General features: G+C 42.3%; 100 protein-coding genes and 6 tRNA genes (1 of these 106 running past the window's edge). 24 read left to right on the forward strand and 82 right to left on the reverse strand.

Going from position 1 to position 115,343, the window contains the following annotated elements:
* Positions 1-183: 183 nt before the first annotated feature.
* Positions 184-2,142: a DNA topoisomerase (ATP-hydrolyzing) subunit B gene (gyrB, locus tag ACVW0P_RS17145; RefSeq protein WP_457133153.1), complete on the reverse strand. Its 1,959-nt coding sequence runs from the start codon at positions 2,140-2,142 to the stop codon at positions 184-186.
* 182 nt (positions 2,143-2,324) lie between these two features.
* Between gyrB and ACVW0P_RS17150 the strand changes: the two genes are divergently transcribed.
* Together ACVW0P_RS17150 and ACVW0P_RS17155 are read left to right on the forward strand one after the other, a co-directional pair.
* Complete coding sequence (locus ACVW0P_RS17150; protein ID WP_457133154.1) at positions 2,325-2,918, forward strand: OmpH family outer membrane protein; 594 nt, start codon at positions 2,325-2,327, stop codon at positions 2,916-2,918.
* A gap of 79 nt (positions 2,919-2,997) precedes the next feature.
* Positions 2,998-3,477, forward strand: a complete 480-nt coding sequence (locus ACVW0P_RS17155) for a nucleoside deaminase (RefSeq protein WP_457133155.1) — start codon at positions 2,998-3,000, stop codon at positions 3,475-3,477.
* Positions 3,478-3,485: 8 nt separating this feature from the next.
* Here the strand turns inward: ACVW0P_RS17155 and kdsA are convergent, their stop codons facing one another.
* The 20 genes from kdsA to ACVW0P_RS17255 form a co-directional block, all read right to left on the reverse strand.
* Positions 3,486-4,265, reverse strand: a complete 780-nt coding sequence (kdsA, locus tag ACVW0P_RS17160; protein WP_457133156.1) for a 3-deoxy-8-phosphooctulonate synthase — start codon at positions 4,263-4,265, stop codon at positions 3,486-3,488.
* Complete coding sequence (gene kdsB / locus ACVW0P_RS17165) at positions 4,252-4,992, reverse strand: 3-deoxy-manno-octulosonate cytidylyltransferase (protein WP_457133157.1); 741 nt, start codon at positions 4,990-4,992, stop codon at positions 4,252-4,254. Before kdsB ends, kdsA begins: the two co-directional genes overlap by 14 nt.
* A gap of 3 nt (positions 4,993-4,995) precedes the next feature.
* Complete coding sequence (locus ACVW0P_RS17170; protein ID WP_457133158.1) at positions 4,996-5,931, reverse strand: KpsF/GutQ family sugar-phosphate isomerase; 936 nt, start codon at positions 5,929-5,931, stop codon at positions 4,996-4,998.
* A 105-nt stretch (positions 5,932-6,036) separates the two neighbouring features.
* On the reverse strand, positions 6,037-7,707 hold the full coding sequence (locus ACVW0P_RS17175) for a polysaccharide biosynthesis protein (RefSeq protein WP_457133159.1): 1,671 nt from the start codon (positions 7,705-7,707) through the stop codon (positions 6,037-6,039).
* Between the two features lie 602 nt (positions 7,708-8,309).
* Positions 8,310-9,263: an MraY family glycosyltransferase gene (locus ACVW0P_RS17180; RefSeq protein WP_457133160.1), complete on the reverse strand. Its 954-nt coding sequence runs from the start codon at positions 9,261-9,263 to the stop codon at positions 8,310-8,312.
* On the reverse strand, positions 9,260-10,168 hold the full coding sequence (locus ACVW0P_RS17185; RefSeq protein ID WP_457133161.1) for an NAD-dependent epimerase/dehydratase family protein: 909 nt from the start codon (positions 10,166-10,168) through the stop codon (positions 9,260-9,262). Before ACVW0P_RS17185 ends, ACVW0P_RS17180 begins: the two co-directional genes overlap by 4 nt.
* Positions 10,161-11,285 carry a glycosyltransferase gene (locus tag ACVW0P_RS17190; RefSeq protein ID WP_457133162.1) on the reverse strand — a complete coding sequence of 375 codons (1,125 nt, stop codon included), beginning with the start codon at positions 11,283-11,285 and terminating at the stop codon, positions 10,161-10,163. The genes ACVW0P_RS17185 and ACVW0P_RS17190 overlap by 8 nt, the downstream gene beginning before the upstream one ends.
* A gap of 30 nt (positions 11,286-11,315) precedes the next feature.
* Positions 11,316-12,236 (reverse strand): hypothetical protein, encoded by a 921-nt coding sequence (locus ACVW0P_RS17195; RefSeq protein ID WP_457133163.1) that lies wholly within the window; start codon positions 12,234-12,236, stop codon positions 11,316-11,318.
* Between the two features lie 3 nt (positions 12,237-12,239).
* Positions 12,240-13,541: an MBOAT family O-acyltransferase gene (locus tag ACVW0P_RS17200; RefSeq protein ID WP_457133164.1), complete on the reverse strand. Its 1,302-nt coding sequence runs from the start codon at positions 13,539-13,541 to the stop codon at positions 12,240-12,242.
* Positions 13,542-13,673: 132 nt separating this feature from the next.
* Positions 13,674-14,864: an ArnT family glycosyltransferase gene (locus ACVW0P_RS17205; RefSeq protein ID WP_457133165.1), complete on the reverse strand. Its 1,191-nt coding sequence runs from the start codon at positions 14,862-14,864 to the stop codon at positions 13,674-13,676.
* Positions 14,865-14,916: 52 nt separating this feature from the next.
* Positions 14,917-16,272: a glycosyl hydrolase family 28-related protein gene (locus tag ACVW0P_RS17210; RefSeq protein WP_457133166.1), complete on the reverse strand. Its 1,356-nt coding sequence runs from the start codon at positions 16,270-16,272 to the stop codon at positions 14,917-14,919.
* 79 nt (positions 16,273-16,351) lie between these two features.
* Positions 16,352-17,392 carry a glycosyltransferase gene (locus ACVW0P_RS17215; RefSeq protein ID WP_457133167.1) on the reverse strand — a complete coding sequence of 347 codons (1,041 nt, stop codon included), beginning with the start codon at positions 17,390-17,392 and terminating at the stop codon, positions 16,352-16,354.
* Position 17,393: 1 nt separating this feature from the next.
* Complete coding sequence (locus ACVW0P_RS17220; RefSeq protein WP_457133168.1) at positions 17,394-18,377, reverse strand: polysaccharide pyruvyl transferase family protein; 984 nt, start codon at positions 18,375-18,377, stop codon at positions 17,394-17,396.
* A gap of 9 nt (positions 18,378-18,386) precedes the next feature.
* Positions 18,387-19,775, reverse strand: a complete 1,389-nt coding sequence (locus ACVW0P_RS17225; RefSeq protein WP_457133169.1) for a lipopolysaccharide biosynthesis protein — start codon at positions 19,773-19,775, stop codon at positions 18,387-18,389.
* Between the two features lie 48 nt (positions 19,776-19,823).
* Entirely contained in the window at positions 19,824-20,873 is a 1,050-nt protein-coding gene (locus ACVW0P_RS17230; protein ID WP_457133170.1) for an NAD-dependent epimerase, read from the reverse strand.
* Positions 20,874-20,877: 4 nt separating this feature from the next.
* Complete coding sequence (locus tag ACVW0P_RS17235; protein ID WP_457133171.1) at positions 20,878-22,269, reverse strand: UDP-glucose 6-dehydrogenase; 1,392 nt, start codon at positions 22,267-22,269, stop codon at positions 20,878-20,880.
* Between the two features lie 44 nt (positions 22,270-22,313).
* Entirely contained in the window at positions 22,314-23,618 is a 1,305-nt protein-coding gene (locus ACVW0P_RS17240; protein WP_457133172.1) for a nucleotide sugar dehydrogenase, read from the reverse strand.
* Positions 23,619-23,668: 50 nt separating this feature from the next.
* The gene (locus ACVW0P_RS17245) at positions 23,669-26,041 is read right to left on the reverse strand and encodes a GumC family protein (protein WP_457133173.1); all 2,373 of its coding nucleotides are present in this window, start codon (positions 26,039-26,041) and stop codon (positions 23,669-23,671) included.
* 29 nt (positions 26,042-26,070) lie between these two features.
* Positions 26,071-26,874 carry a polysaccharide biosynthesis/export family protein gene (locus ACVW0P_RS17250; RefSeq protein ID WP_354428974.1) on the reverse strand — a complete coding sequence of 268 codons (804 nt, stop codon included), beginning with the start codon at positions 26,872-26,874 and terminating at the stop codon, positions 26,071-26,073.
* Between the two features lie 224 nt (positions 26,875-27,098).
* A complete protein-coding gene (locus ACVW0P_RS17255) occupies positions 27,099-27,491 on the reverse strand; it encodes an RNA-binding S4 domain-containing protein (RefSeq protein ID WP_457133174.1) in 393 nt (130 codons plus the stop codon).
* An 80-nt stretch (positions 27,492-27,571) separates the two neighbouring features.
* Between ACVW0P_RS17255 and ACVW0P_RS17260 the strand changes: the two genes are divergently transcribed.
* The 6 genes from ACVW0P_RS17260 (at position 27,572) to miaA (ending at position 33,193) form a co-directional block, all read left to right on the forward strand.
* Complete coding sequence (locus ACVW0P_RS17260; RefSeq protein ID WP_457133175.1) at positions 27,572-28,387, forward strand: 2,3,4,5-tetrahydropyridine-2,6-dicarboxylate N-succinyltransferase; 816 nt, start codon at positions 27,572-27,574, stop codon at positions 28,385-28,387.
* 71 nt (positions 28,388-28,458) lie between these two features.
* Positions 28,459-29,484: a glycosyltransferase family 9 protein gene (locus ACVW0P_RS17265; RefSeq protein ID WP_457133176.1), complete on the forward strand. Its 1,026-nt coding sequence runs from the start codon at positions 28,459-28,461 to the stop codon at positions 29,482-29,484.
* Entirely contained in the window at positions 29,477-30,043 is a 567-nt protein-coding gene (locus ACVW0P_RS17270; protein ID WP_457133177.1) for an L-threonylcarbamoyladenylate synthase, read from the forward strand. Before ACVW0P_RS17265 ends, ACVW0P_RS17270 begins: the two co-directional genes overlap by 8 nt.
* Before the next feature lie 55 nt (positions 30,044-30,098).
* Positions 30,099-31,511 (forward strand): CCA tRNA nucleotidyltransferase, encoded by a 1,413-nt coding sequence (locus ACVW0P_RS17275; protein ID WP_457133178.1) that lies wholly within the window; start codon positions 30,099-30,101, stop codon positions 31,509-31,511.
* A 37-nt stretch (positions 31,512-31,548) separates the two neighbouring features.
* The gene (locus ACVW0P_RS17280) at positions 31,549-32,190 is read left to right on the forward strand and encodes an IS1096 element passenger TnpR family protein (RefSeq protein ID WP_457133179.1); all 642 of its coding nucleotides are present in this window, start codon (positions 31,549-31,551) and stop codon (positions 32,188-32,190) included.
* 76 nt (positions 32,191-32,266) lie between these two features.
* Positions 32,267-33,193, forward strand: coding sequence for a tRNA (adenosine(37)-N6)-dimethylallyltransferase MiaA (gene miaA, locus ACVW0P_RS17285; RefSeq protein ID WP_457133180.1), 927 nt, complete (start codon positions 32,267-32,269; stop codon positions 33,191-33,193).
* Positions 33,194-33,434: 241 nt separating this feature from the next.
* Here the strand turns inward: miaA and rfbA are convergent, their stop codons facing one another.
* From rfbA to ACVW0P_RS17445, 32 genes are all read right to left on the reverse strand, one after another.
* The gene (rfbA, locus tag ACVW0P_RS17290) at positions 33,435-34,301 is read right to left on the reverse strand and encodes a glucose-1-phosphate thymidylyltransferase RfbA (RefSeq protein ID WP_457133181.1); all 867 of its coding nucleotides are present in this window, start codon (positions 34,299-34,301) and stop codon (positions 33,435-33,437) included.
* Positions 34,302-34,401: 100 nt separating this feature from the next.
* On the reverse strand, positions 34,402-35,268 hold the full coding sequence (gene rfbD, locus ACVW0P_RS17295) for a dTDP-4-dehydrorhamnose reductase (RefSeq protein WP_457133182.1): 867 nt from the start codon (positions 35,266-35,268) through the stop codon (positions 34,402-34,404).
* Positions 35,269-35,320: 52 nt separating this feature from the next.
* Positions 35,321-36,250 carry a GDP-L-fucose synthase gene (gene fcl / locus ACVW0P_RS17300; RefSeq protein WP_457133183.1) on the reverse strand — a complete coding sequence of 310 codons (930 nt, stop codon included), beginning with the start codon at positions 36,248-36,250 and terminating at the stop codon, positions 35,321-35,323.
* A 108-nt stretch (positions 36,251-36,358) separates the two neighbouring features.
* Positions 36,359-36,670 (reverse strand): DUF3467 domain-containing protein, encoded by a 312-nt coding sequence (locus ACVW0P_RS17305; RefSeq protein ID WP_354428955.1) that lies wholly within the window; start codon positions 36,668-36,670, stop codon positions 36,359-36,361.
* 68 nt (positions 36,671-36,738) lie between these two features.
* Positions 36,739-41,025 carry a DNA-directed RNA polymerase subunit beta' gene (gene rpoC / locus ACVW0P_RS17310; RefSeq protein WP_354428952.1) on the reverse strand — a complete coding sequence of 1,429 codons (4,287 nt, stop codon included), beginning with the start codon at positions 41,023-41,025 and terminating at the stop codon, positions 36,739-36,741.
* A gap of 122 nt (positions 41,026-41,147) precedes the next feature.
* The gene (gene rpoB, locus ACVW0P_RS17315; RefSeq protein WP_457133184.1) at positions 41,148-44,951 is read right to left on the reverse strand and encodes a DNA-directed RNA polymerase subunit beta; all 3,804 of its coding nucleotides are present in this window, start codon (positions 44,949-44,951) and stop codon (positions 41,148-41,150) included.
* A 212-nt stretch (positions 44,952-45,163) separates the two neighbouring features.
* Positions 45,164-45,547, reverse strand: coding sequence for a 50S ribosomal protein L7/L12 (gene rplL / locus ACVW0P_RS17320; RefSeq protein WP_457133185.1), 384 nt, complete (start codon positions 45,545-45,547; stop codon positions 45,164-45,166).
* 57 nt (positions 45,548-45,604) lie between these two features.
* A complete protein-coding gene (gene rplJ, locus ACVW0P_RS17325; protein ID WP_354428946.1) occupies positions 45,605-46,123 on the reverse strand; it encodes a 50S ribosomal protein L10 in 519 nt (172 codons plus the stop codon).
* Positions 46,124-46,125: 2 nt separating this feature from the next.
* Positions 46,126-46,824, reverse strand: a complete 699-nt coding sequence (gene rplA / locus ACVW0P_RS17330) for a 50S ribosomal protein L1 (RefSeq protein WP_354428945.1) — start codon at positions 46,822-46,824, stop codon at positions 46,126-46,128.
* A 23-nt stretch (positions 46,825-46,847) separates the two neighbouring features.
* Positions 46,848-47,291, reverse strand: a complete 444-nt coding sequence (gene rplK / locus ACVW0P_RS17335) for a 50S ribosomal protein L11 (protein ID WP_354428943.1) — start codon at positions 47,289-47,291, stop codon at positions 46,848-46,850.
* A 177-nt stretch (positions 47,292-47,468) separates the two neighbouring features.
* Entirely contained in the window at positions 47,469-48,011 is a 543-nt protein-coding gene (gene nusG, locus ACVW0P_RS17340; RefSeq protein WP_354428941.1) for a transcription termination/antitermination protein NusG, read from the reverse strand.
* 13 nt (positions 48,012-48,024) lie between these two features.
* On the reverse strand, positions 48,025-48,219 hold the full coding sequence (gene secE / locus ACVW0P_RS17345) for a preprotein translocase subunit SecE (protein ID WP_067059686.1): 195 nt from the start codon (positions 48,217-48,219) through the stop codon (positions 48,025-48,027).
* A 17-nt stretch (positions 48,220-48,236) separates the two neighbouring features.
* Positions 48,237-48,307, reverse strand: a tRNA-Trp gene (locus tag ACVW0P_RS17350).
* A gap of 122 nt (positions 48,308-48,429) precedes the next feature.
* On the reverse strand, positions 48,430-49,617 hold the full coding sequence (tuf, locus tag ACVW0P_RS17355; RefSeq protein WP_354428939.1) for an elongation factor Tu: 1,188 nt from the start codon (positions 49,615-49,617) through the stop codon (positions 48,430-48,432).
* 58 nt (positions 49,618-49,675) lie between these two features.
* A tRNA-Thr gene (locus ACVW0P_RS17360) sits at positions 49,676-49,747 on the reverse strand.
* A gap of 85 nt (positions 49,748-49,832) precedes the next feature.
* A tRNA-Gly gene (locus ACVW0P_RS17365) sits at positions 49,833-49,905 on the reverse strand.
* A gap of 83 nt (positions 49,906-49,988) precedes the next feature.
* Positions 49,989-50,069: transfer RNA gene (locus ACVW0P_RS17370), tRNA-Tyr, on the reverse strand.
* A gap of 64 nt (positions 50,070-50,133) precedes the next feature.
* Positions 50,134-50,206, reverse strand: a tRNA-Thr gene (locus tag ACVW0P_RS17375).
* 239 nt (positions 50,207-50,445) lie between these two features.
* On the reverse strand, positions 50,446-50,793 hold the full coding sequence (gene hpf, locus ACVW0P_RS17380) for a ribosome hibernation-promoting factor, HPF/YfiA family (protein WP_354428937.1): 348 nt from the start codon (positions 50,791-50,793) through the stop codon (positions 50,446-50,448).
* A gap of 12 nt (positions 50,794-50,805) precedes the next feature.
* Positions 50,806-51,720: a tyrosine-type recombinase/integrase gene (locus ACVW0P_RS17385; protein WP_457133186.1), complete on the reverse strand. Its 915-nt coding sequence runs from the start codon at positions 51,718-51,720 to the stop codon at positions 50,806-50,808.
* A 90-nt stretch (positions 51,721-51,810) separates the two neighbouring features.
* The gene (gene rpsU, locus ACVW0P_RS17390; RefSeq protein ID WP_354428935.1) at positions 51,811-52,005 is read right to left on the reverse strand and encodes a 30S ribosomal protein S21; all 195 of its coding nucleotides are present in this window, start codon (positions 52,003-52,005) and stop codon (positions 51,811-51,813) included.
* Positions 52,006-52,108: 103 nt separating this feature from the next.
* Entirely contained in the window at positions 52,109-53,239 is a 1,131-nt protein-coding gene (locus tag ACVW0P_RS17395) for an epoxide hydrolase family protein (protein WP_457133187.1), read from the reverse strand.
* 6 nt (positions 53,240-53,245) lie between these two features.
* Positions 53,246-53,929: a peptidase associated/transthyretin-like domain-containing protein gene (locus tag ACVW0P_RS17400; RefSeq protein WP_354428933.1), complete on the reverse strand. Its 684-nt coding sequence runs from the start codon at positions 53,927-53,929 to the stop codon at positions 53,246-53,248.
* Between the two features lie 106 nt (positions 53,930-54,035).
* Positions 54,036-55,988, reverse strand: coding sequence for a M1 family metallopeptidase (locus ACVW0P_RS17405; RefSeq protein WP_457133188.1), 1,953 nt, complete (start codon positions 55,986-55,988; stop codon positions 54,036-54,038).
* 148 nt (positions 55,989-56,136) lie between these two features.
* Positions 56,137-56,481: a Spx/MgsR family RNA polymerase-binding regulatory protein gene (locus tag ACVW0P_RS17410; protein ID WP_457133189.1), complete on the reverse strand. Its 345-nt coding sequence runs from the start codon at positions 56,479-56,481 to the stop codon at positions 56,137-56,139.
* Positions 56,482-56,527: 46 nt separating this feature from the next.
* Entirely contained in the window at positions 56,528-56,674 is a 147-nt protein-coding gene (locus tag ACVW0P_RS17415) for a type II toxin-antitoxin system YoeB family toxin (protein WP_457133250.1), read from the reverse strand.
* 129 nt (positions 56,675-56,803) lie between these two features.
* Positions 56,804-57,001, reverse strand: coding sequence for a DUF2683 family protein (locus tag ACVW0P_RS17420; protein WP_354428926.1), 198 nt, complete (start codon positions 56,999-57,001; stop codon positions 56,804-56,806).
* A 77-nt stretch (positions 57,002-57,078) separates the two neighbouring features.
* Positions 57,079-57,639 (reverse strand): aminoacyl-tRNA hydrolase, encoded by a 561-nt coding sequence (pth, locus tag ACVW0P_RS17425; RefSeq protein ID WP_457133190.1) that lies wholly within the window; start codon positions 57,637-57,639, stop codon positions 57,079-57,081.
* A 99-nt stretch (positions 57,640-57,738) separates the two neighbouring features.
* On the reverse strand, positions 57,739-59,595 hold the full coding sequence (locus ACVW0P_RS17430; RefSeq protein ID WP_457133191.1) for a DUF4185 domain-containing protein: 1,857 nt from the start codon (positions 59,593-59,595) through the stop codon (positions 57,739-57,741).
* 170 nt (positions 59,596-59,765) lie between these two features.
* Positions 59,766-60,344, reverse strand: a complete 579-nt coding sequence (locus tag ACVW0P_RS17435; protein ID WP_457133192.1) for a 50S ribosomal protein L25/general stress protein Ctc — start codon at positions 60,342-60,344, stop codon at positions 59,766-59,768.
* 42 nt (positions 60,345-60,386) lie between these two features.
* Positions 60,387-61,331 (reverse strand): ribose-phosphate pyrophosphokinase, encoded by a 945-nt coding sequence (locus ACVW0P_RS17440; RefSeq protein WP_354428919.1) that lies wholly within the window; start codon positions 61,329-61,331, stop codon positions 60,387-60,389.
* A gap of 155 nt (positions 61,332-61,486) precedes the next feature.
* Positions 61,487-61,557, reverse strand: a tRNA-Gln gene (locus ACVW0P_RS17445).
* 213 nt (positions 61,558-61,770) lie between these two features.
* Here ACVW0P_RS17445 and ACVW0P_RS17450 point away from each other — a divergent pair.
* Together ACVW0P_RS17450 and ACVW0P_RS17455 are read left to right on the forward strand one after the other, a co-directional pair.
* Positions 61,771-64,908 (forward strand): glycosyltransferase family 117 protein, encoded by a 3,138-nt coding sequence (locus ACVW0P_RS17450; protein WP_457133193.1) that lies wholly within the window; start codon positions 61,771-61,773, stop codon positions 64,906-64,908.
* Between the two features lie 108 nt (positions 64,909-65,016).
* Positions 65,017-66,393, forward strand: coding sequence for a serine hydrolase (locus ACVW0P_RS17455; RefSeq protein WP_457133194.1), 1,377 nt, complete (start codon positions 65,017-65,019; stop codon positions 66,391-66,393).
* Positions 66,394-66,654: 261 nt separating this feature from the next.
* Here ACVW0P_RS17455 and ACVW0P_RS17460 read toward each other — a convergent pair whose 3' ends face one another.
* From ACVW0P_RS17460 to ACVW0P_RS17475, 4 genes are all read right to left on the reverse strand, one after another.
* Entirely contained in the window at positions 66,655-67,611 is a 957-nt protein-coding gene (locus ACVW0P_RS17460; RefSeq protein WP_354428914.1) for an acetyl-CoA carboxylase carboxyltransferase subunit alpha, read from the reverse strand.
* Between the two features lie 55 nt (positions 67,612-67,666).
* On the reverse strand, positions 67,667-68,161 hold the full coding sequence (locus ACVW0P_RS17465) for a hypothetical protein (RefSeq protein ID WP_457133195.1): 495 nt from the start codon (positions 68,159-68,161) through the stop codon (positions 67,667-67,669).
* A 151-nt stretch (positions 68,162-68,312) separates the two neighbouring features.
* Positions 68,313-70,064 (reverse strand): family 43 glycosylhydrolase, encoded by a 1,752-nt coding sequence (locus tag ACVW0P_RS17470; RefSeq protein WP_457133196.1) that lies wholly within the window; start codon positions 70,062-70,064, stop codon positions 68,313-68,315.
* Between the two features lie 134 nt (positions 70,065-70,198).
* The gene (locus tag ACVW0P_RS17475; protein ID WP_457133197.1) at positions 70,199-71,332 is read right to left on the reverse strand and encodes an alpha/beta hydrolase; all 1,134 of its coding nucleotides are present in this window, start codon (positions 71,330-71,332) and stop codon (positions 70,199-70,201) included.
* A 275-nt stretch (positions 71,333-71,607) separates the two neighbouring features.
* Between ACVW0P_RS17475 and ACVW0P_RS17480 the strand changes: the two genes are divergently transcribed.
* Together ACVW0P_RS17480 and ACVW0P_RS17485 are read left to right on the forward strand one after the other, a co-directional pair.
* Complete coding sequence (locus ACVW0P_RS17480; RefSeq protein ID WP_457133198.1) at positions 71,608-72,594, forward strand: aldo/keto reductase; 987 nt, start codon at positions 71,608-71,610, stop codon at positions 72,592-72,594.
* 71 nt (positions 72,595-72,665) lie between these two features.
* Positions 72,666-73,118 (forward strand): hypothetical protein, encoded by a 453-nt coding sequence (locus ACVW0P_RS17485; protein WP_457133199.1) that lies wholly within the window; start codon positions 72,666-72,668, stop codon positions 73,116-73,118.
* A gap of 35 nt (positions 73,119-73,153) precedes the next feature.
* On the opposite strand, the gene ACVW0P_RS17490 is transcribed toward ACVW0P_RS17485, so the two are convergent.
* Entirely contained in the window at positions 73,154-75,583 is a 2,430-nt protein-coding gene (locus ACVW0P_RS17490) for an AsmA family protein (protein ID WP_457133200.1), read from the reverse strand.
* A gap of 169 nt (positions 75,584-75,752) precedes the next feature.
* Here ACVW0P_RS17490 and ACVW0P_RS17495 point away from each other — a divergent pair, with 169 nt between their 5' ends.
* The 4 genes from ACVW0P_RS17495 (at position 75,753) to ACVW0P_RS17510 (ending at position 79,406) form a co-directional block, all read left to right on the forward strand.
* Complete coding sequence (locus ACVW0P_RS17495) at positions 75,753-76,547, forward strand: HipA family kinase (protein WP_457133201.1); 795 nt, start codon at positions 75,753-75,755, stop codon at positions 76,545-76,547.
* Positions 76,525-76,908: a DUF3037 domain-containing protein gene (locus tag ACVW0P_RS17500; RefSeq protein ID WP_457133202.1), complete on the forward strand. Its 384-nt coding sequence runs from the start codon at positions 76,525-76,527 to the stop codon at positions 76,906-76,908. The genes ACVW0P_RS17495 and ACVW0P_RS17500 overlap by 23 nt, the downstream gene beginning before the upstream one ends.
* A gap of 122 nt (positions 76,909-77,030) precedes the next feature.
* Positions 77,031-77,873 (forward strand): ThuA domain-containing protein, encoded by an 843-nt coding sequence (locus ACVW0P_RS17505; protein WP_457133203.1) that lies wholly within the window; start codon positions 77,031-77,033, stop codon positions 77,871-77,873.
* 72 nt (positions 77,874-77,945) lie between these two features.
* Positions 77,946-79,406, forward strand: a complete 1,461-nt coding sequence (locus ACVW0P_RS17510) for a glycoside hydrolase family 30 protein (protein ID WP_457133204.1) — start codon at positions 77,946-77,948, stop codon at positions 79,404-79,406.
* Positions 79,407-79,542: 136 nt separating this feature from the next.
* On the opposite strand, the gene ACVW0P_RS17515 is transcribed toward ACVW0P_RS17510, so the two are convergent.
* Both ACVW0P_RS17515 and ACVW0P_RS17520 read right to left on the reverse strand, forming a co-directional pair.
* The gene (locus ACVW0P_RS17515) at positions 79,543-80,235 is read right to left on the reverse strand and encodes a hypothetical protein (protein ID WP_457133205.1); all 693 of its coding nucleotides are present in this window, start codon (positions 80,233-80,235) and stop codon (positions 79,543-79,545) included.
* An 87-nt stretch (positions 80,236-80,322) separates the two neighbouring features.
* The gene (locus ACVW0P_RS17520; RefSeq protein WP_457133206.1) at positions 80,323-81,081 is read right to left on the reverse strand and encodes a DUF72 domain-containing protein; all 759 of its coding nucleotides are present in this window, start codon (positions 81,079-81,081) and stop codon (positions 80,323-80,325) included.
* 85 nt (positions 81,082-81,166) lie between these two features.
* On the opposite strand from ACVW0P_RS17520, the gene ACVW0P_RS17525 reads away from it, so the two are divergent.
* Together ACVW0P_RS17525 and ACVW0P_RS17530 are read left to right on the forward strand one after the other, a co-directional pair.
* Complete coding sequence (locus ACVW0P_RS17525) at positions 81,167-81,631, forward strand: hypothetical protein (protein ID WP_354428890.1); 465 nt, start codon at positions 81,167-81,169, stop codon at positions 81,629-81,631.
* Between the two features lie 15 nt (positions 81,632-81,646).
* A complete protein-coding gene (locus ACVW0P_RS17530; RefSeq protein ID WP_457133207.1) occupies positions 81,647-82,009 on the forward strand; it encodes a hypothetical protein in 363 nt (120 codons plus the stop codon).
* Between the two features lie 2 nt (positions 82,010-82,011).
* On the opposite strand, the gene ACVW0P_RS17535 is transcribed toward ACVW0P_RS17530, so the two are convergent.
* The gene (locus ACVW0P_RS17535; RefSeq protein ID WP_457133208.1) at positions 82,012-82,728 is read right to left on the reverse strand and encodes an SIP domain-containing protein; all 717 of its coding nucleotides are present in this window, start codon (positions 82,726-82,728) and stop codon (positions 82,012-82,014) included.
* Positions 82,729-82,803: 75 nt separating this feature from the next.
* Positions 82,804-83,655: a helix-turn-helix domain-containing protein gene (locus ACVW0P_RS17540; protein WP_457133209.1), complete on the reverse strand. Its 852-nt coding sequence runs from the start codon at positions 83,653-83,655 to the stop codon at positions 82,804-82,806.
* A 137-nt stretch (positions 83,656-83,792) separates the two neighbouring features.
* Between ACVW0P_RS17540 and ACVW0P_RS17545 the strand changes: the two genes are divergently transcribed.
* From ACVW0P_RS17545 to ACVW0P_RS17555, 3 genes are all read left to right on the forward strand, one after another.
* Positions 83,793-84,347 (forward strand): carboxymuconolactone decarboxylase family protein, encoded by a 555-nt coding sequence (locus ACVW0P_RS17545; protein WP_457133210.1) that lies wholly within the window; start codon positions 83,793-83,795, stop codon positions 84,345-84,347.
* A 93-nt stretch (positions 84,348-84,440) separates the two neighbouring features.
* Positions 84,441-84,857: a DUF1348 family protein gene (locus tag ACVW0P_RS17550; RefSeq protein WP_457133211.1), complete on the forward strand. Its 417-nt coding sequence runs from the start codon at positions 84,441-84,443 to the stop codon at positions 84,855-84,857.
* 5 nt (positions 84,858-84,862) lie between these two features.
* Positions 84,863-85,762 (forward strand): helix-turn-helix domain-containing protein, encoded by a 900-nt coding sequence (locus ACVW0P_RS17555; RefSeq protein WP_457133212.1) that lies wholly within the window; start codon positions 84,863-84,865, stop codon positions 85,760-85,762.
* A 72-nt stretch (positions 85,763-85,834) separates the two neighbouring features.
* On the opposite strand, the gene nagB is transcribed toward ACVW0P_RS17555, so the two are convergent.
* From nagB to ACVW0P_RS17645, 18 genes are all read right to left on the reverse strand, one after another.
* Positions 85,835-87,754 (reverse strand): glucosamine-6-phosphate deaminase, encoded by a 1,920-nt coding sequence (gene nagB, locus ACVW0P_RS17560; RefSeq protein WP_457133213.1) that lies wholly within the window; start codon positions 87,752-87,754, stop codon positions 85,835-85,837.
* A gap of 112 nt (positions 87,755-87,866) precedes the next feature.
* Positions 87,867-89,216, reverse strand: coding sequence for a Gfo/Idh/MocA family protein (locus tag ACVW0P_RS17565; protein ID WP_457133214.1), 1,350 nt, complete (start codon positions 89,214-89,216; stop codon positions 87,867-87,869).
* 26 nt (positions 89,217-89,242) lie between these two features.
* Complete coding sequence (locus ACVW0P_RS17570) at positions 89,243-90,538, reverse strand: sugar MFS transporter (RefSeq protein ID WP_457133215.1); 1,296 nt, start codon at positions 90,536-90,538, stop codon at positions 89,243-89,245.
* Positions 90,539-90,561: 23 nt separating this feature from the next.
* On the reverse strand, positions 90,562-91,221 hold the full coding sequence (locus ACVW0P_RS17575) for a carbohydrate-binding family 9-like protein (RefSeq protein WP_354428874.1): 660 nt from the start codon (positions 91,219-91,221) through the stop codon (positions 90,562-90,564).
* Complete coding sequence (locus ACVW0P_RS17580; RefSeq protein WP_457133216.1) at positions 91,221-92,345, reverse strand: phosphotransferase enzyme family protein; 1,125 nt, start codon at positions 92,343-92,345, stop codon at positions 91,221-91,223. Before ACVW0P_RS17580 ends, ACVW0P_RS17575 begins: the two co-directional genes overlap by 1 nt.
* A gap of 67 nt (positions 92,346-92,412) precedes the next feature.
* Positions 92,413-93,972, reverse strand: a complete 1,560-nt coding sequence (locus ACVW0P_RS17585; protein WP_457133217.1) for a hypothetical protein — start codon at positions 93,970-93,972, stop codon at positions 92,413-92,415.
* Positions 93,973-94,003: 31 nt separating this feature from the next.
* Complete coding sequence (locus ACVW0P_RS17590) at positions 94,004-95,608, reverse strand: glycoside hydrolase family 31 protein (protein WP_457133218.1); 1,605 nt, start codon at positions 95,606-95,608, stop codon at positions 94,004-94,006.
* A 14-nt stretch (positions 95,609-95,622) separates the two neighbouring features.
* Complete coding sequence (locus ACVW0P_RS17595; RefSeq protein WP_457133219.1) at positions 95,623-97,170, reverse strand: DUF4832 domain-containing protein; 1,548 nt, start codon at positions 97,168-97,170, stop codon at positions 95,623-95,625.
* Between the two features lie 26 nt (positions 97,171-97,196).
* Entirely contained in the window at positions 97,197-98,321 is a 1,125-nt protein-coding gene (locus ACVW0P_RS17600) for an acyltransferase family protein (RefSeq protein WP_457133220.1), read from the reverse strand.
* Between the two features lie 54 nt (positions 98,322-98,375).
* A complete protein-coding gene (locus tag ACVW0P_RS17605) occupies positions 98,376-99,242 on the reverse strand; it encodes a PKD domain-containing protein (RefSeq protein ID WP_457133221.1) in 867 nt (288 codons plus the stop codon).
* Between the two features lie 30 nt (positions 99,243-99,272).
* Positions 99,273-100,790 carry a RagB/SusD family nutrient uptake outer membrane protein gene (locus tag ACVW0P_RS17610; RefSeq protein ID WP_457133222.1) on the reverse strand — a complete coding sequence of 506 codons (1,518 nt, stop codon included), beginning with the start codon at positions 100,788-100,790 and terminating at the stop codon, positions 99,273-99,275.
* Between the two features lie 30 nt (positions 100,791-100,820).
* On the reverse strand, positions 100,821-103,835 hold the full coding sequence (locus ACVW0P_RS17615) for a SusC/RagA family TonB-linked outer membrane protein (RefSeq protein WP_457133223.1): 3,015 nt from the start codon (positions 103,833-103,835) through the stop codon (positions 100,821-100,823).
* A 265-nt stretch (positions 103,836-104,100) separates the two neighbouring features.
* A complete protein-coding gene (locus ACVW0P_RS17620; RefSeq protein ID WP_354428859.1) occupies positions 104,101-105,135 on the reverse strand; it encodes a LacI family DNA-binding transcriptional regulator in 1,035 nt (344 codons plus the stop codon).
* A gap of 291 nt (positions 105,136-105,426) precedes the next feature.
* Complete coding sequence (locus tag ACVW0P_RS17625; protein ID WP_457133224.1) at positions 105,427-106,863, reverse strand: FISUMP domain-containing protein; 1,437 nt, start codon at positions 106,861-106,863, stop codon at positions 105,427-105,429.
* Between the two features lie 154 nt (positions 106,864-107,017).
* Complete coding sequence (locus ACVW0P_RS17630) at positions 107,018-108,412, reverse strand: di-heme oxidoreductase family protein (RefSeq protein ID WP_457133225.1); 1,395 nt, start codon at positions 108,410-108,412, stop codon at positions 107,018-107,020.
* Between the two features lie 26 nt (positions 108,413-108,438).
* The gene (locus ACVW0P_RS17635) at positions 108,439-109,506 is read right to left on the reverse strand and encodes an imelysin family protein (protein ID WP_457133226.1); all 1,068 of its coding nucleotides are present in this window, start codon (positions 109,504-109,506) and stop codon (positions 108,439-108,441) included.
* Between the two features lie 6 nt (positions 109,507-109,512).
* Positions 109,513-109,935, reverse strand: a complete 423-nt coding sequence (locus ACVW0P_RS17640; RefSeq protein WP_457133227.1) for a QcrA and Rieske domain-containing protein — start codon at positions 109,933-109,935, stop codon at positions 109,513-109,515.
* 10 nt (positions 109,936-109,945) lie between these two features.
* Positions 109,946-111,181 (reverse strand): hypothetical protein, encoded by a 1,236-nt coding sequence (locus tag ACVW0P_RS17645; RefSeq protein ID WP_457133228.1) that lies wholly within the window; start codon positions 111,179-111,181, stop codon positions 109,946-109,948.
* A gap of 132 nt (positions 111,182-111,313) precedes the next feature.
* On the opposite strand from ACVW0P_RS17645, the gene ACVW0P_RS17650 reads away from it, so the two are divergent.
* The gene (locus ACVW0P_RS17650) at positions 111,314-111,922 is read left to right on the forward strand and encodes a DUF1684 domain-containing protein (protein ID WP_457133229.1); all 609 of its coding nucleotides are present in this window, start codon (positions 111,314-111,316) and stop codon (positions 111,920-111,922) included.
* A 79-nt stretch (positions 111,923-112,001) separates the two neighbouring features.
* On the forward strand, positions 112,002-112,799 hold the full coding sequence (locus tag ACVW0P_RS17655; RefSeq protein ID WP_457133230.1) for a DoxX family protein: 798 nt from the start codon (positions 112,002-112,004) through the stop codon (positions 112,797-112,799).
* A 77-nt stretch (positions 112,800-112,876) separates the two neighbouring features.
* Here the strand turns inward: ACVW0P_RS17655 and ACVW0P_RS17660 are convergent, their stop codons facing one another.
* Positions 112,877-113,842 (reverse strand): hypothetical protein, encoded by a 966-nt coding sequence (locus ACVW0P_RS17660; RefSeq protein ID WP_457133231.1) that lies wholly within the window; start codon positions 113,840-113,842, stop codon positions 112,877-112,879.
* Between the two features lie 75 nt (positions 113,843-113,917).
* On the opposite strand from ACVW0P_RS17660, the gene ACVW0P_RS17665 reads away from it, so the two are divergent.
* Positions 113,918-115,168: a Na+/H+ antiporter gene (locus ACVW0P_RS17665; RefSeq protein WP_457133232.1), complete on the forward strand. Its 1,251-nt coding sequence runs from the start codon at positions 113,918-113,920 to the stop codon at positions 115,166-115,168.
* A 9-nt stretch (positions 115,169-115,177) separates the two neighbouring features.
* On the opposite strand, the gene ACVW0P_RS17670 is transcribed toward ACVW0P_RS17665, so the two are convergent.
* Positions 115,178-115,343 carry the end of a 2OG-Fe(II) oxygenase gene (locus tag ACVW0P_RS17670; protein WP_457133233.1) on the reverse strand. 461 nt of this gene lie beyond the right edge of the window, so 166 of the gene's 627 nt are visible here — the last part of the coding sequence; the start codon falls outside the window, past its right edge — the gene reads right to left on this strand; its stop codon occupies positions 115,178-115,180.

The raw sequence follows: 115,343 nt of genomic DNA on the forward strand, positions 1-115,343 counted from the left end.
TTTAAATGCGAGGCTTCACCTTTTACTTTAACTACCTTGTAACTCATTTTGTTGACCATTTATTAGTCAACTTTTTTCAGGACGAGACACTTAAAATATATTAGCCCCGCTTATTCGGCGGGGCTAATATTTCATATCAAGAAGCATCTGCAGATTTGGGATCTACGTATCTGAAAATATATTTTAGGTATCTATACGTGCGTAACGAGCATTTTTCTCGATAAACTCACGGCGCGGGGCAACTTCGTCACCCATCAGCATAGAGAAGGTGTGGTCGCATTCGGCGGCATTCTCAATAGCTACTTTTTTAAGTGTACGGTTAGCCGGATTCATGGTAGTATCCCATAATTGCTCGGCATTCATCTCACCCAAACCTTTATAACGCTGTACGTGTACACTATCCTCTTTACCCTGGCCTTTAAGGCGCTGTATAGCGGTATCGCGTTGTTCATCTGTCCAGCAGTATTCAAATTCTTTACCTTTTTTAACCTGGTAAAGCGGTGGCGATGCAATGTACACATAGCCATACTCAACCAATTCCTTCATATAACGGAAGAAAAAGGTAAGAATAAGTGTGGTAATGTGCGAACCATCTACGTCCGCATCCGTCATGATCACAATTTTGTGGTAACGTAACTTGGTTAAGTTTAATGCTTTCGCATCCTCGGGGGTACCGATGCTTACACCAAGACCGGTGAACATATTTTTTATCTCTTCGTTCTCGTAAATTTTGTGCTCCATGGCTTTCTCCACATTCAGGATCTTACCACGTAGTGGCAGAATGGCCTGGAACTCGCGGTTACGGCCCTGTTTAGCCGTACCACCCGCCGAGTCGCCCTCTACAAGGTAAAGTTCGCATAAAGTTGGATCGCTATTGGCACAATCAGACAGCTTGCCAGGTAAACCCGAACCTGTCATCACACTTTTACGCTGTACCATTTCGCGGGCCTTACGTGCAGCTGCACGGGCTGTAGCAGCAAGGATAACCTTCTGCACTATCATTTTAGCTTCCCGTGGGTTTTCTTCAAGGTAGTTACCTAAAATTTCGCCTACGGCCACGTTAACGGCACCACTCACCTCGCTGTTACCCAATTTGGTTTTGGTTTGCCCTTCAAATTGCGGCTCTTGTACTTTTACCGAAATTACAGCTGTTAACCCCTCACGAAAGTCATCACCGGTAATCTCGATCTTCATATTTTTCAACAAGCCCGATTTATCCGCATAAGCCTTAAGCGTGCGGGTTAAACCCATCCTGAAACCGGCAACGTGTGTACCTCCCTCAATAGTGTTGATGTTATTTACGTATGAGTGCACATTTTCGGTATAGGTATCGTTGTACTGGAAAGCCAGTTCAACCGGGATACCCTGCTTAATACCTTCCAGGTAAATTGGCTCCGGGATGATAGCAACACGAGTACCATCAAGGTATTTTATAAACTCCCTTAAACCCCCTTCAGAGAAAAATTCCTCCATTGGGAAAGAACCGTCGTCGTTAGTTTCGCGCTCATCTGTTAGCGTTAAGCGGATGCCTTTGTTCAAAAATGCAAGCTCGCGTAAACGGGTTGCCAGTGTTTCAAACTTATATTCGGTTGTAAGTGTAAATATTTCTGCATCCGGTTGGAAAGTTTGGGTGGTACCTGTTTTATCAGATACGCCAATCTCTTTAACCGGGAACAATGGTTTACCACGTTCGTATTCTTGTGTAAAAATTTTACCCTCGCGGTACACAACAGTTTTAACGTGTATAGATAGCGCGTTAACACAACTTACACCCACACCGTGCAAACCACCGGATACTTTGTAGGTATCCTTATCAAACTTACCGCCTGCGTGCAGCACGGTCATTACTATTTCAAGGGCTGATTTTTGTTCTTTAGTATTGATACCCGTTGGGATACCACGGCCATTATCTACAACGGTAATAGAATTGCCTTTGTGGATAGTAACGTTAATGGTATCACAATACCCGGCAAGCGCCTCATCTATCGAGTTATCAACTACCTCGTAAACCAAGTGGTGAAGGCCTTTTACGCCCGTATCACCAATGTACATCGAAGGCCTTTTACGTACGGCTTCTAAACCTTCTAAAACCTGTATATTATCCGCTGAATAATTTGATTTATCCTGATTTTTTTCGCTCATATTTGATTAATACAATAACCACCAAATTTACGAATTTAGCTTTGTATTAACTCGGATTATGTGCAACATTAATGCGATTGTGGATAAATATGACCTATAATAAACATCTTAATTAATGGTTAGGAAACTTGTGGCGAAAGATTATATTTGTCAAAATTTTTTTTAAGATAAACCCAATGAAAATGAAGGCTTCAATTGTTACAAAATCAGTATTAGCATTACTAATAGCTGCAGGTGTATCTGCTTGTAACCAAAATAAACCAGACGCTAAACCTGCTTCAACAACAACTGCAGGCACAACTGCCGACGGTCCTGAAATTGTTTACATTAACCAGGATTCTTTAGTATCTAAATACGATTACATTAAGGACATGGACAAGCGCCTTGGTGATAAAAGTAAAGCTGCGCAGACTGATGTTGCTTCGCGCCAGCAGGCTATCCAACGCGAGGTTGCTGAATACCAAAAAGCTGCCCCTACCATGGCGGCAGACCAACGTGCCGCTACCGAGCAACGCTTACAACGTAAAGGCCAGGAGTTTCAACAATATCAACAAAATGCAGGTGCACAAGTACAAAATGAGCAAGTAACTGAGCAAACCAAACTTTACGAAAAACTGGTTGAGTTTACTAAAGCTTACGCTAAAGAAAAAGGTTACAAAATGATCCTTACTTATCAAAAAGGTAATGCAACTGTTCTTTACGGCGACCCAAGCCTTGACGTAACTACTGAAGTAGTTAAGAGATTAAATGACGCTTACGCCAAAGACAAAAAATAGCATGTCAGATGTGCAAATAATTAAAATATAATTATTAAAAACCTCAGCTTACAGTTGAGGTTTTTTAATTTAGAGCAATATGGAAGACAAAGGCAACGAAAAGTTTATGCAGATGGCCATCGACCTGTCTGAATATAACGTAAAGCAATCGCAGGGCGGCCCCTTTGGTGCGGTGATTGTAAAGGATGGTATGGTGATAGCGCGCAGTGCAAACCGCGTTGTGCCTACTAACGACCCCACGGCCCATGCAGAGATATCGGTTATCCGCCTGGCCTGCCAGGAGCTGGAAACTTACAATTTAGACGGCTGCGAAATTTATACCAGTTGCGAACCCTGCCCCATGTGCCTGGGCGCCATTTATTGGGCACGCATCAGCAAAATTTACTATGCCAATACCAAAAAGGATGCTGCCGATATAGGTTTCGACGACCATTTTATTTATGACGAATTAGCGCAGCCTATGGAAAAACGCAAACTTCCTTTTGTACAAATGATGCACACTGAAGCCCTTGACGTTTTTAAACAATGGACGGAATCGGAAAGCAAGAAGGATTACTAATTAAATACTTACCCGATCAGCGATTTAATCAGTCCTTCCAGATCTTTTAGGTAAAGCATATTTGGCCCATCGCTCATGGCCTGGTCCGGGTCGGGGTGTGTTTCTATGAAATAACCGCTGGCACCAAATGCCTTTGCTGCATGTGCCATGTTTGGCACAAATTTACGGTCGCCGCCGGTTTTGCCCCCTGCACCGCCAGGGCGCTGTACCGAGTGGGTACAATCCATACAAACAGGATAGCCAAACTCCAGCATATCGGCAACATTCCTAAAATCAACTACCAGATTATTATATCCAAATGAGTTACCGCGCTCGGTAAGTATAATCTGGTCGTTACCGCTTTCTTTTACTTTTTGCGCAGGGTAAAACATATCCTGGCCCGATAAGAACTGCGCCTTTTTAACATTTACTATTTTGCCCGTTTCCGCAGCTGCTACCAACAAATCTGTTTGGCGGCAAAGGAACGCCGGAATCTGCAGAATATCTACCACTTCGGCACACGCAGCGGCCTGAAATGGTTCGTGGATATCCGTTGTAACCGGCAAGTTAAATTTCTCTTTTACGTTATTCAGCATCTCCATACCTTTAGCTAAACCCGGGCCGCGATAAGCACTTACACTGGTTCGGTTAGCCTTATCAAATGATGATTTAAAAACTATTGTAACCGGGTATTTAGCGCCAATTTCGGCAACCTTTTCGGCTACGGTGTAAAGCAATTCCTGGTTTTCCATTACGCATGGGCCAACAATAAAAAAAGGTTTTTGAGTGATGTTGTTATATAATCCCATTGTCTTTTATCTTTTTGCGTGCAAGTTCAAGGTCTTCCGGTGTATCTATCCCCTTCTCGATGCCTTTCACTTCAATCATTTTAATTTTATAGCCGTTCTCAATCGCCCTCAGCTGCTCCAGTTTTTCTGTGCTTTCTAAAAACGAAACCGGCATGGTAATAAACTGTTTCAGGAATGATGCTTTGTAAGCATACACGCCCATATGTTTTTTGTAAGCGGACGAATCTTTCACCTCCCCATCTCTCGAAAACGGTATAGCGAATCTTGAGAAATAGATAGCGTTTCCATTTACATCGGTAACAACCTTAACAAGGTTTGGGTTATTTAGTTCCGCTACATCGGCAACAGGCGCAAAAATACTGGCCATACCGGCGTCGCTTTGCTGTAATGCAATTATCAGCCTGTCAATGATGCTGGCATCAAAAAAGGGCTCGTCGCCCTGTACATTTACCACCATATCGCATGGTACTGTTTCTATAACCTCGGCAATACGATCTGTCCCGCTGGGGTGCTCCTCTTTTGTCATAAGTACGTTTGGAGTAAACGTTTTGCAAGCGTCAAATACTTCGGTGCTGTCGGCCGCTATCCAAATCTCGTGATGCAGGGTTGCTTTTAGGCAAGCTTCGTACACACGCTGTATAATAGGCTTTCCACCCAGATCAAGCAACATTTTACGCGGCAAGCGAGTTGATTTTAGCCTTGCAGGTATAACAATAATTACCTTCATCTGCTAAGCTTGGTTAAATATCTGGTAAACGCCGATAAGGACGTTATTATCGTTATGCACCAGCAGGGTAGTTATCTTGCGCTTCATCATAAGTTCCTCAGCGTCGTAAACCAACTCGTGTTCGTTAATTATCCGCGGTGAAGTATTCATCAGATCGCTAATAGGCAGGTGATAAATATCTTCATATTTTACTAATCCGCGGCGCAAATCTCCGTCGGTTATTACGCCTTCTACTTTATCCGGCGAGCCGACTATAACCATTCCCAGTTTGCCTTCACTCATTTGCAAAACCAATTGAGTGAAAGTAGCTTTGGTATTGATAAAAGGAAGTTTGTCGGTACGCATCAGATCTTTAACCCTTACCAATAATTTTCGGCCAAGCCTGCCTCCGGGATGGAAACGCGCAAAATCAGCGGGACTAAAATCTCTTGCCGTCATTAGTGCTACTGCTAAAGCATCACCCATAACTAACGTTGCGGTGGTGGATGATGTGGGCGCTAACTCAAGCGGACAAGCCTCCTGCTTAACGCAAACATTTAAATGGTATGTGGCGTTGGTAGCCAGTGTAGATTTAGCGTTTCCGGTTATAGCTATAAACGTATTTTTATTGTATTGTAGATAAGGTACAATTTTTAACACCTCTTCGGTTTCGCCGGAGTAAGATACAAGTAGAACCACGTCGTCGGTACTTATCATCCCAAGGTCGCCGTGAAAAGCCTCGGCAGGATGCATAAAAAAACTTGGGGTACCCGTGCTGGTGAAAGTGGCCGAGATCTTCTTGCTAATATGGCCGGACTTCCCCATCCCGCACACAACTAATTTACCTTTGGATTGCAGGATAGCGTTAACTGCCTGGTTAAACTGTTCGTCTATCATCGAAGCCACATACTGCAACGATGCAATTTCTATATCAAATACTTTTTGGGCAATACTTTTCATAAGCTGTAGTAGCTCGGGTATTATTTAGTATTGCAATAATACTCAATAAAATCAGATTAGATCAATGAACGGCCGTACCGCGCTAATAGTTTAAACTAAGATTACTTAGTCCTGCAATACCCGTAGTTTTTTTGGCTCTACTTCTATTTGTCCCGGATGTAGCAGGCTTTTTTTATCCAAATGTTCAAACTGTGAGTTTTTACTGATAAACTCAGGTACAATATCCTTCATTTTATTAACCATTGCCATATCATCATTTTGCTGATTTAGCAAAATAAGTTCGTTAATGTCATCGGTAACCTTTTTGTACGGGTATGTTATCACCTCTGAGATCTTAATCTTCTCGTGGTGGGTTGGCATGGTATGCTCGCCCTGGTTAAGCAATTCCTCGTAAAGCTTTTCGCCCGGGCGAAGGCCTGAGTAAACAATTTTGATATCCCGCTCGGGTTGTAAACCCGCAAGCTTAATCATTTTTAGTGCCAGGTCAACAATTTTAACAGGCTCGCCCATATCAAAAATAAATATCTCGCCACCTGTACCCATTGTACCGGCTTCCAACACCAAATGTACCGCCTCGGGTATGGTCATGAAATACCGTGTGATCTCCGGATGGGTTACAGTAATAGGGCCGCCTTTTTGGATTTGCGCCCTAAAACGCGGTATCACCGAACCGTTAGAACCTAACACATTACCAAAACGGGTGGTTATAAAGCAAGTGCCTTTGTTTATAGGGTTATCTTTTAATGATTGGATATAGATCTCGGCAATACGCTTGGTAGTCCCCATGATGTTTGAAGGATTAACAGCCTTATCGGTAGACACCATCACAAACTTATTTACACCGTGTGCAACTGATAGATCAGCAATATTTTTTGTACCTAACACATTCGCCCTAACCGCTTCTGATGGGTTCTCTTCCATCATTGGCACATGTTTGTAAGCAGCAGCATGATAAACAACTTCTGGTTTGTAATCTAAAAACAGCTTTTGCATACGATCGTGATTCCTGATATCCCCGATGAATATTTTTATCGGTATCTGTGCAAACTTTTCTTCTACCTCTAACCGGATCTCGTGCAGTGGCGATTCGGCCTGGTCACAAAGGATAACCATTGCCGGATCATATTGTAATACTTGCTGAACGATCTCTGAACCGATAGAACCAGCGGCACCTGTAATCAATACTCGCTTGCCTTGCAAATCTTCAGATATACGTGTAGTATCAATTTGTATTGTTTTACGCTGAAGCAGGTCCTCTATCTTTAGGTCTTTAATCTGCTGCATGTTAAGTTTACCGTAAATCCATTGATCTGATGGTGGTACAGTAAGTACTTGGATACCCAAAGCAAGGCATGTTTCCAGAGCCGTTTTTTTCGACTGCTCGTCAAGATGATGATTCATGATGATCATCTTATCTATGGCACGTTTTTCTTTAAGCTTTTCAAGTTTATTTATATCATAAACCCTCACCTGCTGTATTTCTTTATTGATCTTATTGTTATCAGCATCCACAAAACCTGCTATAACAAAGTTGGTTTGCGCGCTGGCTTCTAAAGCTTGTTTCACCAATACGGCACTGGTATCAGAACCGTAAATAAGTACCGTGGTTTTTTTTGAACTTGAATAGTTATTAAGGTAGTTGAACGCACTTTTCACACCGCTTCTCAAGAGAATGAGTAGGGTACTTGATACTGAGAAATTAACAAGCAAAACAAGATCGATGGTGGAAGATTTTACATGCAAGTAAGGTTTAACCCACAATGTAACTACCAGCATATATAATAAACTGCTGATAAACACCGACCCAAATATACGTAACACATCACGCGTATTTGAATACCTGATAAGACCTATATGTACCCTCATCACGTACATAACCAATGCGGCAACTATACAATAAACACCTGTATAAATAAAAAAGTAACCCCTTAATATATTTACAAAATCAAATCTGTTTACAATAAGATAAGAGGATGAAAAAGACCATGTAACAATAACAAAGTCTAATAACATTATTATCCAACGGGGTAAAACCTTGCTAAAAAGTAAGTATTTCTTCATAGGTACATTTTTGCCAATCTAAACAAAGATAAAGAATAATAATTCCATCGAGAAATAAGAAAATTATATTGAAATATAACCAATGTATTTTCTTGATACTTAACTTTAGATATTAACTATTAAACGCCTTAAATAACCTAACAGTTTAAAATTATAATTAACACCGTTTATTTAAAGACATAAGTATCGCACACATTAACAACACAATTGGGGGACATTTGTTGTTAAGGCAGCTCAAATATAAAAAAATAACATTATTAATTATAACTTATAGGCGTTTTTTATGCTAAACTTTCAAGATAACGTAGTAATATTTGTTAAAACGATGCCTTGCCCTTCATTAACTTTGGTTTGAATACTATGTATATAATTGCCAAGGAGGTTGTAATTGTTATAAAAATTATCCACTCTGATGCATTTATATACAAAACTATAAATGCTATTATAATAAATTGTACAAACGCATAGCATGCCGCCACTATTACATGCAACAACTTCCGCTCATTAGCCAGTATCTGGTAAAAATGCAGGCGATGAGCCTTAAATATATTTTGCTTTAATATTAACCTGTGTACTATAGTTAACACGGCATCTACTCCATAAACCGAAAGAAATAAAATGTAGGCCCAGTGTCCGCTTACTTGTATCAGCCTGAATAGTAAGAAAACTATCCAAAAAGCTATTGCTACACTGCCAACATCGCCAGCAAAGCATTTAGCCCTTTTGCGAAAATTAAAGAATAAAAAAGCCACACTCGCCAGCATTGGCAACCATATCAAATCAGCCTCTATAAATGCCTCGCCTTTTAAATTAACGTATTGTAACCCGGCAAGCACAACCAATGTATAGGCACCGGTAATACCGTTTATGCCATCCATAAAGTTGTACATATTTATAATACCAATACTAATAATATACAAGGCTATACATACATAAAAAGGAGTTTCAAAAATATTTAAGTATGCAAACATGAGCGTTACGGCAGCAATATGTACAACAACCCTAATCTTGCTTGAAAGCGTAATTCTGTCATCAATAAAACTTATTACGCTTATGGCAAGCAGGCCCACGCCAGGTAGCCAGTACTGAGGGTGCAATACTACCGCACAAACAATGGCGAATGTAAATATAACTCCACCACCGCGAATAGTAACTTCTGTATGCGAGCTGCGTTCATTTGGCTTATCAATAATGTTATAATGATCTGCTATTTTGAAATACAAAAGCATCACACCAAAAAAAACAAGCAGTAAAAAGGGGTATAGTATCATAACGTTATTTCGCTAAGCTTTTTAACCACAGAGGATGGCACCCACTTTATTGCGGCATGTAGCTTTTTATCATCGAATGTTAAGGTTGATGTTATTTTTTTCAATTTATTAGTATTAACGGGAAACCGGCTGCCTATTATATTACCGGCCCACCCTAATAGTTTAGCTAAAGGGATAGGTAAACTCAGGGGCTTTTTCTTATTCAATTGTTTAGAGATCACCGCCTCTAAATGCGAGAACATGGGATGCAGGCCATCTGTGACATTATAGATCCCGCCTATCTTTACGAGTTGAGGCAGTATAGTAGCAATATCTTCCGCCCATATAATGCTTTTGCGGGCATTTGCATTTCCAATGCTTAAATACCTGCCACTTTTTATACCATTGATCATAGCGCCAAGGTTACCCGGCGGGTTAATGCCGGCCACTAATGGAAGCCTCAATATAGTTAAGGTTATATCATTACGGTCAGCCCAATCAATCAAAAACTTCTCGGCCAGTATTTTTGATTTCGCATAGGGGGTTTCGCCGTTTAAAGCGTGCTCTTCTGTAATCAGTTCACCACTATCCAGCCCATAAACCGCTACAGTACTTATAAACACAAACTGCTTTGGCAACTTGCTAAAATTTTCGAGCCCTTTACACAGGTTTACGGTGCCCTCAAAATTAACATCATAAAACAACTGTTTTTCAGCCTCGGTTTTGGGCTCGGAGTGCGCTTTGCCTGCAGCATGAAAAACGACATCGTAGGCCTCGTTAAAAGCAGGTATTTCTATGGCTATATTGTAATTATAGGTGTTATTACTTACACCTAAAGTAATAACGTTATAGCCGAGTTGCTGCAATTGGGGAATGGTATTGCCAGCCAAAAAGCCAGAAGCCCCCGTATATAATAAATCAGGCATATAAAATTTTGTCTGCTATGGTTTTAAAAATCTGCCCTTGTTCAAATTTATCGTTAAATAAATTTAAACTGCTTTCTTGCATATTTTTTACCTGCCCGAGTGTAAGTGTTAAAAAAAATTCCATTTTCTGCTGCAAATCGGCAACGTTGCCAGGCTCAACTAAATAACCATTCACTGTATCTATACAGGTTTCTTTACACCCTTTATGGTTGGTTGTAATAATTGGCTTAGATAAAGCCAACGACTCGGTTAAAGACCTCGGCACACCCTCGGGGTAGTAACTTGGTAATACCACACAATCCGAGAGTTGTACAATCTCTTTAACATTTTTTTGGTAGCCGATGTATTTAATTGACGGGACAGATTCAATTTTTGACAGCACTTCTTTTTCGATACCCTTACTATCAAACCAACCGGCAATTAACAATACGGCATTAGGAAATTTATCTTTCAGATTTTTAAACGCTTCTACCAGTTCCAGTATTCCTTTTTCTTTTACAATACGGCTGCAAAACAAAAAATATTTATTATCAACAGCCATACCCCATTTTTCCCTGTCCGGAGCAGTTATCTGTATAAATTTCTCTTTGTTAACACCACTCCCATTTGTAAGAATAATTTTAGAGGGTTCGATAAATTTTTGTAATAAGATCTGGTCGTCGCTATTTTGTACAACAATAAAATCAGCTTTCTTTAAAATAGATAAATATGCTTTAAATACTTTGTTGATAAGTAAAGACGATCCTTGTTTATCCAGAAACCCAAGGCCGGCCACCGTAGCAACAACGGTTTTTACCTTTAGCTTTTTTGCTACATAAACACCTAATAAATTGGGAAAGAATTTATAGGTAAAAACGAGGTCGGGTTTTTCTGCCGCTATGATCTGTTTAAATTGTTTATATGTTTTAAATATGTCTGCAAAAAACTTCCACGACCTATTGTATTCATAAAAATAAACAGGATATGGGGTTTTAGCAACCTCTTCGGAATGCTTATCTTTTGGCACAATACCAAAGCATTGTTCAACACCTAAGCTTGTTAGGTAGTTTAAGAAGTTAACCCTGTAGGCAATATAATCTTCTCCGTAATGAGCTATTAAACAAGCTTTTTTAAACATAATTTTATTCAGGGAGCGTATATCTGCTCTTTATTTCTTAATGGCTTGTATAATTAGCTGCGTGTAAAGTGTGCTTCCGTTGTTATTCAGATGGGTCCTGTCGTGAAACAATTTACTATTATCTTCAGCAGCAAATGCATCGCTAAAATCAATAGTTTTCAACCCATATTTACTTAGTGTTTTATTTACTGTAGGCAACGGATTATTTTTAAATTTATTTAAAGTAGGCGATACTACAACCAACAGTTTGATCTTCCTTTTTTCTATAGTGGCGATCATTTCTTCAAATTTTCTAACCAGGGTAGTATCCTCTTTGTAATTGGTATTATTTCCTACAATTGTTTTATCGGTGGCGGTAAGTTTACTACCAAATAAGGCTTCATACCCATGATCGTTTTTTTGCCCAACACCTAACGCATGTTGCAGTATTGAACCCGGCAAAGAGTTAAACGCATACAGTTTGCTGACTTCCGACTTATAAATTTCGCGGGGGTTAATCTGATAAATAAGCTGCTTGATGTAGCTATTACGCCTAGTATATGGCAAAAAGGTACTTGTAAATATCTCTTTCTGCGTGCCTAATGTATCATAAGTAAAATCGTTTTGATTGATATCCAAAATAATATATTTAGGGCTATATCTTTTTAAAACTGATGTTATTAAAGCATAATTATAATCAAACTTAATACCATCTCGCCCTAAATTATAAGCAGATACCTGCAAGCTATCGCCAATTACAGACGATATGTAATGATGTGACGCCCTGGATGTGCCGAAAATTAATAGATTTTCATTTGCCTTTGATAAAGCGTAGGTGGTTGTAGAACTATCGCCTTGTTTCTCTTGATAAAACGCCCGTTCTATTAACGTGCCGAATACGTAATCTAAAACAAATAGTATAAGTAGTAGCAGTACAAACTTCTTTATTAATGTATAAAGTTGATTCTTCATTTTTTAAAACTGAAAATAAATGAACTGGCCTCCGTTAAATACACCAAACAATATAATAATGATGATAGACAGCGAATACCCTGCATACCTGATCACAGCGCTTTTATTGCTAAATACATTGAATTTTTGGGGATAGTATTCCTGTATATATTCAAAAAATAGCAACCCAAAAATAGCCGCTAAACTGTAAAAGAAACTTGCTGGTACGCCTAAAAACAAACCGCCACCTTTTAACGTGTATAAATTTTTACATATCAAAAGCGCCTCATGAACATTCCTGGCCCTGAAAAATATCCAGGCAAAACAAACTATGCCAAATATAAAAAGGTTAGAAAGCACGCGGGTAACGTATGTTTTGCGAAGAAATACATCAACTTTTAATTTCTTAAAAATAATACCGAATATAGAGTAAACGCCGTGCAGCGCACCCCATATTATGAAAGTCCAGCTGGCACCGTGCCATAAACCGCTAATCATAAAAACCACAAACACGTTGAAACACCATCTTGGTACTGCCACCCGGCTGCCGCCTAACGGAATATACAAGTAATCTCTAAACCACGTTGATAATGAAATATGCCATCGGCCCCAAAATTCCTGGATGTTTTTTGAAAAATACGGTCTTCGGAAATTGGTCATCAAATCAAACCCTAATATCTTAGCTGTACCTATAGCAATTTCTGAGTAGGCCGAGAAGTCGCAATAGATTTGAAATGCAAACATTACGGTAGCAACCAGGATAGATACGGCACTGTGTTTATCCGGATGATCGTAAACAGCGTTTACATAAATTGCAAGCCTATCAGCTATTACAAGTTTTTTTACAAACCCAACTAACACAATTTTAAAACCTTCAACAATACGGTTATAGTCAAAATTATGTTTTTCGTAAAACTGATGTATTACATTTTGAGGGCGCTCGATAGGCCCCGCAACCAGTTGAGGGAAAAACATTACATAAAGTGCATATATCCCAAAGTGCCGTTCGGCCTTCTGATTGCCTCTATACACCTCTATGGTGTAACTCATTGCCTGGAAGGTGTGGAAAGACAAACCTACAGGCAGTAATATAGAAAGGTTAGGTACATGATTGTTATAACCAATGCTATTTAGCAACAGCGATATGTTATCGTTTAAAAAATTATAATATTTAAAAACAGCCAATATACCTATGTTGGCAACCAGGCTCATTATTAAAAAAAGCTTCCTTTTTTTGCCGACGTTTTTTTCTATGAGCAACCCGGCATAATAGTCGATAACGATTGTAAAGCCTAAAATAAGTATATAAATAGGCAAAAAAACCATGTAAAAATAACAACTGCTCAATAGCAGAAGTAGCCATCGGTACTTATGCCCCATGGTGAAATAAATGCTGCAAACAATAATGAAGAATGCAACAAAGTGTAAAGAATTGAATAACATATGATAAGGTTCGGTTTAGTGAGCGGTAACGTTATTTATATCAATATCTTGTTCTGCCTGGCTTGCCATTTGTTGTTCGCGAAGCTTCTTCAAATAGTTTTTTCTACGAAGAGCCTTAAAGTCGACTGCTAATACAAGCATTAAAGGCAACAATTTTGCCCTGTGCCTTATTGCAGTACCGAAGTTTGAAACACCTAATGAAAATACGAAAGCCAGAGTTATGCTAATGATTAATATGAGGTAAGCTGTTTTATTTTCCTTGATAACCTTACGGTTTTTATAATAAGACCAGGCCATTAAAAGATACATCCCGGCATCAATTATACCAGCCAGGTGACTCGCCTTTTTTACCATGAATGGCAGTACCGGCGAAAATAAAAACGCAACATACCGTAGAGGGAGTTTCCAAATATCAGTTATACCATTACGTATTTTCATCCACTCGGGGTACCCGGCCGTACCCATTACAGAGTGGGCTTCGCCACTTTCAAAAGTGTCGAAAGCGTTTTCAAACGATCCGCCAAATTTACTTAAGCCAAATCCAGTATAATTTACAATCATCAAACCGCCAGCAACCAATATAAACATCATCACTTTAGCAGCCGGCGATTTGTTCTTTCCCTCTTGTGATATCAAGAAAATCCCCATACCAAACCCGAGCAGCACCGCTATCAAAGCTGAGTGGAACAGGATACAAAGCCCGGTATATATAATAAATAATACAATATGTGGCTTTTTCTTGTACTTCCAAAACTTAATAAGTGATATTACAGCTAACGAAAGGAAAAAGTGAATAGGCACTTCTCTCAAAATAACCGCCGATAGCTCTGCCAATTCAGGAAATAACGCTGCGAACCAACCTACCCTTATCGCCTGGGTCCTATCATTCCATAACAGATAGGTCGCTTTATATATATTGTAAACCGTGGCAGTACTTAAAATAACCAGTATTAAACTCCATAACCAAGGCACTCGGCCAAATATAGAATATAGTGCCGAGCCTATTTTAATAAAACTACCAGCACCCGATTCTGAAAACTGATCTGCAGGGGGATTTTTAACCTTGGTCCATTCCCAAGCTAACCGTTCAAAACGCCTGTCGTCTTTTCCGCTATCAGGTAACTCAAAAAAGTTCATTTCTACAACTACCAGCGTTAGCCTGAATAAAAAAGCAACTACTAATACTACAACTATAGATTTATTCATGCTTTATTAATTACGCTAAAGTTATTTGTGCTAAGTATATCATTTTAAAGCATTAATCAGCTATCAACTTTGTACCGGCATATGAAACCTTGGGTTTTATGCCAAACTTGTCGGTAGAAAATGTATTCTTTTGTGATCTCGCAGCATTATTAATAAGTGGTGTAACTACACCTGATACAGCAGAAGGTATTTGCACTCTATTGTTTTCAAAAATAAGATCTTTTGACGTAAGATATGGAAAGTATGCTTTAGAAGGATTTTTAGAGGTACAAATTATATCGTTATTGGATATTTTTACCTTATTAAACATATTTGCCTGGTTAGCAGATACTATCCCTCTAAAAGCGCTTCTGATGGTGCTGTTTTTGATTTCAACATTACCGCCTGTGCGGCCGGTCCAACTGGCGTAAACACTTCCCTGTTTAGTTCCGCAGTCTATATCGCAGCTATCCACAACCAAGCTGTCTGCAGCTAATATCATCGTATATTTTGATAGGCTTGTTTGCGATTTGATAGTGCATTTAACCAGTTTAATATTAGCAGTAATTTTGGGGGATATACTCATGAACTGTGCACCCATATTATTTGCAAATGTACAATTTCTAAATACTATCCCGCCCATTTTAGCACCTGCGGGGATTACCTGTGGCTCAATATCGACGCCTGCCGATGGGGCATGGCGGGTATAAGCACCGTCGGTTATGCCTGTGTTTATAAACTGGCAGTTATCAAAAAGGCCTTTATACAAATGAGTTATAGACATGCCCTGCCTGCCATTATTTGAACTGATGGAATTAGTTATAATAACATTTCTGCAACCCTTGATACCCCCAATATAAATGCCGTCCGTTTGGCCATGATGGGTATAAACGTTAGATATGTTTACATTCTCGCAATCCCAAAGCTGGATAAGATGCCCGCTTCCCTCCGTAGTTTTAGGGTCTCGTGTCATCCTATTAATATTACCATTAATTTCTAAACCTTTGATAGTAACGTTTTGGCACTTAGATATTGAGATAGGTATAACAGCCTCAGTAGTGCTTTTTTGTAATCTACCCACTAACAAATCGGCTGCCCTAAAGAAGTTTCCATTTACAGAGATAACTGCTTTGTCGCCAATTATTGAAAGACCATTGCAACCAGAAAACAGGATATCCGCAACCGGGTTGTTTTTAGTATTGTATTGCGCGATATAATATTTACCCGCGGGGAAATAAACCGTTCCGGATCCATTTGCGTTTACTGCCTTTGCAACTTTAATCAATGCATTATAATTATCAGTCACGCCGTCGCCATTTGCCCCATAATCTTTCACATTAAACGTTTTACCAATACTGTTACCATAAACGGCAGATGTTGTAACAGTAAATAGAAGTATAAGCGTTTTTATCAATTTCTTTGTTTTCATAACTTCTGTTGGTTAATTCAATACTTTTCCAGACATCTAACGTTAGATCCGGCTTTTTAACATAGACCTATTTTATTGCTTAATGTTTAAGCACACTTTGGTATATCAACTTATAGTTCAAATAACATTTATTTATATCGAATTTTTCGTAAACCTCTTTTTTAAATTTCGCAGCTTTTTCAAGCGCCTCATCGTAATGCTCCATTATATGCTGTAACGATAAATGGAAATTTGGAAGCTCGGTAAGGTACGCTGCGTCTTCACTTAAAAAAATTGGGATACTGCCCACAGGTGTAGTAACAATAGGCAGGCCACAAGCACCTGCCTCTAATATTGAAATAGGCATCCCCTCCCATAATGATGGCGTGATCAGGCAACTTACATTCGCCATAATTTGGGGGATGTCCTGCCTGAAACCTAAAAATTCAAAATAATCCTGCAACGATTGTTGAGCGATCAAGTCCTCCAGCGATTGCCGCATATTGCCTTCGCCAACTACAACTATTTTAAACTTGTGCTTATCTTTTAGTTTCTTAACCAGATCAACCAAATAAAGCGGATTTTTTTGATGTTCCAACCTCCCTAAAAACAAGCATGTAAAAACATCCGGTTTTTGCAATGGGGCATTGTATAAACTTAAATCTATTCCATTTGCAATTACAACTGGGTCTGACTTTTGGTACCAGGTCCTTGATTTTTTTGAAAATATAACATCTTTATCCCTAAGCCCCCGGGTAAAAAATAAGAAAAAACGTCTTAATTTGCTTCTAACAAAGTCGTTATGCAGCGTAAAAACAATTTTATGCGATACAAATGGCTTTAATAAGCAGCTCAAAAAAAACGCATGGAATAAGTGGGCGTGTACTACTGTATTTTTATTTTGTTTAATAATATGATAATACTGCTTTAAGCCACTTAAAAAGTTGGCTTTGGAGGTTATGCCTAAAGAAATTGGCGAAACGCCCATTTCTTCAAACCGTGGCCTTAATTTATCCTTATTAGTAATGTACACTACAGAACAAGTAACCTTCTTGTCCTGCAGGTTCATTTTAGTTAAATTATAAACCAGGTTTTCGGCACCGCCGCCGCTTAAGCCGGTAATCAGTTGAATTACGTGCATATTATTTAACAAATGCGAAGGCCTTTTCTTTAAGTTTAACGGCCATTTCTACATGCCTGGTTGGGTTGGTAAATTTACTGTCGACACCAATTTTACCATTAAAATCAAAGTTGGCCTGTATTTCGCCTTTATCGTTAATGTTAATGGTATTGAACAGATCAGATATACCCGAGAACCTGCTCATGTCTGAACTGTTATTAAACCCGTAATTAATGAAGATAACAGGTGTACCCAATGCAAGGCAAGGTAATGCACAATGTATCCTTGAGGTAACAACAAGTTTGGCGGCCGCAAATTTATGTAACAGCGCTTCGGCTTCTTCAAACCTGCGTTCTTCGCTGTGCGAGCCGGATAGTTTATGTTTTACATATTCGGCGTTCTCTAAAAATTCGTCGGTAATAAGTTGTTTTAAGATTCGTTTTCTTTTACCAAACCTAAAAATCTCGCCGCTTATAATAGCCTTTATAAATTGGTTAGGCCCGTACATCATTTTACCCCAATGCGGCAGCAAAAACAATGGATCGGCCATATAAACTTTGTCGGATTTTTTATCAGTTTTGTATTTGACGTCTAAAGTGGTAGTTATACACCCACTAAAGTACGAGTCGATGCCTTTTTCCTGCAATACACTTAAAGTATAGGTATCGCGGCAGCCAATCGGCCCCTGTTCTTTTAAATATGCAATAGTTTCTGGTGTTAAAACCTTGTCTTTTGCGTTTGCATTTAAATGGAACGATACCCAAAGCGGGTTGATCTTTGCCGAAGGTGGAAACTCATCTGGGTTGAGAATATACCATCCGTTCATGATCATTTTAATATCGTCGCCTTTGTAGCTTTTTAATTTCTCGCGCTCTACAAATACATCTACTTTAGGCAGGTATTGTTTTGCTGCAAGGCTTTGTACGTAATCGCCCACGTTATATGTTGGGTTTGCCGGATAAACCATTAAACCAAATTTTTGCTCTGAGTTACTTGTATTTTGCATGAGTAGAATTTATTTGAATACCATTTTTTTTAATTTGACAATAACCTCGCTATTTAAAAATAGGAATATACCTATTGCTAAAACCAAAAGGATGTAATTTATATATTTGAAGTGTATTAGTAATGCTAATGAAAAAACCACACATAACACTGTTAACGAAATAAGCTTTAACATGTTAACTTTTAAATTGATCTCCTTTTTCAGATCGATATACCTATAAACAAACATAACCATGAAACTTAAAAAAGTCCCCAATGCTGATGAATACAGGCCTATATGTTTGATGAGCAGTAAAACAACAACAATATTGGTAACACCACCCGCAATGCTGGTTACAAATATACCTTTAGTATTACCCGATTTGAGGTAGTATGCCCCAAAATAAGCTGAAAACGCCGAATATGCCGCTCCTATAAACAACATGGGCATGTATTTATAAGCATCTATAAAGCTGCTGCTAACAATACCTTCAACAATGATTTTTGAGGCAGAAATAAGCACAAGAACAAATGATAGTTCAAAGGTATAGAACCTATCGAACGTTTTACTATCTATACTGCTGTCTTTAGACGTCATGGAATGATCCTGCCAAGCCAGTATAAATATGGTATTTAAAATAGTAATGATGCTTGGTAATCTTGATGATATGGCATATATACCGTTTGAATTTACTCCTAAGTAATACAGTATCAAAAATTTATCGGCAGCGTTTACCAGCCACCAGCTTATGCTATTAGGTATTAGTGGCAAACAATATTTAAGCATCTGCTTTTGTAGCGCGGTCGAATATAGTTTGAAATTGATGAACTTATAAACTCCCGAAAACTGCACCAAAATTATACAGGTGGCAAAATTAGCTATGATCAACGCCAAGAACAGCGCTTCCAATTTCATTTTTAAGCCGATAAGAAACAAAATGTTAAAGCCAAGAACAAACACCGCGTTTGACAAACCGGCTATCGCATACAGCTTGTTTTTCTGCAATCCCCTGGTAACCTGCTGAAAATATGGGAGAAATATAGAGGATAACAGTATGGCCGCAAAATGGTATTTATAATTAAGCGGCACAAACGCGCCTACGGTAAAATAAGCTGCTAAAAATATAACCGAAGTAACTATTATTATCAAAAGCCCGTTTGTAATTATTTTGCTTCTTAGCGCATCATAATCTTCGGCCTCCCTGTTTAAAAGCCATTTGTAAGCGGCATCTGATATTTGTAAAGAAACAAAAGGCACAAACATGCTAATGGTAGTAAGCACCACATCATATTCACCAAGTTCTTTTTTTGAAAGGTAAAAAGACAGTATAGGTAAAAGGGAAAAGGTTAATAACTTTGAACCTAAATTACCAATAGTGTATATAAAAGTATTTTTTAAAAGGCTTTTACTTTGATTCATATTTACTTTTATAACACATTGCACATCTGTTTACTGGTCAGCATGTGGTTATTTATAATATTCTTTGTACCATAGTATAAATTCGTTTACGCCTTCATCAACTAAGGTAGATGGGCTATAACCAACGTCCTCTTTCAAGTTCTCTACATCTGCCCAGGTTGCAAGCACATCGCCCGGCTGCATGTCCATAAAATCTTTATTGGCCGTTACGCCTAAAGCTTTTTCCATAGCACTTATAAAATCCATAAGCTTTACCGGTTTAGAGTTGCCTATGTTGTATATGCGAAATGGGGCGTAAGAGGATGAACTGTCTGGGTTGTCGCCATTCCACTCCGGGTTAGGTGCAGCAGGTTTATCCAGCACTGCAATAACCCCGTCAACAATATCTGTAACGTAAGTAAAATCGCGCTGCATATTTCCGTTATTAAAAACCTTAATAGCTCTGCCATTAAGCACAGCATCGGCAAATAACATTGGTGCCATATCCGGCCTCCCCCATGGGCCGTAAACGGTAAAGAAACGCAGGCCGGTAGTATTGATATTAAACAAATGGCTATAAGTATGCGCCAGCAATTCATTTGACCGTTTGGTAGCCGCATATACCGAAACCGGGTGGTTTACCGGATCTTGAACATGGAATGGCATTTTTGTATTTGCACCATAAACAGAACTTGAAGATGCATATACCAAATGCTTAACAGGGTAATACCTGCAAGCTTCTAAAATATTTATGAAACCTTCAATATTTGATTTAATATAAGCTTTAGGGTTTTCTATAGAATAGCGTACACCCGCCTGAGCTGCCAAATTAACAACTGCATCAAAATTTTGCTCCTTAAAAAGTTTAGTTAATAATTCGCTGTCTTCAAGGTCGGCTTTAATAAAGCGGTAAGTCTTAAACTTTGAACTCTGTATAAGCTTACCTTCTTCAATTAATTTAATGTCTATACCGCTTTCATTTAAACGGCCATATTTTAGGTTTACGTCGTAATAATCATTTATATTATCAAACCCTATCACTTCATCACCATTCTTTATTAACTGGTTAGCCAAATGAAACCCTATAAAGCCAGCCGCGCCTGTAACTAATATTTTCATAGCCTTATTTTCCTATTGTTGTGTAATTAAAGCCTATTTCCATCATAGTTTCTGCAGATAAAAGATTCCTGCCATCAAAAATAAATGCAGGTTTAAGCATGCTGTCATATATTTTTTGCCAATCATAGCTTTTAAATTCGTCCCATTCTGTTAAAATAGCTACTGCGTGTGCACCCTTACAAGCGTCGTAAGGGTCTGTACTAATCTGAACGGCCTTTTTATTTTCCTCGGCGTTGCGTGTTTGCAGATAGTTTAAATCGCCATAGATTTGATTTTCTTCTACCTTCGGGTCGTAAACTATAATATTTGCCTGCTCCTGGATCAAGTGATCGGCTACATATATAGCGGCCGACTCGCGAGTATCATTCGTATCCTTTTTAAATGCCCAACCCAAAAATGCTATACGTTTACCCGAAACGGTATTATAAAGCATTTTAACAATTTTATTGCTAAATCTTCTTTTTTGGTGGTCGTTCATAGTTATAACCTGTTCCCAGTAATGCGCAACCTCTGTTAAACCGTACGACCCTGCTATGTAAACCAAATTAAGAATATCCTTTTGAAAACATGACCCGCCAAATCCTACTGACGCATTTAAAAATTTAGGCCCTATACGGCTATCTTTCCCAATTGCCTTGGCAACTTCGCTAATATCGGCACCTGTTTTTTCACAAAGTTCAGACAAAGCGTTAATTGATGATATACGTTGAGCAAGAAACGCATTAGCTGTAAGTTTTGACAATTCTGAAGACCAAACATTAGTAGTAAGTATGTTTTCAGGATTAACCCAGTTCGCATATATTTCAACTAAAGCCTTTACAGCTTCCTGGCCTGCCTCATTGGTATCGCCACCAATTAATACACGATCCGGATCAAGTAAATCGGTAACTGCGGTACCTTCTGCTAAAAATTCAGGGTTTGATAATATCTGAAACTGAACCCCATTACCTGTATTATCAAGTATACTTTTTATGGCTTCTGCTGTACGCACAGGCAGCGTTGATTTTTCAACAACTATTTTATCATTTTTTGATACGCTTGCAATTTGCCTTGCACAAAGCTCTATATATTTCAAATCTGCAGCCATCCCTTTACCAGAACCATATGTTTTAGTTGGGGTGTTTACAGATATAAATATCATCTGTGCTTCATCAATTGCTTTATCAACTTCGGTTGAAAAAAACAAATTACGCCCCCGGGCCTCAGCAACAATATCGCTTAAACCAGGTTCATAAATAGGGATGTTTTTAGTATCGGAATCGTTCCAGGCATTAATCCTGTCTTGATTAAGATCTACTACGGTTACTTTTATGTGCGGGCACTTATGAGCCATTACGGCCATTGTAGGGCCACCAACGTAACCTGCACCAATACAGCATATGTTTGTAATTTTCACCTTATTGTGTTTAGCTGTTATTATATTTTTATCTTAACTCTGTGTTATAATCTCCCGTCAATTATATCTCTGGGCAGTACTGATTTTATATCGAATATGACAGCATTAGCGTTTTTAATCGAACTAAAATCAATTTTAGTAAACTGGGTATGCGCAACTGCCAAAATAACGGCATCATAAGTTTTGCTAATGTTATCAATTAATTTAATATCATACTGCTCTTTAACCTCTTGCGCATTTGCCCATGGGTCAAAAACATCAACAGACATTCCTAATTGAATCAGCTCGTTATATATATCAATAACTCTGGTATTTCTAATATCCGGGCAATTTTCTTTAAATGTTATTCCCAATATTAATGTTTTGGCATTCTTTACATTATGATTTTTTTTGATCAAAAGCTTTATAACCTTGTTGGCTATAAATACGCCCATATTATCATTTATACGCCGCCCGGATAATATTACCTGTGGATGATACCCTAACGATTCTGCCTTGTGAGCTAAATAATAGGGATCAACCCCAATACAATGCCCACCAACCAAACCTGGCTTATATTTCAAAAAATTCCATTTAGTACCAGCTGCCTCCAACACATCAGTGGTATCAATTCCCATTCTGTCAAATATCAGTGCCAACTCGTTTATAAACGATATATTGATATCTCTTTGTGCATTTTCTATCGCCTTTGATGCTTCAGCAACTTTTATACTTGGGGCCTTATGTGTACCGGCAGTTATTATCGAGTTATATAGCTTATCAACAAGGTCTGCTGCCTCTGGCGTTGAACCCGATGTCACTTTTTTAATGTTGGTTAGAGTATTTATCTTATCACCAGGGTTAATACGCTCGGGCGAATAGCCGCAAAAAAAATCACGATTATATATAAGACCACTATTTTCTACCAGGACAGGTACGCAATCATCTTCTGTACATCCCGGATAAACCGTAGATTCATAAATTACAAGATCATTCGCTTTTAATGCCTTTCCAACTATTTTTGACGCCTCTTTTAGCTGTGTAAGATCCGGAGATTTAAACTGATCTAATGGCGTGGGGACAGTTATGATAAACACATTACAATCCTGTATGTCACTAACGTTATTGGTAAAGGCTAATCTAAAACCTTCATTAAAGCCTTTATCATTAATAATATTTAAAATATTAGCTTCGGCTTCTAACGTACTATCATACCCTCCAATTAATGCGCCGATCCTTGCCTCATTTATATCGTAACCGGTAACCTGATATGTTTTTCCAAACTCGATAGCCAGGGGTAAGCCAACATAACCCAACCCTATCACGGCAATTTTTAGTGGTTTGGTACTATCAATATCTACAGTTGGCACAAACATTAATTACTTGGATAAAGTATGATTATTAAAAAAGACCGTATTTTTTATTTCTTCTTCTTTAAAAAACTAAACAATCCTTTTTTAGATTCTGAATCATCGCCCTCTTGATAATAACCACCATTGCCATAACCATAGCCATAGCCATAACCATAACCATAACCATAACCTCCTTTTGTATCAATAGAGTTCATTACAATATTAAGGTTTGCAAACTTTTTGGTTCTGTAGAAATTATCTATAGAATAAATATGACTCTTTGCCGTGTAATTATGCCGAACAATGAACATTGTTGCATCAGAGAATTCGCTTAAAATTTGTGCGTCAGTAACCAAGCCGATAGGGGGGGCATCTAATAGTATGTAATCAAAATCCAATCTTAGCTTTTCTATCAATTCTTTAATCTTACCGTTAAGTAACAATTCGGCAGGATTTGGGGGTATAGGCCCGCTTGATATAATATAATAATTCTCCTGTTGCGGAACTTTCGTCACAATATCTTTGTAATCAACTTCACCTATTAAATAATTAGATAAACCTTTGAAGTTATCAATCTCTAACCCGGCGCTAAGTTTTGGTTTACGCAAATCGAGTTCTAAAATAACCACCTTTTTGCCAGACATGGCTAAACTTGCCCCCAGGTTAAGTGATATAAACGATTTACCTTCACCACTTATACTCGAGGTAAACAATAAAGTTTTCTGTGCATTGCCGGGGATAACAAAATTTAAGTTCGTACGTAACGCTCTTAATTGCTCAGCAACCATAGATCGTGGTTTGGTAGCAACAAGCAATGCAGATGAATCTGTTGAGTGAGATACCTCGGCTAAAATTGGCGCTTTAGTAACTCTTTCAATATCCTGGCGTTTTAATACTTTAAAGTTAAGCATGTCTTTCAAGTAAATAACAGCTGCCGGGAGAATAAGCCCAAACACCAAAAATATACCAAAAATAAGCGGCTTAACAGGTTTAACAGGTGATTTTGTACTTCTGGCAGAATCAATCGTACGGCTGTCTGCCGCCGTAGAGGCCAATGATATTTCCGATTCTTCCCTTTTTTGCAGCAAGTAAGTAAATAAATTGTTTTTGATCTCCTGCTGGCGCATTACATCAAGCAAGCCCCGTTCTTTAGATGGAACCTGGCTAATTACCGATTGAAAGGTTGTGTTTTTTCTTTCTAATTGCTGCTTTATAGTTTCTAAACCATCACGCAGGTTTTTTACCGATAAAGTTATGGCGTCTTTTAAAGAATTTATTTGATCGCTGATAGAGGTAACAATAGGGTTTGTAGCCGGCACAGTCTGCAACAGGCTATTTTTTTTCAATTGCGCTTCGCCTATTTGGTTTACAAGGCTTAACAAGGTTGGGTCATCAATACCCAGCATCGATGGTATTTGAGCCTGCCCTGTACTTGTACTGGCAAGGTACCTTTCAATATTCCTTAAAACACCCAATTGAATATTTACCTTACTCAGTTCGGCATCATTGCTTTGTACACTTTGTAAAAATATTTGTGATTGCGCGCTAATGTCAGTGATCTTATTACCTGATTTATAGTTCTCCACTTTCATTTCCGCCGTACCAAGCTCCTCCTGCAGTTTTTGTAATCGGCCTTCAATGAATGCTAATGTAGTTGAGGTAACTTTGTTTTTATCATCAACAGCCGCCTTATTATATTCGTAAATAAGCCTGTCTAATATATCCTTACCCCTTTTAGGTATGGCATCCTCAAGTGTTATTATTAATACTGTTCCCTGCTTACTTACAGGTGTTATGGTGATTTTGTTATTAAGGGTTTCTACAACATTTGTAGCATCATTAAATACCACATCCATCGTATTGTTTATTTCAGCCGGGTTAAATGATTTAACCACTACTATAGCGGAGCCGGCTTCAAAATTAAACGGTTTATTTACAGGGTACTTTTTGCCGTTAATTTCTACTTGGTTTACGTTTAATAAACGCATGGAATAAATAAGCGAGTAATCTAAAGCATTAGCGGTTTTTAATAATTGCACTTTATAGGGCAAATTACCATAAATAGCCCTATTTCTGACACCGCCGGTCATGTAATAAGATGTCTGCAACTCTAAAGCACTCACTACCCTATCTAAAATAGTGTATGATTTTAAGATCTGCATCTCATTATCAATGATCTTATCAGATGAAAACAAATCAAGATCTTTTAAAAGATCGGCCTGGCCACCCAAACTGCCTTTATTGTCTTTTATTAAAAGGTCTGTCTCGATTTGAAACAGCGGAGTGGTAAGCTTGATAAATGTAAATGCTAAAATAGAGGCAAGCACTATCGAGAACAAAAACCAACCCCAGTTACTTATATACTTATGTAGTGCTTCACGAAGGCTAAAGTCTTTTTCTTCGTCATTGTCCAGATTATTTAAATCAATATTGTTTGCCATAAAAATGAATGTTCTTTATAGGATAGATGCTATTTAAAGCGATAGATTAAAAAACCGATTACTGTTAACGCGCTCAAAATAATTGGTAAAATTCTGTAGGCTTGGTCACTTTGCGCGGCTTTTGCTTTACCCTGTTCAACGTAGATGACATCCCCTGAGTGAAGATAGTAGTAAGGCGAATTAAATACTTCCCTGTTGTTAAGGTTAACCCTTCCAAATTCTTTTTTTCCGTCGCTGTTATCCCTTATTATTAAAACATTTTCTCGTTTAGCATAAATTGTAAGGTCGCCGGCCATTGATAAAGCTTCGGGCAGGGTTACTTTTTCATTGGGTATAACATATACCGACGGACGGGCAACTTCACCCATAATGGAGATCTTGTAATTTAAAAACCTTACAGTAACTGTAGGCTCTTTAAGATAGGTAACTTTAAGCCTGTTTTTTATGGTATCGCGGGCTTGAGAAGTTGTAAGGCCGCCTACTTTAATAGAGCCTATGATAGGGAACTCAATTAAGCCGGACGCGTCTACAAGATAACCATTTGCAGCCGATAATGATGGTGTGATGTTTAACGTACCCGGATCCGGCGTAACCGGCGCTGCATTACTATATGGGTTAAAAAAACTGCTGGCTGCCGGGTTTAACGAACTAACGGGTATGGACAGTATGTCGCCGGGTTGTATTTTAGGAACGTAAACCTGCGATACGCTTATAGTATCTGACTGATTAATTCCTTTTTGAAAATAAACTATTTCTTTTTGAGAAACACAAGAAGATAATAATGCTGTAATACTTAAAAACAAACAAACGTTAAGGTAGATATTTTTTTTCATATGTTCTTCATGGTATTTGGGGCAAAAGTAGACTTTTTTATATAATTATCAACCATAATTAATTGGTTACCCTTATACAGCGTTACCATATTCCCATATAATACATATGTATTACCGATATTTATTGCTTTTATTACAATCAATGTTAGGTACAAAATGTAAAATTTATAAGGATGCCATAGTTGATGAGACCGATAAACACTTTAACAATTTAATTGTTTCAATTAATTAAAAAAATCGTCTTTTAAATCATCGATCTCACGACGGTCCCGTTTTGTTGGGCGGCCTGTGCCTCTGTCGCGGCTTAAAATAGGTGCGTGGAATGCAGATTTAAACGCATGCGTTTCTTCCTCAGGGGTGATGTCTTCATAAAACAAAACGGCTTTTTTGGCATCGGTACGGCTTTCCAGCAACCCGGTTACTTTTAATGTGCGCTTATCGGGGCCTTTAGAAACGGTGTACACTTCCCCTATCTTAACCTCGTGCGACGGTTTTATATTATTACCCTCCAGTTTCACACGCCCCGCCTTGCAGGCGTCAGACGCCATGGTACGCGTTTTAAACGCACGTATAGACCATAAATATTTATCAATTCTTAGTTTTTCTTTCTCAGCCATGGCGCTCTCTATATTCTTAACACTACTATCAAACAAATCTCCTTAAAATTCCTTTAATTTGACAAAATTTATATTCTGTAATGATCGACCTTAAAAAAATGATTGAGGATGCCTGGGATAACCGCAGCCTATTGAGTGAAAACGACTACATTAATGCCATAAATACCGTTATTGAGCGCCTTGATAAAGGTGAAATACGCGTTGCCGAACTGATTGGCACCCGCTGGCATACTAACGACTGGATAAAAAAAGCGGTTATATTATACTTTCCTACACGCACTATGGAAGAAATTAAAACCGGCCCGTTTGTGTTTCATGATAAAATGAAACTAAAAACTAACTATAAAGAACTTGGCGTACGCGTGGTACCGCATGCTATAGCCCGCTACGGCGCTTATTTAGCAAAAGGCGTTATCCTGATGCCATCGTACGTAAACATCGGCGCGTATGTTGATGAAGGTACCATGGTTGATACCTGGGCTACCGTAGGTTCATGCGCGCAAATTGGCAAGCATGTACATTTAAGCGGCGGCGTTGGTATTGGTGGTGTATTAGAGCCTGTGCAGGCTGCCCCTGTAATTATCGAAGATAACTGCTTCCTGGGCTCCCGTGCAATTGTAGTTGAAGGCGTACATGTTGAAAGCGAAGCCGTTTTAGGCGCTAACGTTGTGCTAACCGCATCTACCAAAATTATTGATGTAACCGGCCCCGAGCCAATTGAATATAAAGGCCGTGTACCTGCCCGCTCGGTAGTTATTCCGGGTTCATACACTAAAAAATTCCCTGCCGGCGATTATCAGGTGCCTTGTGCATTAATTATTGGTAAACGAAAAGATTCAACCGATAAAAAAACGTCTTTAAATGATGCTTTAAGGGAGAATAACGTAGCAGTATAATATATATATATATGAGATGTGAGATATTAGATTTGAGATTCGCTTTAGCATGTTCTTACAAAGCTTAGATTATGCAGCCTGTCTCAAATCTCATATCTCAAGTCTCAAATCCAAAAATTCTCATCCGCCTGCCTAACTGGCTTGGCGATGTGGTAATGAGTACCGCGTTTATTAATGCAGTAAAGCAGCTTTACCCCGATGCATCGATAGATGTAATCATCAAAAAAGAATTGGGAGGTATTGCCTCGCTTATCCCCGGTTTAAATAAGATCTACCTTTTTTCGAAACAAGAATACAAAGGCCTTGGCGGTGTTTATCGCTTTGGTAAAACCTTACGTGCGGAACATTACGATGTATTTTTTAACCTTCCTCACTCCCTTTCATCATTTGTGATGGCATGGACAACCGAGGCCAGACAACGCGTAGGTTTTAATAAGGAGGGCGGCATGTTCCTGCTAACACGGTCGTTTAAGAAACCTGTCAACCTGCATCGAGTGGATGAGTACGTTTACCTACTGGAACAATTCACAGGTAAGATCATCACCCACAAAACTATTAAGTTGGATGCCGTGCAAATTGGCGATGCTAAAGAAACTGTTATCATCAACTTCAATTCCGAAGCTTCATCACGCAGGATGCCCGTGGATAAAGGGCGCAGTATTATCAATACACTTACCAATACATTTAAAAATATTACCTTCTTATTTGTTGGCTCCCCAAATGAAACTGCATTTATTGATGAGTTACTGGCAGGCCTGGATAACAGCGACAGGTTACAAAACCTGGCGGGTAAAACCAATTTAAAAGGCCTTGCCGAAACCATGGCCGCAAGCAAAGCCGTTTTGACTACCGACTCCGGCCCGGCGCATCTTGCAAATGCTGTGGGTACACCTACCGTAGTTTTGTTTGGTGCTGGCGATGAAACCAACACCGCCCCCTACAATAAACAGAATTTGCAAATCATCCGTTATGGTGGGTTGATATGTGAGCCGTGCGTGCGCAATACCTGCAAATTATATGGGGTACCCAAGTGCATGGAAATGCTGGATGAAATAAAAATAATAAAAGCATTAAGTTTGTACCTCAATCATGCTTAAAGACGAAGTAAACAAGGCGCTAAAAATTGTGCAGGATGGCGGCATCATTCTGTACCCTACCGATACCATCTGGGGTATTGGCTGTGATGCTACCAACACCGATGCCGTAAAAAAGATCTACGCCCTTAAACAACGCGAGGAAAGTAAAAGCATGATCATCCTCCTGGATATCGACAATAAGCTGCAAACCTACATTGGCGAGGTGCCCGATATTGCTTACGACCTGATGGAATACGCCGAAAGCCCCCTTACCTTGGTGATGCCGGGCGCTAAAAATATTTCGCCCGCGCTGATTGCCGGGGATGGTAGTGTAGGCGTTAGGGTAACGAGCCACCCTTTTAGCCAGCAACTAATACAGCGTTTGCGCAAGCCTTTGGTAAGCACATCAGCCAATATAAGCGGCCAGCCATCGCCTGAATATTTTGGAAAAATAGACCAGGATATTATTGATGGGGTTGATTATGTGGTTGACATTGACCAGTATAGCACCGAGATAAAGAAGCCATCAACCATCATGAGGTTGAACCCAAATGGCGGTTTCGAATTTATTCGCCGTTAATTTTTATATAATCGCTAAATTTGCGGCGCAATACAAGCCTGTTCGCAGCATCCTTATGAAACAACACCTGCAACATCCGGTATTTTCTGTTATTTCTAAACTTGCTGCCGAACAAAATGTACAGGCCTACGCAATTGGCGGTTACGTGCGTGATATTTTCCTTAATCGCCCCTCTAAAGACATCGATATTGTAATTTTAGGTAATGGGATAGAATTTGCAGAAGCAGTAGCCGCAAAGTTAAACGTTAAGGTATCGGTATTTAAAAACTTTGGTACTGCCATGCTGCGCTACCAGGATGTTGAGGTTGAATTTGTAGGCGCCCGCAAAGAAAGCTACCGTTCAGACTCGCGAAAGCCAATTGTTGAAAATGGAACGCTTGAGGACGACCAAAAACGTCGCGATTTCACCATAAATGCACTCGCGATCGCCCTGCATAGTTCGCAATTTGGGGAATTAATAGACCCTTTTGGTGGCATTGCAGACCTTGAGGCAAAACTCATCCGTACCCCGTTAAACCCCGTCGAAACTTTTTCTGACGATCCGCTCCGCATGATGCGGGCTATCCGGTTTGCCAGTCAACTTGATTTTACAATCGACGACGAAGCAATTGCTGCCATCAAAAGCAACCTGCACCGCATAAAGATCGTATCGCAGGAACGCATAACCGACGAATTGAACAAGATCATCCTGTCACCCAAACCATCAATAGGTTTTAACTACCTGTTTGATACCGGGATGCTAAATATCATATTCCCACAGATGGTTGCGCTTTACGGCGTAGAGATCATCAACGGCAAAGGGCATAAGGATAACTTTTACCATACCCTGCAGGTGCTCGATAACATCTGCGAAACTACCGATGACCTTTGGCTGCGCTGGTCGGCTATATTGCATGATATTGCCAAGCCGCCAACCAAACGCTTCGAACCAAGCCACGGGTGGACGTTTCACGGGCATGAGGACAAAGGCGCACGTATGGTCCCCAAGATCTTCGCGCAGCTAAAGCTGCCGCTTAACGAGAAAATGAAACTGGTGCAAAAGCTGGTGCAGCTGCATTTGAGGCCAATCGTACTGTCGCAATCTATCGTTACAGATTCTGCGGTGCGCCGATTATTGTTCGAGGCCGGCGATGACATAGAAGCACTGATGCTACTATGCAAGGCAGATATTACTACTAAAAACGAATATAAGGTTAAAAAATACCGCAACAACTTTGAACTGGTACAGCAAAAGCTGAAAGATGTTGAAGAACGCGATAATATCCGTAACTGGCAGCCGCCGGTAACCGGGCTGGATATCATGCAGCTTTTTGGTATTGGCGAAGGGCGCGAGGTGGGTATTATTAAAAATAAGATCCGCGAAGCGATACTGGAAGGCGAGATCCCGAACCAACGCGAAGCAGCAATAAACTTTACAATTGCAAAAGGGCAAGAAATTGGCTTGAAAGTTGTTGCAAACACAAATTAATCATCATTACTATTTTTGACAAAAAACTACTTATAAAATGGCACTATACAGGTTCAGGGTTACTTTTGAAGATTATGACGACGTTTCCCGGGATATCGATGTAAAATCTAACCAAACATTCGAAGATCTTCATAAGGCGATACATCAGTCTACAGGTTATAGCCCCGAATTTCCGTCCTCTTTTTATATCAGCAACGACCAATGGATGAAGGGTGAAGAGATCACCTACATGCCAAACCAAAAACGTATCGACCGTAAGGTGCCGTTGATGGAAAAAATAAAATTGAGCAGCTTTATTGACGATCCGCACCAAAAATTCTACTATACCTTCAATTTCGACAGGCCATTTGATTTTCATGTGGAGCTGATGAAAATTATACTTGACGACGCGCCGGGTGTTACCTACCCTGCTGTTGTACGTTCGGTTGGCGAAGCGCCTAAGCAATTTGGCAATGTATTTAACCCTGCTGTTGAAACAGTTGAGGCGCCAGACGGGGATTTCGATTTCTTGAATGAAATGGCATATAACCATGATGACGCTGACGAATTTTCTGAAGTAACCGATACCGGTGCCGGAGACGAAGAAGAAAAGAAAGAAGAGGAAGAAGGAGACGAATTTGGCTTTGGCGATGATGCTGAATTTGAGGACGAAGATAAACCCGGCCGCGACGATTATTAATGGTCGACAACCTATAGTTCATGGTTCATAGTAAACCCTAAAATATTAACGTGGCAATTACCATGATCTATCAACTATGAACCATCAACTCACAAATAAAACCCTTATTGTAATTTCCGGCCCTACGGCGTCAGGTAAAACCGCGGCGGCTATTAGCCTGGCGCAACATTTTAATACGGTTGTTGTTTCTGCAGATTCCAGGCAATTTTTTCGCGAAATGTCTATCGGCACAGCTAAACCTAATAATGATGAATTGGGTGCAGCTGTGCATTATTTTATTAATTCGCATAGTATAACCGAGCCATTCTCCGTAGGCGATTTTGAGCGCGAGGGAATGAAGCTCCTCACGGGATTATTTGAGAAACACGATGTGGTTATTATGGCAGGTGGCTCTGGCTTGTACATCCGCGCCATTACCGAAGGATTTGATGAATTGCCTACGGCTGACCCCGACATTCGCGACCGTCTGAATACCGAGCTTGCCGAAAACGGTATCACAGCCCTCCAGGATCGATTAAAGGCAATAGACCCGTCATATTACACCGAAGTTGACATCAATAACCCACAGCGCGTTATAAGGGCACTGGAGGTTTTTGACGCTACAGGAACGCCTATCTCGTTCTATCGCACTGCTAACACTTATAAGCGGCCTTTTGACATTATCAAGTTTGGTTTGGATATGGAACGTTTGCAATTGTATAATAGGATAAACCGCCGGGTAGATATAATGGTGAAAGATGGTTTATTAGAGGAAGTTGCCGCACTAAAACCATTTCGCGAATACAACGCCCTAAACACCGTGGGTTACTCAGAATTGTTCGATTTTTTTGACGGCAAAACCGATATGGATACCGCTATCGACAAGATCAAACAAAACACCCGCCGCTTTGCCAAAAGGCAACTCACCTGGTTTCGTAAAGATAAAGAAGTGATCTGGATGGATGCAAGCGACGAAAAGCTTGTGGACAATATACTGTTGGAGATTGCCAACAAGAATATTTAACTTATTGTTTATCATGCTTGTTCACGTTCACGCATGAACACACTGTGTATTTACCGCAAGTAGCTGATTGTTAGTGATTTGCGTTTTAAGCTCGCAAAAATTGTCTATATATAGTTGATTACAAGCGAGTTATAAAAACAAAATTGCGTGAACATTTGGACAAATGTTGAAATCCTTCCTGAGCTACAGTATGTTTTAAGAGCTACTTTACTTCTACTCATCACTTTTACTTGATCTTAGGTTACCTGTTATCCAGCACCGATTGGATATATACCCCATAACCGCTTTTGATGTACTTATTTGCCAATACTTGTAGTTGTTCGGCATTTATGTAGCCCATCAGGTAGGCAACTTCTTCTATACATCCAATCTTTTTTGCCTGGCGTTTTTCTATCACGCGCACAAACTCGGTGGCATCGCTTAGCGAATCAAATGTGCCGGTATCCAGCCAGGCTGTGCCCCTATCCATAACACCTACATGCAAATTGCCCTGTTCCAGGTAAACACGGTTCAAGTCGGTTATCTCGTATTCGCCACGTGGGGATGGCTGTATATTTTTAGCTATTTCTACGACGCTGTTATCATAAAAGTAAAGCCCCGGTACCGCAAACTTTGATTTTGGTTTTTCAGGTTTCTCTTCGATAGATACGGCAATATTATCCTTATCAAACTCCACCACACCATAACGCTCGGGGTCGGCAACCGGGTATGCAAATATGGCAGCGCCGTTTACATCATTAAAGCTTTGGATCAGTTTACTAAAGCCCGAGCCGTAAAAGATATTATCGCCCAAAACCAGCGCTACTTTATCATCACCAATAAATTTCTCGCCTATGACAAAAGCCTGAGCAAGTCCGTTTGGTGTTTCTTGTATTGCGTATTCAAAGCGGCAGCCTATCTCTTCACCGTTACCTAAAAGGCGCACAAAGCCGGGGTTATCTTCGGCTGTAGTAATGATTAATATCTCGTTTATACCGGCCAGCATCAAAACCGATAGCGGGTAATAGATCATCGGCTTATCATAAATAGGCATCAGCTGCTTACTTATAGCCTTTGTTATCGGGTAAAGCCTTGTGCCCGATCCGCCTGCTAATATGATACCTTTCATATGAAGATAATTAGTGATTTATTAATTTAGTAATTGCTGCGACGAACTGGTGCCAGGTGCCCGTCATCATTTCGCATCTGCACATCTGTAATCTGCACATCTATAAGTTTTGTTGTCTTAACCTGCCAATGCAAACTGCAAGGCTGTCCCTCCAATACGGAATTTGTAGCCCAAATGTTTGTTTTACCTTACTTTTATCCATTACCGAATACGCAGGCCTTACCGCGCGTGTTTTGTATTCGCTGGTTGGCACCGGTATAACCTTCACATCAGTTGCCGAAAGTTGGAATATAGCCTTGGCGAAGTCGTACCAGGATGCGATGCCCTCGTTGCTGTAATGATAAACCCCATATGCCGTGCTATCCGACTGGATAATATGAATGATGGTTTCCGCAAGGTCTATAGCGTAGGTTGGCGTACCTGCCTGGTCGGCAATTACTTTAAGTTCGTCGCGTTCGGCACCAAGCTTAAGCATGGTTTTTACAAAGTTATTTGCAAATTCGGAGTACAACCACCCCGTACGAATGGTGAAATATTTATCCAGTAAAAGCGGGATCACACGCTCGCCATCCAGTTTAGTTTGGCCGTAAACGTTTATGGGTTTAGCTTCACTGTCTTCTTTTAGTGGAGACGACTTATCGCCCTTAAATACAAAATCGGTAGAGGTATGAATAAGCGTGGCGTCGTACTTGCTGCATAACCTTGCCAGGTTTTCTACCCCGGTTACATTTACTTTAGCGGCGGTTTCGGCATCGTCTTCGGCTTTGTCTACAGCCGTGTATGCGGCGCAGTTAATCGCGTAATCGGGCTGATGTTCGGTGAATAATTTCTCCAAACTTTCAACGTCTAATATATTGGCCCGGCCCTCTTCGGGGAAGATGAAAAAATTTAAACCCCTATCGGCGACAAGCCTTTTAAAACATTGCCCTAACTGGCCCGAAGCACCAAAAACGATTGTTTTACTCATATAGCGCTAATATGGATAAGCTTTTGCAATAATGCAATTTGCTAAACTCTTACTATTTATTTTTGCTCAGAAAATCAGCGTATGCCAGGCGGATGCCGTCTTCCAGTTCTGTTTTATACGTCCACCCCTTTTTGGCCAGTTTTGACACATCCATCAGTTTGCGTGGCGTGCCATCGGGTTTGGTGCTATCAAAAGTTAACTCGCCTTCGTAACCTATAATCTTTTTAATGAGCAGGGCAAGATCCTTTATCGTGATCTCTTTACCGCTGCCAATATTGATAAAACCGGCTTCGTCAAAATTCTGCATCAGGTAGTAGCAAGCTTCAGCAAGATCATCGGCAAACAAAAACTCGCGTAGTGGCGAGCCGCTTCCCCAAATCACAACCTCGGGTGTGCCGTTCTCTTTAGCCTCGTGAAACCTGCGGATAAGCGCCGGTAACACATGCGAATTTTGCGGATGATAGTTGTCGTTAAGGCCATACAAATTGGTAGGCATAACCGATATAAAGTTACTGCCATATTGCGCGCGGTAAGCATCGCACATTTTAATACCCGCTATTTTAGCGATGGCATAAGGCTCGTTTGTAGGCTCGAGCAATCCGGTTAATAAGGCATCTTCATGCAAAGGTTGCGGCGCCAATTTTGGATAGATACAACTCGACCCCAAAAACATCAGCTTTTTAACACTGCTGACATGCGCCGAGTTGATAATGTTATTTTGGATCTGCAGGTTATCGTACAAAAATTCGGCGCGATAGGTATTATTGGCTACAATGCCACCTACCTTAGCTGCTGCCAAAAAAACGTAGTCGGGTTTTTCCTGCTCAAAAAAGGCCGTAACAGCAGGCTGGTCGCGCAGGTCAAGGTCGGCAGACGTGCGGGTAACAAAGTTTGTAAACCCCTCAGCCTGCAACTTACGCATAATAGCAGACCCCACCATACCCCTATGCCCTGCTATGTATATTTTATCGTCTTTTTTCATTTGGTTGGTTCATTGGTTCATTAGCTCATTAATTCATTGGCAATATACAGTGAATATTAAGTGAACTTTACACTAATAAACCAATGAACAAGTGAACTAACTAATTACTTACGCTTGCCCCATAGTCCCGCCAAAATTCATCGGGAAACCGGTTGGTTCGTTCTGGATCTTGATGCGGCCATTAGCGGCTTCAAATTTTTCTAAATTATCTTCTAATGCGGCTAACAAACGCTTAGCATGTTCTGGTGTAAGCACAATGCGCGATTTTACTTTTGCCTTTGGTACACCCGGCATCACCCGGATAAAATCTAATACAAACTCCGAACTGGAATGAGTTATAATAGCCAGGTTGGCGTAAACACCTTCTGCCACCTCTTCGGTAAGTTCGATGTTGATCTGGTTTTCGTTTTGTTCTTCCATAATTGTATAAAAATAGCAAAGCCTCCCGTTTTCACAGAAGGCTTTGCAAAAGTATTTAAAAATACTGATTAAGCTTCTACTTCCTCAGTTTTTGAAGCCATCAGGCGATCAAACTCTTCCTGAGAACCTACACGGATGTTTTCGTATTCGCGTAAACCGGTTCCTGACGGAATTAAGTGACCAACAATAACGTTTTCTTTCAGGCCAAGCATTAAATCTTTCTTACCTGCTATGGCTGCTTCGTTCAGTACTTTTGTAGTTTCCTGGAACGATGCCGCTGAGATGAACGATTTGGTACCTAATGATGCTCTTGTGATACCTTGTAACATCGGGCTCGACGTTGCTGCAATAGCATCCCTAACTTCAACTAAAGCTAAATCTTTACGTTTCAGGATAGAGTTTTCGTCCCTTAGTTTCCTCAATGATATGATCTGGCCAGCTTTTAAAGATGCTGACTCACCCGGCTCAACAACAACTTTCTTGTCGAACATCTCATCATTTTCGGTCATGAAATCCCAGCTGTCAACTGCTTCCCTTTCAAGGAAACGGGTATCGCCGGCATCTTCAATGGCAACTTTCTGCATCATCTGGTGAACAATCACCTCAAAGTGCTTATCGTTAATTTTCACACCCTGTAAGCGGTAAACTTCCTGGATACCGTTAACAAGATACTCTTGTACTGCAGCAGGGCCTTTAATTGCAAGGATATCTGCCGGAGAGATAGAACCATCAGACAATGGCATACCTGCTTTAACAAAGTCGTTATCCTGTACAAGGATGTGTTTAGACAATGGCACAAGGTATTTTTTTACCTGTCCGTCTTTACTTTCGATAGTCATTTCGCGGTTACCACGTTTAACGCCACCTAAAGTTACCACACCATCAATCTCGGTTACTACAGCCGGGTTAGATGGGTTACGTGCTTCGAATAACTCTGTTACACGTGGTAAACCACCTGTAATATCTCGCGTTTTACCGGTTGAACGAGGAATTTTAGCAATAACCTGCCCTGTTTGTAGTTTCTCACCTTCTTCAACAGAAATGTGGGCACCTACCGGGATGTTGTAACCTTTAATGATGTTACCTTTTGTATCGGCTATCTGTATAACAGGGTTTTTAGTTTTATCCCTGGTGTCGATAATTACCTTTTCGCGGTGACCGGTCTGCTCATCACTTTCCTCGCGGAATGTGATACCTTCCAATACTGCCTCGAATGTGGTGATACCGGCAAATTCAGAGATAATAACCGCATTGTACGGATCCCATGAACATATACGTTCGCCTTTAGTAATGTTAGCACCATCCTTGATATACAGGTATGAACCGTATGGGATGTTGTTGGTAACAATAACTTTATTTGTACCGGTTTCGATGATACGGAACTCGCCTGAACGACCCAATACTACGTCAACTATACCTTCTTCTGTTTTGTATTCTACTGTACGTACGTTCTCAAATTCGATAACACCATCAAATTTAGCATTGATCTGAGACTCGGCAGCGATGTTAGACGCCGTACCACCCACGTGGAATGTACGTAACGTTAACTGTGTACCCGGCTCACCGATCGACTGTGCAGCAATTACACCTACAGCCTCGCCCATTTGCACGCGTTTACCGCTTGCAAGGTTACGGCCATAACATAATGCACATACTCCACGTTTGCTTTCGCATGTTAATACCGAACGGATCTCAACACCCTCTAAAGGTGAGTTCTCTACTCTTTTACCGATCTCTTCGGTGATATCTTCACCAGCTTTGATCAATAATTCGTTAGTGATAGGGTCATGTACATCATGTAATGTAGTACGGCCCAGGATACGGTCATATAACGGCTCAACAACATCCTCGTTATCTTTTAATGCAGTTGTGTAAATACCTCGCAGGGTACCACAATCAACCTCACCTACGATCATGTCTTGCGCAACATCATGCAACCTACGGGTTAAGTAACCAGCATCCGCAGTTTTTAACGCTGTATCCGCCAAACCTTTACGCGCACCGTGGGTAGAGATAAAGTACTCTAATACCGATAATCCTTCTTTAAAGTTAGATAAGATCGGGTTTTCGATGATCTCACCACCCGAACCTGATTTTTGAGGCTTAGCCATCAAACCACGCATACCCGCAAGCTGACGGATCTGCTCTTTAGAACCACGTGCACCAGAGTCAAGCATCATGTAAACCGAGTTGAAGCCCTGGTTATCGTTGCTCAGGATGTTCATCACATTCGCGGTTAAGCGGTTGTTGATACGTGTCCAGATATCGATAATTTGGTTGTAACGCTCGTTGTTGGTAATGAAACCCATGTTATAGTTACCCATAACATCTTCCACTTCTTTAGAAGCCTGGGCAATTAAAGTCACTTTTTCTTCAGGGATATTAATATCCTTCAGATTAAATGATAAACCACCCTGGAATGCCATAAGGAAACCTAACTCCTTAATATCATCAAGGAACTGGGCAGCGCGTGCCATACCGGTTATTTTAACCACCTCGCCAATAATATCACGTAATGATTTTTTGGTCAATAGTTCGTTAATGTAACCTACTTCTTCGGGCACGTGTTGGTTAAATAACACACGACCTACGGTAGTTTCAATTATTTTAGATACGATTACACCATCGCGATCTTTAATTTTTCCTTTAACCTTGATAAAGGCGTGCAGGTCGATCTTTCTTTCGTTATAAGCGATGATCACCTCTTCAGACGAGTAGAATGTTAGATCCTGGCCTTTTACCACACGTCCTTCATCTGTTTTACGGCCTTTGGTTATGTAGTACAAACCAAGCACCATGTCTTGCGAAGGTACTGTAATGGGGGTACCATTTGCAGGGTTCAAGATGTTGTGTGATGCAAGCATTAATACCTGGGCTTCCAAAATTGCTGCGTTACCAAGTGGTACGTGCACAGCCATCTGGTCACCATCAAAATCCGCGTTGAAGGCGGTACAGGTTAACGGGTGCAATTGTATTGCCTTACCTTCTACCAGTTTTGGTTGGAAAGCCTGGATACCTAACCTGTGCAGCGTTGGCGCACGGTTTAGTAATACAGGGTGGCCTTTTAATACGTTTTCCAAAATGTCCCAAACTAATGGGTCTTTACGGTCAACTATTTTCTTTGCAGACTTTACTGTTTTAACCACACCACGCTCTATCATCTTACGAATGATAAATGGTTTGAATAACTCAGCAGCCATATCTTTTGGCAAACCACACTCGTGCAGTTTTAAATTAGGGCCTACAACAATTACCGAACGTGCCGAGTAATCCACACGTTTACCAAGTAAGTTTTGACGGAAACGACCTTGTTTACCTTTCAGGATATCTGAAAGTGATTTTAGGGCACGATTACCTTCGGTTTTTACCGCGTTAACTTTACGTGAGTTGTCAAATAACGAATCTACAGCTTCCTGTAACATACGTTTTTCGTTACGTAATATAACTTCCGGTGCTTTTATCTCGATCAAACGTTTTAAACGGTTGTTACGGATAATTACACGGCGGTATAAATCGTTCAGATCGGAAGTAGCGAAACGGCCACCTTCCAATGGTACCAACGGGCGCAATTCCGGCGGGATAACCGGAACGATCTTAACAATCATCCAAGATGGGTTATTCTCGATACGGGTAGCTGCACCGCGGAAAGCCTCAACAACCTGCAAGCGTTTTAGCGCTTCGTTTTTACGTTGTTGTGAAGTTTCGTTAGCTGCCTGGTGGCGTAGGTTGTATGAAAGCTCATCTAAATTGATGCGGCGCAACAATTCTTCTAATGCCTCGGCACCCATTTTAGCCACAAATTTTTGTGGATCTTTATCATCCAGGTATTGGTTTTCTTTTGGTAAAGTATCCAATATATCCAGGTATTCTTCTTCTGTCAGAAAATCCATTTTAGAGATTCCGTCAGATTCTTTAACACCAGGCTGTATAACTACATATCTTTCGTAATAGATGATCAGGTCTAACCGTTTTGTTGGTAAGCCCAGTAAGTAGCCAATTTTGTTTGGTAACGAACGGAAATACCAGATGTGCGCAACAGGCACCACCAAATTGATGTGGCCCATACGCTCGCGGCGTACCTTTTTCTCAGTTACTTCAACACCACAACGGTCACACACTATACCCTTGTAACGGATACGTTTGTATTTACCACAGTGGCATTCGTAATCTTTAACCGGACCGAAAATACGCTCGCAGAACAAACCGTCACGCTCGGGTTTGTAGGTACGGTAGTTAATGGTCTCAGGTTTCAAAACCTCACCGCTTGAACGCTCAAGGATAGACTCCGGAGAGGCTAAACTGATGGTAATTGTGGTGAAATTACTCTTGATTTTATTATCCTTTTTGTAAGACATAGTCTACTTTGATTTTTAAAGTTGATGAAAGGTTGGAATGTTGCAAAGTTGAAATGTTGTAAGGTTAGAATGTTTTGGCGTTAACCTTTCAACATTCAAACCTTACAACTTTACAACAACCTTTATTCTAATGTGATATCCAAACCTAAACCTCTTAACTCATGAATCAATACATTGAATGATTCAGGAACTGATGGGGTAGGCAAGTTTTCACCTTTAACAATAGCTTCATAAGTTTTGGCACGGCCAACAACATCATCCGATTTAACGGTTAATATTTCCTGCAGTATGTTTGATGCACCAAATGCCTCCAATGCCCAAACCTCCATCTCACCAAAACGCTGACCACCAAACTGGGCTTTACCACCCAATGGCTGTTGTGTAATAAGTGAGTATGGCCCGATAGAACGCGCGTGCATCTTATCATCAACCATGTGGCCCAATTTAAGCATGTAGATAATACCTACAGTTGTTTGCTGGTCAAAACGGTCGCCTGTTAAACCATTGTATAAATAGGTACGGCCAGATTCCGGTAAGTTTGCCTTTTTAACCCACTCCTCTACTTCGGTATGGCTCGCACCATCAAAAATAGGGGTTGCGAATTTTACACCAAGTTCTTTACCTGCCCAACCTAATACTGTTTCATAGATCTGGCCAAGGTTCATACGTGAAGGTACACCCAATGGGTTCAACACAATATCAACCGGGGTACCATCTTCTAAGAAAGGCATGTCCTCGTCACGTACAATACGTGCAACAATACCTTTATTACCGTGGCGGCCCGCCATTTTATCACCTACTTTAAGCTTACGCTTTTTAGCGATGTAAACTTTAGCCATTTGTACGATACCTGATGGAAGCTCATCACCTACACTAATGGCAAACTTATCGCGACGGTAAGCACCCAGTTCTTCGTTCACTTTAATGTTATAGTTGTGAAGCAAAGTTTTTATCTGGTCGTTCTTATCATCATCAGTTGTCCATTTTGTTGGGTTGATGCTTTCGTAGCTAAGCTCAGCCAAAATTTTCTGGGTAAACTTAACGCCTTTAGCTACAAACAGCTCTTTGTAAACATTGTAAACACCTTGTGATGTTTTGCCGTTAACTATCTCAAATAATTTCTCGATAAGAGTATTCTTAAGATCTTTTACAGCTTTATCATGTTTAGCATCAAGTTTTTCAATTTGAGCTTTTTCTTCCGCCTTAGTGGTTTTCTTAGCACGAGAGAATAATTTTGTATCGATAACAACACCCGCAATTGACGGCGGAGTTTTTAAAGATGCATCCTTAACATCACCTGCTTTATCACCAAATATGGCACGTAACAATTTCTCTTCCGGTGAAGGGTCTGATTCACCTTTCGGTGTGATCTTACCTATCAGGATATCGCCTTCTTTAACCTCAGCACCTACACGGATAATACCGTCTTCGTCAAGGTCTTTAGTAGCTTCTTCTGATACGTTAGGGATATCCGGTGTCAATTCCTCTTCGCCACGTTTTGTATCGCGCACTTCAAGTTCAAATTCTTCAACGTGAAGTGATGTAAATATATCCTGAGATACTACACGCTCAGATATTACGATCGCATCCTCAAAGTTGTAACCTTGCCAAGGCATGAATGCCACTTTAAGGTTACGGCCTAAGGCAAGCTCACCATTCTGGGTTGCGTAGCCCTCACAAAGTACTTCACCCTTAGTAACTCTTTGACCTTTCTTAACAATCGGTTTCAAGTTAATGGTAGTACTTTGGTTGGTCTTTTTAAATTTAGTTAACAAGTAGCTTCTTGTATCGCCATCAAAAGATATAAGACGATCAAGGTCGTTACGGTCATACTTGATTTTGATCTCGGTAGCATCAACATACTCAACCACACCATCGCCTTCGGCGTTGATAAGGGTACGAGAATCTTTTGCCACACGGCCTTCCAAACCTGTACCTACAATTGGCGCCTCGGGGCGTAACAATGGTACAGCCTGGCGTTGCATGTTAGACCCCATCAATGCACGGTTAGCATCATCATGTTCCAGGAAAGGAATTAATGAAGCCGCGATAGATGTGATCTGATTTGGCGCAATATCCATCAAGTCTAACTTATCCGGGTCGATAATAGGGAAGTCACCTTCAAAACGTGCTTTAACACGTGGGTTGGCAAACACACCTTTATCATCATAGTAAGCGTTAGCCTGGCCAATGGTTTTACCATCTTCATCTTCTGCAGATAGGTAAATAACCGGCTCGTTAACCTGTACTACACCTTCAACCACACGTTTGTACGGGGTTTCGATGAAGCCTAAGTTATTGATCTTTGCGTGTACACAAAGTGATGAGATCAAACCAATGTTCGGTCCTTCGGGGGTTTCGATAGTACACAACCTACCGTAGTGGGTGTAGTGAACGTCACGAACCTCGAAACCTGCACGCTCACGCGACAGACCGCCGGGGCCTAAGGCTGACAGACGACGCTTGTGCGTAATCTCTGCCAGTGGATTGGTTTGGTCCATAAACTGTGATAACTGGTTTGTTCCGAAGAACGAGTTGATCACAGATGATAGTGTACGTGCATTGATCAGGTCGGTTGGTGTGAACACTTCGTTATCACGAATATTCATACGCTCGCGGATGGTACGGGCCATACGCGCTAAACCAACACCAAATTGTGCGTAAAGTTGCTCACCAACGGTACGAACACGACGGTTAGACAAGTGATCAATATCATCCACCTCAGCTTTTGAGTTGATCAATTTGATCAGGTATTTCACAATCGCGATGATATCCTGTTTGGTTAATACTTTTGTTTCATCAGAAGTATTCAACTTTAATTTACGGTTGATGCGGTACCTGCCCACATCGCCCAAATCATATCTTTTATCAGAGAAGAATAAACGATCGATGATACCACGTGCAGTTTCCTCATCAGGTGGTTCAGCGTTACGTAACTGGCGATAGATGTGCTCCACCGCTTCTTTCTCAGAGTTCGAAGTATCTTTTTGTAACGTGTTATATATAATAGTATAATCACCGCTGGTAGCAGCATCCTCTTTGTTAAGGATGATGGTTTTAACACCCGCGTCAATGATCATATCGATGTGATCGTCTTCCAATACGGTTTCGCGCTCAAGGATAATCTCGTTACGGTCAATAGATACCACTTCACCGGTATCTTCATCCACGAAATCTTCCACCCATTTTTTAAGCACCCTCGCAGCAAGCTTACGGCCAATGAATTTCTTCAAGCCGCTTTTGCTTACCTTAACTTCGTCTGCAAGCTCAAATAATTCTAATATATCTTTATCAGAATCATAGCCTATAGCACGTAGAAGCGTGGTAACCGGGAATTTCTTTTTACGGTCAATGTATGCATACATCACGTTATTAACGTCAGTAGCAAACTCAATCCACGAACCTTTGAAAGGTATAACACGGGCCGAGTATAATTTTGTACCGTTGGTGTGGCGGCTTTGGCCAAAGAACACACCTGGCGAACGGTGTAATTGAGATACAATTACGCGTTCGGCACCATTGATAACAAATGTACCTTTAGGCGTCATGTAAGGGATTGTACCCAAATAAACATCCTGTACAATTGTTTCAAAATCTTCGTGCTCGGCATCATTACATGATAAGCGAAGCTTTGCTTTTAATGGCACACTATAAGTTAATCCGCGCTCAATACACTCGCGTATATCGTAACGTGGCGGATCAATAAAATAATCAAGAAACTCTAAAACGAAGATGTTCCTTGAATCTGAAATAGGAAAGTTTTCGGCAAATACTTTAAACAACCCCTCTTTGTAGCGGTTGTCTGACGTGGTTTCCAATTGAAAAAATTCCTGGAAAGATTGTAACTGTACGTCCAGGAAATCGGGGTAATCAAGTACCTTTCTGCTGGTTGCAAAGTTTACTCTTTGGTTATTATTGTTTGCCAAGGTGTTATAATTTAATTTATTAAACCTGTATACTGTGTGAGAAATGAGATGAGATTTGAGGGCCTAAATTGAAACCTGTGTTTATCATTTGATAACGACGGCGGTTTCAAATCTCAGATCTAATGCCCTTAACCTTTTAGTAAAGTGTATAAACAGCAATAGACCCCGACCAAAAATGGTCGGAGTCTGATGCTATTTGGTGTTAGGTTAAATTATTTAACCTCAACTACTGCTCCAGCTTCTTCTAATTGAGCTTTCAAAGATTGAGCTTCTTCTTTAGTTACGCCGGTTTTAACCTCTTTAGGTGCACTGTCAACTAAATCTTTAGCTTCTTTCAAACCTAAGCCAGTTAAGTCTTTTACTAATTTAACAACTGCTAATTTTGAACCACCTGCTTCTTTCAGGATCACGTCAAATGCAGTTTGCTCAGCAGCAGCAGCAGGAGCGTCATCGCCACCACCAGCAGCCGGTGCAGCAGCAGCAGCTGCAGCAGCAGGCTCAATGCCATACTCGTCTTTCAAGATCTGAGCTAATTCGTTTACTTCCTTTACTGTCAAGTTTACCAACTGTTCAGCAAACGCTTTTAAATCCGCCATTTTATTTTATTTTTTTACTTAATTCTTTTTGTTTAATATCAAACTTAAAGGTGTTTGTTAACCTCTTTCTTGTAATGTTTTTACAACACCTGCTAAGATGTTTCCGCCTGATTGTAATGCAGAAATAACGTTTTTTGCTGGTGATTGTAGTAAGCCTATTATCTCGCCGATCAATTGTTCTTTTGACTTCAATTTGGTCAAAGTATCTAATTGATTATCGCCAATAAATATCGCTGAATCAATGTATGCTGCTTTTAAAAGCGGTTTGTCACCTTTTTTCCTTAACGCTTTGATCAACTTTGCCGGGGCAGTTGCTGATTTTGAGAAAAGTATTGATGAAGAACCTTTTAATACATCATATATCGGGGAAAAATCACCTTCTGCAGCTTCCATAGCTTTTTTGATCAAGCTGTTTTTTGCTACAAGCATGGTGATATCAGCCTCGAAACATTGACGACGGATATTATTCACTTTTGCAACTGTTAGATCAGCAGTATCAGTAATGTAAAAATTACCGTACTCTTTAATCTGATCAGCAAGGGCAAGAACAAGGTCGTGTTTTTCTTCTTTATTCATGATTAGATCCCCGTTACTGATTTAGTTTCAATTGTAATACCTGGCGACATTGTTGAAGAGATATGTATGCTCTTAAAATATGTGCCCTTTGCTGCTGATGGTTTTAATTTAGAGATAGTTTGCAAAACTTCTAATGCATTCTCATAAATTTTCTCAGCAGTGAAAGATGCTTTTCCTATTGAAGTGTGGATGATACCGGTTTTATCAACCTTGAAATCGATCTTACCACCTTTTACCTCAGTTACAGCTTTACCAACTTCTGGTGTTACTGTTCCTGATTTAGGGTTTGGCATAAGGTTACGCGGGCCCAATATACGACCCAAACGACCTACCTTAGCCATAACGCTTGGCATAGTAATGATAATATCAACATCAGTCCATCCGCTTTCAATCTTGGCAATATAATCATCCAAACCTACGAAATCCGCACCTGCATCTTTTGCTTCTTGTTCCTTATCAGGAGTACAAAGCACCAATACACGTACAGTTTTACCGGTTCCATGAGGCAATGTTGCAATACCACGTACCATTTGATTGGCTTTACGAGGGTCAACACCTAAGCGTACATCAATATCTACAGATGAGTCAAATTTGGTATTGGTTAATTCCTTTACCAGCGATGACGCTGCTTCTAATGTGTACGTTTTATTAGCCTCAATTTTGGAGAGTGCCGCTTTTTGATTTTTTGTTAATCTAGCCACTGTCTTTAACTGATTTGTATTAATTAATTATTCCAGGGTGCCGTACCTGATACGGTTATCCCCATACTGCGGGCAGTACCTGCCACCATTCTCATGGCTGATTCTACTGTAAATGCATTCAAATCAGTCATTTTATCTTTGGCTATTGTCTCAACCTGATCCCAATTTACATTGGCAACTTTTTTACGGTTGGGTTCAGCCGAACCACCCTTTAAGCCGGTAACTTCTAAAAGTTGTATTGCTACAGGGGGGGTTTTAATGATAAAATCGAAAGACTTGTCGACATAAACAGTAATAACTACAGGTAACACTTTACCAGGTTTATCCTGGGTACGTGCGTTGAACTGCTTGCAAAACTCCATAATGTTCACACCTTTTGCACCCAATGCTGGGCCAATTGGAGGAGATGGATTTGCAGCGCCGCCCTTCACTTGTAGCTTTACCATCGCACCGACTTCTTTTGCCATTTTGATTTGTTTTAATTATAACTCAATGTTAGTAAGTGGAAGCTAAGTAACATTTAAGATTGTTCTGGTGTCAAGTACTTAGTATCAAGTATCAGGATCCCTTATATTTTATTAATATATCGTTTGCGTATCTCTTGCGGCAATGTCTTGCTACTTGATACTAGCTACTTGATACTACTATTCTTTCTCTACCTGCATGTAATTCAATTCAAGCGGCGTACGGCGCCCGAAGATCTTTACCATAACTTTTAGTTTCTTTTTCTCTTCGTTAACCTCTTCAATTACACCGCTAAAACCGTTGAATGGACCGTCCATTACTTTAACGTTTTCTCCAACGTAATATGGCACGTTCATAGTTTCGCCTTGTGCGCTCATCTCATCAACCTTACCTAAAATACGGTTAACTTCGGCCTGGCGTAAAGGGATGGCATTACCTTGCTTATCGCCTAAAAAACCAATTACACTGTTCACATTTTTAATAATGTGTTCCAGTTCGCCGTCAAGTGAGGCCTCCATCAATACATAACCCGGGAAGTAATTGCGTTCTTTGGCAATTTTCTTTCCATCGCGCATTTGGTAATATTTTTCGGTTGGGATAAGTACCTGGGGTACCATGTGTGTAATTCCTAACCTGCTTACTTCAGCGTCTATATATTGTTTTACCTTTTTTTCTTTACCACTGATGGCCCTAACTACGTACCATTTTAATTGATCACTCATCTATTATATATAATTAGGTTAGTGAAGTATAAAACTGATTAAGCAAATAACCAATTATCTGGTCCATACCAAAAATGACCATAGCAATAATAATTGCAGCTATTAACACCAATACGGCGCTGTTTTGCAATTCTCTCCAGGTTGGCCAGGTTACTTTCTCGGTCAACTCGATGTATGATTCTTTAATATATTCAGCTACGCCTGCCATTTTATTAATTGCTTATGCACGGGAACAAGGATTCGAACCCTGATCAAAGGTTTTGGAGACCTCTATTCTACCGTTGAACTATTCCCGTGTATACTATCTCCAAAATTGGAGAAATTTGTTGTGTTTACTTATTGTGAATAAAGTACCGAGAAAAAAGTCCCGGTACTTTACACAAAAATTAACCGTTTATTCTGCCATAGGCAGATGTAATTATGCTACTATTTCAGTTACCTGACCAGCACCTACTGTCCTGCCACCTTCACGGATAGCGAAACGTAAGCCTTTTTCCATAGCGATAGCGTTGATCAATTTTACATTGATTGTAACGTTATCACCAGGCATAACCATTTCTACACCTTCAGCTAAGGTGATTTCACCTGTAACGTCTGTTGTACGGAAATAGAATTGCGGGCGGTATTTGTTAAAGAATGGCGTGTGACGGCCACCTTCTGCTTTTGATAATACGTAAACCTCTGCTTTGAAATCAGTGTGAGGGTTAACAGAACCTGGTTTACAGATAACCATACCACGACGGATATCAGTTTTCTCAATACCACGTAATAATAAACCTACGTTGTCACCAGCTTCGCCACGATCAAGGATCTTACGGAACATCTCAACACCAGTTACGGTTGATTTTAAGTTCTCAGCACCCATACCTAAGATGTCAACCTGCTCACCAGAGTTGATAACACCACGCTCGATACGACCGGTTGCAACAGTACCACGACCAGTGATCGAGAATACGTCCTCAACAGGCATCAAGAAAGGAAGCTCAGTTAAACGTGGAGGGATTGGAATGTAGCTATCTACAGCATCCATCAACTCCATAATTTTGCCTACCCATTGAGCATCGCCGTTAAGACCGCCTAATGCTGAACCTTGGATAACAGGGATATCGTCGCCAGGGAAATCGTAGAATGATAATAATTCACGGATCTCCATTTCAACTAATTCTAATAATTCTGGATCATCAACCATATCCACTTTATTCATGAATACAACCAATGAAGGTACACCTACCTGACGAGCCAAAAGGATGTGCTCGCGAGTTTGAGGCATTGGACCATCTGTAGCAGCAACAACAATGATTGCACCATCCATCTGAGCCGCACCTGTAACCATGTTTTTCACGTAATCCGCGTGACCTGGACAGTCAACGTGAGCGTAGTGACGGTTTGCAGTTGAATACTCAACGTGTGCTGTGTTGATAGTTATACCACGTTCTTTTTCTTCAGGAGCCGAGTCAATTGAATCAAATGAACGAGCTTCTGATAAACCTGCATCTGCTAACACTTTGGTTATAGCTGCAGTTAAAGTTGTCTTGCCGTGGTCAACGTGACCGATTGTACCGATGTTTAAGTGCGGTTTACTGCGGTCAAATTTTTCTTTTGCCATGATTTATATTTGTTTGTAGGTTAATTTATTCTTAAAAATTATAATCTATTAAATTATGAGCCAACAATGGGATTTGAACCCATGACCTCTTCCTTACCAAGGAAGTGCTCTACCCCTGAGCTACGTCGGCTTGTATTGTTCAGATCGCAGTTAGAAGTTATCAGTTCGCAGTTACCTGCTTGCTGCGAACCGTGCGCTGCTCACTTTTCTTTTAGAGCGGAAGAAGAGGTTCGAACTCTCGACCTATAGCTTGGAAGGCTATCGCTCTACCAACTGAGCTACTTCCGCAATTTTTTAAACTCCAAAAACTAAACTCTAAACCCTAAAACAAATTTTAAGATTTAGAATTTAGCATATCTGGATATTCATCGTGGGGGGAGAAGGATTCGAACCTTCGTAGCCGAAGCAGCGGATTTACAGTCCGCCCCATTTGACCGCTCTGGTATCCCCCCATTGTTGATTTCGGATTTACAATACTCAATTGGAAGCTAAGTACCGTATTTCCGAAATAAACAGAGCCTCCTATCGGGATCGAACCAATGACCTACTGATTACAAGTCAGTCGCTCTACCAGCTGAGCTAAGGAGGCTTAAATTGTTACCATCACCTATTTACCATTTCGGGCGTTTTGGTTTTTGACTGCAATTATTGCGCTATTTTTTTTCTTTTTAAAGAACCACCCTTTCAATAAACTGAGTGGCTGTTAAGCCCTCTCTGAAAGGGATTGCAAATCTACAAAAATTTAAGGCTGTACAAAATATTTTTGCAAAAAAAATCGGCAGGCTTTAAACCTGCCGATCCCCGCTTAGTTTTAGCGTTCATATATGCTTAAAAATCATCTTCTTCCGTAATAAGGGCCGCTTTTTTAGCAGCTTCGGCAGCTATAGATTTTTTTGTTTTATATTTTTCTATCTGCTTACGAAGGCTTTCAACCACCACATCGGTAGCTTCTTCAAACGTTTTGCACTTCTCTTTTGCAAAAATTTGGCTACCGGGCAGCAAAAGCTTTATCTCCGTTATCTTGTTTGCCTCGTCATCTACATTCTCTAATTTCAAATATACTTCACCACTTATGATGTTATCAAAAAAGGTCTCCAGTTTATCCACCTTTTTTTGTATAAAGTCCAATAATTTCTGATCTGCTGTAAAGTGAATAGATTGCGTGGTAATTTTCATTTTTCCTCCTTTTTATGCCTTTGGATGGGCTTGTTTATAAATAGATTTAAGTCGTTCTACTGAATTATGCGTATAAATTTGTGTAGCGCTTAAGTTAGCATGGCCCAACAACTCCTTTATCGCATTTAAATCGGCACCTTTATTTAACAGGCTGGTTGCAAACGTATGCCTTAACACGTGCGGGCTGCGTTTATCCTGAGTTGATATATATGACAGATACTTTTGCACTATTAAATATATAAGCTTTGGATATGCGCTTGCTCCTTTATTTGTAACGAGTAACGTTAAGGAATTGTTATGAAAATTTTCAGCTTTTTTTGCCTCATCATACCGTTTTAACAGTTGCATAAGCTCGTTATTAAGAGGTATTATCCTCTGTTTGTTGCGTTTACCTAAAACTTTAACAGTGGCTTCGTACCAATTAATGTCTTCATCTTTTATACCCGTAATTTCGGCAAGGCGCATGCCTGTGCCAAAAAGCATCTCGATAACCAATTTATCACGCAGGCCGTGAAAATCGTTAGTGAATATGCGCTCGTCACCGGTATCCATCCTACCGTCAAGCATACCCGTAAGTTTATCGCCGTCAACAATGGTTGGCAGGTTCTTGGGCACTTTTGGCGCCGTGATGCGCGATGTTGGGTTGGTGGTTATTACTTCCTCCTGCAATAAAAACTTAAAATATTTACGCAATGTGGCAATTTTGCGGTTAACAGAACGGGCCAGCAGCTTATTATCCATAAGGCCGACCATCCAATTGCGGATGTCGTGATGGGTAATTTCTGATGGATGGGTAACTTGTGGTGTGGTGTTGGGAGGGTTCAAAAAAAGCACGAACTGCTCCAGGTCGCTTCGGTAAGCTAATATAGTATGGGGCGAGTACCTTTTCTCAAAACTGATGTACTGTATAAACTTGTCTAAAAACATAAAAACTATTTGAACACCCAATAAATTGAATGTACAAATAGTTTTTTTATAGTGACAAGAAAATCTGTAAAATTCTTTTCCGGAGAGGAATTAAACAGCAGTTTCTAAATTCATATTCTGCTTGTAGATAGCATGTTTAATTTCATGCCTGCGGGTAATAGATTTTTTCTCGAAAGCCTGGCGACTGCGCAGTTCTCTTAAAACACCCGTTTTTTCAAATTTCTTTTTAAAGCGTTTTAATGCTTTGTCTAATGATTCGCCGTCTTTTACGTTAATAATGATCATAATTCCAAATACCTCCTTTCAGGGACGTCAAAGGTAGGAAATTACTTTTAATTCTGAAATACAATATTTTATATTTTTTAGGCCCTTCACAACCGTAAGCAGGTTATACAATTTGCTCGAAAAAACTCCGGATATCATCTGCAAGCATTTGCGGTTGCTCCAAAGCAGCGAAATGCCCGCCTTTTGGCATTTCCTTCCATCGTATGATATTAAATGACCTCTCTACGAAAGACCGCGGAGGCGTTGGCAATTCTTTTGGGAAACGCGTAAATGCCACAGGGGCATTTATGCGCTGGCCTTTACTAAATTTAAGCGGGGCTGTACTGCTTTCCTTGTAAAGCCTTATAGATGATGGCAGGCTTTGGGTAAACCAGTATAATGATATATTGGCAAGCAATTCATCGCGACTGATAACGTTTTCTAAATAACCGTTGTTATCCGTCCAACTTTGAAATTTCTCAATGATCCATCCGCATAAACCTGCAGGCGAGTCGTTTAGCCCGTAAGGGAGGGTTTGCGGTTTAGTGCTATGTATGCTGCCATAAGCACCCTCTTTGGCATACCATTCGGCGATCTGTTGCTTATACGCAGTTTCCTCAGCGATGAGTTCATCGCCGGGTGCTATATAGGGTTGGTATGAGCCGGGAATAAAGTTTAAGTGCAAGGCAATTATATGATCTGGGTATTGTAAAGTTAGCCAGCTACTGATACCAGCGCCAATATCCCCGCCCTGCGCACCATATTTTGTATAGCCTAAGCCCAACATCAACTTGTGCCACAAGCCGGCTATGACCTTACTGTTGCATCCTGAAGTGGTGGCTTTTGAAGAAAAACCGAAACCAATAACAGACGGTATAACCAGATCAAAAGTGAGGCCCGGCCCTTCAGTTAGGTAAGCTATGAGCTTAATCATCTCCAGGAAAGACCCCGGCCAGCCGTGTGTTATTATCAACGGTACCGATTTGCTCCCTTTACCTTTTACATGGATAAAATGGATCTTGTATCCGTCCACTTCGGCAATAAAATTATCATAAGTATTTATATGCTCTTCAGTATTGCGCCACGAATAATCATTAGCCCAGTATTGGCATAAGTTTTTAAGGTAATTTAAATTAGTACCATAAGTCCATTCCGCCCCGTCTATTTCATCAGGCCAGCGCGTGTTTAACAATTTGTTTTTAAGATCGACTAATTGCTCCTCCGGAACGGCAACTTTGAACTGACTTATTTTCATTTTTACCTATTGCTTCAGCGATTGAGGCGCACGTTTATCAACCGGCAAAGCCATAAATTTTTTGTAGCTATCATTTATATAAGCCACCATCGATTCGTTGTTATTCCCGCGCAAAAAGGCATAGCTGGGCCTAAACATAGTCATAAAGTTTTCCAGGTCGTTCCCTTTTAAAGGCACCAGGCTGGTTACATAAGCCGGACTAAAGGCGGCATCAATTGCCCGCTCTTCAGATTCGCGCTGAAAGTAGCGTTTTAACCTACGGGCTTTTTTACCTTCGCCGCTAAACCAGGTAGATGGCGAAAAGGCATACACCTTGCTTTTCTCGTAAACATCCGGGTATTCTTCCCTTGGGTTAAACGTAGTGCGGGTAGCCGTAATGTTTACCGCTCTTAAAGATATCATTGAGGTTACCAGTTCTATCTTTTTTGGAGCCATATCAACCAAATACAAAGTATCTGATACATATCCCGGCGAGTTAAATATAAGCGTGTGGCCCGCCGCGGCGCGGATGCCAAAGTTCCCCTTCTTATCCGTAATGCTTACTTGCTTATTGGTGATATCCTTTATAAAAACATCGGGTAAACGTGTGTTGGTGCCATGTTCGTAAACAGTACCTTTAAATGTACCTTGCGCACCGGCAAGCGACGTTACGGTTACTAACAGAATGATAAGGGGAAGTAGTTTTTTCATGGCTGATGGATTAGCTAACAGTTAAACCTGTTTTGCCGGGCAAAGGTTTCAAATTAAAACTTCAAATCAACAAAAAACCCGGCCTAAGCCGGGTTTTTCAATATTATTACTTTTTCCAAACATTGTTGTCGGGGTTATAATCCGGCAATACTTTATCAGGGTCGTAGGTAACAGATTGGATCTCTTCTGTCGACGGGTACCTTACCACAAACGTGGAGTTGCGTTCCCAGATCTCAACAGGTAGTTTAAGGCGCTCTATCTTTCCGCTAACGGTTTTAATTTCAAGGATACCCGGCATAACCAGCTTATCAAGGTTATCTAAAGTGATCAAAGCACCTTTTGATGCATCGCCACTAACGTATTTAACGTCGCGCACGCCAACATCATGGCGCCAGTTGTTAATGAACCAGCCTCTCCAGAACCATTGTAAGGTTTCGCCGCTCGCGTTCTCCATCGTACGGAAAAAATCATCAGGTGTAGGGTGTTTGAATGCCCAACGCGCCACATACGTACGGAAAGCATAATCAAAACGCTCGGGGCCTAAGATCTGCTCGCGCAATAAGGTTAAGCCTGTACCGGGTTTAAAGTATAGCATTAAACCTGTATTTGCTTCTTTTAGGTTCTCCGGCGAGCTCATGATAGACTCCATAGCATCGCTGGTTAAAAACGCGCCCATTTTTTCCATATCCTGCTTTTTGCCCGCATACTCGCCTTTATTAAAGTCGGCAGTACTAAGCGTGTTGATAAAGGTATTAAAACCTTCGTCCATCCAGCCGTATAAACGCTCGTTAGAACCAACTATCATCGGGAACCAGGTGTGGCCAAATTCATGGTCGTTAACGCCCCACAAATCACGTTTTTTCGCTTTCCAGCTACAAAATACAATACCCGGGTACTCCATACCACCAACAACACCGGCAACAGCAGTAGCAGCAGGGTAAGGGTATTCGAACCATTTTTGCGAGTTAAACTCTATTGATTTTTTAACGTATTCGGTAGAACGGCCCCAAGCATCATTGCCATTGCTCTCAACCGGGTAGGCAGATATCGCTGTTGATTTTTTACCGCTTGGTAAAACCATTTTGGCTGCATCAACAATAAATGATGCGGATGAACCCCAAGAAGCATCACGGGCATTCTTTATTTTGAATTTCCAGGTAAGTTGTTTTTTACCGGCCGGGCGCGACGACGCCTCGGTAACCTCGCTTGCCGAACGGATAATTACTGTTGCTTCGCTTTTCTCAGCCTGTGCCCAACGTTTCACTTGCTCTGGGGTATATACATCCTGTGGGTTTTGCAATTCTCCCGATGCTACTACAATGTGGTTCGCCGGGGCAGTAATGCTCAGGTCAAAATCACCATACTCCAGGTAAAACTCGGCAGGGCCGGTGTAAGGCAACGTATTCCAGCCCATGATATCGTCATAAACGTACATGCGCGGGTACCATTGGGCTACTGTGTATATCTTACCATTTTTTGTATTTTGGATCCCGGTACGGTCAGACCCATATTCAGGAACTACAAATGAGTACTCGATATTTAGTTTTACCTGGCCACCGTTAGGGTTAACGCCTGTTGGCAAAAACACTTGCATACGGGTATCATTTATCAAAAACTTAACGGGGGTATCGCCTACCTTAACTGATTTGATATTATAACCGCCGCTTGCTAAAGCGCCACGGCCGCCGTTACGGCTTCCGCTTGGCGGGATTATAGCTGTACCGCGAGAGTCTGATTTAAATAAGTTTTGATCTAACTGCATCCACAAGAAATCCAGTTTCTGCGGGCTGTTGTTGGTGTACGTTAAGACTTCGGCACCTGTAACCTCGTTGTTTTGATCGTTAAGGGTGGCCGACAATTGGTAGTCGGCACGGTTTTGCCAGTATTTAGCGCCCGGCTGGCCATCTGCCGCGCGGAACTCGTTACCATTTTTACTATAGAAGAACGGCGCGAATGCCTCATGGTAATTATAATTACTTACCGGGGCCTGCTGCGCCTGGCTAATGCCGTTTACAGACATAAATGCCAGCGTAAAACCGGCAATTAGTTTAAATTTCATAATTTTTTAATGATTTGGTAAAAACAAAGACAATTATACTAATTATTGGATTAGCTATTACGAGATTTATTTATCTGTAATAATTAAATTACGATAGCTGATTGTTAGGCGATTAGTGTTTTGGGCACCACAGCTATAATTTGTATGATTATTTCAAATTACTGTTGTAAACCTGCTCGTCAAAACCAAAGGAAAGAAAATCGCCATTCTCTATAACCGGGCGCTTGATCATGCTGGTTTTTTCTTGTAGTAGCTTCAGAGCATCATCTTTGGTTTTGACACCCGCCTTAACTTCGGGGTCCAGCTGCTTGTAAGTAAGGCCTTGCTTGTTCATGAACTTTTCGTAGCCGGCCTTGCTATCCCACTCGGTCAGTTTATCGGCACTAACGCCCAGTTTCTTAAAATCGTGAAACTCGTAAGCTACATTATTGGCCTTAAACCAATCGAGCGCTTTTTTTACCGTATTGCAGTTTTTAATGCCGTAAACTTTCATGAATATTTTCTTGGTTATAGTCTTTTTTAAGGTTGAATAGAAACGACTATTTGCTATTATAATGTCCCATCGCCGATACAACAAAAACCATTACAATGTCTTCTTCAACTTTATAAATTAATCTGTCTTTTCGATTGATGCGCCTTGACCAAAATCCGGCAAGCTCATACTTTAACTGTTCTGGATTACCAATAACTGTTCTGGATTACCAATACCTGTATATGGATCTTGTGAAAGTTCGATTAGTATTTTCTCAATCTTTTGATTGTTCCTTTACCACCTGATGTGTAATGCTGTTTTAGGTGTTTTTGGGCCAGTTCCTCTACTTTAAGTTTAAACTGCCCCATATGTCTTTTGGATCAACCTCTATGTAATTGCCATTTTTACTTGCCTTCTTTACCATTGATACAAATTCAGGGTCATAAGGGCTTGTTTCCACAGTTACTTTTAATGCTTTAGCAACAGCCTTTAAAGCACTCAACTGCTCTTTATTTTGAGGATGCATTATTAATGTTGTCATATTCAAATTTAATCAATTATATCCAAAGCTTAAACCTCAAATATCAGGCATATTTATACGAAGCTTCAAGGATAATCTTATTTATTGAACTTGGTCATCGTAAGCTCCGTACCTATAGTGGCAAAGCTTTTTATCATTTCTATCGAGCGATCAATTAGTGCAGGGAGTTCGAGTTTCTCGTCATCGTCAAAACCGCTTAACACATAGTCAACCTGGCGGCCTTTGGGATAATTATCGCTTACGCCAAAACGCAGGCGCGCATATTCGTTGTTACCCAGGGTGGTCTCAATGTGTTTTAAACCATTATGCCCCGCGGCGCTACCTTTTGGTTTAAGGCGAAGCGTGCCCAATGGCAAAGCAATATCATCCACAATAACCAGTACGTTTTCAACAGGGATCTTCAGTTCCTTCATCCAATGATTTAAGGCCTTGCCGCTAAGGTTCATGTAGGTAGTTGGCTTAATAAGGTGAAGGGTGCGGCCTTTATGGTTCACTTCGGTGTAGGCAGCCAGGCGCATGGTATAAAACTTTGCCCCTTCCTGCTTTGCCATTTCATCAAGCACCATAAAACCTATGTTATGCCTGGTATCGGCATATTCCGGCCCAATGTTTCCTAACCCAACTATCAAATATTTCATAAGCCTACCCTTAACAGGGATTTAAAGCGCAATTATACAAAAATAGCGATGGGTTTAAACCCCATCGCTATCATATTTTGCTTATCAGTTACTTACTGTCTACAATCCTACTACCGAATAAGGCACACGGATGTTTTTTACACGGTAGTAATAAGGGTCGAGATAACCTTCCTGGCAATCTGTAACGCCACAGCCCGAGAAGTTCAAACAAAAGGTTAATAACAGTTCGTTATGGCCGTTAACCGATTCGGGGTGAATAGACGGCGTATAGTAACGCGCATATTTACCGCCAAAATATTCGCTAACCGTATAAATATATTTTTGCGCGGTGAATGGGCCCGTTGGGCTGGTCGACGTCGATATATATATATCACGCTTAGTTTCGCAGTTAAAACCCTGATCCATTGACATCATAATGTATTTACCATTGAGGTATGAGATACTATTATTACCCGGCCCTACGGCAATTTTTGCCGCATCGCTGGTGGTAGGCGTGTTTACCCATGAAGTGCCGTCCCAAAACGCCCACGTCAATGGATCGGTTTGTTTAAACCTGGCTACAAAAATATTTTGGCCGTAGCCAAAATTAAAACCCTGCGAACCGAAAGAGTACACATAGCCATCGTTACCCTTTACCATACCTGATGAATAGCTTATATCTGTTTGACCCGACATACCGGCTGGAGTATTACGTACAGCCGACCATTCGTCGCCTGCGTTAGGAGTAAGCTTGTACAGTGACTGGTTGGTGGCACCCAAGCCCCTGCCCTCGCCGCACTGTACCCAAACGTCGTTGCCTATCTGCACACCTAATCCCGGCCATGACCAATCTGTACCCGGCTGGTTATTAAAGATCTGCCTTGGGCGGCCATGCGCGCTGTTTGGTATCGTCATGTTGGTGGTATGATCGGGGTTCCAGTCGGTTGCCGTTGGCTGTATCATTACCGAGTTGTTGTAATTAAAGAAGTCCGAACACGCAAATTTATGATTATCGCGCAGCCTCGATCCGTCCCACGCATCTTGGGTGATCCACAACACTTTGCCATTGCTTAGCGGTACGCTGGTACCCTGATCAAACGCTACCGAACCCTGGCTTGAGTTATTTCTTTCAAAAAAACCAATTGCCGCATCATCCCTGTAGGCTTGTTCGGGCAATGGCATAAAGGTAAATTGTTGATTACCGCTTTTGTCATCCGCCTTTTCCAGTGTTACTTTAACGTCTGCGGCCGATGTGCTTAGTGCCAAACCTGTATTTTTATTAATGATATTAAATATACCTACGGTTGATGATTGCCCAACTGTCCACAACTCGCCCGCAACGGCCGATTCACGGTATTGCTCAGCCTCGGCACCCGCCAGGGCGCCCGTACCTGCATTTATAAACTTACCGGTGTATAAATTCCGGATCTGGTAATATCTTACCCCCCGGGCCGTGCTATTATAGATGAGGTGCCATTTTTGCCAAAGCGGCATTACATTTAAACTTGTTCCGGCTTCTATCTTTTGATTATCCTTATATTTCTCATTGTAGGTGTAATTGCCCGCTACCTGTAGCATCTTACCATTAGTAGCTGCAATGGCAAATACGCCATAGTCCGAATTATTAAAATCAAATACTTTAAATTCAACGTTCCAGTCGATCTTTTCGCCGGATTCGGCGGTGACTACAAATACCTGCTTTTGCGAAGTAGCATTAAAGCTTGCCCCCGATGCGGGCGACACTGTCGACCCATCGGAGATAACCATGTTGGCTTTTAAAGCGGCCATGTTAGCCCCTTTATACACGGTAACGGTTATTGTATGTTTAACGTTATCAAACACTGCCGGGCCCATTTGCCCCTCGGCAAGCGCGAATTGTTTGATCATTCTTCCCGGGCTGGGGAATCTCTTGTAATTATCCTTGGAACAGGACATAGTTAGTACAATTGCAGTAAGCAGTAGTAATACTTTCTTCATGATGACGGTTTATGCTAAATTGGTTTAGCAAATTTATAAATGTAAATCGTTTTAGCAAATTATTTGAAAGATATTTTTATGAACTATATTAAAGAAGACGATACGCATAAAAAAAGCGACGGTAGATACCGTCGCTTTTCAATAAATTCAAATCGGTTAATCCCGATAAATTATTTTTTGCCTGCTTCTTGCTCAGCCTGGCGTAATGCACGTGAAGTGGTTACAGATACAATTGTATCTTCTTGTGAATTGGTGATAGTAAGGTTAGGCAAGTTGATCTCGTTAACTTTTACTGATTTACCAACCTCAAGGGCTTCGATGCTCACTTCGATGTTATCCAAGTGATTTTTCGGTAAGGCTTTAACACGCAGTTTCCTTAGTTTTTGAACTAATTTACCACCCACTTTAACACCCGGAGAAGTACCTGTTAATTTTACAGGAATTTCAATAGTGATAGGTTTCTTTTCATCTAACAATAAAAAGTCGATGTGGATAAGTTGTTCCGTTAACGGGTGGAACTGCATATCTTTAATGATGGCTTGTGATTTAACACCAGCAACTTCAATTTCGATGAAATGAACAACCGGAGTATAAACTACGGCTCTCAAATCAGCTGCGGACACTGCAAAGTGGGTTTGTGTTGCACCACCGTAAAGTACTGCAGGCACTAAGCCCTGGTAACGCAGTCCTTTAGCGTCTCTTTTCCCTACGTTCTCTCTTGGAGAACCGCTAATAGCAAATGATTTCATTATTTATTTATTCAAAGCCACACCAACATGGTATGGATATTTTTAATCTACTTTAAAAAGCTGGCTTATCGAGCCATGCTCGTTTACGTTGCTTATTGCTTTTGCAAACAAATCGGCGGTGGTAAGTACCCTTATTTTAGGGCTGCTATGTTTTAATGGTATGGTATCGGTCACTATCAGTTCGGTTAATGCCGAGTTTTCGATAGTTTCATAAGCCTTACCTGATAATACCGGGTGTGTACATACCGCGCGAACGCTGCGTGCACCACGCTCCATAATTAAGCCGGCCGCTTTTGCAAGCGTACCTGCTGTATCGCAAATGTCATCTATCAGTACAATATCCTGATCGGTAACATCTCCAATGATGGTCATGCTTTCAATTTCGTTTGCGCGCTTGCGGCGTTTGTCACAAATTACAACTTCGGCATTAAAAAACTTCGCGAAACTGCGCGCCCTGTAAGAGCCACCCATATCCGGCGATGCAATGGTTATGTTACCCAAACCAAGGCTTTTTATATAAGGTACAAATATGATAGATGCATCTAAGTGATCTACCGGTACATCAAAAAATGCCTGGATCTGTGCAGCGTGCAGGTCCATCGTCATGATACGGTTAATACCTGCTGCTACCAATAAGTTTGCTACCAGTTTTGAGCCAATGGCAACACGCGGCTTATCTTTCCTGTCCTGGCGGGCCAAACCGAAGTAAGGGATAACCGCAATGATGTAATGGGCAGATGCGCGGCGCGCGGCATCTATCATCATCAGCAGTTCCATCAGGTTATCGGTAGGCTGGTGTGTGCTTTGTATCAAAAACACATCGCATCCGCGGATACTCTCGTTAAAATGGGGCTGAAATTCGCCATCGCTAAAACGCGACAAAACTACATCGCCAAGCGGTTGCCCGTATGATGTAGCAATGTGTTCTGACAGTTCCTTAGAACCCGACCCTGCAAATAGCTTAACTGTATTAAACTGTAAAGGCATCTTCTTATTTCGGATTTACGATTTACGATTTCGGATTTTTAACATCCTATATCGTTAGTCCAAGTACACCAACCCCGTATAAAAAACAATCGGATTTCGATTTTCATCTTGGAAGTAAATCCTAAATTAAAAATCCGAAATCCGAAATTTCTATGTTGCCCGACCAGGATTCGAACCTAGACAAACGGTACCAAAAACCGTCGTACTACCATTATACTATCAGGCAATCTCCTTTGGTTTGTAAGCCATCCCGAAAAGGAATGCAAATATAGGACGATTTTTGAGAACTCAAAAGCAAAATTTAAAAAAGTATTTGAAATTATTTCAGCAGCCAAAACATGCGTTAAAAAGTGTTAAGGTTTACCGCTTTTAACATAAACATCGTAATGTTTTTCTTATTTTCGGCTGCTTAAACCTGATTTAGCTTGTAATAAACAGCATGAAATACAATAAGATCAACAATATTTTTGGCTGGGCAGCCAGCATTATTGCATCCATCACCTACATTTTAACGCTCGAACCATCTACCAGTTTTTGGGATTGCGGCGAATTTATAGCTTGTATTTACCGCCTGCAGGTAGCCCATCAACCCGGTGCGCCGTTATTTACCATGATAGGTAAGGTATTTTCGTTATTATCTTTTGGTGATAACATGAAGGTAGCTTATTTCACCAACATGGCATCAGCACTTGCCAGCGGCGCAACCATATTGTTCCTTTTTTGGACGATAACCGCGCTTGCTAAAAAGTTGGTTGTTAAGGCGGGACAGGAGCTCACCCAAACCAACATCATCCAAATTATTGGTGCAGGTTTAGTGGGTGCATTGGCTTACACCTGGTCAGACACTTTCTGGTTCTCGGCTGTCGAGAGCGAGGTTTACGCGCAATCATCCCTTTGTACCGCCATCGTTTTTTGGGCCATATTGAAATGGGAAAACCATGCAGATGAAGCCCATGCTGATAAATGGATCATTTTCATCGCCTATGTAATGGGCCTATCCATCGGTATCCACTTATTAAACTTACTGGTTATACCTGCTATTGCATTGGTTATTTACTTCCGCAGGGCAAAACAAGTTACAAACGGCGGTACCATCTGGTCGTTTGTATTAGGTGTCATTACGGTTGCCTTAATACTTTGGGGGGTTATACAGTTCACGGTTAAAGGCGCGGCCTTTTCTGATCTGCTTTTTGTAAACACCCTGGGCATGGGCTTCGGCAGTGGCGCTATCGTGTTCTTCATATTGGTTATAGGCACCCTGGCATCGGGGATCTATTATACCATAAAACCATCTACAACTTTTTTAGGCATTGCAGTACTTTGCTTTGTTGCCTTACTTACCATTAGCGCAGGCATTGTTGGCTTGATTGGCGCTGCCGCTATTTTAGCACTATTAGAATATGTTTTAAAAGTACGTGAAAAACGTGTTGCATTAAACCGCGTTTTGATATGTGCAGCGTTCATATTGTTCGGTTATAGCTCGTTCGTGATGATCGTTATTCGTGCTAAAGCGGGTACCAACCTGAACAACAGCGACCCGCAGGACCCGTTTGCAGTTAATAGTTATCTAAACCGCGACCAGTACGGCGATACGCCTTTAATGTATGGCGAGTATTTTGATTCGCAGGTTACTGACCAAACCGAGGGCGCTAAAATATATCGCCGTGGCGAAAAAGAATACGAGGTTGCAGGTAAAAAACTAAACACTATTTACGACAGGAATACGCTGTTCCCGAGAATGTTTAGCCAAAAGCCGAATCACGCTGAGTTTTACAGGATGTGGAGCAACCTTGGCGCCGAGGAACATCCAACCATGGGCACCAATATTGGCTTTTTTACCAGCTGGCAGGTTACGCAGATGTATACCCGCTATTTTTTGTGGAACTTTGTAGGACGGGCAAACGAAATGGACGGGCAAACCGCGCAGGGTGCCGATGGCAGCTGGCTAAGCGGCTTTAGCAATAAAGACCTGCCAAGTACCGTCACGCTAAGCAAATCATACAACAGGCTATATTTCCTACCGCTTATAATAGGTTTATTGGGGATGATATATCACTTTCAACGCAACCAGCGCGATGCGGGTGTGGTAGTGATCCTGTTCTTTTTTACGGGTTTAGCCATTGTGCTTTACCTAAACCAGGACCCATTACAGCCACGTGAGCGTGATTATGCTTATGCGGGATCATTCTATGCGTTCGCTATTTGGATAGGCCTTGGCGTATTGTTTATTGCCGACTTGCTGAGCAAAAAGATCAATCCTAAAACCAGCGCTATTGCCGCTACCGTAATATGTTTGCTTGCCGCGCCTGCGCTTATGGCCAACCAGGAATGGGACGACCATGACCGCTCTACCAAGCTTACCCCGCATGACATCGCTTACGATTACCTAAACTCGTGTGCGCCAAATGCCATCCTGTTTACCTATGCCGATAACGATACTTACCCGCTTTGGTATATCCAGGAGGTTGAGAACGTTCGCCCGGATGTACGTATCGTAAATTTAAGTTTATTGGGTACAGACTGGTATATCCGCCAGATGAAGGGCAAAATGAACAACTCGGCACCGCTACCTATCACCATGGATAACAAAAAATTTGAAGCCGGTGTGCGCGATGTTATTTATTATAACGACGCGAAAATTGCAGGCAATGTGGAGTTGAAAGAAGTGTTCGACTTTATTACGTCAGACAGTAAGGACAACATGGTGCAGTATCAAAGCGGCGAAAGCGCTAACTACCTGCCAAGCAAAAACTTTAAATTGACGGTTAATGCGGATGATGTAGTTAAATACGGAACAGTGCCTGCCGATAAAAAAGACAAGATAGTACCAGAAATGGACTGGATGTATCCCGGTAAATATGTAACTAAGGATAACCTGGCTATGATGGATATCCTGGCGCATAACAACTGGAAACGCCCGGTGTACTTTGCATCTACCGTGCCAAGCGACAATATGCTTGGGCTTGACAAATACCTGTACAGCGAAGGTTTAAGTTACCGCTTGATGCCGTATAAACCGGATACAACCGCTGCGGCACAAGAGAATAGCAACACCCTGAAAATGTACGATAACATGATAAATAAGTACAAATATGGCAATTTCAAAAATGCTAAGTATTTGGATCATGAATCGCTAAACCTGTTTTACCCTTTGATAACCCGCTTGTACGCTACCCTTGCCGATAACCTTTTAAAAGAAGGCCACCAGGACCTGGCTAAAAACGCTTTAAAGAAATATGATGATGTAATGCCATCGGTGATCATATCATCTGAATTGGCCGTACGTAAATATTACATGGCCGAAAGCTTGTTCCGTATGGGTGATGCTACTTTAGGCATCAAGCTTGCTACACAAATTGATAATTACATAGTTGACCAACTGAACTACAGCTACATACTTTATCAAAAAAGCGATGGCAGCCTAAACAGCCGCGATGTACAGCTGTATCTTTCGTTATTAAACGGGATGGTTAACCTAACCAAAAGCTACAAGCAGGATGCCCTTAGCGCCAAAATAAGCGCCCAGTTGAAAGACTACGGCACCAAGTTTGGCGGCATGGCACCACCGCAACAGTAACGATACTTAAGTTTACAAATAACAAGAAAGCGGCAATTAGCCGCTTTTCTTGTTTAAAACGAGTAACATATCAACCTTAGCGTCGTCTTAGTAGTACAACTTAAGAATATGAAACACGCCTACCTTCTGCTCTCTTTACTCATCCTCAGCAATATTGCATCAGCCCAAAATAAGGCGGCTGTTATAGATTCTATGCTGCACCGCACCAATCGCCTGGGCTTGTTTAAGGGGAATATTTTAGTGGCAGATAAGGGGAAGATAATTTACAAAGGAGCGATAGGCTTTACCGATGCATCGCAAACAACTGCGCTAACAACACAATACCGTTTCCACATTGGCTCCATAGCTAAGGAGTTTAATGCAGTAGGTATAATGATGCTTAAAGAGCAGGGCAAATTAAGCATTGATAATAAGGTATCTGAATACTTCCCCAATTTACCGGCTTGGGCAAAACAGATCAGCATTAAAAACCTGCTGCAATATACCAGCGGCCTGCCCGACCTTAAATGGAAAACCATAAAAAATGATGCAGACATCTGGGGCGACCTGCAAAAACTTGATAAACTTGATTTTGCGCCGGGCACACAATATGCCTACAATAACAGCAACACATTTTTACAGCGCCGCATAATTGAAAAGATAACCGGCTTAACTTTCACCAAGTTTGTAGAGCAAAAAATGTTGAAACCCCTAAACATGACCAATGCTTTGATCGATCCTGACGATAGCACAACGCTAATGGCCAAATCATATAGCAATAAACTGCAACAGTCATCCCTAATCTATCCAATTACCGGTTGGACGGCTGTTACGTTGGACGACTTCTACAAATGGGAGTTGGCTTTGGAGGGTTTTAAACTGATAAACCCGGAGTCGACAAAAGAGATCATTACCCCTTTTGCGCCTAACAAACAATGCGGTTTAGGTGGTGGCAGTATGGCAAGCCGCAAGATATTGACCCATGAACATGATGGCACGAGCTTAAATTACCAGGCCTTGCTAACAGCTAACACATCACAGGGCCGCACGATTATCCTGATGACCAATAACAAGCAGAATAATTTATACGATATAAACAGAGCTATCCAAGCTATTTTAGACGGCAAACCTTTTCAACAGCCAAAAAAATCAGTACTGGCTGCTTTTGGTTCACAGTTAGATAGCCTTAAGGGTGCACAGATAATCAGTTTTTATAATAACCTTAAAGTTAAATACGCAGCCGATTATGGTTTCGAAAACGAATCATCTTTAAATGAGATAGGCTACTATTTTAAGAATAAGAACCGCTTGGATGATGCACTGATAGTTTTTGAATATAATACTGCCCTATTCCCAACATCGGGCAATTTATTTGACAGCCTGGGCGAAGCGTATTATGCCAAAGGCGATAAAGCAAAGGCCCTGATAAACTATAAAAAATCACTTCAACTCGACCCTAAAAATGAAGCGGCAAAGGCTGTAATTGCCGAGTTAGAGAAGAAATAATTAGGCCTGTCCCACGGTGTACCACTCTGTCCCATTTTTTTAAAAGTGGAACACCCTTAGATTTAGTTAAAGCGTTAATTGACAGACAATTAAATAAACGACACTTGACACTGTCTCACGCACCAGAAGTCGCAAAAAACTGATTACCAACAATTTACGTTTTTTAATTTACATAGTAACATAAAGAACGGGACAGTAAGCGGTACAAAACGAAAAAAGCGGCCATGCAGCCGCTTTTTTCGTTTCGTCTTTATCTAAAACTTAATCCTCTTCTACAACACCCATGCTGCAGAATTTGTCGATACGCTCGGTAACCAGTTCGTCGACGTTGCGCTCGGTTAAGGTTTTAAGGTCTTTAATTAATTGCTTTTTTAATGTGGCAGCCATAGTAACGGGGTCCTGGTGTGCGCCACCAAGTGGTTCTTTAATAACACCATCGATCAGCTTGTTCTTCAACATCTCTGTCGATGTTAGTTTCAGCATTTCGGCAGCGCGTTCTTTATGTTCCCACGTTTTGAACAGGATGGTAGAACAGTTCTCCGGGGAGATAACCGAATACCAAGAGTTATCCAACATCATCACTTTATCGCCAATACCAATACCCAATGCACCACCGGATGCACCTTCGCCAATTACCACGCAAATTATAGGCACTTTCAATACCGACATTTCCAGCAGGTTACGGGCAATAGCCTCGCCCTGTCCCCGCTCTTCAGCCTCAAGGCCCGGGAATGCTCCGGGGGTATCTATTAAAGTAACAACAGGCTTGCCAAACTTCTCGGCTATTTTCATCAGCCTTAAAGCTTTGCGGTAACCTTCGGGGTTGGCCATACCAAAATTACGGTACTGGCGTTCCTTGGTGTTACGCCCTTTTTGGTGGCCAATAAACATCACTGTTTGGCCATTTAACGTCCCAAAACCACCTATAATTGCTTTATCGTCACCTACAGTACGGTCGCCATGCATTTCGATGAAATCATCGCACATCAGCTCAAGGTATTGTAAAGTATAAGGGCGCTCGGGGTGGCGGGATATCTGTACTTTTTGCCATCCGGTAAGGTTGGCATAAATCTCTTTCTTGGTGTTTTCCATCTTGGCCTCTAACTCGGCAACGGTGGCAGACATGTCGAGCTTGTTTTTTTCTTCAACCTGCTTAACTTTTTCTATCTGGCCTTGCAATTCGGCAAGTGGCTTTTCAAAATCAAATGTAATCTTCATACAATTTTATTGGCCGCTAAATTAAATAAATCCATCGGCATATTGTTTAATATCCTTACTTGAATGTACGCAATTTATTTAACTGCTGTGGCGACAGCAAATAATACGTTTTTACAGCCGCGTTTAAAATGGCGTTACGCAGTTCGCCCTGGTATAAGCCATAGCGGTTTGTATAGTAGATGAGGTCGCTTTCGTTTATCTTTTTGGCTCGGAACAGCGCGTCAAGCTTGGTTTCGTTAGTGACAATAAAGTTGCCCATCTCAATCTTTTTGCGCTTTAACTCGGTACTTATTTTGGCTAACGCTGCTGCTTGCGACGGACTTAGATCTATCTCTTTCTTAAACTTCAAAGCCTTATCTGCCGGCGGGTAATTGTTCATTTCGGCCACCTTGTTCATTTCGTAAACATCCTCGCCCTTGATCAACGCGTTGTATTGCACATCGCTCAAGGTTTTTAACGGCGATGGTTTTAGTGTGCTATCCGGGGTTTGAGCATTTGCCGCTAAACTAATGACAAACACGAAAGCAACGGCAGATAATAGTTTATACATAGTATTAGTCTGATTATAAAACGCAATTTTAAGCCAGTATTGTCAACACGTAATTGCGCGGAACGATAGCGACAAGGTAACCTCTTAGGCAAAGTGTACAATTGTTCTAAAGAGATTGGTTCGTACCTCTCAGTGACGCTTTGAAAGTATCTTACTCCACCTTCATCACCTTAGTCCTCTTACTTATCCCGTTCTCGTTAAATGCCTCTATCTGGAAGTAATATGGCAGGCCTTTTTCCATGCCGTTAAAGTAGTACTCGGTAATATTGTAAACCATAATATTGCTGTAGAGTTTATCGGGCTCGGTACCAAAGTAGATGGTGTAACCCACAGCACTATCCGTTTGCCGCCAGCGGATCCATGAGTTACGGCGCTCGGCATCACCGCGAAGAACGATCATATTTCTTACCGTATCCGGCGCTGCACCTCCTGCTTTCCCAAATACCCTAAATCCTGATAGAGCAAACTTACCCGTTGGCATGTGCAGGTTGGTGATCTTTAAATAACGCGCTTTAGCAGGGGATTTCAGTTCGATGTAATCGTGGGGTACATCCGTTTTGTTTTTGCTTTTATCTACCAGCGTTTTCCATGTTTTACCATCTATTGATGAAGAGATAACATACTGATGAAACACCCCTAACGATTTACCCATGAACGTAGCATCCTGGTCAGCGTAATTCACCTGAATGGCCCTAACAGTGCTTACATCGCCCAGATCCGTTTTAAACCACTCGCCTTTGTTGGCTGTTTTGGCGCTCCAGTAGGTTTTAATATCCTCATCCACCGCCAGGTTAGGTACGTAAGCGCCAAGGGTTGACGATACTTGCACAGGCTTGTTGTAGTTCAGCAACATCCAGCCTGTAAAATTACTTTTAAGGTGATCTTCCTTGCCTGCGGCTAAGTAATGCGGGTAATCGCCATAAGCGGTATTGGTGTACAGCACGCCATCCTTATCAAAACCGGCCGGCCAAAAACCGTTGCGGCGTTCAAAATTATTTTTTACGTTAATAACCATGGTACTGATGTGCCAATAGTTACCAAATTTATCGGCCCAGGTTGCACCATGCCCCGCCCCTTTAGCAAAGCCGCCCGGCTTGTAGCTAAATGGGTTATGTTTTTGATAAGTGAACGGACCAAGCGGTTTATCGCCCACGTAAACGCCATCGCCGTAGCCACGCCCTTCGGTGCCGGGTGAGGCATATTGCAGGTAGTATTTTCCGTTATGTTTATTCATCCAGCCGCCTTCCATAAACCCGGTCAGGAATACGTTATCATTATTCTCGCCAAAGCGCTCCCAGCCGTGCTCTTTCCAGTCCAGTTTGATCATTTCCTTTTTTGGGCCAATGGGTTCAAAAGTTTTACGGTCTATCTCCTGCCCGTACATGGGCAGGGTGTTGCTGCTACCATGGTAGATATACACGCGGCCGTCATCATCCGCAAATAGCCCCGGATCCCACGCGCCAACTTTAAAGTAATCTTTGGCAGCTTTCCAGGTATCGTGAGTTGGGTCGGTACTCATCCACAGGGTAAAATCTTTATTATAGGTAGAGCCAATAACCAGTAGGGTATCGCCCAAAACCAGTGTACCGGGGGCGCAAAGCTCATCGCCTTTAACCTCGTTGTATGGCCTCACAAACTTGCGCGACACAAACTTCCAGTTCAGCATATCGCTGCTCCACCAATACCCAAATTGATTAGTACTAAACAGGTAATAATTGCCTTTAAATAGCGTAACGGTTGGGTCGGCAGTGGCGCGGTGCTTGCCCCATGCAGCAAAGGTCTCGAACGGCGTATAACCATAATCGAGGTTGAGCGGGTTGCAATAAGTAAGGCGTTTGGTTTGTGCCGATGCGGATACAGCACAGAATACAATCAGGGCAACTAATGAAATGCGAAACTTCATAACAGGCAATGTAATTGGTTAGCGAATCAAATATCAGTTTTTATAGTGATAAAAGAAACAGCCGCCGGTTTAGTATAAAAAAGAACGGCCACCTTCTCAGGCGGCCGTTCTCATTATAAGACCAGTCGGAACTATTACATCCCGAAAGCTTTTTTTAGTTGGTCAACAGCGTACATTTCTGCTTCTTTGGCTTGTGGAACTACTGCACCCATGCCAAAAAACTCGTGCGTTACGCCGTTCCAGTTTTTACTATCAACGGTTACACCGGCAGCCTTCAATTTCTCAACTAAAGTCATGCCTTCGCTTTGCAAGGGATCTATCTCATCTGTAATAACAGTTGTTGGCGGCAGGCCTTTAAGGTTGGCGGCGATCAAGTTAATACGGGGGTCTTTACCTTCGGCCATATTATTAAGATAGTTTTTTACAAACCACATCATCATTGGCTTATCCAAAGGTTTGGCAGCGGCATTTTTGGTGTATGATGGTGTTGCCATGTCTGATCCTGCAATGGGGTACACCGCAACAATCGCGGTTGGGATCATTATCTTACTATCGCGGGCTTTAATAGCGGTATTGATAGCAAGGTTACCACCCGCGCTTTCGCCTGCAACGGCAATCTTTTCAGGATCACCTTTAATAGACGCAGCATTATTTACCACCCATTTGTACGCGGCAAATGCATCGTTATGCGCTACCGGGAACTTATGCTCCGGTGCTAAGCGGTACGCTACCGATACCACTATGGCATCCGTTTTATCAGCCAATACGTTTGCGGATGCATCATATACATCAAGGTTGGCTATTACAAAACCGCCACCGTGGTAGTACACAATTACCGGATAAGCTGCTTTACCTGTTTTTGGAGTGTAAATGCGTACATGGATGTTACCGCCATCAACAGGCAGCTCTTTACCAATAGTATCTACGTTAAATACAGGCTTTGGTATGTTGTTCTCTTTCATCAGGTCCATCACCGCGTCTGTAGGAGTGTGGTTTTTACGGGCCTCAACCGCGGTTAATTGCGGGATAGGCTTATCGCCATAGCTTGCTAATTTTTCGTTAACGGCCTGCATTTCCGGTTTTATATCCGGTGCCCATGCAGGTGCAGGGCCTTTTGGTTTTAATGTTACCGGTTTAGCAGTATCGGCCGGTGCCAGGTTAGTATCTTTAGCGGTGCTATCCCCGGCACTTTTAGACGCGCTGCCGGTACATGCTGCGGCGCCCATCATACAGAATAGTGCTATATAGGTAATTGATCTGATTCTCATTTTAGTAGATGATTTGTTAAGTTTTACATCCCATCAAGTACAACAACTGTGCTATAAATGATTAAACTTTACTATTAGTTATGAAAATAGCGATCAGTTGTAAAGTATTTAATTTGAGGGAAATTTATATCTGGGCGGATTTTTCGCTTGGTGGTCATGGCTTCTTTTTGTACGGTCTGTCAGTATAGTGAAATATTACGGGGATCAAAAGGAAACTTGTGTCACATTAGGCGTTTTGACCCGTATCTTCATAAAACATTTTACAACACTATACTATGAAATACAGAACTTTAGGCACCACCGATGTACAGCTATCAGCAATTGGGTTAGGCTGCATGGGCATGAGCCATGCTTACGGCGAACCCGACGACGATGAATCTATAGCAACACTAAATAAAGCTATTGAACTTGGCATTAACTTTTGGGATACTGCCGATGTTTATGGCAGCGGACAAAACGAAAAACTGATCTCGCAGGTATTAAAACCCAACCGCGATAAGATCTTCCTGGCTACCAAATTTGGTTTTACTGCGGATGGTACGGGTAAACTCTCGGGATTTGACGGCTCTCCGGCTTATATCAAAAAAGCGGTTGAAGCGAGTTTAAAACGCTTGCAAACTGATGTTATCGATCTTTATTACGCGCATCGGGTAGATCCTAACATACCCATCGAAGAAACCGTTGGCGCCATGGCCGAACTGGTTAAAGAGGGTAAAGTAAAACACCTCGGCTTATCCGAAGCATCGGCAAACAGCATCCGCCGGGCACATGCCGTACACCCTATAGCCGCCTTACAAAGCGAATACTCGTTATTAACTCGTGACGTGGAGACGGAAATATTACCGCTTACTAAAGAATTGGGGATCTCATTCATCCCGTTTAGCCCCCTTGCCCGCGGCTTAATGACTAACAAACTTGATGTAAGTGAGCTTAAAGAAGGCGATTTCCGCAAAACGCTGCCCCGCTACCAGCAAGGCCATGCAGACAATAACAACCAACTGGCAGATGGATTTGCGGGGATAGCCGAAAGCATTGGCGCAACGCCTGCCCAACTGGCTATTGCATGGGTACTTAACCAGGGCGACAACATCATCCCAATCCCCGGCACCAAAAAGCGCAAATATCTACAAGAAAATGCAGGCAGCGTTGATGTCGAATTAAATGCTGATACGCTCAACAGTATCGATGCCCTGCTTAAAAGATTCCCTAACACAGGCGATCGTTACAACGAGGGTAATTTGAAATTTGTAGATAAGAATTGATAAACTGACATTGTGCCGAAGATTCGCTAAACAGCTATTTAGTATCTTCGGCCTTTTCAAACTATACACTTATGCACAAAAATTTGAGCCGCTTCGCGATAGTTGCTATAGCCATGTTAGCCTTCGCCTCTTGCGATACATCAGCCAAAAAAGATAAAGCACCTGCAAATGATACCATTCCCAAAGCTGAGGTGGCTTCAAGTGTACCTGCCGCTATTGATACAGGTAAATTAGTTGGCGCATGGCACGATGAAACCATTAAAACAGATAATGGCGAAAGTATAGCCTACGAGGTGGTTAGCAGCGGCCATAAGGTTTTTATACAAGCAATTACTTTTAAAGGCACTAATCTTAAACTGAATGATACCCCGCCTATCACTACTTCAGCATCCGAGATCAGGAAAGAAGGTGATGGTTACGTAAGTGTAGAACGCCCCGACGAAAGCTACAAAGTTGACAAAAAAGGCAACCTGCTTTTATATGATAAAGGCATATTGGTAGCTACCTGTAAAAAGATATTATAGTATAAAGGCCCGGATTATAATCGGGGCCTTTATTTTTATTTATGGTTTTTATTCCATCCTATCTTCATTTTGCCGCCTTCCTCGTGCGCGCGGATATGGAGCACAATCCCTTTAAAACGCTTTTTGTCAAGTTCTGCCTTGTCGGTTATCAGGCTATCCTTGCCGGGGTTTCTTAGCGGTACGTCCAGTGCTATATCTGTCCCTTTGGTTAAACCGTAAATGCCTTCCACATCCACATTTAAAACACTGCTGCTTATTTGCAACGGTTTAATAGTGATCATATCGCCACGAAGCAAAAAGTGCCCGTCCATTTTGGGGATGCTTATATTTTTTAGGTTGCGGAAAGGAAAGGCGAATTTACCCACACTCACCAATGGCTTAAAGTTTATCAAAGCCGCATCGCGCAGGCTCAGGTCTAAATTACCGTTAATAGAGTTTGGCACAAGGTTACCCGCATCGGTTATCCCCCCGGTAATACTTGTTTTGGCCGATAAAAACCCTTTCAAATTTTCGGCGGTAAAATCCTGCAAACCAAAGTTATTGAACGCGTTGAAAAACTCGCGCATGTTTACGTTGCTAACCACGGTATTCACCGCAAAGCTATTTAACGATTTGCCCTGCATCATCTTACCGTTCATCTTTAAAAAACCACCGGCATGTTTAACGCCAATATTTTGTATAATGATCCCGTTATCGGTGGTCAGCAGATCGGCTGTGGCATCCGTGGCCAGGAATTTTTTATAGTAAACCTTAGCCACCTTCATATGCATTTCGGCCTTACCTTTTTCCAGCACGTTGCTTAGCTGGTCTACAATATTGCCGCTATTTGCCCTACTTTTAGTTGCAGGGGCTTGTTTACGCTCGCTCAGAAAACCTAAAAATTCGCCAAGGTATAATTGCGGACTACGGATCTGCCAGGTGAGCAAGATCTTTTCGGGTGAGTTGTAATACAAGTTAAGGAAGTTGTTGATCCGGCCATCCATATTTACAATACTTCGGCCGCTTTGCAAGCGAATGTTGCTAAGTATCAGGTCGTCGCCAACAAAGTTTAAGAATATAGAAGAGTTTTTAAGCTTGAGGTTACGCGGCAGATAGGAAATATCTGTATTACGCAACACTATCGCCCCTTTAATAATAGGCTTGTTTATTTTGTAATCAACTACATCTGCAGTGTAATGGAGTTTCATATCTGCTTCGCCGTTGGCAAATTTGGCAATGTTATCATCCAGCAAATAATTAAGATCGGCGGCCGGGAAATTTGATCTGAAATTACCCGTGGCAGTAGGCTTCACCAGGTTAATAATGCTGCCCGTATCGATATTAAATGGCAAATGATTATAGGTACCCTTCATGGCAATAAGCTTGATGGCCGAATTATCATCGCCGTACCCTTTATCTTTTACGTAATTATTGGTAAAGATCCCGTTAAAACTGCAATTATCCAGTTCGCCCCCCGGGATAGTAATCTTGCTGTCTCTCACCTTGGCAGTAACATACAATTTTGGCCCGCCGTCGCTACCGCCGAAGCTTCCATTTAGGTTACAGGTAACATCCATAGGCTTACTGATGTTGAAGCGATTTAGCACCATGGTGATGTTCGGCGCAAGTAAGCCTGATGCCCGTCGCCATAGGATCTGGTCGGCAACGATATTAATGGCAAAGTTTGCTGAGGGCTTATCCTTAGTGGAAAAAACAGCATTGATTTTGAAAGGGGTTTCGCCAATATTTAAAGGTTGCACTGATACATTTACCTTACCTGTCTTCTCGTTATATCCTGCAACAAAATCGCCTTCTAATTTTTGATTTTTAATAAAGCTGCCGCGCTTGCTATTAAACGCCATACTTTTTGCCAGTACATCCAGGTGGAAATCAGAGCGCCATCCGCTATCCGGATATTGCATTTTGCCGCTTAGTTCATTTACACCAAAGTTGAATAACTTGTTTGCCTTGCGGTCGTCAATTGTAAATGTAACATTGCTCAGCGTAAACTTTTTTAATTGGGTAGATGAACTACTTTCTGACGGGTTATCCTTTACTTGTTTATGATCTTTCTTAAAAACGGCGGTATTACTGTATCCCGTGCTATCTGTAAACAAGTCAATGGCGGCATTTCGGATATCAATATGGTTGATATCTATCGCGCCCCTAAAAAGGGCCATGGTATTGATGGACACATTAAAATCTTTAGCGTTTAGCAGCGTGTGCTTATGGCGGTCAAACTGTTTATCGCGAATCAGAACGTTATGCAGCGTAAGCGAAACAGCCGGGAAACCACGGAAAAAGTTGGGCGTCATATCGCCGATAACCAGGGTGCCATCCACACTTTTATCAAGCTGCTCATTCACCATTTTAAGCACCTTGGCTTTGTTAAAGGTGATGTATAAGGTAGCGCCAACCAGTATCAGTACCACCAGCAGCACCAGGCCGGCAAATATTTTCAAGGAAAGTTTTAACCACTTAGGCATATCAACAGTTTTACAGGTAAATAGCTAAATGCCTTGTTTTGTTTGCTTTGTAACAGAATGGTTAATAGCGAAGAGGAATAATGCCTCTCCCGGCTCTCACCACAAGAGATTTAGAAAAACCCGTACACAAATCAATTTACCAATTATCGCTATATTAGCCCACACAACCATGGCTGATACCGCACCCCAATTACGCACCGTTAACGTTACCCGCTATGTTACGCCATTGCGCGAGGGTGGCTCTTTACCGGCTATTGCCGAGGCGGATGACAGTTTCCTTTATGTATTAAAATTTCGTGGTGCCGGCCAGGGTCCAAAAGCCCTTATTGCCGATTTAATTGGTGCCGAAATTGCCCGTAAACTGGGCTTTAAAGTACCCGAACTGGTGTTTGCCAACCTTGACGAAGCCTTTGGCCGTACCGAACCCGACGAAGAGATCCAGGACCTGCTGAAGTTTAGCGTGGGCCTTAACCTGGCACTGCATTACCTTTCGGGCTCCATCACGTTCGACCCTACGGTTACCTTTGTGACTACCGAAATGGCGTCTAAAATTGTGTGGATGGACGCCCTGCTGATGAATGTTGACCGCACTGCCCGTAACACCAATATGCTGATGTTTAACCGCGAGCTTTGGCTGATAGACCATGGCGCGGCACTTTACTTTCACCACAGTATGGAGAAGTGGGAAGAGCAGGCCAAACGCCCGTTCGTGCAGATAAAAGACCATGTGCTGCTGCGCAAAGCATTCGAACTGGACGAAATTGACACCAAATTTAAAGCGATACTTACTCCGGAATTTATACAATCTGTTGTAGACCTGATACCCGATGCGTGGCTTACCGACCGCTCTTTTGAGACTGAAGATGAGCAGCGCCAGATCTACGCCAAATTCCTGAACACCCGATTAGCTAACTCAAATATTTTTGTAACCGAGGCGCAAAATGCAAGACAGACACTTATTTGAGTACGCCGTTATCCGCGTTGTACCCAGGGTAGAGCGCGAAGAATTCCTGAACGTAGGGGTGGTTTTGCTATGCAGCAAACAGAAATATCTAAAAATGATGTATCAGGTAGACCGCGAACGCCTGCAGGCTTTCGCTAATGACCTGGACATTCAGGCGCTCGAAGAAAATCTGCTCTCGTTTCAACGAATAGCTAATGGTGCTAAGGACTCAGGCCCGATTGGAGAGCTGGATGCCGCATCGCGCTTTAGGTGGCTAACGGCAACCCGCAGCACAGTTGTACAAACCTCAAAAGTGCACCCGGGCTTTTGTTTGGATGGTGATGACTCGCTTACCCGGTTATATGATCAGTTGGTGAAGTAAACCGCTGACTGTGTTATATTTCGCCCCTTCTCAATCGTTTTCGCAGTTTAAATTATAGGGGTATGTAAAATGTACACTATATGTGTTACATTAGCTCTTCATAAACCAATTTATACCACTTCATGAATCTATCTGTCAGGATAAAAATCTATGCAATTTGCATAATTTGGCTGTGCTTTTTAAATAACGCGCAAGCGCAAAAAAAGGCCGCATCGCCCAAATTTAAGGTAATAGCTTTTTACACCGGCAAAGAAGACCAGGCGCACATCAGCTTTATGCACGAGGCTAACAAATGGTTCCCGGCGATGGCCAAAAAATACAATTTCACTTACGATTCTACTAACAACTGGGGTAACCTTAACACAGCTTTTTTGGCGACGTATAAAGTGGTAATTTTTTTAGATACCCGCCCCGAGGATTCGCTGCAACGCGTAGCATTCGAAAAATACATGAAAGGCGGCGGCGGCTGGATGGGTTTCCATTTCTCGGCGTTTGCGCTTAACCAATCGGCAGTGCCGCAAAATTGGGACTGGTATCATAACGTGTTCTTAGGATCGGGCGAGTATGGCAGCAACACCTGGCGGCCAACGTCAGCCATTCTAAAAGTTGAAGGCCGCGACCATCCCGCCATGAAAGGACAGGCAGCAACATTTAAAGCATCGCCAAACGAATGGTACCGATGGGAAAAAGACCTTACCAAAAATCCCGATATTCAAATTTTAGCATCTATAGATCCGGTAAGTTTCCCGTTAGGTACCGGGCCAAAACCGAACGAGATCTGGCATAGTGGTTACTACCCTGTTGTGTGGGCTAATAAAAACTACAAAATGGTTTATTTTAATATGGGCCATAACGATATCGATTACGAACATAAAACCAATAAGGACCTGTCGCACACCTTTGGCAACCCGGCGGAGGATAAGCTTATTTTAAACACCTTGCTTTGGCTGGGAAGTGCACAATAGCGTTACCGGTTTACCAATATTTAATAGATTTGTCCAAATTAATTTTTAACCCAATAACTTTCAAATAACCCAATGAAGAAAGGATTTTTAATAGCCGGCCTTTTGTGCTTCACGGCAAGCGCATTTAGCCAGGTAAAAACAATAAAAAAAGCACCGTACTCGGCAGTCAACAAAACGGTGAAAATGTACGTTACCGAAAAAGGCTCCACCAAAAGGCTTGCCCCTGCGGGTGACTTAAAGTTCGTAACCGAAGCACAACCGCCCGAAACAGAAACCCTGGTATTTGTTGACCCGGAAAAGAAATTTCAAACCATGCTGGGTATTGGCGGTGCATTAACAGATGCCGTTGCCGAAACTTTTTACAAGTTACCTAAAGATAAACAAGCCGAACTTTTAGATGCGTATTACAGCAAAACCAAAGGCATTGGCTTTACCCTTGCACGTACCAATATACAAAGCTGCGATTTTAGCAGCGGCAGCTATAGTTATGTAAGCAACAACGATAAAAGCCTGTCGACATTTGATGTAAGCCATGATAAAAAATACCGCATCCCGTTTATTAAAGCGGCAACTGCTGCCGCGGGCGGTAAACTTACCATGTTTGTATCGCCATGGAGCCCCCCCGCTTTTATGAAAGACAACAACGACGTTTTACACGGTGGTAAATTGAAGGCAGAGTTTGCGCAGAGCTGGGCAAACTTTTATATCAAATTCATTAAGGAATATGAGAAATTAGGAATCCCTATCTGGGGTTTATCGGTACAAAACGAGCCCATGGCAACCCAAACGTGGGAATCTTGTAAATACACCGCCGAAGAAGAACGCGATTTTGTAAAGAATTATTTAGGCCCAACACTTTGGAAACAAGGTTTAAAAGCTAAAAAACTGATTGTGTGGGACCATAACCGCGACTTGCTGTACCAACGCGCAAGCACGATATTGGAAGACCCTGCCGCCTCTAAATACATCTGGGGTATTGGTTTCCACTGGTATGAGACCTGGACGGGCGCAGGCCAAAACTTTGAGAACACCCGTTTAACCCACGCAGCCTTCCCTGATAAGAACCTGATATTTACCGAAGGTTGTGTAGAAAAATTCGATTTCGCGCGTTTGGATGACTGGAACCTTGGCGAACGTTACGGGCTGTCTATGATCAACGATTTCAACGCAGGCACTGTAGGCTGGACCGATTGGAACATCCTGTTAGACGAAAAAGGTGGCCCTAACCATGTAGGCAACTTTTGCTTTGCGCCGGTACATGCCGATACACGCAATGGGCAGTTGTTATATACCAACTCGTACTACTACATAGGTCATTTCTCTAAATTTATCCAACCGGGTGCAAAACGCATTGCCGCAGCCGCAAGCCGCGACAAACTGTTAACCACGGCTTATCAAAACCCTAACGGCTCTATAGCCGTGGTGGTGATGAACCGCACCGATGAGAAAATAGAATATAGCTTATGGATAAAAGGCAAAGCCGCCAAAACCGTGAGCGAACCGCATTCTATAGCTACTTTGGTAGTGCAATAATTAAGGTCGACTAAAACAAAAGCCTCCGGAAACGGGGGTTTTTGTTTTATACACTATCCTCGTTTTTACGCAATAAAAAAGCGGGCGCCATTTGGACATCCCGCTTCATCACTCACTCATCACTCACTCACAAAAACTATCCGGCAGTTGGGGCTTTAGGGCCTCTTCTGTTTTTCATTCTTTCTTTTAACTGTGCTTTTAGCTCAGTGTAGCTTTTTAATTGGTCGGCAGTAAATACTGCTTTCAATTCGCCATCAGTCTGCATGAAAATCGCTTTGCGGCTTTCGTGGTTCAACTTACGGTCTGTAGTAGAACGGTTAGCTTTTAAGCTGTCCATTTGTGTGGCACGTTTTAGTAAAATGGTATTTACTTTAGCGTACTGATCCTGGTTCAGCGTTAACTTTTGCTGCAAGACCTTTGACATGCGCTGTGCTTTTTGCTCGGGCGCTATATTTTTATGATCGCCACGTTTGCCGTGCATTCTGCCTTTAAAGTTCGCTTTCAGGTCCGCATATTTAGCTTGCTGGTCTGCATTTAAAACGGTTTTCAAATTTGCATCGGTGTTGGCCATAATTGCTTTATGGCTTGCGTGGTTTGCTTTGCGGTCGGTACCTTTGGTAGCTTTCAGGCTATCCATACTGGCAGCGCTTTTAGCAAAAATGGCATCCACTTTTTTAGACTGATCTGCAGACAAGTTTAATTTCTTGCTCAGCATTTCTGTTCTGTGCTTAGCTTTCTGCTCCGGCGATTTTGCAATCGTTTGGGTTTGTGCCTGTGCAAATACAGCGGTACCTGCCAGGAATGTTATCATCAATAGTGCCTTTTTCATGTTTTAATTAATTTTGATGGTATGACACTATTTATTAGCGCAGGGTTTAATCGGGTGTACCGTCACATTGTCATTACAGAAACATTTCTACTCCTCACCCACAAACCTGTTCAGCGTAATCAAATTATTGATGGCATCGCCCATGGTATTGTTAAAGTAGGCATAAACCCGTTTACCATCGTTAAGCCACTCTTTAATGTATTGAGAATACTCATATAAAAAATCGTCGGCATAGCTGCCGCGATAGCCGCCGTTGGGTCCGTGGAAACGCAGGTAAACAAAATCAGCTGCCATATCAATCATAGGCGTTAATGATTTGGGCATATCCTGGATCACCATGCACGCAGTATAACTATCCAGCATCTCGTAAACCTCATCTTTATACCAACTGCGATTGCGAAACTCGATGGCTATATCCCACCCAATCTGCAACCCGGTATCCTGAATGTTAACCAGCAATTTTTCTAACTGCCTGAGGTTAGCTACATCATTACTCCCGGGGAACTGGATGAGCAGGCTGCCCTTTTTATTGCCCGCGGCATCTATCACCTGCATAAAGCGGTCAACATCTTCGGGTTTAAAAAGCAGTTGTTTATTGTGAGTAACGTCGCGCCAAAGTTTGTAAGTAAACCGGAAGTCATCCGGTACTTCAGTGGTCCATTTTTTTACGGTGGATACCTGCGGGAGCTTGTAAAAGGAGCTATTGATCTCGATACTGTTAAACAGCGAGCCATAATAGGTAAGCCGGGGCTTATCCTGAAACTCCGGTGGGTATAAAGATTTATTAGCGACGGGCAGCACCAACCCGCTGATACCCGAATAGAAATTTTGCCTGGCGTTTTGCATACAATAGCTTAACAAACTTGCATTTACTATTGTTGCGCTTATATTAGCGTTTTATTACCAATATAAACCTCAAAACATATCTCACATGAAACTTACCGGACTTTTCCTTTTCTCGGCGCTTGCCCTTGCAGCATGCACGCCAAAACCTGCCGCTACTGTTACCGAAGCACCTTCATCTGCCATGGTAGGCACCTGGAAGCTGGTAGCTGCCATTACTGTTACCAAGGGCGATACCGTTAAAGATTACCCCGTACCCAATCAGGAAATGATAAAAGTATTGAATGCCACACACTTTGCCTTTATGCGCCACGACTTAAGCAAAGGCAAGGGCAAAGATGCCACTTACACAGCCGGCGGCGGCACTTACGACTTTAAAGGCGACAAATATACCGAGCACCTTGCCTACCTGAACGCCCGCGAATGGGAAGGCCGTAGTTTTGATTTTACCGTTAAATTTAGCGGTGATACGCTGATCCAAAAAGGCATAGAGAAGATAGATAGCCTTAATATTAACCACGAGATCATAGAAACCTACGTTAAGCAGAAATAACAGCCAAAGATTAAAATGGAATTTAACAAATTGGCCTCAGCAATTTTTGAGGGTGTTCCCGAATTTAAAAAATTTTATAAAGGCGAATTGGATAAAGATTCACCCTATTTGTTTTTAAGCCCGTTCGGAAGCTTTGTGCATAACAGTGTAGTCGATAAAAAATCTTATTCCGCAAGCGCAATCTCTTTTATTAATTCCTTTATAAATGACAATATCGAGGATGAGGAACTAAAAACGCAAATGACTGTAGGCGTTTTGGAAATGTTAACCGATACGGCAATTTGTCAAAAAGAAGCTTCAAAATATTTCACCAATCATTGTTATAAAATGTTTGACAATCTATTAAAAACCTACTTCATTGACTTAAGGAATACTTGAGCTTACGACCAAAAGCCCTGCACTTTTATTTGTGCCGATGGATAGCCTTGCTGTTTTAGCATTTTGCGCAGCTGGGCTACCATTGTATTGTTGCCGGCCAGGTAAAATATGGTGTTTTCTAAACTGTAATGCTGGTTTAGCACCCATTCCATTAGGCTGTTGTGGCCGTAAACATCTTTGCGGGCAACGGGTTCTATAGGTGTCCAAAAGTATTCGTTAAATAGTTTGCGGTGCTCTTCTTCACCAATTACTACACCGCCCGAAAAGCGGGTGTTAGGCAATACCATTTTTTGCAGGGCCAATAAATGCCCCATGCTGCTTTCATCGCCCAGTGCAATAACGGCAGATGTTTTATCGGGTTGGTGATGGGTAAAGCCGATCTTTTTCATATAGCTGATGGTATCGCCCTTTTTTAAAACGCGTGCCCATTTACTGCCGGGGCCGTTGTGCACGGCATCAAAATAAATGGTACAGGTATGTGTTTCGGCGTCCCAGCCGGATGGAGTATAATCGCGGAAAGTAAAACCATCTACCCTGAATTTCATGTAAGGCACTTGCTCCCAGTTGCTCATATCGGCAAGAGGCAAATGCAAGTCTATTTCTATTAAGGTTGATGGGTTCCAGGGGCGCACTTCCAGTACCGTACCTGTTTGTAACATACGCGATTCGAATAGTTTGCCGGCCTTTCTTTTTAGTTTGCTTAAAGTGGATGTTTCCATGTGATGTAAATTAATAATACAAAGAAACGTTGCAAATCAACCGAAATCAATGGCATACCTACGGTATTGATTGGACTATTTACGGTATTCGGCACGGAATGAAAGTGGTGTTACCCCTTCATGTTTCTTAAACAGGCGCGAGAAATAGGCATGATCTTCGTATCCCAAAGTATGCGCTATCTCCTTCACATTTTGGCTACCATAATAAAGCAGTCGCTTGCCTTCCAACATTACTTCGTTCAGGATCCAGTAACTTACCGGGAAGCCGGTTACTTTTTTCAAAGCTTCGTTCAAATATGTTGCCGATACATTAAGCATGCCCGCATATGCCGACGGGCTTTTAACCGTTACATAATTATCAACCAGTAACTTCTTAAACTGCTGCGATAACGCAACCGGGCGCGATACTTTTATAGACTCGCAATTACTATCGGCATAACAACCGGCGGCAATACCGATAAACGATTGTAAAAGCGACAGTACTATAGAATTGTTAAACGTGCTTTTATCCTGCTCTTTAAAACGTTGCTGTAGCAGGGCAAGCAATTCCACGCATTGCTTCATTTGCAAATCATCAAAAAAATGAGGTTTTTGTACTGTCAGTTGCCCTTCAAAAACTTTACGGTAATCCGGCGGTATCAGCATGGTATCAACCGCCAGGAACCAGCCACCCGCCTGCTCTTTACGTATACCGTGGTGCACTTGACCCGGTAAAACGTAATATAACGCATTAGCAGAAAAACCTACCTCAATAAAATCGATCATCATTGCAGAATTGCCGGCTTCAACTACAAAAAAGATATAATGGTCATCGCGGTGTGCCTCCATGATCAACTCTTCAGTTCTCATCTCACCAACACCATAGTGCCACATTTCCAACCCAAGGCTGGTGCCTTTTTTTAACTGATGTACAGGGATATCGCTCATTTACGGTGTAAAAGTAAACGATTAAATGATACGATTGGGAAAATTGTCCATCTGTTGGCGAACATCTTCCATGGTACAGGCAGGCTGGTGATTGCACCTTTGTATTGTCAATAACGACAAACAAAAAACATAACACAATGGCACGTTTAATAGCTTTAAGCCCTGATGAAGCAACAGGCAAAACAAAAGAATTATTTACAGCAATAAAGGGCAAACTGGGTGTGGTACCCAACATGATGCGCACAATGGGTAACTCACCTGCTTTGTTAGAAGGTTATTTAAACCTAAGCGGCGCGCTATCACATGGTACTTTAGGCGCTAAAACCGGCGAACTTTTGGCATTAGCCGTAAGCCAGAATAATAGTTGTGATTACTGTGTATCTGCCCACTCTTACATCGGCGAAAAATTAGCCCACATTGATGCCGATACCTTGCAAGACGCACGCAAGGCAAACGCAGCAGACGCTAAAACCGATGCCGCTTTAAAATTTGCTGTTACCCTCGTTGATAAAAAAGGCATAGTTAGCAGCGCTGATGTGGACACTATAAAAGCTGCCGGTTATACCGATGGTGAGATTGGCGAAATTGTTGGGCATGTAGCTTTAAACATCCTTACCAATTACTTTAACAATACTGCCAATACCGAAATTGATTTCCCCGCTGTAAAGGCATTGGATGCTGTTGAGGCGTAAGCGCTAAATTAAAATATCAGCTAACAGTAAAAGTCGGGGCAATGATGCCCCGGCTTTTGCTGTATTGTTTACCTTTATTTAAGCATAACAATTATGGAAAACCCAAGATACCCGCTCCCGCCATTTAACATGGAAACCGCATTGCAAAAAGTACAGGCAGCAGAAGATGCCTGGAACACCCGCGACCCCGAAAAGGTGAGCATGGCTTATACCATTGATACCGAATGGCGCAACCGTACCGATTTTATTAACGGCCGCGAAGAAGCAAAAGCGTTCTTAAAAGCGAAGTGGGAAAAGGAACTGGATTATAGGTTAAAGAAAGAGCTTTGGGGCTTCAAAGACAACCGCATGGCAGTTAGGTTTGAGTACGAATGGCACGATGTGGCCGGCCAGTGGTACCGCAGCTACGGCAACGAACTTTGGGAGTTTGACGCCAATGGCTACATGCAAAAACGCTTTGCCAGCATTAACGATATGCCCATTGCCGAAACCGAGCGTACCTTATTTTAAGAGCAATGAGCGATAAGCAAAACACCCTTACCCTTATTGATCCTGCAAACGGCCACTTCCTGTTCAGGTGGTTTACATTTGATGATAACAGTCAGTTTAATTACCTGCGCCGTAATAATTATTATTCGGTGATATGGCTTAAGCAGGGCGCGGGTAAACTGAGGTCTGATTTTTCGGAATACGAGTTTACGGATAACGACCTACTGGCCTTCACCCCTTACCAACCATTTATGCTTACAGAAAACAAACCTGTAAGTGGCGTTTGCATCGAATTCCACCCCGATTTTTTCTGCATTCATAAACACGATAAAGAGGTTTCTTGCAGCGGGGTTTTGTTCAACAACATTTATCATCCGCCTTTTGTAAACATCGATAGCAATACGGCTGTGATACTCGATATGCTTCTTGGCCAGATCAAGGCCGAGATGGAGAACGAGGCAATGGCGCAATACGAGATCCTGATATCATACCTTAAAATATTCCTGATAACCGCATCCCGCTTAAAAGCAGCACAACAGGATGTACACGGGCAGGAAACCGACACCAAAATTTCTGTTTTACAAAATCTGAAGGAATCGATAGAGCTAAATTTTAAAACCAAACATACCGCCAGCGATTATGCCGACATGCTCAACATATCTGCAAAGGCCCTGGCCCGGATCACTAAAACACACTTCAATAAAACCATTAGTAACCTCATAGCGGAGCGGATTGTTATAGAAGCCAAACGTGAACTTTACCTTACCAATAAGCCCATTAAAGAAATAGCGTACCAATTAGGTTACGAGGATGAGTATTACTTCAGTCGGTTTTTCAAAACCAACGCCGATGTATCACCCCAACAATACCGCGATAAAGTAGGCTTTGCCAAAGCGGTGGTAAATGGCAAACTGATGATAAATTAGAGATAATTAGTTAGCCACAAAAAAACGGACCACCTTTCAGCGATCCGTTTCAGGTATAGATATAGGGGGCCTTTAATCAAATTTCCAGCGTACAAATGCTTCAATCGCAGCATACTCGGCAAGGCCGAGTTGGTTGTAAAGGCGGGCGGTTTCCTGGGTGCGGTCTTCTGCCCTAACCCAAAATTCGCGCGCGTCATCTCCCGGGAAAACAGGGATATCCTTTTGTGATTGATGTTTAAATATCGCCAAACGTTTTCGCAACACTTCCTGCGGTGAAAGCGGTACGGCCATCTCAATCTCGTGAATCTCAAACTCGTGCCATGCACCGCGGTACAGCCATATCCAGCAACCCTTCGCCCAGTCTTCTATCTGGCGAAGGCGGCTAAAGGCTTCGAGCATGATCTCAAAACAAATTTTGTGCGTACCATGCGGGTCGGCAAAATCACCCGCAGCGAAGATCTGGTGGGGTTTTACCTCCTGCAACAACTGCATGGTTTGTTGTACGTCATCCTCAAAAGATACGTTCTTATCTATCTTGCTGCGGTCGTAAAAGGGCAGGTCCATAAAGTGGATGCGTTGATCTTGTAAACCGGCCAACCTTGCTCCTGCAATAGCCTCACCCTTGCGGATCAACCCTTTTACCGTGCGGATCGCGTCGGTATCGCTTTGGTTGGGGCGTTTGGTTTTAAGGAAACCAACCATGCTTTTGTACAGCCCTTCCAGGTATGCAGCATCCTGCGATTGCGAACGGGCAAAGTCCATTGCAAATTCTACATAACGCAGCATTTCATCATCCCAAACGGCGGTATTGCCCGATGTTTGGTAGGCCACATGCACCTCGTGACCCTGGTCTGCCAGGCGGATGAAGGTACCTCCCATCGAGATCACGTCATCATCCGGGTGTGGCGAAAAAACGATTGAACGCTTTACAGCAGGGTTTGCACGCTCGGGGCGCTGACTGTCGTCAGCATTAAACTTACCACCCGGCCAACCGGTAATGGTGTGCTGTATATTGTTAAATATGCTGATATTGATGTTATAAACCGGGCCAAACTGGGTTGCCAGCTGCGCCATGCCGTTGGTGTTGTAATCGCTTTCGGTTAATTTAAGAATGGGTTTCCCCACTGTTTTTGCAAGCCATATCACTGCCTTTTTAATGAGCACATCATCCCAAATGCAATCCTTAACCAACCACGGAGTATCAAAACGGGTAAGCCCTACAGATGCATCGCGGTCGATCACAAATTCAACATTGTCTGAATTTTGCAGGTAGGTGGCAGGGATCTCCGGCGAGACCACACCCTCTATAGCTTTTTTAATGATGGATGCTTTTTTACCGTTCCAAGCCATCAGGATAATTTCGCGGGCCTTAAATATGGTACCTACACCCATGGTGATGGCTTTGGTGGGCACATTCTCTTTCCCACCAAAATCTTTGGAAGCGTCGCGGCGGGTAAGGTCATTTAAGGTAACCAATCGTGTACCCGAATTTGGCGCAGACCCAGGCTCGTTAAAACCGATGTGACCGGTACGGCCAATACCCAAGATCTGTATATCTATACCGCCGTAGTTGTTTATCTTTTGCTCGTAGGCAAGGCAAAACGGGGCAATGTCTTTCTCATCCAATGTGCCGTCGGGGATATTTACGTTCGCCATATCAATGTCTATATGGTCGAACAATTGCTCTTTCATGAACCGCACATAGCTTTGGTCAGAGTCCGGATGGATGGGGTAATATTCATCCAGGTTAAAGGTTACTACATTTTTAAAGCTTAGGCCTTCTTCTTTATGCAACCTGATCAATTCCTTATAAACTTTTATCGGCGATACACCGGTTGCCAGGCCCAGTACCGCTATTTTGCCTTCGGCCTGTTTCTGTTTGATGATGATGGCAATGCGCTTGGCAACATCAAGGCTTGCCCCGCTATCGGTGTCGTAGATCTTTACGGGTACTTTCTCGTAACGGGTTTCTTCTAATAAATTGAGTAGCATCTTTTGGGGTATATTTTATTTTGATTTGGGCATAGCAATTCCATTACCGTGCGGAGGCCTGCTTTTCAGCAGGCCCGCCGGTATGTGTTATGTTTTAAATTTTGTTTTTTTGTTAGAAGCCGCTATCGTCTAACGCGAACGTATTTTTGCGTTCTTTCCATTTGCCTTTTGTAAAATCGGGGAATGCCTGCGGGGCGTTACCTTCTTTAAGGGATTTTTCGGAAAGTGGTGTGATCACGCTCATGGTTAAAGAATCGTAAACGTCTATCGGGGTTTGTTTTTTCTGTTTTACAGCCTCAATAAAGCCGTTAAACACAAACCAGTCCATACCGCCGTGGCCTGCGCCTTCAGCAAATTTTTCATACTTTTTCCAAAGTGGGTGGTCGTATTTTTCGAACCATTCGCTGGCTTTGTCCCACTGGTCGTAGCTTTTTGATTTACCCTCAATGTAAACCGATTCGGCGACATCCATCCAGATCCCCTCGGTACCCTGTACCCTAAAGCCTAACGAATATGGCCTTGGCAAGTGCGTATCGTGGCTTAACATAACGGTTTCCCCGTTAGCGCAATTAAGCATGGTGGTGGTTACGTCGCCATTGTTAAATTTGATCTTTGAATTTTTATTACCCGGTGATACCTTGTCGATATATTTATTCAAACCAATTGATTTTGATGAGAACGATACCAGGTTGGTGAACCGGTTACCGCGGTTAATATCAATGTAGTTCATCACCGGCCCTGCGCCGTGTGTTGGGTAAATGTCGCCATCGCGGTCAACATTCCATTGGGTACGCCATTGGGCTTCGCCTACGGTGTTTGGGCCAAACTCGGCACCTTTGCCGCTAAAATTTTTACCATCGTTAAATAACACGCCACGTAAATCGTGCTGGTAACCACCCTCCAAATGTATCAGTTCGCCAAATACATTTTGGCGTGCCATATTCAGGGCGGCCATTACATCGCGGCGGTAACAAACGTTTTCCAGCGTCATGTAAGGCACCTTTGTTTCTTCGTGCACTTTTAAAATATCCCAGTGGTCTTTTTCGGTAATCCCGGCAATAACCTCGCAGCCAACATACTTGCCGGCACGCATGGCGTCAATAGCCTGGTCTTTATGAAACTGCCACGGGGTGGCAATTATAACGGCGTCAATATCTTTACGGTCCAGCAATTTTTTGTAGGCATCAAGGCCGCCTGTATATTCTGCAGGCAACTTCTTTTTGGCTTTTACAAATTGTGCGCGGCAGTACTTCAGGGAACTTTCCTGTATGTCGCAAATGGCTACTATCTCCACGTCATCGCGAAGCAAACCCTCACCTATATGGTTACGGCCACGCAAGCCTACACCAATATAACCCAACCTTACCTTACCTGCATTTTTTGCGAATAATAACCCTGAAGGCAAAATTGTTAAACCTGCCATTCCTACGGCACTGTTTGTAACAAATTGTCTGCGATCCATAATTTTTAGATTTTATTTATTGATAATTATAATTGTTCTTGTGATAAAGTTTTGGCCTTGCCCACTTTATGCCCGCTAATGGCGTAGTATAAAATGATGAGGTAAGCCGGGATCAAAATAATGTAACCATGGCTTGGGTTTAAGGCCTGCGCCAACGCCCCATAAGCCAACGGTACAATTGCCCCGCCTGCTATCCCCATAATTAATAACGACGACCCTATTTTGGTAAACCTGCCCAAACCCGACAATGCCATTGGCCAGATAGCCGGCCATACGAGCGAGTTTGCCAGGCCCAGTAATGCTATAGCCGCCACCGAAACATAGCCCGTTGTTAGTATCGCTACCGCGGACAAGACTAACCCTAATCCTGCCGATAGTTTCATGGCCTTTTCCTGGCTAAGGTATTTGGGGATGCAAAGGATGCCCACGCCGTAACCTACCAGCATAAAAATCAATGTCCCGGTAGTAAAGAATTTTGCCGTGCCTAATGCGATACCTTGCGTGTTACCATAATTGATAATGGTATCGCCTGCAATAACTTCAACACCTACATAAAAGAATAAGGTTAACACACCCAACAGCAAGTGCGGGAATTGTGTGATACTTGTTTTGCCGCTATTGCTGATCGCTGTATTTTCATCTTCCTGATCGGTATCAATTTCGGGCAGGCTGGAGTAGTAGATGATAACCGCCAGTATTACTAAAACAATAAAAATAACGATGTAAGGAGTAATAACGCGTGAGGCCAGCTCGTTCAATTCGGCATTTTTTACATCGGTTGCCATGGTGGCTAAACGTTCTTTAAACCCATCAACATTTTTTAAGGTGATGGCGCCAAGTACTATCGGTGCCAAAGCACCTGCTATCTTATTGCTGATACCCATTATGCTGATCCGTTTTGCAGCACTTTCCGGCGGGCCAAGTATGGTAATGTATGGGTTTGATGCGGTTTGTAGTAAGGCTAAGCCCGAGCCCTGTATAAACAGGCCCAATAGGAACAACCCATAAAAACGGGTCATAGCAGCGGGGATAAATATCAACGCGCCCACAGCAATTACGGCAAGCCCAACCGACATGCCTTTTTTGAAACCCGTAATTTTCAGGATCCAGGCCGATGGGATAGCCAGCACAAAATAGGAAATGTAAAAGGCGAAAGTCACCAAATATGCTTCAACAGTGGTAAGCTCGCAGGCCAGTTTCAGGTACGGTATCAAAACCGAATTTAACCAGGTGATGAACCCGAAGATAAAGAATAGCATCCCGATTATAAAAATGGGGCTGAGGGTTGTTTTTTTGTTACTTACTGCTGCTGTATCTGACATATATTGGGATTTGATTTTCTATTTTAAGACGCCCGCCTGCTAAAAGTTATCTCTTTAAAAAACCTGCTTAGGTGAAACTCGGGCTGCTGTGCCTCTATGTTGTTCCAGCATAAAAAGTGCGGTTCGGGCAGGCCATCGCCGCATTTAAAAAGGTTAACTTTTGCCTTGCTCTGTTCTAATGACAGTGCCGGATGAAACTTAAAGATCGTTTTTGGGATGCATAATGTAAGCTCCCACTGTATGTTACCTACCACGTTGCTTTTAACATGCGTTTGGTGCCGTATGGTTTTTAGCAAGTTTACGGGAATGAAAGTACGCCCGTTTTTGTGCTCCCCAAACTGTGCCCTGCTGGTGCCCATGCAATTAAATTCCAGATTATAGTAGCTGGCATCATCATTAAATGCGATGAAAAACTCCACACAGCTATCTTCAAACACCGGGTCGTTAAATTTACTGTATTCGGCTTTTAAAGTATGTTCGTTTACGTAATATTTAAGATAGATATCATCTGTACCATAAGCCAGTGCAAATGCAACCTCGGGCTGCTTATTACCTGCCGACCATGGTGCGTGCACAATAGGCCTCCGTTCGTGGGCATCCAACACCCTTGATATATCCTCCACCGTGCGCAGGTCATCAAAGCCATTAAGATACGGGATATTTACCGATATAGCTGCATCCATTAGTATTGCGCGGTTTTATAGCTGTCCATTTCGTTTATTATTACTTGATGCATCTGCGCGGCATTGGCGTCCAGCATTTTCACCAGCTGGAATTGCGCCCTGGCGCGTTGCAGGTTATGGCCGTCAAACTTTGTTTTGAAATAGGTATCGCCATTAATATGGTCTGTTAAGAAACGTACCGCCTGCATATAGGGTAAAAGCAATGCGCCTTTCATTAGCGAGTTTACTTCAGCATCTGTCAGGAATTTTGAGGCTTCTTTCAGGTAACCTTTTACATAGGCTTCAAACAGCGGCATGTTTAGCTGAATTTTGCTCAGATCTGCTTCGTCCTCGGTAGTGGTGTTGATTATAGTACGGATAGCGTCGCCAAAATCATAGGCTACAAAGCCATCCATTACAGTTTCAAGGTCTATCACGCATTGTGCTTCGTCGTTACTATCCAGCAGTACGTTATTAAATTTGGTATCGTTATGAATAACCCGTTTAGGCAATGCCGCCACCTGCTCCGGTTGCTGAAAGTACTGCATCCTTTCGGCGTATTTTTTAACTATCTCCAACTCGGCAGCGACTGATGCTACACGGCCGCATGCATCTTTAGCGATGGCCTCGTCCAGGTGCTGTAAACGTTTCTGGATGTTATGAAAATCGGGGATTACCTCAAACATCTCTCCTGCAGGGATATCCGATAACATGTGCTGAAACTTGCCAAAGGCCTTACCGCCTTCGTAAGCCTGTTTTTGCGTTTCTACAATATCATAACTTTTGGTATCGCTTAAAAAGTAAAACATGCGCCAGTAATCGCCGGCACTGTCACGGTAAAAAAAGCGGTTGTCATCGGTTGGTATTAAGGTCATCACCTCCTTCAGTGGGTCGCAATACCCATAGGCCTTTATTTTACTTTTAAGGTGCTCGGTAACCTTGCGCATGTTATCGGTAAGTTTTTCTACATCGGTAAATATCTTATGATTTATACGCTGCAACAGGTAGTCGGTGCCACCGGCGGTTACGTTCGTTAATTTGAATGTATCGTTAATATGCCCCGACCCATAAGCTTTTTGCGAACCCACATCTGCCGCACATTTAAAATGCGATACAACCTCAGCTATGTTTTTAGAACTTTGCACTATACTTTATAATTATGATGTATATATAGCCCCGCTTGCGCGGGGCTTTGTTAGTAAGGGTATTTTATTAATACGTTGACTCGTCTGCTCCTATATCCACTCTCGAGTTTACTATCCTGGCCGCTTTATCAATATCAAGTTCGCCGCTTTGTAGTACGTATGATGGTAAACCGGCATTAACACAAGCCGATGTATTGGTTAAATGCAGGTTAGGGCTTGGCAGCGTATTGGTTACAAATCCCGGGTTACCGTAAGTAGAATTAGCATCTAAACCGGTAGCCGTTTTAAAATCCTGCAGGGTATAATAACCCATGCCATTGTTACCACCCCAATCAAATGTGATATTGGTTGCTACGCCGGATAGGGTGTAATACTTATTGTAGTCGAAACTTAAAGCTGTTGAAGTATAGCCCAACAATACGATAGTGACAATGTTGCTGCGCGATTGAATGATGTTATTGATAAACTTAACGTTATTGGTATTCTGTAAGGCGATCTCGCTTCCGTAACCACCTTTCGAATAATTTTTAAATACAGTATTGTTGCTGATGGTTGAATTGATAACCTTGCTGTTTGGTTGGTTAGAACCTATTAATAAGCCGGCCTCGATACTGTTATAAATAAAGTTGCTGCGGATATTTATCCCTTCGGTGGTGTAGTTATTGTTTTCGCAACCGGCGCTGATACCTGCATAATTACCGTATACAGTGTTACCTTCTATATTTATCCATTTACCACCGTCAACATAAATACCGGCTGATGTTGCTATCGGCGAGATACAATTGTAAACGGTATTGTTTTTTACGTTCCCGTTGCGGGCATAGTTAACCGCGGCCGGTGCACCTGTCCAGGTGTAATTACCAGACATATCCATGCCTATGTTTTTAATATCGTGCACCTTGTTATTCTCTATCAGGAAATTCTCTACGTTACCGGTTAGGGTAAGGCCTTCGCTGTAGCCGGTGTTACAATTGAAGATCTCGTTACTGCCGATATAAATTTCGGAGTATGAAGTTGATGTAGAACCCACAATAATAAAAGGGCTTGCGTTATCGGTACTTGATGGTGTGGCGCTGCCATTTGTTGTCCAGCCGATGTTAGAGATCTTACAGTAGGTAACCTGTATATCGGTACCATTCCCTACTACGTAAATACCTTTGGCATTTGCCCGGGTATTGTTGGTAATATTAATATGGTCTATCCGGATATGGCTCCTGCTGGGGATAGCGAGCATCTCGTTCTGCGCGTTGTTGGTGGCGTTAACCCCATCTAAAGTTACCACGCTGCCGTTGTAGTTTGTTAGGGTAATAGGGGCCGCGCTTGATGCGCCTGAAGTTGGCCAGTAAAGTCTTTCTTTATAAGTACCCGCCAAAACGTAGATGTTGGCACCAACGCCATTGGTTGTTTTGTACAACGCCGCCTGGATGGTTTTTAAAGCGGTCGCGGTAGATGTACCAGCTGCCGCATCACTACCTGATGTACCGTTCACGTAGTAATTGGCTAACGCCGATGTGCGCAATTTTGACCCGGCTGCGGCATCTTGCGCGGGCAGGCTTTTCATTTCGTTGTTTTTGGAACATGATGCCAAGGTGATGGCAAACAATCCGATCAGGAATAAATTTTTCATAGTGTGTATGTTTTTTAAGTTGGTGTAATAACTATTTCATTAACTCAAACACAGGCAACCTGTCGGCTGCTACCTCTATCTCTATCTTCGCGGGGCCTTTTACGGTTTTCCCTAAATCATTCTTCCATTTTCCTTTTGGCAGGTACACCGTTTTTGTGGTACCGCTGGCCACTATTGGCGCCACCAAATATTTACTGCCCAGCATAAACTGGCCATTTACATCCGCCAGGCCCTGGTTAGGGAACTCGTACTCCATGCTACGGGCAATAGGCTCGCCTGTTTTGGCGGCTTGCTTTACCAGTTGCATAATGTATGGTGTGTATTTAGCACGTACATCTACCGCCTTTTTAACGGCTGCCAGGTTTTGTTTTGATAACACCCTCCATGGCGCTACCGAAAACTGCATCATTGGCATAAGTGCCGAGCATTGCGCCGAGCGCACCACCAGTTGTTCATCCAGTTTATCGCGGCCGATGAATGAACCGTATTCGCCGCCACCTATCATATCCGGGCAGGTAAACTGGTAGCCCAACAAGCCGGCCGTAGTTAGATCGGGGATCAGCTTTTGCAGGTCTTCCCAGTTATGTTTTTTATCGCGCAAGCGTTGTACTAATGGTTCGCCACCCATTTTCCACATAGCGCGGTATTCGTTCAGCGGGTAGTAAAGGCCTAATTCGCCCCAAAGCCTGCTGTGCTCGTTTGGTGTGGCTGGTTTAAATGACACCGCGTTGGGCGGGTAAAAATCAGCGTCGCCGGCGTCAAACTTAAAACCATCCAGGTGATAAGTATTTACCATATGATCTAAGCGGCCTTTGAACCATTTTATGGCATCTGGGTTGGTAAAGTCAAGCACAGAGCTGTATCCGTTCCACCAGGTAATTATGGCAGGCTCATCTGCGTCTTTTTCCGGATTCCCGGTTTTTACCTTGTTACCTAAAAGCAACAGCTTTTTCGCAAGTAACTCTCTGGCAACTTCGGTATCCGGCGACACAAAAGGGCTTACCCATAGCATCACTTTAAAGCCCATCCTATGCAGGGTATCAATCATAGCAGATGCATTGGTAAACCTGTCCGACCTGAAATCGAACCTGCCGTAATAATCAGCCCAGTTATCGTCTATCATGATCACTCCCGGCGGGAAACCATTGTCTATGATCGAGTGTGCATACTTTAAAATATCCTTTTGATTTTGGTTGTAAACCAGCTCGATCCAGGTATTGTATTGTGGCTTGCTGAACAACAGTATATCTGGCATTTTACCTTTTGAAGGGAAGAAACGCTTTGAAGCATTACTAAACGCCTCGCGCAAATTATTCCCTGCCGAATCTATGGTTACCGCACCTTTTGCGTTGCTTATTACAAGCGTGTTTTTTATTACTGTAAACTTAAAAGGCTCCTCACTCCAGATAAAACGGCCCTTGGTCGACACCAGCAATGGGGCGGCCTGGTTACCGCGTGTATCGGCAAACATATCGTAGCTATAGCCATCCTTAAAGGGTGCCAGGTGCGCTTCGTTAGTAGCGCCGCCAAACCATTTCTCTCCGTCTTTTATTCTGATGCTCGTTTGGGCGTGTAGCTGTGCACCGGCTGCGCAAAACATTATCGCTAACAAACATTTTTTAAAGGCCTTTATCATGTACAGTATGGTAGTTAGTTTACTTTAATGTTGTGGTTTAGCTTGTTGTAACCCGTAGCAGCTTCCCAGGTATCGTTATTAGCCAAACGGATGCTGAATTCGGGCTTTGCAGCGATGCTCGCGTACGCATCAGGCAGGCTCAACAACATTTCGTAATCGCCGGCAGCAAGATCTGCAGGGATCTTAACAGTTTCGGTAATTGTGTTATCGCCGCTGTACCATCTCCTTACATCGGTAGCCAGGTCAAATGATTTTACCTCGTTTGTTTTGGTGTTGCGCAGCAATAATTTAACTGTGCGTTTATTGTATGGTGAAGCATATCCTCTGTTTTTCACATTCAGGGTGATGTTCATATCAGTGCCTTTAACAACATTATCCGGCAATACGGCGCTTTGCAATACAAAACGGTAACCCAGGTTGCGTTTAATGTTATCCATACAACCGCCATCCTGCCAGTCGTTAGTAACATCGGTGTTGTAGTGCGCATTGATGAAGCTGTAGTGCAACGCTGCAAACTCCGCCTGGATCTTACCTGCCGGCTCGCAATCGTTGGTTGGGCTGTAGCCGTCAGAACAAGTTTCGCCGCCAACAACTACAAACTTGCTATCGGCTTTAAAATAATCTTTAAGCGTGTTTAAAGCTGCACCACCAGATTCACGTGGGCTTGACGAGTTACCATAATCAGTGTACGTACCAAAATCATCAACACTTGCCATAAAACAATCGTTATGGTAACCTAAGCGGGCAATATCGGTTTGGGTAAAAGCACCGCTTTCTGTTAATGGTGCAGATGTTAGCGGCGCGTTAACACCGTAAATGTAACGTTGCTTTAATTGCGGGTAACGCAACTGGATCATCCTATCGGCAGGTACGGCATCAAGCATGGCTTTGATAACTTCTATCCTGTCTTTCCAGTTCTGATCAAGCAATTTGCCTTGCGCTGCATTTGGGGAAGCATCGCCAAAAAAGTCGCTGTAGTATTGCTCGCCCCAGGTACCAATAAAGCCCAATTGCACACAGGCAACAACATCGGCATTATCATGCAATACAGGTTTTAGCTGCGCGATATGGTTTAGGATGATAGCCTTTGGTGCATCACCATAAAGCGGACATATAAACCCTTCGGGGCAATTACCCGGCTTTGCTGTCGCGGTGTAAACAAAGCGGGGAATCAGTTTAACACCCGCGGTACGTGCGGCTTCAAAATCCTTTTTAATGTTGGTGATAAAGTTTGCAGAGATGGCGGTATTAACCACATCATCCAATATATAGTACCTGAACACCAAAGTACTTGCTACCTGGTAGTTTGCCGATTGTATGGATTGCGGCGACCGATAGCCTTTCAACTCGTCGGCTGTTAATACCGTGTAGTTGCTGGAGTGCACCTCTGAGTAGCGGTAAAAACCACGCTCGGGGTTGGGAAAATCTTCGGCACTTTCCGTGTACGTAACGTTTGCTTTTTCAATTGTTACCAGGTTGGCTTCTTTATCCTTACACGATGAAGAAAGCAGCACGGCAGCTAAACAAGTGCCCAGGGCGTAGCCTGTAATTTTTTTGATCATGACAATATTTTTTAAATAGAGGTTTGTTATAGTTTAAAAAAGATCTTTCGGGTATAAAGCCAGTAGCATAAGCCCCACTCTAAAATAAGCGCGGCTATGGCCGATATTAAGGCCGCTATACTTAGCGGTACGTTTAAGAACATGTGTAACATATCGCCGGTAAAAACGGCTACTTTGGCGTTTACCCATTGCACACCCACCGTTTCGAAGAACAGGTAAATGAATATTGCGTTCATACCTACCACGGTAAAAACCCGGGCGTATTTGATATTTTGTTTTACATCAACCAGCCAGTAAACCGCGGCCAATATCAGCAGAACCCATCCTACCGATGCAAATGCGAATGAACTTGTGCTGATACGTTTGATGATAGGCGTTACGCCCGTCCAATCCATCCCAAAGCCGATTGCCAACGCGAGGATGCCTGCTATTACCAATACCTTTATTTTGTAGCTAATGGTTTTGTTAGAGATAAGCAGCTTGCCTGCTAAAACGCCCCAAATGGTATGCGCCGCTGTCGGGATGCAATTAATGGTTACCCATCCGTCGCTATTTATTTTACCCATTAGCAGGGTATCAACATATGCCCCAAAGTTTTTGCCTTCTGCAAATGGCTGGTCAAACCCCGGCATCAGTACCGTGCGGTACAATACTTCGGTTAAGATGAGCAGGCCCATGGTGAACACAAACTGCCAGGTGTATGACCTGTCTATTATCAGGTAAGCTACGATGGTAGTGAACGATAACTGTGTTAATACATTCCAAAGCTCCCAAACGGGCTTGCCCGCGTAAAAACAATGCAAGGCAACACCGCATATAAAAAGCTTTAGACTACGGATAAGCACATGTTTAAGGTTGTGCCCCCAGCTTTCGCCTTTTGCCAGTTTACGGCTGTAAGAAATATACATCGCAGCGCCCGCCATGAACATAAACGCGGGCTGCACTAAATCCCAGAAACGCAGCCCGTGCCACGGATGGTGAAAGAATTGGGTGATCAACCCACCCATAGGCTGTGCAGGATCGATATGCCTTATTGCTTCGTAAAGCGCGCAGCTTTCGCCGCAAAGCAGTATCATGATCATGCCGCGCATAACGTCTAAGGACACTAAACGCCCATTAGCCAATTGATCAGCATTCAAATTATTCACCATAAAACGCTTTGATATATATTCTTATTTACAGCCTCAACTAACCAATTATTAACCTTATTCGCTCATGTCTAAGAAAAAGCTTGAGGTGCCCGTATCAGGCGCGCTTCCATATAGTACCGAGTAATCACTTTTGGTGATCTGGATAGCTAAGCGCGTACCTGAACCGGTTAAGCCTTTTAGCTTGCCGCGGGCGATACGCATTTCAAACTTAGTTATGCCATTGGCTTCCTGTATAGTACCAACCGTTACTGCTTCGGCAATTGATTGTGGAGCAAAGGCAAAGGCATTTTGATCGGTGCTGTTGTGGTAAAATATATCTATACCGTTGGTAAGCAACTGACCTTCCAATAATACATCATAACCACCATCGGGCCAGTTACCGGTAAGCAGGCCCGTTGCAGGATTGTTATCAGAGTCGATATAAAAATCGAAGATATCTGCATCAGATTTTTTCCTTGCCATTTCTATATATGCGTAAACGTAGTTACCATCATAATCAAACTTAACCGCGTTGAAAACACCTTTATTGGGGCCTAAGGTTATAACGTCTTTAGTAACGGCATCCCAGTCGGCAAGCGAATTATCGTTTATTTTTACCGGAGACACCTTTGCGATACGCAGGACGGTAGAAGCATCAACACTTTTACCATTTACTGATGCAGTTAGCGTAGGTACGTATTTACCTTTACCCGGGTAAATATGGGTTGGTTTTGCTTCCGTAGATGAGGTACCATCACCAAAATCCCATTTATAATCTGTTACACCTTCGGTTTTTACTGTAAAGGTTGCTGTAGCCCCGTCAACCGCTACATCATAAAGCAAGTCGGTTTTAGGGGTGTAGTTATCTTTTTTACAAGAGCTGAATATTGAACTTGCCACGGCTACCGACAGCATGAACATATAAGCTTTTAAATTTTTCATATCAATTGTATGTTAATGTGTGATATTAAATTATGGGTTTTGTGTTGCCAAAGGGTTGCTCAGCGTTTCATCAACAGGGATGTAGTATATGGTACGCGGGCTTGTGTACGGCACCGTAAGGTTAGGGTAACCTGTAGGGGTTTTAGACAAGTCAACGTCGCTTTCTTTTAAACCTGCAATGTGGTAACCCCAGTACGCTTTGTTTAAAGTGCGTTTGTTGCGGAACACATCGTAAGTACGGTGGCCTTCAAATGCCATCTCGATACGCTTTTCATCTAATACAACGTCTAAAGCAGATTTGCCTGCTGGTACAACTTTGTTGTAAAGCGACGCTTCTAATCCACGGTTTTTGCGGATCATGTCCACATCGTCAAGTGATGCTGCGGTTGCGCCGGTTTTAGCCTCAGCTTCGGCGCGGATCAGGTACATCTCTGCAAGCCTGAACATAATTGGCGAGCTTAAATTGGGCAGCCCTCCCTGGAACGAGAATTTGCTAACATAATAAACCTCGATACCATTCCTTTTTTGAACGTTGCCGCTACCATCTTTTGACGGAACAATGTATGACCAGCGCACATCCTCGGGATGGGCAGACATTAAGCCACGTAATGATGATGACGCGAATTCTTCGCCCCAGCCCGAGTTACCGTCCGAGTAGATCATTGATGCGATAGAACCAAACTTGCCGTAATCATCTACTTGGGTAAACGCTACGCAAAAAATGGTTTCGCTTGCTGTTTGCGAGTTGGCAAACATGGTTGGGAAAGTCGCCTTTGTAGCTAAGGTGTATTTACCAGAGTTAATTACTTTGTTAGCATAGTCCATTGCTTTGGCGTTATCTTCTTTATAAAGGTTAACCCGTGCAAGTAACGACCATGCCGCCGCTTGCGAAGCATATTGTACACCGCGCGGCGCGGTCATTAAACCTGCAGCTTTTTCAGCATCGGCCAATACCGAATCATAAACTTCTTTAACGGTAGAGCGTGCTTTTTTTGATGGATCTGTTAAGTTGGTACGCAATATAACGCCCGGCGAATTTGGATCTGTTGTATAGGCTTTGCCAAACACCCTCACCAGGTTAAAGTGGCAAAATGCGCGTAAGAAGTAACACTCGCCCAATAGTTGGTTGGTTGTTGCATCTGTCTTACCAGATTTTTCTACCGCGGCAATTACGGTGTTAACACCGGTGATGATCTTATAAGAAACATACCAGAAGTAACGGGTGTTACCCTGCGCCGGCGAATGGTCCAGGCTAAAGCTATAATACAATGGGTCGGTTGTTACCTGGCCGCAAGCAAGGTCATCACTGGCAAAGTCGCTCAGGTGATAAAATTGGCGCAGGTACATATTATTGGCATCTACCGAACCATTAAATTCAACATGGTCTTTTAATAGCGCGTATGCGCCATTTAAAGCGTTAGTTAAACCATCTGTTGTGGTAACAAGCGTGCCGGTGCTAATAGCATCGCTTGGATTTACATCCAGGTTTTTACAGCTGCTTGCTGCAATAACCATTAGGGTAACAAAGGTGAATATTTTCTTTTTCATATACTTAAATTTTAATAGGCCGGGGCCTGCTTAAAAGTTGAAATTAAGGGTTAATAAATACTGGCGGTTGTTTGGATACTTAAATTCTGATATACCCGGCATTGCAAAACTGCCCGGTGTAATGGTAGTTTGCGGATCCTGACCTAAAAATTTGGAGAATGTGGCAACGTTATCGGCAGTTACACCAACGCTTACACCTTTCATCGCAATTTTGTTAGCCCACGCGTTTGGCAGGGTGTACGAGAAAGCTATGTTCCTTATAGTGAAATAGCTGCCATCTTTTAAGTAACGGGTTGATGTTTCTGTAGAGTTGGCATTATTTTGCGGGCTCGGCTCGGTAGCTTGGGTATCGCCAGGGCCTGTCCAAACCTTAGCGCCATCAGGTAATTTTATCTGGTTGTAATATGGCTCATGTCCATCATTCATCATATACCTTAAGTTATTGCTAAACACTTTGTTACCTACACTAAAATATGTACTTACACGCAAGTTGAAGTTTTGATACCTAAAACTGTTGTTAAAACCACCCTGAAATTTAGGCAATGCCGAACCAACTTCCTGGATGGTAGCTTCTGCATAGTTTAAGGTCCGTTCTTTAGCAACAGCATTACCATCGGTATTGTAGATCACCTTCTCCCAGGTTGGCGCGCCTGTTTGTGCATCAACACCTGTCCATTTTTTCATGTAAAACTCAAATAAGTTACCGCCGTTGCGATAGATCTGCGATACATTACTTGTGCTTGAGCTGGTTTTGATAATATCTGCAGGGAAGCCATCAAGTGTATTTTTATTAAAGTTGATTGTAAAATCAGTAGTCCATTCAAAGTTTTTGCTTTTTACGTTGGTTGAGTTAATGCCAAGCTCGATACCCTTATTGATAACCTTACCGGCGTTTTCCCATTTAGTTTCGAAACCAACCGAAAGCGGTTGCGATACCTGTAGCAACAGGTCTTTAGTATCGTTACGGTAAACATCAACAGTTAAGTTAACGCGTTTAAATAAACCGATATCGATACCGGCATTTATCTGTTGTTTGCTCTCCCAGGTAAGGTTAGGGCTCTCCAACTGGTAAGGTATTGCACCTACAAGTCCATTATACTGGGTTGTTAATGAATATAAGCCCAGGAAACGCGATGCACCAATATCCTGTGTACCGGTGATACCGAAGCTACCACGCAACTTTAAATTGTTGATAACACTGTTACCCGCAAGAAACTCCTCGCTGCTGGCTAACCATGCTGCCGATACCGATGGGAAACCACCATAATGTTTGCTTGGTGCAAAGTTTGATGACCCATCGTACCTGTAAGATCCTGATAGGAAATATTTATCTTTATAACTGTAGTTAACTTGTGAGATCAATGATTGCAAAAGATATTTACTGTTAGCACCGTTTACAAGCTGGTTGTTTGATACTACATTAAGTACATCTAAACCTTCGGGCAAACCTTTACCAGAACCACCTGAGTACTCGCTTTTGCTGCTTTCGAACGCGCCACCAACAAACCCGCTGATGTTATGATCGCCAAGCCTGAAATCAAATTTGAATAACTGGTTACTGATAAGGCCATAGTTAAGCGTGTTTAACTCATCAAGGTAACCTGTACCGTGGTAAGTACCTGCTGCTAAAGGCGACACAAAATTCCTGCCTTTGTCAAATGATGCTGCTACCCTGTTTGTACTGGCGAATGTTAACCAGTTGGTGATGCGATAATTGATACCCAGATCGTAGTTAATATTAAACCCTTTGTAAGAGTGATCTGAATTTTGCACGGTGTTGATAGGGTTTATTTTATCCCTCGACCACCACTTGAATGTAGAATTACCATCTACATAAACCGGGTTACCCGCCGCATCGTATGGGTTATCCCAAGGTAAATTTAGGAATGAGTAATAAACGTCCATACCATCGTAGCTTTTACCCTGCGATGCACTTAAGTTAATATTGTTGGTTACATCAAGCTTTTTTGAGAAATGGTAGGTTGAGTTACCACGTAAGTTAACACGCTCAAAATCGGTGTTAATGAATGTGCCCTTTTCCCTATAGTATGATGCGCCCACATAATAGTCGTTCTTTTCTGTTTTGCCACTGGCGGATAGGTAGAAATTATATACAGGGGCTTTTTTAAATGATTCTTTAGACCAGTTGTAATCCTGGTTACGCAATGCTAATGGGCGCTCCGCGTAAAATTTCGCCAAATCGATCTTGTAAGAGTTATCAGGGGCGCCTACAATGTAATCGCGGTAAAACTCTTTCTGATAATCATAAAGTTCATTGCTGTTCATCAGGTCCATTTTACCAAAATCGGCAGTCCTGAAACCAGTTGAAACTTTTGCCTCAAACCTGGTTTCGCCTTGCTTAGCAGTTTTAGTTGTTACGATGATAACACCCGCGTTTGCCTGCGAACCATAAAGTGCTGTTGCGCCTGCATCCTTTAATACGGTAATGCTTTCCACGTCGTTAGGGTCGTAATTACCACCAATAATACCATCAACCACAAATAGCGGGCTTTGATTAGCATTTACTGACGATACACCACGCAGCCTTATTTCGGCTACCGCACCCGGCGCGCCAGAGCTGTTTACAACTTGCAAACCGGCAACCTTACCTTGCAGCATGGTACCTATGTCATTCGCGGTAACGTCCTTAAGTTTAGCGGCCGATACCACGGTAACCGCGCTGGTTAATTCGTTTTGCTTTTTGCTGGTGTAACCTACTACTACAACATCATTAAGTTGTTGCACATCCTCGGTTAGTTGTACCTGGATGTTGGTTTGGCCACCGGTTACCGCTACCTCTTTTGGGAGGTAGCCTACAAAGCGTACAACTAATGTTGCTTTGCCCGCCGGCACATTTACAGAGAAGTCTCCGTTTACGTTTGTCATGGCGCCGGTGGATGTACCTTTAACCGAAACGGTTACGCCGGCCATAGGCTGTTTGTCCAGCACCGATACTACATGCCCCGTTACAGGCAAAGTTTGCGAGAAACCCTGCATGCAGAACATTAGTGCGAAAGAACAGATAAGTAAAATTTTCCTGGTCATATTCTGTGAGTTAGTTTAAATAGTTTAGCATAGTTTGTTGGTTATTGTAAAAGTGATGTAAAATTATTGTTAACGAAAGGGTGCGGCAGAACGGTAAAGTGCAAACTTAGTTACGCAACCGTTTGCGTGAGTTACGCAACCGTTTGCGCTATTTTACGCAACCGTTTGCGTAAAATTCACTTATGTGCTGATTAGCAGATTATTATTGGCTTAAAAAGGGCAATAACACCATTTAATATTTGGTTAACACAAAAAGGAGGGTTAATTATTTGGCAGAAGAGTAATCTATCATCTCCGAATCGATGATGTGTTGCAATAACGGCAACTCTGAGGCGTTGGGCTGCATTGCATTATTTATCAACTCGAAAAGGAAACCCGCGGCCATCGAAGATTGCTTGTTTGCGAATTGCTCTATTGACCCTAAAGGCACGCTATCCATATACTCCCAAATAGGCAGGTTGGCAAAACTAATAAAGCTGATATCTTTATTCACTACAAGGCCGGCCGCTTTTACTGCGGCAATGCAATCCAGCAAAACATAATCGTTAAATACAATAACGGCGGTGGGCGGTTCTTCTAAACCAAGCAGTTTATCTATCGCCTTAACATTATCGGCTTTGGCGAGCGTGGTAGATACAATAATGTCCTGATCCATCGGCAGGCTATTCTCTTTCAAACAACGGAAATAGATCTCCAGCCTTTGCAGCGTAGCCGCCAGTTTAGCGGGGCCATTAATTAAGCCGATGCGGCTATGACCAATACCAACCAGTTTGGTGATGGCCTGCAACATGCCCGATACCAGGTTACAGGCTACGTAGTTTATATCTTTGCGGTTAGGTACCCTGTCAAAAAACACCACAGGGATGTTGTATTTCTTCAGGCTGTCGAAATGTTCGTAAGTGGAAGTTTCTTTGGTAAGCGATACCAGGACGCCATCTACCCGGTGGTCTTTCATGTTCTCCACTATTTTTTTCTCGCGCTCAAAGTTATCAAGCGATTGCCCGATAATAACGTTGTAGTTACTGGCTTCGGCGGCATCCTCTACACCGGTTAGCGCGGCCGAGAAAAATGGTTCAGAAAGATCAGGGATAATAACACCTATAGTATAGGTTTTACGCTCCTTAAAGTAGATGGCCATTTTATTGGCCTCGTACCCAAGTTCCTTCGCTACTTTGTGTACCCGCATAGTAGTTACCAAACCAATACTCGGATGATCGTGCAGCGCCCGCGATACGGTAGATGCAGATACATTGAGCCGCTTGGCTATCTCTTTAATAGTAGGTAACTTATTGTTCGACATGTGTTGCTGGTGGAGCAGTACTTATTGGCTAAAGTACTATATTAATTGTAAAGCTAACAATTTACCGGTTTGCTGAAAGGATAAAGGAGATGTTAACCGCCTGGTCTTTACATCAACATGGGGGTGCGTTGCGATAATATAGCACTGCCCTATTGCTACCGCTTTTTACGGCCACAATTAATGGCGGGTTACCCTACTCATCTTAGCATTTATATTAATGCCTTTTTTACACTAACAAAAAAGCGGGCTGCCTTTAGGGCAGCCCGCTAATTATATATTATTTATAATTACTTAATCTTTAATACACCTTATAGATAGGCCATCTGCTTTGGGCTTATCTGCAAAATCAAAATATCCCTTAACGTAAAAATCAATATTTTTGGCAGCAGTACTACTTTTTTCGGTAGCTGTCCACCAATAAGCCCAATAGCCAAAATTAGCAAACTCCCCCTCAACAACAAACACTCTCCCGCCGCCGCCTAAGGCTGTAAAACCGGTTTCGTTAGTGCCTATATCTGCCGCCCAGTGTTTGGTGCCTTTCTCACGCATCTTTATACCAGTTTCGCGCGAGTTGCCTACATTCTGATAAAGTATCCGCCATTCGTTTTCTGTAGGTATATGCCATCCTTTAGGCGCCAACTGGTGTGTGTTAGTAATTGCATACCAATTATAAAGCAAGCCATAAACGCTACCATTACTTTTATCGTTTTTATAATCACACCAAGCACCGTTGAGGGTGTTTCGCCATCCTTTTTCATCGGTTATATTAGGTAGCCCCGCACCATCCCTGTAATGGGTAACTTTCAAGTTTTCTGCCATCCAGGTTTGTTTGCCAATTTTTACCGTTTTGTAAACATTGCCGTCAACATCCGTCATGCTGCCATATACCGGCGGCGGCGGTGTAACTGTCAAAGTTGCTGTTGCCGCGCCTGCGGAATAGTTACCTGCAGCGGCTTGCTCTGCCTTTATCTCGGCCACACCTGCACCTTTGATAGTAACTTTATCGCCGCTTACTGTTGCTACAGTAATATCACTACTTGTGTAGATAAAAGCGCCTTTGCTGTTACTTGTTGGCTTTGTTAAAACAAAGGGTGCATCGGTAGTAAGTTTTGCCGATATAGTAAAGCCTGTTATTGTAGGCTTTACTGCACTAACAGTTAGTGTGGCTGTTGCTACGCCAATGCCATAGTTACCCGCAGCGGCCTGTTCTGCCCGTATTTGGGTGGTACCCGCACCTTTTATGGTGATTTTGTTGCCGCTTACCGTTGCTACAGCGGCGTTACTGCTCTCGTAAGTAAAGTTACCGGCACTGTTGCTTTTAGGTGCTGTTATAACAAAAGGGGCATCGGTAGTAAGTTTTGCCCCAATAGTAAAGCCTGTTATGGAAGACCGCGTGGTATTTACATCTAATGTTGCGGTGATAAATGCCGCGGTAAATTTATCTGATGCTTCTTGCGAAGCGGTTATTATGGTGCTGCCCACACCTGTAATTTTTATGGTTGACCCATTTACCGTTGCTACACTTGCATCGCTACTTTTATAAGTTATGGGTGAAGTGCTGTTAGTTTGCGGTGGCGTGATTGCAAACGGAACATCTTCAAACATTTTGTGAGGCACGGCAAAATTGGTCATTACCGTTGTTTGCTGTTTGTACTCAATGCTTTTGGTGCAGGCAACAATTATAAAACAAATAGATGTCAGTGAAATTATTTTGTAAAATCGTTTCATCAAATATATTATAATGCCTATATATCAATGTTTTAAGGCTGCCCAAAGATAATTTTTTATCGCCACATCTTTCGGCGGGCAATAACATATTATCTGCGTAATAAAAAGCCCTTAGCAAATAGCTAAAGGCTCTCAAAAGGGCTTTAATTCATCATTATAACGATTCCACAAACGCGACAAGGGCGGCGCGCTCAATCTTCGACATATTGTTCACTTTGTTCTTGGCTGATAGCGCTTCGCCGCCATGCCACATAATGGCTTCGGTTAGGTTACGCGCGCGGCCGTCATGTAAAAAGTTTGTGTGCCCGTTCACTTTTTGGGTAAGGCCGATGCCCCATAATGGTGCTGTGCGCCACTCGGTACCTGTCGCTAAAAAATCGGGGCGGTTATCGGCAAGGCCGGTGCCAAGATCATGCAACAGCAGATCGGTAAACGGATGGATGAGTTGGTTACTTACCTGCGGCAGGCTAACATCCACCCCGGTACGCATATCCGCCTTGTGGCATTTAATACATCCGGCAGAGATAAATAAGCCTTTGCCCTGCACTACTTGCGCATCGGTAACGCTGCGGCGAACAGGTACTGCCAGGGTGCGCACATAAAATTGTACGCTGTGTAAAAGGCTATCCGTCAATTCGTATGTTTTGCTGTTAGGGTCGCTGTCAAATTGGGTTTGGCCATCGCTGCTTTCTTTAGGGAATATAAAATTGGTGATACCAATATCGCCATTGTAAGCCGCGCCTACCTGCTGTAACAAGCTTGGCTGATTTGCCTTCCAACCAAAACGACCCAATACCTTTTGGCTTTTAAGCACATCCCAAACCATATTGGCTTTACCACTTATGCCATCGCCGTCTTTATCGCCAGGGTCGGCATTGCCAAGGATGGTGTTATCGGTAATGGCCTCTAATAAGCCTAAGCCAAATACCGGCGCTGCCACACGTGGCGATAACATAACGTTACCCGGCATGGTAGTGTACAGGCTATTAAAAGTATAAGTAGGCGCCCTTAACGAATACGTGCTGCCATCGGCAAACTTATAAACGGTTTCTGTATAGGTGATGGCTACATCCCCTTCGCGTTGTTTGTTTAACAAGGAACGGGTTTGCAACTGATCGCCGTAGCCGGGGACAGGCACCGGGTTACCGTGCTCGCCCTCGCCGGGGATGCTTAGCCTGAACAGCATATTTGCCGCCGACTCGCCCAAACCGGGTACTTTACCGCGCCCGTCAGATACGTGGCACGACCCGCAGGATACGTTATTAAATATTGGCCCTAACCCCGGGTTTAACGGGGCTGGTGCCGATACAAATGTCGCGTTAAACTGCCCGTCGCCAATTTCGTGGATCCGTAAAAGGTGCCCCGGCAGGGATGAAAAAGCATGCGAAAATGCACCGCTTCCCTGGTCAAACGCGGTTTGGCTACCGCCGCTTAACCACTCACTATCCGGGTTCTCACTGGCTTGGATACTATCAGCTTTCCTGCACGCCACCTGCAAAGCAACCATCGTAGCAAGAATAAATAATACAGCTATAGTAGTTTTTCTCATGTTGGATGCTATCCTATTCCTATAAGTTATTTGGTGTATTGTACCAAAAATGGTTTTAATTTCTCGTCGATAACGGTGGCAAGTTCGCCAACCTTGGTCATCGCGTTTTGCACTTTAGATTGTTCAGATATTATCGCTTCGCCAAAAGGCTTATCAATTGCCTGTAAAGCAGCAATGGCAGCAGCATGCTTGCTCTTGATCTCGCTATCTAACGATAGGTTGTTAGCACGAACAATATCTTCAACACCTTTACCATCAGCAGTAAAATTGCCCTGGTAAATAACCATTATACCCTTGATGTTGTTGGTAAAGTCGGTAATAGAGTTTTTAGCGAAAGGGCTTTCTTCTAAAGATGGATTTTGCGCGTCAAACGGTTCTTTTATCTTAGCGTCGCCTACTTCGCCCGCAATACCACTCATGGCATCAGCAATTTGTACAAAAGCAGCCTGTTGTGTAGTAAACTCGTTAGACCCACTACCGGCTTTAGCCAATTGGTCTTTGTAACCGCTTGTCCATACATCTCTTACTTCCAGGCTTAGTTTTACAAGGTTTTGGGTAAGGGCGGCTAAAAATTCCTTTTCGCGCGGTTTTAGTTGCGCGGCTGTTTTGGTACCGTTTTGGCCCCAAAGGATAAACTCAATCGGGTGGAAACCTTTTAACGCATCATCAAGGCCATCTACATAAGCCTCGTTAAGCACATCTGTTCCGTTTATTATAGTGTTAAGAGCATTAAAATCTACCGGCCATGTATCGATACGCGGATCGATATTATTTGATTCTACCGGGCCAAACAACCAGGCCTCAGTTTGCTCCCATGTGGTACGGATGGCTTTCCATTTTGTACGGGCCGTTGCCAGGTTGGCATCAGTTGGGGTAGTGTTTAAAGCAGTGACCGCAATTTGCAGCTCCTGTGTTTTTGCATACATATCTTCGTACGATGCTGCACAAACGTTTGCAGATATATTAGCCAATACTTCTGTTTTAAGTGTAGCCGAATCTGTGTTGTTATCAGTCGGGGCGTTCTTTGAACATGATAAGCCAAGTAAGGTAAGCGGCAATACCAGCGCAAGCGTTTTTTTGATAGATGTATTCATATATATTTAACTTAAGTGGATGATGATTTGATTATTGATAACCTCTGTTTGATAGGTTTTTAACGAGCGCAGGGCGGGCTCTTTAACAACTTTCCCATCCAGGTCGAAAATACTGCCATGGGCGCTGCAAAATATTTTATTGGCGGCCGGCGTAAGGCCAACACCTTCGTGTGTGCACCTTAAATAAAGCGCTTTGTAACCCTCGCCATTTTTTATCAGCAGGATATCATATTCTAATTGTTTGGCACGTACTACCACCATATTGCCTGCAGTAAAGCTGTTTGTAGCTACCTCCACTGTACCTGCACTTGCGCCGGTTGCTTTAACCATTGGCAATGGCGTTGAGCACGACTCCAGCATGGAGACGCCCGAAGCCGCTAAAACACACGCCGCACATCCCGATTTTATAAAGCTTCTCCTGCTGCTCATATCTTTCTATTTAGAAATTGTAGGCTACACCCAAATTTACAAAGCCATTGTTTTTAAAATACGGTACCTGCTGCGGGAACGGCGTTACAACAAGCGCCTGGTTAAAGTCGCCGGTACTGCGGTGCACGTAATCGCCTTTTATGGCTATACCCCTAATGGGTTTGTAAGTGAACCCGGCTACGATATAATGTTTTTCGTTCGCCTTATTCTCTAATCCGTTAGATGGGATCTTCCCGTTTAAGTTTACATACTCGTAACGGCCAAAAAGGATAAATGCCTTCTCGCCTTTGTAGGTTGGATAAAGCAGGTCATAACCTACTTCGGCATAGCCACCGTACATGGTTTGGGGGGTGTTATTTGCAAATGCCCTGTTAATGGCATCGGCATTTTTTATATTGACGATGGTACCAATAGCGCGTACCGTAATACCGGATTTTGAGTATTGCACGTTCATCTCGCCCAAACTTACCGGGTTACCAAAAGCACCTGAGCTTAGTTGTAAACTATCCGCCACACGCTGTTCTTTAGCGGTCGATCCACCATAATAGCCCGACGCCTGGATCCTGAAATCGTTTATGTAATATAACAGGGATGCGTTAATACCAAGGTTCATCCCGTTAGTGGCCTGGCCAAGCTGCCTGCCATCCCCAATACCATTGGCACTGCTAAAACCTTGGGAATTTAAACCGTTAGTTAAGGATACGCTATAATTGAGACCAGGGATCTGAGTGAATTGCCCGTAAAGGCCCACACCTACTTCGCGCCAGGTTGAAGGGATTATTTGCTCTTCCAAAAATGGCCTGTCTACACCATTAAAGGTGGTTGGCAAGTGGTTCTCGTTTATAAAACCCACCCTCGGTACAAATAAACCGGCCACTAAATACGTGTTAGGGTTTAAGTTGAATTTCAGGAACGCCTGCTCCATAGAAATTTCACCAAGGCCGCTGCTGGTGCCTCCGTTAGCTACTAAGGCATCTTCAACTTCAAGCTCGGTAAACAGGGAAATTTTATTGTTGAATTTATGGCCTAAAAACAAAACTACACGCTTTAGGCTGGCTTCTGCGCTTTTGCGCTTGGTATCGATGCTATACTTAGCTTCGCCGTAACCTGATATAACGGTTGCCTGTTGTTTGTATATCAACCCGGCCGAAAGTGAATCTTCCTGAGTTAAAACCTGTGCCGATACTTTGCCTGCGTAACACACCGTTATTAAAAATATAATGAAAGTAAATTTCTTTAATTGCATAGCGTTTATTTGGCCCCAAATATAATTCTTATTTGGATTAATTCTAATTAAAAATAACACAGCAATTAAAAATTGATTGCGATTGCCATATCGCTATTCATTTTATACATTAGTAACTCATTAAAAACATGCATGAAATACCTTCTTTATCTTTTAATATTAATAAGCACTAACAGCATTGCACAGGACTATAAGACGCAGCTTGCCGCGCATCGGGAGAGCTACAAAAACGACTTTGTTACCGATAATCATGCGCCCCTGAAGAAAGCAGACCTTGTTAACCTGCAGTTTTTTGATGCGGACAGCACCTATCGTGTTAATGCTGTTGCAGAGGTATTAACCAATCAACCTACTTTTCAAATCTCGACGTTTGATGGCGCAAGGCAGGCCTATGTAAAATATGCCCTGGTAAAATTTGCGCTGGGAAGCAAGCCTTATCAACTTTATATCTATAAAAACGTGTCGTTTGCAAACGTACCTTCGTTGATTGATTATTTGTTTTTACCCTTTACTGATGATACCAATAACGCCGAAACTTATGGTGGCGGCCGCTACATTGATCTTCAAACAGGCGATATAAAAGACGGGCACGTAACTATTGATTTCAACAAAGCCTACAACCCCTACTGCGCCTACAGCGATGGTTACCAATGCCCCATGCCTCCCGAAGAAAATAATTTAAAGCTAAAGGTTGAGGCAGGTGAAAAAAAGTTTACAGGGGAGAAAAAGCATCGCCAATAGGCCAAATATTAATTTATGAATAGTTTGGCAAATTTGTAAATTGCGTAGGTAAACCAATTATAGATTTTTTTTCCTTATCATGCAAAACCCTGTTAAAGTATGGCGTGTGCTTTTTGCGCTGTCCATCGTTGCCATTGCTATACAACAAGTTGTGTTTTCAACCTTTATGCCGGTCATTATTCCCTGGCCTGCAGATATCGCAACTTCAAAGCTTGCCGTTTGGGTGGGCAGCGTTGTACTGGCAACTATAGCAGTATTCGTTATGGTTGATAACAAGGCACGGCCTGCCGCTATTTATCTGGGGTTGCTGTTCCTGCTATTACTCGTCATATTCCATATACCAAATCAATTTTTAACCACGCCCAAATTCTTGGGTAGCTGGGCCAACAGCCTTAAAATATTTGCGCTAAGCGGGTGTGGCTTTATTATAGCATCGGCATTACCGCAGGGCAATTACACCACCGGGTTTGAGGGCATCTTACCTGCAGGTAAATATTTCCTGGCTATAACCATGCTGGTATTTGGTGTAGAACATTTTGTGTATGCCGATTTTGTGAAAAACCTGGTACCTAAAGGCCTGCCCGGCCACCAGTTCTGGACTTATCTTACGGGAACAGCACTTATTGCCGCTGGGCTTGGCATTATATTAAACATCAAACGCAGGCTTGCAGCGCAGTTGCTTGGTATTATGGTCATGATCTGGTTTGTGATGCTCCACATTCCCCGCGCCATGGCCGATCCGCACAACCTAAACGGTAACGAGATCATAAGCGCATTTGAGGCATTGGCCTTTAGCTGTGGTGCGTTTGTATTGGCGTTGGTGAATAAAACAAATGTTATCCCTATAACGGCAAGGTCGAAAACAAAAAAGGGTTAACATCTTGCTAACCGTTTTTATAAAGTTCCCCTTCCAACTACTTCGCGTTAGAGTAGTTTGATGTATCGGTGGGACGTTTATTTTACCCTTGTGGCTTCAAAAATAAACCAGGCGTTAAGTACAACGTAAGTAACCAACAAAACCTGGGCAGCTACAAAGTCAAACTTTTTGGCCTTTTCTACCTGGTCGCGCTTGATGAGTTTAAGAGAGTATGACGTACCGATAATTACCGATAAGATAAACAACAATGTAAGACCGTGCAAAGTATCTACCAGTGTGAAGGTGGTGGATTCGGGCAGGGCGGAATCGACAATGTACTTGTTACCAATCACCGCAAACAAAGCGCCCACGCTCAGGCCAAACCTCGAATCGATGCTATCCGTATGGATATAAAAACACATGTAGGCGATAAGGAAGGCAACGTACATCCCCAGAAACATTTTCCAGAACAGGCCCATCGCATCGCGGGCAACGGTTAGGCGGACTTTAAAATTACTGTATTCGGTATGGGGCTTGGCCATGCTGTCATCGCCAAAAGCGGTTTCGTATTTTTTAATGCCGGTTGTAATATTCAGGCTATCGATGTTCCATCCCCTAAGTACAAACCTTGGGTCGAACGCTTTACCCAAAGTATCAGCGGCAAACACAAGCGACTCTGAGTCAAACTGCGAATTTTCTATAGAGAAGCGCAATTTCTGCTTATCGAAAGGAAAATTGTCTATCGCCCATGAATCTTTCATAACACATTGTAATTTCATCAGGATATAGACCTTGTTATCGCTCGAATCCACCGTGGAGTAAGATTGGGTAACGGTTTTAGCCTGCGGCACCTCCAGGTTATGCAAAAAATCGAATTTCTTGTTCTTATACTTTAGCCATAACCAGAGGCTTACGGTGTACTCTTTATCCTTAAAATTGATGTCGTGGATGCTGGTGATATAAACGCCTGCCTTTACAGTATCGGGGTGCTCTTTTTGTGCCTCTGCAGTTTGGGTAAATAGTATTATTGCAAAAGTAACTGCTAATAAAATACGTTTAAGCATTGCCATTTATACTGATTTTGAGGTACGTGCTAAAAATAGTCATTTTGTTTGATTAGTGTTACTTTAGCGCAAAGTATGGAAAACTACAGCATCGTAATATTTATCCTGGCCATTATGATAGGCCTGTCGGCAATTGCCGACAAGATAAAACTACCCTACCCTGTATTACTGATTGTAGCCGGTATCGGTGTGGGATTTGTCCCTTCGCTGCCGCATATAGCGCTCAATCCAGACATTATTTTCCTGATATTTTTACCGCCTTTGCTTTATGATGCCGCTTTTAATATCTCTTTTAAAACATTCACAACAAATATCAATACCATAGGCGCGCTGGCAATTTCGCTGGTATTTTTAACTGCATCAGGCATCGCGGTGTTTGCACATTACATCATCCCCGGCATGACCTGGCCGCTGGCATTCGTGCTGGGTGCTATCCTATCCGCAACCGACGCTGTAGCTGCCATGAGCATCACTAAAGGACTTGGCCTCTCGCATAGTACCAACACTATTTTAGAAGGTGAAAGCTTAGTAAACGATGCCTCTGCACTGGTCGCTTACCGCTTTGCAGTAGCTGCAGTTACGGGTACAGCTTTTATGTTTTGGAGCGCCACCTTACAATTTGTTATACTAATGGTGGGTGGTGTGTTGGTAGGTATGGCAATGGGCGCTATTTTAGGTTTTATACTTAAACGGATCCATCGCAACATAATGGCAACCGTTGGTTTTATGTTGCTGATGCCGTTTGTAACCTATCTAATTGCCGAAGACTTACATGTATCGGGCGTGATGGCTGTAGTGTTATTGGGTTTATCCATAGCACGTTTAAGCCAAACGGTTTTTCCGCAGAAACTGAAAGACCAGTCTAAATCCATTTGGGATATCATCATCTTTTTATTGAACGGTTTGATATTTATCCTCATCGGCTTGCAATTTCCGCTTGTAATAAAAAGCATGGATAGTGCCATGATATGGCCATATGTAGGTTATGCATTTGCAATTACCGTTATTGCTTTACTGCTGAGGATGGCACGCGTGTTTTCGCAAAAGTTCAACTTGCAGCAAGCCTTTAAAAAAGGCAAAGGGAAGATCACCGAAGACGCATTACTCGATTTTAAGAACAGTTTGATCATCAGTTGGTCGGGCATGCGGGGGATAGTTTCCTTAGCTATCGCGATAGGTTTGCCTGTTACCCTTGCAGATGGCCGACCGTTCCCCGAGCGCAATGCAATCATCTTTATATCTGTAGTGGTGGTATTGTTTACGCTGATAGGGCAAGGTTTAAGCTTACCATGGCTGGTTAAAAAATTAAAAACCGAAGATGGTTAACCTTTACAACTAATTTACAGCAGCAACCTTCAACCATCCTGTAATGCTCATCCGCGGCAGGTTAGTTATCAAAACCTCGTGCTCCAGTTCGGTGCTTTTAAAGAATACGCTTTTACCCGAGTTTGGAGTAATATCCTGCGATTCATTGCCCTGGTAAATACGCAAAGAGCCGCCA

This window comes from Mucilaginibacter sp. UYNi724 (assembly GCF_054057495.1).

What these genes read in the sequence shown, in the direction of transcription:
- ACVW0P_RS17475 (WP_457133197.1), bottom strand. Translation starts at nt 71,332, where the DNA reads ATGAGAATCAGATCAATTACCTATATAGCACTATTCTGTATGATGGGC.
- ACVW0P_RS17170 (WP_457133158.1), bottom strand. Translation starts at nt 5,931, where the DNA reads ATGAAAAGTATTGCCCAAAAAGTATTTGATATAGAAATTGCATCGTTG.
- ACVW0P_RS17600 (WP_457133220.1), bottom strand. Translation starts at nt 98,321, where the DNA reads ATGGTGAATAATTTGAATGCTGATCAATTGGCTAATGGGCGTTTAGTG.
- ACVW0P_RS17595 (WP_457133219.1), bottom strand. Translation starts at nt 97,170, where the DNA reads ATGATCAAAAAAATTACAGGCTACGCCCTGGGCACTTGTTTAGCTGCC.
- ACVW0P_RS17435 (WP_457133192.1), bottom strand. Translation starts at nt 60,344, where the DNA reads ATGAAATCATTTGCTATTAGCGGTTCTCCAAGAGAGAACGTAGGGAAA.
- gyrB (WP_457133153.1), bottom strand. Translation starts at nt 2,142, where the DNA reads ATGAGCGAAAAAAATCAGGATAAATCAAATTATTCAGCGGATAATATA.
- ACVW0P_RS17420 (WP_354428926.1), bottom strand. Translation starts at nt 57,001, where the DNA reads ATGACAACATTAATAATGCATCCTCAAAATAAAGAGCAGTTGAGTGCT.
- ACVW0P_RS17655 (WP_457133230.1), top strand. Translation starts at nt 112,002, where the DNA reads ATGCAAAACCCTGTTAAAGTATGGCGTGTGCTTTTTGCGCTGTCCATC.
- ACVW0P_RS17440 (WP_354428919.1), bottom strand. Translation starts at nt 61,331, where the DNA reads ATGCCTTTACAGTTTAATACAGTTAAGCTATTTGCAGGGTCGGGTTCT.
- ACVW0P_RS17455 (WP_457133194.1), top strand. Translation starts at nt 65,017, where the DNA reads ATGAAACACGCCTACCTTCTGCTCTCTTTACTCATCCTCAGCAATATT.
- ACVW0P_RS17410 (WP_457133189.1), bottom strand. Translation starts at nt 56,481, where the DNA reads ATGAAAGTTTACGGCATTAAAAACTGCAATACGGTAAAAAAAGCGCTC.
- rfbA (WP_457133181.1), bottom strand. Translation starts at nt 34,301, where the DNA reads ATGAAAGGTATCATATTAGCAGGCGGATCGGGCACAAGGCTTTACCCG.
- kdsB (WP_457133157.1), bottom strand. Translation starts at nt 4,992, where the DNA reads ATGAAGGTAATTATTGTTATACCTGCAAGGCTAAAATCAACTCGCTTG.
- ACVW0P_RS17645 (WP_457133228.1), bottom strand. Translation starts at nt 111,181, where the DNA reads ATGCAATTAAAGAAATTTACTTTCATTATATTTTTAATAACGGTGTGT.
- ACVW0P_RS17480 (WP_457133198.1), top strand. Translation starts at nt 71,608, where the DNA reads ATGAAATACAGAACTTTAGGCACCACCGATGTACAGCTATCAGCAATT.
- kdsA (WP_457133156.1), bottom strand. Translation starts at nt 4,265, where the DNA reads ATGGGATTATATAACAACATCACTCAAAAACCTTTTTTTATTGTTGGC.
- ACVW0P_RS17515 (WP_457133205.1), bottom strand. Translation starts at nt 80,235, where the DNA reads ATGAAAAAGGCACTATTGATGATAACATTCCTGGCAGGTACCGCTGTA.
- pth (WP_457133190.1), bottom strand. Translation starts at nt 57,639, where the DNA reads ATGAAATATTTGATAGTTGGGTTAGGAAACATTGGGCCGGAATATGCC.
- ACVW0P_RS17530 (WP_457133207.1), top strand. Translation starts at nt 81,647, where the DNA reads ATGGAATTTAACAAATTGGCCTCAGCAATTTTTGAGGGTGTTCCCGAA.
- ACVW0P_RS17405 (WP_457133188.1), bottom strand. Translation starts at nt 55,988, where the DNA reads ATGAAATTTAAACTAATTGCCGGTTTTACGCTGGCATTTATGTCTGTA.
- tuf (WP_354428939.1), bottom strand. Translation starts at nt 49,617, where the DNA reads ATGGCAAAAGAAAAATTTGACCGCAGTAAACCGCACTTAAACATCGGT.
- ACVW0P_RS17305 (WP_354428955.1), bottom strand. Translation starts at nt 36,670, where the DNA reads ATGGAAGAACAAAACGAAAACCAGATCAACATCGAACTTACCGAAGAG.
- ACVW0P_RS17195 (WP_457133163.1), bottom strand. Translation starts at nt 12,236, where the DNA reads ATGAAGAATCAACTTTATACATTAATAAAGAAGTTTGTACTGCTACTA.
- ACVW0P_RS17665 (WP_457133232.1), top strand. Translation starts at nt 113,918, where the DNA reads ATGGAAAACTACAGCATCGTAATATTTATCCTGGCCATTATGATAGGC.
- miaA (WP_457133180.1), top strand. Translation starts at nt 32,267, where the DNA reads ATGAACCATCAACTCACAAATAAAACCCTTATTGTAATTTCCGGCCCT.
- ACVW0P_RS17395 (WP_457133187.1), bottom strand. Translation starts at nt 53,239, where the DNA reads ATGAAAATAAGTCAGTTCAAAGTTGCCGTTCCGGAGGAGCAATTAGTC.
- ACVW0P_RS17620 (WP_354428859.1), bottom strand. Translation starts at nt 105,135, where the DNA reads ATGTCGAACAATAAGTTACCTACTATTAAAGAGATAGCCAAGCGGCTC.
- ACVW0P_RS17575 (WP_354428874.1), bottom strand. Translation starts at nt 91,221, where the DNA reads ATGGATGCAGCTATATCGGTAAATATCCCGTATCTTAATGGCTTTGAT.
- ACVW0P_RS17430 (WP_457133191.1), bottom strand. Translation starts at nt 59,595, where the DNA reads ATGAAGAAAGTATTACTACTGCTTACTGCAATTGTACTAACTATGTCC.
- ACVW0P_RS17275 (WP_457133178.1), top strand. Translation starts at nt 30,099, where the DNA reads ATGAAACAACACCTGCAACATCCGGTATTTTCTGTTATTTCTAAACTT.
- ACVW0P_RS17210 (WP_457133166.1), bottom strand. Translation starts at nt 16,272, where the DNA reads ATGAAAACAAAGAAATTGATAAAAACGCTTATACTTCTATTTACTGTT.
- ACVW0P_RS17585 (WP_457133217.1), bottom strand. Translation starts at nt 93,972, where the DNA reads ATGAAAAATTTATTCCTGATCGGATTGTTTGCCATCACCTTGGCATCA.
- rpoC (WP_354428952.1), bottom strand. Translation starts at nt 41,025, where the DNA reads ATGTCTTACAAAAAGGATAATAAAATCAAGAGTAATTTCACCACAATT.
- ACVW0P_RS17545 (WP_457133210.1), top strand. Translation starts at nt 83,793, where the DNA reads ATGGCACGTTTAATAGCTTTAAGCCCTGATGAAGCAACAGGCAAAACA.
- nusG (WP_354428941.1), bottom strand. Translation starts at nt 48,011, where the DNA reads ATGAGTGATCAATTAAAATGGTACGTAGTTAGGGCCATCAGTGGTAAA.
- ACVW0P_RS17215 (WP_457133167.1), bottom strand. Translation starts at nt 17,392, where the DNA reads ATGCACGTAATTCAACTGATTACCGGCTTAAGCGGCGGCGGTGCCGAA.
- ACVW0P_RS17190 (WP_457133162.1), bottom strand. Translation starts at nt 11,285, where the DNA reads ATGTTTAAAAAAGCTTGTTTAATAGCTCATTACGGAGAAGATTATATT.
- ACVW0P_RS17590 (WP_457133218.1), bottom strand. Translation starts at nt 95,608, where the DNA reads ATGATAAAGGCCTTTAAAAAATGTTTGTTAGCGATAATGTTTTGCGCA.
- ACVW0P_RS17470 (WP_457133196.1), bottom strand. Translation starts at nt 70,064, where the DNA reads ATGAAGTTTCGCATTTCATTAGTTGCCCTGATTGTATTCTGTGCTGTA.
- ACVW0P_RS17450 (WP_457133193.1), top strand. Translation starts at nt 61,771, where the DNA reads ATGAAATACAATAAGATCAACAATATTTTTGGCTGGGCAGCCAGCATT.
- ACVW0P_RS17265 (WP_457133176.1), top strand. Translation starts at nt 28,459, where the DNA reads ATGCAGCCTGTCTCAAATCTCATATCTCAAGTCTCAAATCCAAAAATT.
- nagB (WP_457133213.1), bottom strand. Translation starts at nt 87,754, where the DNA reads ATGCTACTCAATTTATTAGAAGAAACCCGTTACGAGAAAGTACCCGTA.
- rpsU (WP_354428935.1), bottom strand. Translation starts at nt 52,005, where the DNA reads ATGATCATTATTAACGTAAAAGACGGCGAATCATTAGACAAAGCATTA.
- ACVW0P_RS17200 (WP_457133164.1), bottom strand. Translation starts at nt 13,541, where the DNA reads ATGGTTTTTTTGCCTATTTATATACTTATTTTAGGCTTTACAATCGTT.
- rfbD (WP_457133182.1), bottom strand. Translation starts at nt 35,268, where the DNA reads ATGAGTAAAACAATCGTTTTTGGTGCTTCGGGCCAGTTAGGGCAATGT.
- ACVW0P_RS17225 (WP_457133169.1), bottom strand. Translation starts at nt 19,775, where the DNA reads ATGAATCAAAGTAAAAGCCTTTTAAAAAATACTTTTATATACACTATT.
- ACVW0P_RS17180 (WP_457133160.1), bottom strand. Translation starts at nt 9,263, where the DNA reads ATGATACTATACCCCTTTTTACTGCTTGTTTTTTTTGGTGTGATGCTT.
- ACVW0P_RS17500 (WP_457133202.1), top strand. Translation starts at nt 76,525, where the DNA reads ATGCAAGACAGACACTTATTTGAGTACGCCGTTATCCGCGTTGTACCC.
- ACVW0P_RS17630 (WP_457133225.1), bottom strand. Translation starts at nt 108,412, where the DNA reads ATGAGAAAAACTACTATAGCTGTATTATTTATTCTTGCTACGATGGTT.
- ACVW0P_RS17150 (WP_457133154.1), top strand. Translation starts at nt 2,325, where the DNA reads ATGAAGGCTTCAATTGTTACAAAATCAGTATTAGCATTACTAATAGCT.
- rplL (WP_457133185.1), bottom strand. Translation starts at nt 45,547, where the DNA reads ATGGCGGATTTAAAAGCGTTTGCTGAACAGTTGGTAAACTTGACAGTA.
- rplJ (WP_354428946.1), bottom strand. Translation starts at nt 46,123, where the DNA reads ATGAATAAAGAAGAAAAACACGACCTTGTTCTTGCCCTTGCTGATCAG.
- ACVW0P_RS17570 (WP_457133215.1), bottom strand. Translation starts at nt 90,538, where the DNA reads ATGTCAGATACAGCAGCAGTAAGTAACAAAAAAACAACCCTCAGCCCC.
- ACVW0P_RS17510 (WP_457133204.1), top strand. Translation starts at nt 77,946, where the DNA reads ATGAAGAAAGGATTTTTAATAGCCGGCCTTTTGTGCTTCACGGCAAGC.
- ACVW0P_RS17505 (WP_457133203.1), top strand. Translation starts at nt 77,031, where the DNA reads ATGAATCTATCTGTCAGGATAAAAATCTATGCAATTTGCATAATTTGG.
- ACVW0P_RS17625 (WP_457133224.1), bottom strand. Translation starts at nt 106,863, where the DNA reads ATGAAACGATTTTACAAAATAATTTCACTGACATCTATTTGTTTTATA.
- ACVW0P_RS17230 (WP_457133170.1), bottom strand. Translation starts at nt 20,873, where the DNA reads ATGAAAATATTAGTTACAGGCGCGGCTGGCTTTATAGGGTTTCATTTG.
- ACVW0P_RS17385 (WP_457133186.1), bottom strand. Translation starts at nt 51,720, where the DNA reads ATGTTTTTAGACAAGTTTATACAGTACATCAGTTTTGAGAAAAGGTAC.
- fcl (WP_457133183.1), bottom strand. Translation starts at nt 36,250, where the DNA reads ATGAAAAAAGACGATAAAATATACATAGCAGGGCATAGGGGTATGGTG.
- rplK (WP_354428943.1), bottom strand. Translation starts at nt 47,291, where the DNA reads ATGGCAAAAGAAGTCGGTGCGATGGTAAAGCTACAAGTGAAGGGCGGC.
- ACVW0P_RS17400 (WP_354428933.1), bottom strand. Translation starts at nt 53,929, where the DNA reads ATGAAAAAACTACTTCCCCTTATCATTCTGTTAGTAACCGTAACGTCG.
- ACVW0P_RS17535 (WP_457133208.1), bottom strand. Translation starts at nt 82,728, where the DNA reads ATGGAAACATCCACTTTAAGCAAACTAAAAAGAAAGGCCGGCAAACTA.
- ACVW0P_RS17520 (WP_457133206.1), bottom strand. Translation starts at nt 81,081, where the DNA reads ATGCAAAACGCCAGGCAAAATTTCTATTCGGGTATCAGCGGGTTGGTG.
- ACVW0P_RS17460 (WP_354428914.1), bottom strand. Translation starts at nt 67,611, where the DNA reads ATGAAGATTACATTTGATTTTGAAAAGCCACTTGCCGAATTGCAAGGC.
- ACVW0P_RS17155 (WP_457133155.1), top strand. Translation starts at nt 2,998, where the DNA reads ATGGAAGACAAAGGCAACGAAAAGTTTATGCAGATGGCCATCGACCTG.
- ACVW0P_RS17540 (WP_457133209.1), bottom strand. Translation starts at nt 83,655, where the DNA reads ATGAGCGATATCCCTGTACATCAGTTAAAAAAAGGCACCAGCCTTGGG.
- ACVW0P_RS17260 (WP_457133175.1), top strand. Translation starts at nt 27,572, where the DNA reads ATGATCGACCTTAAAAAAATGATTGAGGATGCCTGGGATAACCGCAGC.
- ACVW0P_RS17615 (WP_457133223.1), bottom strand. Translation starts at nt 103,835, where the DNA reads ATGACCAGGAAAATTTTACTTATCTGTTCTTTCGCACTAATGTTCTGC.
- ACVW0P_RS17525 (WP_354428890.1), top strand. Translation starts at nt 81,167, where the DNA reads ATGAAACTTACCGGACTTTTCCTTTTCTCGGCGCTTGCCCTTGCAGCA.
- ACVW0P_RS17205 (WP_457133165.1), bottom strand. Translation starts at nt 14,864, where the DNA reads ATGAATAAATCTATAGTTGTAGTATTAGTAGTTGCTTTTTTATTCAGG.
- ACVW0P_RS17485 (WP_457133199.1), top strand. Translation starts at nt 72,666, where the DNA reads ATGCACAAAAATTTGAGCCGCTTCGCGATAGTTGCTATAGCCATGTTA.
- ACVW0P_RS17650 (WP_457133229.1), top strand. Translation starts at nt 111,314, where the DNA reads ATGAAATACCTTCTTTATCTTTTAATATTAATAAGCACTAACAGCATT.
- ACVW0P_RS17610 (WP_457133222.1), bottom strand. Translation starts at nt 100,790, where the DNA reads ATGAAAAAGAAAATATTCACCTTTGTTACCCTAATGGTTATTGCAGCA.
- ACVW0P_RS17280 (WP_457133179.1), top strand. Translation starts at nt 31,549, where the DNA reads ATGGCACTATACAGGTTCAGGGTTACTTTTGAAGATTATGACGACGTT.
- ACVW0P_RS17220 (WP_457133168.1), bottom strand. Translation starts at nt 18,377, where the DNA reads ATGCAAAATACAAGTAACTCAGAGCAAAAATTTGGTTTAATGGTTTAT.
- ACVW0P_RS17550 (WP_457133211.1), top strand. Translation starts at nt 84,441, where the DNA reads ATGGAAAACCCAAGATACCCGCTCCCGCCATTTAACATGGAAACCGCA.
- ACVW0P_RS17465 (WP_457133195.1), bottom strand. Translation starts at nt 68,161, where the DNA reads ATGTATAAACTATTATCTGCCGTTGCTTTCGTGTTTGTCATTAGTTTA.
- ACVW0P_RS17555 (WP_457133212.1), top strand. Translation starts at nt 84,863, where the DNA reads ATGAGCGATAAGCAAAACACCCTTACCCTTATTGATCCTGCAAACGGC.
- secE (WP_067059686.1), bottom strand. Translation starts at nt 48,219, where the DNA reads ATGGCAGGCGTAGCTGAATATATTAAAGAATCATACATCGAGTTGACC.
- ACVW0P_RS17635 (WP_457133226.1), bottom strand. Translation starts at nt 109,506, where the DNA reads ATGAATACATCTATCAAAAAAACGCTTGCGCTGGTATTGCCGCTTACC.
- ACVW0P_RS17660 (WP_457133231.1), bottom strand. Translation starts at nt 113,842, where the DNA reads ATGCTTAAACGTATTTTATTAGCAGTTACTTTTGCAATAATACTATTT.
- ACVW0P_RS17565 (WP_457133214.1), bottom strand. Translation starts at nt 89,216, where the DNA reads ATGGATCGCAGACAATTTGTTACAAACAGTGCCGTAGGAATGGCAGGT.
- ACVW0P_RS17245 (WP_457133173.1), bottom strand. Translation starts at nt 26,041, where the DNA reads ATGGCAAACAATATTGATTTAAATAATCTGGACAATGACGAAGAAAAA.
- hpf (WP_354428937.1), bottom strand. Translation starts at nt 50,793, where the DNA reads ATGAAAATTACCACGCAATCTATTCACTTTACAGCAGATCAGAAATTA.
- ACVW0P_RS17490 (WP_457133200.1), bottom strand. Translation starts at nt 75,583, where the DNA reads ATGCCTAAGTGGTTAAAACTTTCCTTGAAAATATTTGCCGGCCTGGTG.
- ACVW0P_RS17175 (WP_457133159.1), bottom strand. Translation starts at nt 7,707, where the DNA reads ATGCTGGTAGTTACATTGTGGGTTAAACCTTACTTGCATGTAAAATCT.
- ACVW0P_RS17255 (WP_457133174.1), bottom strand. Translation starts at nt 27,491, where the DNA reads ATGGCTGAGAAAGAAAAACTAAGAATTGATAAATATTTATGGTCTATA.
- ACVW0P_RS17495 (WP_457133201.1), top strand. Translation starts at nt 75,753, where the DNA reads ATGGCTGATACCGCACCCCAATTACGCACCGTTAACGTTACCCGCTAT.
- ACVW0P_RS17185 (WP_457133161.1), bottom strand. Translation starts at nt 10,168, where the DNA reads ATGCCTGATTTATTATATACGGGGGCTTCTGGCTTTTTGGCTGGCAAT.
- ACVW0P_RS17270 (WP_457133177.1), top strand. Translation starts at nt 29,477, where the DNA reads ATGCTTAAAGACGAAGTAAACAAGGCGCTAAAAATTGTGCAGGATGGC.
- ACVW0P_RS17640 (WP_457133227.1), bottom strand. Translation starts at nt 109,935, where the DNA reads ATGAGCAGCAGGAGAAGCTTTATAAAATCGGGATGTGCGGCGTGTGTT.
- ACVW0P_RS17250 (WP_354428974.1), bottom strand. Translation starts at nt 26,874, where the DNA reads ATGAAAAAAAATATCTACCTTAACGTTTGTTTGTTTTTAAGTATTACA.
- ACVW0P_RS17605 (WP_457133221.1), bottom strand. Translation starts at nt 99,242, where the DNA reads ATGAAAAATTTAAAAGCTTATATGTTCATGCTGTCGGTAGCCGTGGCA.